Origin of the sequence: Citrobacter sp. W9 (assembly GCF_026719375.1) — a bacterium.
GTDB lineage: Bacteria > Pseudomonadota > Gammaproteobacteria > Enterobacterales > Enterobacteriaceae > Citrobacter > Citrobacter werkmanii.
Map to the genome: position 1 here is coordinate 1 of NZ_JAPPTE010000004.1, position 115,343 is coordinate 115,343.

General features: G+C 53.0%; 102 protein-coding genes and 1 pseudogene (1 of these 103 running past the window's edge). 40 read left to right on the plus strand and 63 right to left on the minus strand.

The window, feature by feature from the left end; genetic code table 11:
• Positions 1–349 precede the first annotated feature (349 nt).
• Complete coding sequence (gene gmhB / locus OOJ59_RS08100) at positions 350–916, minus strand: D-glycero-beta-D-manno-heptose 1,7-bisphosphate 7-phosphatase (RefSeq protein ID WP_038637462.1); 567 nt, start codon at positions 914–916, stop codon at positions 350–352.
• 189 nt (positions 917–1,105) lie between these two features.
• Here gmhB and metN point away from each other — a divergent pair, with 189 nt between their 5' ends.
• The 6 genes from metN to proS all read left to right on the plus strand — a co-directional run bounded on the left by metN (position 1,106) and on the right by proS (position 6,700).
• Positions 1,106–2,137 carry a methionine ABC transporter ATP-binding protein MetN gene (gene metN, locus OOJ59_RS08105; RefSeq protein WP_038637459.1) on the plus strand — a complete coding sequence of 344 codons (1,032 nt, stop codon included), beginning with the start codon at positions 1,106–1,108 and terminating at the stop codon, positions 2,135–2,137.
• On the plus strand, positions 2,130–2,783 hold the full coding sequence (locus tag OOJ59_RS08110) for a methionine ABC transporter permease MetI (protein WP_006686810.1): 654 nt from the start codon (positions 2,130–2,132) through the stop codon (positions 2,781–2,783). The genes metN and OOJ59_RS08110 overlap by 8 nt, the downstream gene beginning before the upstream one ends.
• 44 nt (positions 2,784–2,827) lie before the next feature.
• The gene (metQ, locus tag OOJ59_RS08115; RefSeq protein WP_006686809.1) at positions 2,828–3,643 is read left to right on the plus strand and encodes a methionine ABC transporter substrate-binding lipoprotein MetQ; all 816 of its coding nucleotides are present in this window, start codon (positions 2,828–2,830) and stop codon (positions 3,641–3,643) included.
• A 116-nt stretch (positions 3,644–3,759) separates the two neighbouring features.
• A complete protein-coding gene (gene rcsF / locus OOJ59_RS08120; protein ID WP_016151780.1) occupies positions 3,760–4,164 on the plus strand; it encodes an Rcs stress response system protein RcsF in 405 nt (134 codons plus the stop codon).
• Positions 4,161–4,868, plus strand: coding sequence for a tRNA (N6-threonylcarbamoyladenosine(37)-N6)-methyltransferase TrmO (gene tsaA / locus OOJ59_RS08125; RefSeq protein ID WP_085048270.1), 708 nt, complete (start codon positions 4,161–4,163; stop codon positions 4,866–4,868). The genes rcsF and tsaA overlap by 4 nt, the downstream gene beginning before the upstream one ends.
• A 113-nt stretch (positions 4,869–4,981) precedes the next feature.
• Positions 4,982–6,700: a proline--tRNA ligase gene (proS, locus tag OOJ59_RS08130; protein ID WP_038637453.1), complete on the plus strand. Its 1,719-nt coding sequence runs from the start codon at positions 4,982–4,984 to the stop codon at positions 6,698–6,700.
• Positions 6,701–6,743: 43 nt separating this feature from the next.
• Here proS and nlpE read toward each other — a convergent pair whose 3' ends face one another.
• The 3 genes from nlpE to OOJ59_RS08145 are packed head-to-tail and all read right to left on the minus strand — an operon-like array spanning position 6,744 to position 8,437.
• A complete protein-coding gene (gene nlpE, locus OOJ59_RS08135) occupies positions 6,744–7,442 on the minus strand; it encodes an envelope stress response activation lipoprotein NlpE (protein ID WP_087857695.1) in 699 nt (232 codons plus the stop codon).
• A 30-nt stretch (positions 7,443–7,472) separates the two neighbouring features.
• On the minus strand, positions 7,473–7,895 hold the full coding sequence (gene arfB / locus OOJ59_RS08140) for an alternative ribosome rescue aminoacyl-tRNA hydrolase ArfB (protein ID WP_038637447.1): 423 nt from the start codon (positions 7,893–7,895) through the stop codon (positions 7,473–7,475).
• Positions 7,892–8,437 (minus strand): YaeQ family protein, encoded by a 546-nt coding sequence (locus OOJ59_RS08145; RefSeq protein WP_085048272.1) that lies wholly within the window; start codon positions 8,435–8,437, stop codon positions 7,892–7,894. The genes arfB and OOJ59_RS08145 overlap by 4 nt, the downstream gene beginning before the upstream one ends.
• 189 nt (positions 8,438–8,626) lie before the next feature.
• Here OOJ59_RS08145 and OOJ59_RS08150 point away from each other — a divergent pair, with 189 nt between their 5' ends.
• Both OOJ59_RS08150 and rof read left to right on the plus strand, forming a co-directional pair.
• On the plus strand, positions 8,627–8,827 hold the full coding sequence (locus OOJ59_RS08150) for a YaeP family protein (protein ID WP_024132476.1): 201 nt from the start codon (positions 8,627–8,629) through the stop codon (positions 8,825–8,827).
• The gene (gene rof, locus OOJ59_RS08155; RefSeq protein ID WP_003018503.1) at positions 8,814–9,074 is read left to right on the plus strand and encodes a Rho-binding antiterminator; all 261 of its coding nucleotides are present in this window, start codon (positions 8,814–8,816) and stop codon (positions 9,072–9,074) included. Before OOJ59_RS08150 ends, rof begins: the two co-directional genes overlap by 14 nt.
• Positions 9,075–9,157: 83 nt before the next feature.
• On the opposite strand, the gene tilS is transcribed toward rof, so the two are convergent.
• From tilS to rpsB, 20 genes are all read right to left on the minus strand, one after another.
• Complete coding sequence (gene tilS, locus OOJ59_RS08160) at positions 9,158–10,450, minus strand: tRNA lysidine(34) synthetase TilS (protein WP_160955645.1); 1,293 nt, start codon at positions 10,448–10,450, stop codon at positions 9,158–9,160.
• 61 nt (positions 10,451–10,511) lie between these two features.
• Positions 10,512–10,901: a VOC family protein gene (locus OOJ59_RS08165; RefSeq protein ID WP_069324020.1), complete on the minus strand. Its 390-nt coding sequence runs from the start codon at positions 10,899–10,901 to the stop codon at positions 10,512–10,514.
• A gap of 66 nt (positions 10,902–10,967) precedes the next feature.
• Positions 10,968–13,106, minus strand: a complete 2,139-nt coding sequence (gene ldcC / locus OOJ59_RS08170; protein ID WP_038637430.1) for a lysine decarboxylase LdcC — start codon at positions 13,104–13,106, stop codon at positions 10,968–10,970.
• 99 nt (positions 13,107–13,205) lie between these two features.
• Positions 13,206–14,165 carry an acetyl-CoA carboxylase carboxyl transferase subunit alpha gene (gene accA / locus OOJ59_RS08175; RefSeq protein ID WP_038637427.1) on the minus strand — a complete coding sequence of 320 codons (960 nt, stop codon included), beginning with the start codon at positions 14,163–14,165 and terminating at the stop codon, positions 13,206–13,208.
• A gap of 12 nt (positions 14,166–14,177) precedes the next feature.
• Positions 14,178–17,660 (minus strand): DNA polymerase III subunit alpha, encoded by a 3,483-nt coding sequence (dnaE, locus tag OOJ59_RS08180; protein WP_085048274.1) that lies wholly within the window; start codon positions 17,658–17,660, stop codon positions 14,178–14,180.
• A 24-nt stretch (positions 17,661–17,684) separates the two neighbouring features.
• Positions 17,685–18,281, minus strand: coding sequence for a ribonuclease HII (rnhB, locus tag OOJ59_RS08185; RefSeq protein WP_038637421.1), 597 nt, complete (start codon positions 18,279–18,281; stop codon positions 17,685–17,687).
• Entirely contained in the window at positions 18,278–19,426 is a 1,149-nt protein-coding gene (lpxB, locus tag OOJ59_RS08190; RefSeq protein WP_121528603.1) for a lipid-A-disaccharide synthase, read from the minus strand. Before lpxB ends, rnhB begins: the two co-directional genes overlap by 4 nt.
• Positions 19,426–20,214, minus strand: a complete 789-nt coding sequence (lpxA, locus tag OOJ59_RS08195; protein WP_038637417.1) for an acyl-ACP--UDP-N-acetylglucosamine O-acyltransferase — start codon at positions 20,212–20,214, stop codon at positions 19,426–19,428. Before lpxA ends, lpxB begins: the two co-directional genes overlap by 1 nt.
• Positions 20,215–20,217: 3 nt before the next feature.
• On the minus strand, positions 20,218–20,673 hold the full coding sequence (gene fabZ / locus OOJ59_RS08200; protein WP_003018528.1) for a 3-hydroxyacyl-ACP dehydratase FabZ: 456 nt from the start codon (positions 20,671–20,673) through the stop codon (positions 20,218–20,220).
• A gap of 103 nt (positions 20,674–20,776) precedes the next feature.
• Complete coding sequence (gene lpxD, locus OOJ59_RS08205) at positions 20,777–21,802, minus strand: UDP-3-O-(3-hydroxymyristoyl)glucosamine N-acyltransferase (protein WP_038637414.1); 1,026 nt, start codon at positions 21,800–21,802, stop codon at positions 20,777–20,779.
• Positions 21,803–21,805: 3 nt separating this feature from the next.
• Positions 21,806–22,291 carry a molecular chaperone Skp gene (gene skp, locus OOJ59_RS08210; RefSeq protein ID WP_016151765.1) on the minus strand — a complete coding sequence of 162 codons (486 nt, stop codon included), beginning with the start codon at positions 22,289–22,291 and terminating at the stop codon, positions 21,806–21,808.
• A 122-nt stretch (positions 22,292–22,413) separates the two neighbouring features.
• Positions 22,414–24,828, minus strand: a complete 2,415-nt coding sequence (bamA, locus tag OOJ59_RS08215) for an outer membrane protein assembly factor BamA (RefSeq protein ID WP_160955646.1) — start codon at positions 24,826–24,828, stop codon at positions 22,414–22,416.
• A 29-nt stretch (positions 24,829–24,857) separates the two neighbouring features.
• Positions 24,858–26,210: a sigma E protease regulator RseP gene (rseP, locus tag OOJ59_RS08220; RefSeq protein WP_038637407.1), complete on the minus strand. Its 1,353-nt coding sequence runs from the start codon at positions 26,208–26,210 to the stop codon at positions 24,858–24,860.
• 11 nt (positions 26,211–26,221) lie between these two features.
• Positions 26,222–27,079 carry a phosphatidate cytidylyltransferase gene (gene cdsA, locus OOJ59_RS08225; protein WP_038637406.1) on the minus strand — a complete coding sequence of 286 codons (858 nt, stop codon included), beginning with the start codon at positions 27,077–27,079 and terminating at the stop codon, positions 26,222–26,224.
• A 12-nt stretch (positions 27,080–27,091) separates the two neighbouring features.
• On the minus strand, positions 27,092–27,850 hold the full coding sequence (gene ispU / locus OOJ59_RS08230; protein WP_032940405.1) for a (2E,6E)-farnesyl-diphosphate-specific ditrans,polycis-undecaprenyl-diphosphate synthase: 759 nt from the start codon (positions 27,848–27,850) through the stop codon (positions 27,092–27,094).
• 187 nt (positions 27,851–28,037) lie between these two features.
• Positions 28,038–29,234 carry a 1-deoxy-D-xylulose-5-phosphate reductoisomerase gene (gene ispC, locus OOJ59_RS08235; RefSeq protein ID WP_038637403.1) on the minus strand — a complete coding sequence of 399 codons (1,197 nt, stop codon included), beginning with the start codon at positions 29,232–29,234 and terminating at the stop codon, positions 28,038–28,040.
• A gap of 98 nt (positions 29,235–29,332) precedes the next feature.
• Positions 29,333–29,890, minus strand: a complete 558-nt coding sequence (frr, locus tag OOJ59_RS08240; RefSeq protein WP_006686783.1) for a ribosome recycling factor — start codon at positions 29,888–29,890, stop codon at positions 29,333–29,335.
• 139 nt (positions 29,891–30,029) lie between these two features.
• Positions 30,030–30,755, minus strand: coding sequence for a UMP kinase (gene pyrH / locus OOJ59_RS08245; RefSeq protein WP_003018549.1), 726 nt, complete (start codon positions 30,753–30,755; stop codon positions 30,030–30,032).
• Between the two features lie 145 nt (positions 30,756–30,900).
• Entirely contained in the window at positions 30,901–31,752 is an 852-nt protein-coding gene (gene tsf, locus OOJ59_RS08250; protein ID WP_003018551.1) for a translation elongation factor Ts, read from the minus strand.
• Positions 31,753–31,888: 136 nt separating this feature from the next.
• Positions 31,889–32,614 carry a 30S ribosomal protein S2 gene (rpsB, locus tag OOJ59_RS08255; RefSeq protein ID WP_003018553.1) on the minus strand — a complete coding sequence of 242 codons (726 nt, stop codon included), beginning with the start codon at positions 32,612–32,614 and terminating at the stop codon, positions 31,889–31,891.
• A gap of 451 nt (positions 32,615–33,065) precedes the next feature.
• On the opposite strand from rpsB, the gene map reads away from it, so the two are divergent.
• The 4 genes from map (at position 33,066) to OOJ59_RS08275 (ending at position 38,123) form a co-directional block, all read left to right on the plus strand.
• A complete protein-coding gene (gene map / locus OOJ59_RS08260) occupies positions 33,066–33,860 on the plus strand; it encodes a type I methionyl aminopeptidase (RefSeq protein ID WP_038637400.1) in 795 nt (264 codons plus the stop codon).
• A gap of 238 nt (positions 33,861–34,098) precedes the next feature.
• On the plus strand, positions 34,099–36,771 hold the full coding sequence (gene glnD, locus OOJ59_RS08265; RefSeq protein ID WP_085048277.1) for a bifunctional uridylyltransferase/uridylyl-removing protein GlnD: 2,673 nt from the start codon (positions 34,099–34,101) through the stop codon (positions 36,769–36,771).
• Positions 36,772–36,802: 31 nt separating this feature from the next.
• The gene (gene dapD / locus OOJ59_RS08270; RefSeq protein ID WP_006686779.1) at positions 36,803–37,627 is read left to right on the plus strand and encodes a 2,3,4,5-tetrahydropyridine-2,6-dicarboxylate N-succinyltransferase; all 825 of its coding nucleotides are present in this window, start codon (positions 36,803–36,805) and stop codon (positions 37,625–37,627) included.
• A 109-nt stretch (positions 37,628–37,736) separates the two neighbouring features.
• Positions 37,737–38,123 (plus strand): DUF3461 family protein, encoded by a 387-nt coding sequence (locus OOJ59_RS08275; protein WP_003018562.1) that lies wholly within the window; start codon positions 37,737–37,739, stop codon positions 38,121–38,123.
• 83 nt (positions 38,124–38,206) lie between these two features.
• On the opposite strand, the gene cdaR is transcribed toward OOJ59_RS08275, so the two are convergent.
• The 3 genes from cdaR to dgt all read right to left on the minus strand — a co-directional run bounded on the left by cdaR (position 38,207) and on the right by dgt (position 42,592).
• Positions 38,207–39,364, minus strand: a complete 1,158-nt coding sequence (cdaR, locus tag OOJ59_RS08280; protein WP_038637395.1) for a DNA-binding transcriptional regulator CdaR — start codon at positions 39,362–39,364, stop codon at positions 38,207–38,209.
• Between the two features lie 147 nt (positions 39,365–39,511).
• A complete protein-coding gene (gene degP, locus OOJ59_RS08285; RefSeq protein ID WP_005132129.1) occupies positions 39,512–40,945 on the minus strand; it encodes a serine endoprotease DegP in 1,434 nt (477 codons plus the stop codon).
• 129 nt (positions 40,946–41,074) lie between these two features.
• Entirely contained in the window at positions 41,075–42,592 is a 1,518-nt protein-coding gene (gene dgt / locus OOJ59_RS08290; protein WP_069324023.1) for a dGTPase, read from the minus strand.
• Between the two features lie 83 nt (positions 42,593–42,675).
• Here dgt and mtnN point away from each other — a divergent pair, with 83 nt between their 5' ends.
• The 3 genes from mtnN to OOJ59_RS08305 are packed head-to-tail and all read left to right on the plus strand — an operon-like array spanning position 42,676 to position 44,828.
• Entirely contained in the window at positions 42,676–43,374 is a 699-nt protein-coding gene (gene mtnN / locus OOJ59_RS08295; protein ID WP_160955647.1) for a 5'-methylthioadenosine/S-adenosylhomocysteine nucleosidase, read from the plus strand.
• Positions 43,367–44,167: a vitamin B12 ABC transporter substrate-binding protein BtuF gene (gene btuF / locus OOJ59_RS08300; protein WP_087857686.1), complete on the plus strand. Its 801-nt coding sequence runs from the start codon at positions 43,367–43,369 to the stop codon at positions 44,165–44,167. The genes mtnN and btuF overlap by 8 nt, the downstream gene beginning before the upstream one ends.
• Before the next feature lie 37 nt (positions 44,168–44,204).
• Positions 44,205–44,828 (plus strand): TRIC cation channel family protein, encoded by a 624-nt coding sequence (locus OOJ59_RS08305; protein WP_038637378.1) that lies wholly within the window; start codon positions 44,205–44,207, stop codon positions 44,826–44,828.
• Between the two features lie 119 nt (positions 44,829–44,947).
• Here the strand turns inward: OOJ59_RS08305 and erpA are convergent, their stop codons facing one another.
• The 3 genes and pseudogenes from erpA to clcA form a co-directional block, all read right to left on the minus strand.
• Complete coding sequence (gene erpA / locus OOJ59_RS08310) at positions 44,948–45,292, minus strand: iron-sulfur cluster insertion protein ErpA (RefSeq protein WP_006686771.1); 345 nt, start codon at positions 45,290–45,292, stop codon at positions 44,948–44,950.
• A pseudogene (yadW, locus tag OOJ59_RS08315) lies at positions 45,285–45,350 on the minus strand (small protein YadW). Before yadW ends, erpA begins: the two are co-directional and overlap by 8 nt.
• 23 nt (positions 45,351–45,373) lie before the next feature.
• The gene (clcA, locus tag OOJ59_RS08320) at positions 45,374–46,795 is read right to left on the minus strand and encodes a H(+)/Cl(-) exchange transporter ClcA (protein WP_038637374.1); all 1,422 of its coding nucleotides are present in this window, start codon (positions 46,793–46,795) and stop codon (positions 45,374–45,376) included.
• A 168-nt stretch (positions 46,796–46,963) separates the two neighbouring features.
• On the opposite strand from clcA, the gene hemL reads away from it, so the two are divergent.
• Positions 46,964–48,244 carry a glutamate-1-semialdehyde 2,1-aminomutase gene (hemL, locus tag OOJ59_RS08325; protein ID WP_087857684.1) on the plus strand — a complete coding sequence of 427 codons (1,281 nt, stop codon included), beginning with the start codon at positions 46,964–46,966 and terminating at the stop codon, positions 48,242–48,244.
• Positions 48,245–48,358: 114 nt separating this feature from the next.
• On the opposite strand, the gene fhuB is transcribed toward hemL, so the two are convergent.
• The 10 genes from fhuB to hrpB form a co-directional block, all read right to left on the minus strand.
• Entirely contained in the window at positions 48,359–50,341 is a 1,983-nt protein-coding gene (gene fhuB, locus OOJ59_RS08330; protein ID WP_160955648.1) for a Fe(3+)-hydroxamate ABC transporter permease FhuB, read from the minus strand.
• On the minus strand, positions 50,338–51,228 hold the full coding sequence (gene fhuD / locus OOJ59_RS08335; RefSeq protein ID WP_160955649.1) for a Fe(3+)-hydroxamate ABC transporter substrate-binding protein FhuD: 891 nt from the start codon (positions 51,226–51,228) through the stop codon (positions 50,338–50,340). Before fhuD ends, fhuB begins: the two co-directional genes overlap by 4 nt.
• Positions 51,228–52,025: a Fe3+-hydroxamate ABC transporter ATP-binding protein FhuC gene (gene fhuC / locus OOJ59_RS08340; RefSeq protein ID WP_038637358.1), complete on the minus strand. Its 798-nt coding sequence runs from the start codon at positions 52,023–52,025 to the stop codon at positions 51,228–51,230. Before fhuC ends, fhuD begins: the two co-directional genes overlap by 1 nt.
• 47 nt (positions 52,026–52,072) lie before the next feature.
• The gene (gene fhuA / locus OOJ59_RS08345; RefSeq protein ID WP_160955650.1) at positions 52,073–54,322 is read right to left on the minus strand and encodes a ferrichrome porin FhuA; all 2,250 of its coding nucleotides are present in this window, start codon (positions 54,320–54,322) and stop codon (positions 52,073–52,075) included.
• A 207-nt stretch (positions 54,323–54,529) separates the two neighbouring features.
• On the minus strand, positions 54,530–55,504 hold the full coding sequence (locus OOJ59_RS08350) for a fimbrial protein (RefSeq protein ID WP_160955651.1): 975 nt from the start codon (positions 55,502–55,504) through the stop codon (positions 54,530–54,532).
• Positions 55,505–55,533: 29 nt separating this feature from the next.
• Entirely contained in the window at positions 55,534–58,017 is a 2,484-nt protein-coding gene (locus tag OOJ59_RS08355; RefSeq protein WP_121529986.1) for a fimbria/pilus outer membrane usher protein, read from the minus strand.
• A 143-nt stretch (positions 58,018–58,160) separates the two neighbouring features.
• A complete protein-coding gene (locus tag OOJ59_RS08360) occupies positions 58,161–58,874 on the minus strand; it encodes a fimbrial biogenesis chaperone (protein ID WP_226809251.1) in 714 nt (237 codons plus the stop codon).
• Positions 58,875–58,917: 43 nt separating this feature from the next.
• Complete coding sequence (locus tag OOJ59_RS08365; RefSeq protein ID WP_085048286.1) at positions 58,918–59,460, minus strand: fimbrial protein; 543 nt, start codon at positions 59,458–59,460, stop codon at positions 58,918–58,920.
• Positions 59,461–59,825: 365 nt separating this feature from the next.
• On the minus strand, positions 59,826–62,366 hold the full coding sequence (gene mrcB, locus OOJ59_RS08370; RefSeq protein WP_085048287.1) for a bifunctional glycosyl transferase/transpeptidase: 2,541 nt from the start codon (positions 62,364–62,366) through the stop codon (positions 59,826–59,828).
• Between the two features lie 135 nt (positions 62,367–62,501).
• Positions 62,502–64,931, minus strand: coding sequence for an ATP-dependent helicase HrpB (gene hrpB / locus OOJ59_RS08375; RefSeq protein ID WP_193157164.1), 2,430 nt, complete (start codon positions 64,929–64,931; stop codon positions 62,502–62,504).
• A 73-nt stretch (positions 64,932–65,004) separates the two neighbouring features.
• On the opposite strand from hrpB, the gene thpR reads away from it, so the two are divergent.
• The 9 genes from thpR to panD all read left to right on the plus strand — a co-directional run bounded on the left by thpR (position 65,005) and on the right by panD (position 72,176).
• Positions 65,005–65,535 (plus strand): RNA 2',3'-cyclic phosphodiesterase, encoded by a 531-nt coding sequence (thpR, locus tag OOJ59_RS08380; RefSeq protein ID WP_038637344.1) that lies wholly within the window; start codon positions 65,005–65,007, stop codon positions 65,533–65,535.
• Between the two features lie 15 nt (positions 65,536–65,550).
• Positions 65,551–66,255 carry a DNA/RNA nuclease SfsA gene (gene sfsA / locus OOJ59_RS08385; protein ID WP_038637342.1) on the plus strand — a complete coding sequence of 235 codons (705 nt, stop codon included), beginning with the start codon at positions 65,551–65,553 and terminating at the stop codon, positions 66,253–66,255.
• A 177-nt stretch (positions 66,256–66,432) separates the two neighbouring features.
• Entirely contained in the window at positions 66,433–66,888 is a 456-nt protein-coding gene (dksA, locus tag OOJ59_RS08390) for an RNA polymerase-binding protein DksA (RefSeq protein ID WP_003018625.1), read from the plus strand.
• 70 nt (positions 66,889–66,958) lie between these two features.
• Complete coding sequence (gene gluQRS / locus OOJ59_RS08395) at positions 66,959–67,855, plus strand: tRNA glutamyl-Q(34) synthetase GluQRS (RefSeq protein WP_069324033.1); 897 nt, start codon at positions 66,959–66,961, stop codon at positions 67,853–67,855.
• Between the two features lie 71 nt (positions 67,856–67,926).
• Entirely contained in the window at positions 67,927–69,321 is a 1,395-nt protein-coding gene (pcnB, locus tag OOJ59_RS08400) for a polynucleotide adenylyltransferase PcnB (protein WP_204525718.1), read from the plus strand.
• A gap of 110 nt (positions 69,322–69,431) precedes the next feature.
• Positions 69,432–69,923, plus strand: a complete 492-nt coding sequence (folK, locus tag OOJ59_RS08405; protein WP_038637333.1) for a 2-amino-4-hydroxy-6-hydroxymethyldihydropteridine diphosphokinase — start codon at positions 69,432–69,434, stop codon at positions 69,921–69,923.
• Positions 69,924–70,043: 120 nt separating this feature from the next.
• The gene (gene panB / locus OOJ59_RS08410; RefSeq protein WP_150344664.1) at positions 70,044–70,835 is read left to right on the plus strand and encodes a 3-methyl-2-oxobutanoate hydroxymethyltransferase; all 792 of its coding nucleotides are present in this window, start codon (positions 70,044–70,046) and stop codon (positions 70,833–70,835) included.
• 11 nt (positions 70,836–70,846) lie between these two features.
• Complete coding sequence (gene panC, locus OOJ59_RS08415) at positions 70,847–71,701, plus strand: pantoate--beta-alanine ligase (RefSeq protein WP_038637327.1); 855 nt, start codon at positions 70,847–70,849, stop codon at positions 71,699–71,701.
• Positions 71,702–71,795: 94 nt separating this feature from the next.
• Positions 71,796–72,176 (plus strand): aspartate 1-decarboxylase, encoded by a 381-nt coding sequence (gene panD, locus OOJ59_RS08420; protein ID WP_023178331.1) that lies wholly within the window; start codon positions 71,796–71,798, stop codon positions 72,174–72,176.
• 6 nt (positions 72,177–72,182) lie between these two features.
• Here panD and OOJ59_RS08425 read toward each other — a convergent pair whose 3' ends face one another.
• The 4 genes from OOJ59_RS08425 to OOJ59_RS08440 form a co-directional block, all read right to left on the minus strand.
• Positions 72,183–73,412, minus strand: a complete 1,230-nt coding sequence (locus OOJ59_RS08425) for a polysaccharide deacetylase family protein (RefSeq protein WP_137346842.1) — start codon at positions 73,410–73,412, stop codon at positions 72,183–72,185.
• Positions 73,413–73,478: 66 nt separating this feature from the next.
• Positions 73,479–73,919, minus strand: a complete 441-nt coding sequence (locus tag OOJ59_RS08430; RefSeq protein ID WP_069324038.1) for a PTS sugar transporter subunit IIA — start codon at positions 73,917–73,919, stop codon at positions 73,479–73,481.
• A gap of 103 nt (positions 73,920–74,022) precedes the next feature.
• The gene (locus OOJ59_RS08435) at positions 74,023–74,793 is read right to left on the minus strand and encodes an ABC transporter permease (RefSeq protein WP_038637314.1); all 771 of its coding nucleotides are present in this window, start codon (positions 74,791–74,793) and stop codon (positions 74,023–74,025) included.
• Entirely contained in the window at positions 74,790–75,716 is a 927-nt protein-coding gene (locus OOJ59_RS08440) for an ABC transporter ATP-binding protein (RefSeq protein ID WP_038637310.1), read from the minus strand. Before OOJ59_RS08440 ends, OOJ59_RS08435 begins: the two co-directional genes overlap by 4 nt.
• A 108-nt stretch (positions 75,717–75,824) precedes the next feature.
• Between OOJ59_RS08440 and can the strand changes: the two genes are divergently transcribed.
• Positions 75,825–76,487, plus strand: a complete 663-nt coding sequence (can, locus tag OOJ59_RS08445; RefSeq protein WP_038637306.1) for a carbonate dehydratase — start codon at positions 75,825–75,827, stop codon at positions 76,485–76,487.
• A gap of 93 nt (positions 76,488–76,580) precedes the next feature.
• Here can and hpt read toward each other — a convergent pair whose 3' ends face one another.
• Positions 76,581–77,117, minus strand: coding sequence for a hypoxanthine phosphoribosyltransferase (gene hpt, locus OOJ59_RS08450; RefSeq protein ID WP_042312274.1), 537 nt, complete (start codon positions 77,115–77,117; stop codon positions 76,581–76,583).
• A gap of 203 nt (positions 77,118–77,320) precedes the next feature.
• Between hpt and OOJ59_RS08455 the strand changes: the two genes are divergently transcribed.
• Positions 77,321–79,711 carry a glucose/quinate/shikimate family membrane-bound PQQ-dependent dehydrogenase gene (locus OOJ59_RS08455; RefSeq protein WP_160955689.1) on the plus strand — a complete coding sequence of 797 codons (2,391 nt, stop codon included), beginning with the start codon at positions 77,321–77,323 and terminating at the stop codon, positions 79,709–79,711.
• 85 nt (positions 79,712–79,796) lie between these two features.
• Here the strand turns inward: OOJ59_RS08455 and cueO are convergent, their stop codons facing one another.
• Positions 79,797–81,407 (minus strand): multicopper oxidase CueO, encoded by a 1,611-nt coding sequence (gene cueO / locus OOJ59_RS08460; protein WP_160955688.1) that lies wholly within the window; start codon positions 81,405–81,407, stop codon positions 79,797–79,799.
• A 153-nt stretch (positions 81,408–81,560) separates the two neighbouring features.
• Here cueO and OOJ59_RS08465 point away from each other — a divergent pair, with 153 nt between their 5' ends.
• The gene (locus tag OOJ59_RS08465) at positions 81,561–81,908 is read left to right on the plus strand and encodes a YacC family pilotin-like protein (protein WP_003018667.1); all 348 of its coding nucleotides are present in this window, start codon (positions 81,561–81,563) and stop codon (positions 81,906–81,908) included.
• Between the two features lie 10 nt (positions 81,909–81,918).
• Here the strand turns inward: OOJ59_RS08465 and OOJ59_RS08470 are convergent, their stop codons facing one another.
• From OOJ59_RS08470 to acnB, 6 genes are all read right to left on the minus strand, one after another.
• Positions 81,919–82,686 carry a DeoR/GlpR family DNA-binding transcription regulator gene (locus tag OOJ59_RS08470; protein WP_038637298.1) on the minus strand — a complete coding sequence of 256 codons (768 nt, stop codon included), beginning with the start codon at positions 82,684–82,686 and terminating at the stop codon, positions 81,919–81,921.
• Between the two features lie 9 nt (positions 82,687–82,695).
• The gene (locus OOJ59_RS08475; protein ID WP_160955687.1) at positions 82,696–83,679 is read right to left on the minus strand and encodes a D-threonate 4-phosphate dehydrogenase; all 984 of its coding nucleotides are present in this window, start codon (positions 83,677–83,679) and stop codon (positions 82,696–82,698) included.
• Positions 83,669–84,940, minus strand: a complete 1,272-nt coding sequence (gene dtnK / locus OOJ59_RS08480; protein ID WP_069324041.1) for a D-threonate kinase — start codon at positions 84,938–84,940, stop codon at positions 83,669–83,671. The genes OOJ59_RS08475 and dtnK overlap by 11 nt, the downstream gene beginning before the upstream one ends.
• Positions 84,937–85,890: a 2-keto-3-deoxygluconate permease 1 gene (locus OOJ59_RS08485; RefSeq protein ID WP_038637287.1), complete on the minus strand. Its 954-nt coding sequence runs from the start codon at positions 85,888–85,890 to the stop codon at positions 84,937–84,939. The genes dtnK and OOJ59_RS08485 overlap by 4 nt, the downstream gene beginning before the upstream one ends.
• A gap of 181 nt (positions 85,891–86,071) precedes the next feature.
• Positions 86,072–86,434 carry a protein YacL gene (gene yacL / locus OOJ59_RS08490; protein WP_038637284.1) on the minus strand — a complete coding sequence of 121 codons (363 nt, stop codon included), beginning with the start codon at positions 86,432–86,434 and terminating at the stop codon, positions 86,072–86,074.
• A gap of 174 nt (positions 86,435–86,608) precedes the next feature.
• Positions 86,609–89,206 (minus strand): bifunctional aconitate hydratase 2/2-methylisocitrate dehydratase, encoded by a 2,598-nt coding sequence (gene acnB / locus OOJ59_RS08495; RefSeq protein WP_160955686.1) that lies wholly within the window; start codon positions 89,204–89,206, stop codon positions 86,609–86,611.
• A gap of 448 nt (positions 89,207–89,654) precedes the next feature.
• Between acnB and OOJ59_RS08500 the strand changes: the two genes are divergently transcribed.
• On the plus strand, positions 89,655–91,256 hold the full coding sequence (locus OOJ59_RS08500; protein ID WP_160955685.1) for a DUF3300 domain-containing protein: 1,602 nt from the start codon (positions 89,655–89,657) through the stop codon (positions 91,254–91,256).
• Positions 91,257–91,266: 10 nt separating this feature from the next.
• Entirely contained in the window at positions 91,267–92,061 is a 795-nt protein-coding gene (locus OOJ59_RS08505; protein ID WP_085048301.1) for a DUF2950 family protein, read from the plus strand.
• 60 nt (positions 92,062–92,121) lie between these two features.
• On the opposite strand, the gene traT is transcribed toward OOJ59_RS08505, so the two are convergent.
• The 6 genes from traT to pdhR all read right to left on the minus strand — a co-directional run bounded on the left by traT (position 92,122) and on the right by pdhR (position 100,713).
• The gene (gene traT / locus OOJ59_RS08510) at positions 92,122–92,853 is read right to left on the minus strand and encodes a conjugal transfer complement resistance protein TraT (protein WP_038637274.1); all 732 of its coding nucleotides are present in this window, start codon (positions 92,851–92,853) and stop codon (positions 92,122–92,124) included.
• Between the two features lie 208 nt (positions 92,854–93,061).
• Entirely contained in the window at positions 93,062–93,346 is a 285-nt protein-coding gene (locus tag OOJ59_RS08515; protein ID WP_137351405.1) for a hypothetical protein, read from the minus strand.
• A gap of 269 nt (positions 93,347–93,615) precedes the next feature.
• Positions 93,616–95,040 (minus strand): dihydrolipoyl dehydrogenase, encoded by a 1,425-nt coding sequence (gene lpdA, locus OOJ59_RS08520; protein WP_003018686.1) that lies wholly within the window; start codon positions 95,038–95,040, stop codon positions 93,616–93,618.
• Between the two features lie 175 nt (positions 95,041–95,215).
• On the minus strand, positions 95,216–97,108 hold the full coding sequence (aceF, locus tag OOJ59_RS08525) for a pyruvate dehydrogenase complex dihydrolipoyllysine-residue acetyltransferase (RefSeq protein ID WP_160955684.1): 1,893 nt from the start codon (positions 97,106–97,108) through the stop codon (positions 95,216–95,218).
• Positions 97,109–97,122: 14 nt separating this feature from the next.
• Positions 97,123–99,786, minus strand: a complete 2,664-nt coding sequence (gene aceE / locus OOJ59_RS08530; RefSeq protein WP_038637266.1) for a pyruvate dehydrogenase (acetyl-transferring), homodimeric type — start codon at positions 99,784–99,786, stop codon at positions 97,123–97,125.
• Positions 99,787–99,948: 162 nt separating this feature from the next.
• Positions 99,949–100,713 (minus strand): pyruvate dehydrogenase complex transcriptional repressor PdhR, encoded by a 765-nt coding sequence (gene pdhR / locus OOJ59_RS08535; protein WP_003018699.1) that lies wholly within the window; start codon positions 100,711–100,713, stop codon positions 99,949–99,951.
• A gap of 565 nt (positions 100,714–101,278) precedes the next feature.
• Between pdhR and aroP the strand changes: the two genes are divergently transcribed.
• The 3 genes from aroP to OOJ59_RS08550 all read left to right on the plus strand — a co-directional run bounded on the left by aroP (position 101,279) and on the right by OOJ59_RS08550 (position 105,166).
• On the plus strand, positions 101,279–102,652 hold the full coding sequence (gene aroP, locus OOJ59_RS08540; RefSeq protein ID WP_087857667.1) for an aromatic amino acid transporter AroP: 1,374 nt from the start codon (positions 101,279–101,281) through the stop codon (positions 102,650–102,652).
• Between the two features lie 157 nt (positions 102,653–102,809).
• On the plus strand, positions 102,810–104,216 hold the full coding sequence (locus OOJ59_RS08545) for a glycoside-pentoside-hexuronide (GPH):cation symporter (RefSeq protein ID WP_160955683.1): 1,407 nt from the start codon (positions 102,810–102,812) through the stop codon (positions 104,214–104,216).
• Entirely contained in the window at positions 104,216–105,166 is a 951-nt protein-coding gene (locus OOJ59_RS08550) for a glycoside hydrolase family 43 protein (RefSeq protein WP_069324047.1), read from the plus strand. The genes OOJ59_RS08545 and OOJ59_RS08550 overlap by 1 nt, the downstream gene beginning before the upstream one ends.
• Before the next feature lie 91 nt (positions 105,167–105,257).
• Here OOJ59_RS08550 and ampE read toward each other — a convergent pair whose 3' ends face one another.
• Together ampE and ampD are read right to left on the minus strand one after the other, a co-directional pair.
• Positions 105,258–106,112, minus strand: a complete 855-nt coding sequence (gene ampE, locus OOJ59_RS08555; protein WP_087857666.1) for a beta-lactamase regulator AmpE — start codon at positions 106,110–106,112, stop codon at positions 105,258–105,260.
• Positions 106,109–106,672: a 1,6-anhydro-N-acetylmuramyl-L-alanine amidase AmpD gene (ampD, locus tag OOJ59_RS08560; protein ID WP_038637254.1), complete on the minus strand. Its 564-nt coding sequence runs from the start codon at positions 106,670–106,672 to the stop codon at positions 106,109–106,111. The genes ampE and ampD overlap by 4 nt, the downstream gene beginning before the upstream one ends.
• An 87-nt stretch (positions 106,673–106,759) precedes the next feature.
• Here ampD and nadC point away from each other — a divergent pair, with 87 nt between their 5' ends.
• From nadC to hofC, 4 genes are all read left to right on the plus strand, one after another.
• Positions 106,760–107,653 (plus strand): carboxylating nicotinate-nucleotide diphosphorylase, encoded by an 894-nt coding sequence (gene nadC, locus OOJ59_RS08565; protein WP_087857665.1) that lies wholly within the window; start codon positions 106,760–106,762, stop codon positions 107,651–107,653.
• A 225-nt stretch (positions 107,654–107,878) separates the two neighbouring features.
• Positions 107,879–108,316, plus strand: a complete 438-nt coding sequence (ppdD, locus tag OOJ59_RS08570; protein ID WP_038637249.1) for a prepilin peptidase-dependent pilin — start codon at positions 107,879–107,881, stop codon at positions 108,314–108,316.
• Between the two features lie 9 nt (positions 108,317–108,325).
• Positions 108,326–109,708 (plus strand): type II secretion system protein GspE, encoded by a 1,383-nt coding sequence (gene gspE / locus OOJ59_RS08575; protein ID WP_160955681.1) that lies wholly within the window; start codon positions 108,326–108,328, stop codon positions 109,706–109,708.
• Positions 109,698–110,900 carry a protein transport protein HofC gene (gene hofC / locus OOJ59_RS08580; RefSeq protein WP_160955680.1) on the plus strand — a complete coding sequence of 401 codons (1,203 nt, stop codon included), beginning with the start codon at positions 109,698–109,700 and terminating at the stop codon, positions 110,898–110,900. Before gspE ends, hofC begins: the two co-directional genes overlap by 11 nt.
• Positions 110,901–110,934: 34 nt before the next feature.
• Here the strand turns inward: hofC and OOJ59_RS08585 are convergent, their stop codons facing one another.
• A complete protein-coding gene (locus tag OOJ59_RS08585; RefSeq protein ID WP_038637240.1) occupies positions 110,935–111,978 on the minus strand; it encodes a GMP reductase in 1,044 nt (347 codons plus the stop codon).
• 225 nt (positions 111,979–112,203) lie between these two features.
• Between OOJ59_RS08585 and coaE the strand changes: the two genes are divergently transcribed.
• The 3 genes from coaE to yacG are packed head-to-tail and all read left to right on the plus strand — an operon-like array spanning position 112,204 to position 113,771.
• On the plus strand, positions 112,204–112,824 hold the full coding sequence (gene coaE / locus OOJ59_RS08590) for a dephospho-CoA kinase (protein WP_038637237.1): 621 nt from the start codon (positions 112,204–112,206) through the stop codon (positions 112,822–112,824).
• Positions 112,824–113,567 carry a cell division protein ZapD gene (zapD, locus tag OOJ59_RS08595; RefSeq protein ID WP_038637234.1) on the plus strand — a complete coding sequence of 248 codons (744 nt, stop codon included), beginning with the start codon at positions 112,824–112,826 and terminating at the stop codon, positions 113,565–113,567. The genes coaE and zapD overlap by 1 nt, the downstream gene beginning before the upstream one ends.
• Before the next feature lie 9 nt (positions 113,568–113,576).
• On the plus strand, positions 113,577–113,771 hold the full coding sequence (gene yacG / locus OOJ59_RS08600) for a DNA gyrase inhibitor YacG (RefSeq protein WP_003018740.1): 195 nt from the start codon (positions 113,577–113,579) through the stop codon (positions 113,769–113,771).
• Positions 113,772–113,861: 90 nt separating this feature from the next.
• Here yacG and mutT read toward each other — a convergent pair whose 3' ends face one another.
• Entirely contained in the window at positions 113,862–114,251 is a 390-nt protein-coding gene (gene mutT / locus OOJ59_RS08605) for an 8-oxo-dGTP diphosphatase MutT (protein ID WP_038642991.1), read from the minus strand.
• A gap of 56 nt (positions 114,252–114,307) precedes the next feature.
• Positions 114,308–115,343: the 3' end of a preprotein translocase subunit SecA gene (gene secA / locus OOJ59_RS08610; protein ID WP_038637231.1), read on the minus strand. Its footprint extends 1,670 nt past the window's final position; only the last 1,036 of its 2,706 coding nucleotides appear in the window; its start codon lies off the right edge, out of view; the stop codon is at positions 114,308–114,310.

Here is a 115,343-nt window from a genome sequence, read left to right on the forward strand (position 1 = left end):
GAATTAAACTTCGTAATGAATTACGTGTTCACTCAGAGACTTGGTATTCATTTTTCGTCTTGCGACGTTAAGAATCCGTATCCTCGAGTGCCCACACAGATTGTCTGATAAATTGTTAAAGAGCAGTTGCGACGCGCTTTGGCGCTCTGTCGCGAGGTGGCGTATATTACGCTTTCCTCTTTCAGAGTCAACCCTCATTTTCAGGTTTTTCTCTTCAACCGACCGGGCTGTTTGTGTGAAGTGATTCACATCCGCCGTGTCGATGGAGGCGCATTATAGGGAGTCGACTCAGGAAGACAAGCGGAAAAATGCATTTTTGTTCCAACCGCTCACCTTTTATCCACAACGCTTACTTTTGCTGCTTTTTTATCGCCTTTGGCAAGTCTGCCAGACTATTTATAACCAAATCTGCCGCATTTTCTGCTTCCGGCGTGACGGGTTTGCCCGTGCGCACCAGTACCTTGGTTCCAACATTCGCCGCTGCTGCCGCCTGCATATCTTCTATTTTGTCGCCTACCATATAAGAAGCAGCCATATCGATGTGCAGGAAGTCGCGAGCGGAGATCAACATCCCGGGATGCGGCTTACGGCAATCGCAGACCTGACGATACTCTTCTACGGTACCCTGCGGGTGGTGCGGGCAATAGTAGATACCATCCAGATCAACGTCGCGATCGGCCAGCGACCAGTCCATCCATTCGGTCAACGTTTCAAACTGTGCCTCGGTAAATTTACCGCGCGCGATACCAGACTGGTTCGTCACCACAATTAGCGCGTAACCCATATTTTTAAGTTCACGCATGGCATCAATAACGCCGTCGATAAACTCGAACTCATCAATCTCATGTACGTAACCGTGGTCCACATTAATGGTGCCGTCACGGTCGAGAAAAATTGCGGGTACAGACTTTGCCACCTTTTATAGCTCCTGAATAAGGCATGTGGCTCTAGTATCGCATGTTTCGGCGGGCAAGAAAGTGCTCATCGTGCAAAGCTAGATTGATTTAGACGTCTGGATGCCTTAACATCCATCTTGTTGACGGCTTCGACCGTCCCAGACAGACGAAAATGCCACGGCTAACTTAATTACGATAATAAATAACCAATGATTAAACTTTCGAATATCACCAAAGTGTTCCAGCAGGGGACTCGTACCATTCAGGCGCTAAATAATGTCAGCCTGCATGTTCCCGCGGGGCAGATTTATGGCGTCATTGGCGCCTCCGGTGCTGGTAAAAGTACGCTTATCCGCTGCGTTAACTTACTTGAACGTCCAACCGAAGGCAGCGTTCAGGTCGGCGGTCAGGAGCTGACAACGCTTTCAGAGTCCGAGTTGACCAAAGCTCGCCGTCAAATCGGCATGATTTTCCAACACTTTAACCTGCTCTCTTCCCGTACCGTGTTTGGCAACGTTGCGCTGCCGCTGGAACTGGATAACACGCCAAAGGAAGAGATCAAACGCCGTGTAACAGAACTGCTGGATTTAGTTGGCCTTGGCGACAAGCACGATAGCTATCCGGCCAACCTTTCCGGTGGACAAAAACAGCGAGTGGCGATCGCCCGTGCGCTGGCAAGTAATCCCAAAGTGTTGCTCTGCGATGAAGCCACCAGCGCACTCGACCCGGCAACCACGCGTTCGATTCTGGAACTGCTGAAAGACATTAACCGTCGTCTGGGTCTCACCATTCTGCTAATTACCCATGAGATGGACGTTGTAAAACGCATTTGTGACTGCGTGGCGGTCATCAGCAATGGTGAACTGATTGAACAGGACACCGTCAGCGAAGTCTTCTCTCACCCGAAAACGCCGCTGGCACAGAAGTTTATCCAGTCCACTCTACATCTGGATATCCCGGAAGATTATCTGGAACGTTTAAAAGCAGAGCCGCAAGCCGACAGCGTGCCAATGCTGCGCATGGAGTTCACCGGTCATTCGGTCGATGCGCCATTACTCTCTGAGACGGCCCGTCGCTTTAATGTGAATAACAACATTATTAGCGCGCAGATGGATTATGCCGGCGGCGTGAAGTTCGGCATTATGCTGACGGAAATGCACGGCACACAGGAAGATACACAAGCAGCCATTAACTGGCTGCAGGAACACCATGTAAAAGTAGAGGTACTGGGTTATGTCTGAGCCGATGATGTGGCTGCTGGTTCGCGGCGTATGGGAAACGCTGGCAATGACCTTTGTGTCCGGTTTTTTTGGTTTTGTCATTGGCCTGCCGGTTGGCGTATTGCTGTACGTTACGCGTCCTGGGCAAATTATTGAGAACGCTAAGCTTTACCGTACGCTCTCTGCGCTGGTAAATATTTTCCGTTCCATCCCATTCATTATTTTGCTGGTGTGGATGATTCCATTCACCCGCATGATTGTGGGTACCTCTATTGGGCTGCAGGCCGCTATCGTCCCGCTGACCGTCGGCGCCGCGCCGTTTATCGCCCGTATGGTGGAAAACGCGCTGCTGGAAATCCCGACCGGGCTGATTGAAGCCTCCCGTGCGATGGGCGCCACGCCGTTGCAGATTGTACGTAAGGTATTGCTGCCAGAAGCGCTGCCGGGTCTGGTCAATGCCGCTACCATCACGCTCATCACGTTGGTTGGCTATTCCGCGATGGGCGGTGCCGTCGGCGCAGGTGGTCTGGGACAGATTGGTTACCAGTACGGTTATATTGGCTACAACGCTACCGTGATGAATACAGTACTGGTATTGCTCGTCGTTCTGGTTTATTTAATTCAGTTATCCGGCGATCGCATCGTCCGGGTTGTCACGCACAAATAACGTTGCACACAACACTAAAAACTCATTAAGAAAAGGAAATAAGCATGGCGTTCAAATTCAAAACCTTTGCGGCAGTTGGAGCCCTGATCGGTTCTCTGGCACTTGTGGGTTGCGGTCAGGATGAAAAAGATCCTAACCACATCAAAGTGGGCGTTATTGTTGGCGCAGAGCAACAGGTTGCAGAAGTCGCGCAGAAAGTGGCAAAAGAAAAATACGGTCTGGACGTTGAGCTGGTCACGTTTAACGATTACGTCCTGCCTAACGAAGCGCTGAGCAAAGGCGACATTGATGCTAACGCCTTCCAGCACAAACCGTACCTGGATCAGCAGATTAAAGATCGTGGTTACAAGCTGGTTGCCGCGGGCAATACTTTTGTTTACCCGATTGCGGGCTATTCCAAAAAAATCAAATCACTGGATGAGCTGCAGGAAGGTTCTCAGGTCGCGATTCCAAACGACCCGACTAACCTCGGCCGCTCGCTGCTGCTGCTGCAAAAAGTGGGCTTAATCAAACTGAAAGACGGTGTTGGCCTGCTGCCGACCGCGCTGGACGTGATTGAAAACCCGAAAAACTTGAAGCTGGTTGAACTGGAAGCGCCGCAGCTGCCGCGTTCACTGGACGATGCGCAAATCGCCCTGGCGGTCATCAACACCACCTACGCCAGCCAGATTGGCCTGACCCCGGCAAAAGACGGTATCTTTGTTGAAGATAAAGATTCTCCGTACGTAAACCTGATCGTGACCCGTGAAGACAACAAAGATGCTGAGAACGTGAAGAAATTCGTGCAGGCCTACCAGTCTGACGAAGTGTACGAAGCAGCGAACAAAGTCTTCAACGGCGGTGCTGTTAAGGGCTGGTAATTTTAGGCTGTTTCCAGAATCTGTAATATCATCAGGACGGGCGCTTGCCCGTCTTGTCATTTATGCAAGCACCTGATTCAATATCTGACGTTTAGATCATTCATTGAGGAAATATTATGCGTGCTTTACCGATCTGTTTAGTAGCACTCATGCTGAGCGGCTGTTCTATGTTAAGCAGATCCCCTGTTGAACCCGTTCAAAGCACCGCTACCCCGCCAAAAGCGGAGCCGGAAAAACCAAAAGCACCGCGCGCGGCGCCGGTAAGAATCATTACTAACGCCGAAGATTTAGTGGGTAAACCGTTCCGCGATCTCGGCGAAGTCAGCGGCGAATCCTGCCAGGCATCTAACCAGGATTCCCCTCCGAGCATCCCAACCGCACGTAAACGCATGCAGATTAACGCCTCTAAAATGAAAGCGAATGCGGTATTGCTGCACAGTTGCGAAGTCACCAGCGGGACGCCAGGTTGCTATCGTCAGGCGGTTTGCATTGGTTCTGCACTGAACATTTCGGCGAAATGAGTCATTTTCAGTTCGAGCAAATAGGCGTTATCCGCTCACCTTATAAAGAAAAGTTCGCCGTTCCACGCCAGCCAGGTCTGGTGAAAAGTGCCAGAGGCGAACTGCATTTGCTCGCTCCCTATAACCAGGCCGAAGCTGTTCGCGGCCTGGAAGCCTTCAGCCATTTGTGGGTGATTTTTGTTTTTCATCAGACAATGGAAGGAGGATGGCGTCCAACCGTGCGCCCTCCCCGTCTTGGCGGCAACGCCAGAATGGGTGTCTTCGCCACGCGTTCAACGTTTCGTCCTAACCCTGTTGGCATGTCTTTGGTTGAGCTTCGAGGTATCCGCTGCCACAAAGAGCACGTCATCCTTGAGCTCGGCGGGCTGGATCTTGTCGATGGTACGCCGGTTGTGGATATTAAACCGTATCTGCCATTTGCCGAATCGCTGCCCGATGCTCGCGCCAGCTATGCTCAGGATGCACCGCAGGCCAGCGTAGATGTGTCGTTCAGTGAAGAGATCGCCGGGCAACTGGCTGGGCTGGAAAAACGTTATCCGCATCTTCGCCAGTTTATTGCCGAAGTGCTGGCGCAGGATCCCCGTCCTGCCTACCGTAAAAACGAGGAAGAAGGCAAAACCTACGCCGTTTGGCTGCTGGACTTTAACGTCCGCTGGCGCGTTACGCCGTCAGGATTTGAGGTCTTTGCTCTGGAAGCCCGCTAATTTGCGTCGCGTACTCTTTTGACATCCCTTTCTCGCTGGTAAACTAAACCACTTTTGTTTTGTGCCAGGCTCGTCTTGAGCCTGTTCGATCGTTCAACTGGAACCGTAACAACATGCGTACTAGCCAATATCTGCTCTCCACTCTGAAGGAGACACCTGCCGACGCCGAAGTCATCAGCCATCAGCTGATGCTGCGCGCCGGGATGATCCGCAAGCTGGCCTCCGGGTTATACACCTGGCTGCCGACCGGCGTGCGCGTCCTGAAAAAAGTCGAAAACATCGTGCGTGAAGAGATGAACAACGCCGGTGCGATCGAGGTGTTGATGCCGGTCGTTCAGCCCTCTGAGCTGTGGCAAGAGAGTGGCCGTTGGGAACAATACGGCCCGGAACTGCTGCGTATTGCTGACCGTGGCGATCGCCCGTTCGTCCTTGGCCCAACGCATGAAGAAGTGATCACCGACCTGATTCGTAACGAGCTGAGCTCTTACAAACAGCTGCCGCTGAACTTCTACCAGATCCAGACTAAATTCCGTGACGAAGTTCGTCCGCGCTTCGGCGTGATGCGTTCCCGCGAATTCCTGATGAAAGATGCCTACTCTTTCCATACCTCTCAGGAATCCCTGCAGGAGACCTACGACGCGATGTACGCAGCGTACAGCAAGATCTTCAGCCGTATGGGTCTCGATTTCCGTGCGGTACAAGCGGATACCGGTTCTATCGGCGGTAGCGCCTCTCACGAATTCCAGGTGCTGGCGCAGAGCGGCGAAGACGATGTGATCTTCTCCGACACCTCCGATTATGCAGCGAATATCGAGTTTGCCGAAGCCGTTGCGCCAAAAGAGCCGCGTGCGGCAGCAACGCAGGAGATGACGCTGGTCGATACGCCAAACGCCAAAACCATCGCCGAGCTGGTTGAGCAGTTCAACCTGCCTATCGAGAAAACCGTAAAAACCCTGCTGGTGAAAGCGGTTGAAGGCAGCAAGTCTCCGTTGATTGCGCTGCTGGTTCGCGGCGATCACGAGCTGAACGAAGTCAAAGCGGAAAAACTGCCGCAGGTTGCCAGCCCGCTGACCTTCGCCACCGAAGAAGAGATTCGCGCACTGGTGAAAGCGGGTCCGGGTTCTCTGGGTCCGGTGAACATGCCAATTCCGGTCGTTATCGACCGTACCGTTGCCGTGATGAGCGATTTCGCTGCGGGCGCGAACATCGACGGTAAGCACTATTTCGGTATCAACTGGGATCGTGATGTTGCCACCCCGGAAGTTGCGGACATTCGTAACGTGGTCGCTGGCGACCCGAGTCCGGATGGCCAGGGTACGCTGCTGATTAAACGCGGCATCGAAGTGGGTCACATCTTCCAGCTGGGCACCAAGTACTCTGAAGCGATGAAAGCCGCCGTTCAGGGCGAAGATGGCCGTAACCAGATCCTGACCATGGGTTGCTACGGTATCGGGGTCACTCGCGTGGTTGCTGCAGCTATCGAACAGAACTATGACGATCGCGGTATCGTATGGCCAGACGCCATTGCCCCGTTCCAGGTCGCGATTCTGCCGATGAACATGCATAAGTCCTACCGCGTGCAGGAACTGGCTGAAAAGCTGTACGCAGAGCTGCGCGCGCAGGGCATTGAAGTGCTGATGGACGACCGTAAAGAGCGTCCGGGCGTGATGTTTGCCGATATGGAACTGATCGGTATTCCGCACACTATCGTGCTGGGCGACCGTAACCTCGACAACGACGATATCGAATACAAATACCGTCGTAACGGCGAGAAGCAGTTGATTAAAACGGGCGACATCGTCGACTACCTGGTAAAAGCCATTAAAGGCTAATATCAGCAAAAGGCCCTGATAATCAGGGCCTTTTTTTCATCAATTAATTACACCCTTTACCGGGGATAAATTTCGCATCTTTATCCGCCATCAGCGTTTTCACTTTCTCGCCAGTGTCCGGGTTCGCCTCCAGTGTAAAATGCGCTTCCAGCGTCAGCAATACGGATTGCCCGTTTTCCGCGCGCGCGGCTAAATAGTCACGCTCAAGCTGGGCGTTATTCGCCACCGGCATCCGTTTACCCGTTGCACAGTCGGTAAAGATAGCTGCGTCAGCCATATAGAAGTACATGCCCCGCATCGGCATTGGCGTCACCGGTAAGCTAGCGGAAACGGGCTGAAGGGTGTAGTTGAACTGCGACTCAATCGGATTACCTTCACGATCGAGCATTTCCAGCGCTTCGCCTTTAGCACGATAGTACGACTTTTCACCTTTACTGTCGGTCAGCACCAGCTTATCCGCAGTACGCGCCCATGTTCCATAAGAGGCAAAGGACGACGGTTCATCCCTCACCCCCTGATAACGTTCGTTCATCACCCATGTTCCGTCTTTTTCGAGGAACAGAGAAGTTTCAATCCCTTCGCAGTCCGCGCAAGGCAGGATGCCTCGCCAGCTTTGCTGCATCGGTTTTAATTCTGCCGCCCGTGTCGGCTGTAGTACTTCCACTTCAGTACGGTTGTTACAGCCGATCAAGGAAAAAAGCGTGCATGCAGCGACGACGGACAATATTGCTGTTTTCACTATCAATTCCTTATAGATTTTTATTCCTGCTCGTCAGTCTTGCGTTCGACGAACTCTCCCGCGCAGTGACTTCACTGTGGATTTTTGCGCCTTCGATGACAACCTACGCTCTTTCGAAGCACGCGTAGGACGCGTTGCCTGTCGGCTTTTTTGCACTGCGGTTAATTCTTTGATCACCGCCACCAGCCGGGAGATTGCCGCTTCCCGGTTTAGCTCCTGGCTACGGTATTCCTGCGCCTTAATGATAATAACGCCATCACCGCTAATCAGATGATGGCTGGCGGCCAGCAGGCGTTCCTTATAATACTCTGGCAGGCCAGAGGCCCGAATGTCAAAGCGCAAATGGATGGCTGTCGAGGTCTTGTTAACGTGCTGACCACCCGCGCCCTGCGCCCGAATCGCCGTGATTTCCAGCTCATTATCAGGGATAGAGACGTTTCGGGAGATGACTATCATGAACCCTGCTGCCACGCGGTCAGATGAATTTCCAGATTGTTCTGAGAATCGGACAACCAGATAGCGCCATCCTGGATCGTCGCCTGCAGCGCCATGGTGCGACCAGCAAATTCACTCAGTTGCGCCAGCTGTTCGTCATCCAGATACCACACGGTAAGATTTTTAAACTGCGTGCACTTACTCTGGTTTTGTTGCCACCAGATCTGGGCCGCACGGCTGTTGTAGGTAAACAGGGCTACCTCAGCAGACTGAGTGCAGGCTTTCTTAATACGACGCTCATCCGGCAGGCCGAGTTCAATCCATAAATCAATGCCCAGATGATCGTTTCGCAGCCAGGCTTCCGGTTCATCTTCCGCGCTCAGGCCACGCGTGAACTGCAGGCGTTCATCAGCATATTTAATCCACGCCAGCAGGCGCAGCATCATGCGCTCCTGGGTTTCTGAAGGGTGACGCGCCAGCGTCAAGGCTGCGTCAAGGAACTGGTTGCGGTCGAGATCCGCCACATTGACTACAGCTTTATAGATTGTCGCTTTAAGCGCCATTTGAGAACTCCTTTCGAATCAGGCGCTCATTGTAGCGAAAACTACGGCAAAAGGCTGCTAACAGCACCTCTATCAAGGCCGCTGATATTGCCTGAATGAGTATGGTATAGTCACCTTGCTAAACAGAGTTTATCTTCGTAGGCTTAGACTTGCATCCACGGTTAAGTCAGAGTGCTGACAGGAGGGCATGTGGAAAAATATTGTGAGTTAATACGCAAGCGGTACGCGGAAATCGCCAGCGGAGACTTAGGGTATGTCCCGGATGCGCTGGGTTGCGTATTGAAGGTGCTTAATGAAATGGCGGCAGACAGCGCCCTTTCTGAGTCGGTCAGGGAAAAAGCGGCCTATGCTGCCGCGAACTTACTGGTGAGCGATTATGTCAATGAATGAAACGTATCAACCCATCAACTGTGATGATTACGACAATCTTGAACTCGCCTGCCAGCACCATTTGTTACTGACGTTGGCGTTAAAAGATGGCGAAGTTTTACAAGCGAAAGCAAACGATCTGGTTTCACGCAAAAACGTGGAATATCTGGTCGCAGATGTCGCAGGTGAAACCCGGGAGCTTCGCCTCGATAAAATTGCCAGCTTCAGCCACCCGCAAATCGGTACCGTGGTCGTTAGCGAATCCTGATTCTTTTGTTGCCGGATGGCGGTGCAAGCACCTTATCCGGCCTACTTTCCATGCGATATGTAGGTCGGATAAGCGCACCGCCATCAGGCATGCCAAACCAGACTCACCCCTTCTTTATCTTCTGCTGCTCCCTCACGCGTCACAAAAACACCCGCAGCCGCAATCAGCGTTTCGCCGTAAAACAACAGCGGCGTAGTATCTCGTCGCCAGGGCGGGATCCCCTGCTCCTGCCAGATTTTCTTTAATTTACGTCCACCGTTACGCCCGACAATATGTAATACGCCTGGCGCTTTAAACCGAATGCTGACGGCTTCATCTGCCTGCGGCATACGCAATTCGCCAGCAGGGATGATCTGCACCGAGCCTAACCCGGCAGGCAGCGTCAACGGCGTTTCCCGGCATGTCCACGGGATGACGGTTTCGCTTTGCCCATCGACCGATTTCACCCACCACAGCTGTGACTGATAACGACGAATGTCGAACTCTCCAAGGCGAAAACAGGGGGAAGCATCTTCCCGCGCTAGTGCGACTTCCAGCCAGATACGTTCCAGCGCGTCACGGGAAGGCATTGGCGCAGTTAATCCTGCCAGCCAGCGGCGAAGCAGGGCGGCACGCCGCACACTGCTCATCGTCATAAGCGGCGCCAGTAAAAGTGTGCCCTGGGCCGTGACACAGTCGGCTAAATCGCTGGCAAGCAGTTCATCCAGTAAGCTCTCCTGCTCGGCGCACAGCGCGGCGCTGCGGGCCGTGGCTTGCGCGAAGTGCGGCCAACGCTGTTGCAGCAACGGGGTAACGCGTAATCTGAGGAAATTGCGATCGTAGGTATCATCCTGATTACTTTCATCCTCAATCCAACATAATTGGTGCTGTCGCGCCCACCCTTCCAGCGCCTCTCGCGTTTGCGCCAGCAGCGGTCGGATCAGCCGGGTCCCGGCGAACGGTGAGCTTTCTCCCATGGCGGACAGCCCGGCAGGGCCACTGCCACGCTTAAGGGCCAGCAGAAAAGTTTCGCACTGGTCGTCCAGATGCTGGGCGGTCATCAGTACCTCGCCCGGCAGCAACGTCTGTGCAAATGCGTGATAGCGCGCCCGCCGCGCCTGAGCTTCTATCCCCAGACCATCATCCTCCAGACGGACCCGTTCAACCACCAGCGGCACCTGCCACTGCGCGCATATCGATTCACAGTGCTGCACCCAGTTGTCCGCGTGGGGACTTAATCCATGATGAATATGGATTGCGCGCAACGTAACCTCAGGGTGCTGTGCTCGCCATAGCACTAACTGATGCAGCAGCACGGTGGAGTCCAGCCCGCCGCTAAAGGCGACCAGAATCGATTGAGAATTCAGCAGTGAAGTGTTCAGCGTGAGTGTTGTCATGATGGTTACTTACAATGGCATTGCCCGGCACGTTACCGGGCTAACGCCATAATGACAAGCCTTATAGCTCATACAGTTCGAGCGGTAATCCGTCGGGATCGTTAAAAAACGTGAAGCGTTTGCCGGTGAACGGATCAATGCGTATCGGCTCGCACTTCACATCGCGCGCTTCCAGATGCGCGATCGCTTTCTCTACGTCATCCACACTGAACGCCAGATGACGTAAACCACAGGCTTCCGGTCGGCTGGGGCGGCAAGGTGGAAATGGGAAAGAAAAGAGCTCAATCACATACTGACCGTTCAATGCCAGATCGCCTTTCCAGGAGTCTCGCTCTTCCCGGTAGGCTTCGCTCATCAGGGTGAAGCCCAACACATCGCAGTAAAATGCCTTACTCGCCGCGTAGTCCGTCGCAATAATGGCAATATGGTGAACCTGTTTTAATCCCAGCATAGCGTTTTGCCTCTTTCGTTTGTTCTTTCAGCACGTTACTCGCGCTCAATGGGTTCAGGCAAGTCGTTATGCCATTTTTAAGACTCTCACACGATACACGCCATCCTCACCCAGTTTAGCGCCATGGATATCGGTTTCAAATCCAGGATAATGATGGCCCACGGAGCACAGCATCAGCAGGAAATCGAGTACAGCCCGGCTTTTTTCCGTGATCATTTCACCAGGCATCAAGAGCGGTACGCCGGGAGGGTAAGGCAGGATCATATTGGCGGAAACGCGCCCCACCAGTTGATCGAGCGCTACCGTTTCAACCTCACCTTTGATCTGCCGCTGCCAGGCCTGATGCGGCGTCATTTTCATTTCCGGTAAGGTATCAAATGCCCGCAGCATCAGCCCGGAAAGATCGTGCTGGCGAATAAGCCTATGGATCCCCTGCGCCAGATCCTGAATGCGCATATTACGATAAAAATCAGGATCTTCAGCATACAGATCCGGCAGCATGTTTTTCACGCGTAAATTCAGATCGTACGAACGCTTAAATTCCGTCAGTCCGCGCAGCAGGCCCATCGCCCGGGTTTTATCAATGCCGATGCTGAACAGGAACAACAGATTATACGGTCCCGTTTTCTCGACAACCACGCCGCGTTCATCAAGGAATTTCGCCACCAGCGCGGCAGGAATCCCCTCTTCACTCATATTTCCCTGTTCATCCATCCCCGGCGTCAGAATAGTGACTTTCACCGGGTCAAGAAACATGTGGTCGGCGTCAGCATCGATAAATCCGTGCCAGTCTTCACCGGGCGCTACCGGCCAGCATTCTGCTTCATCCACCCTTTCTGGTTGCCAGATATCAAAAAACCAGCCATCCGACTCTTCACGCAACCGCTGCACTTCTTTACGAAAATGCAGCGCCCGCTCCACCGAACGATTGATTAACCGCTTACCGGAATTGCCACGCAGCATGGCCGCTGCGGTTTCTATTGAGGCAACAATCGGGTAACTCGGCGAAGTGGATGTGTGCATCATAAAGGCTTCGTTAAAGGTGTCTTCGTCGTAATCGCCCTTAATGTGGATCAGAGAAGCCTGTGACAACGCCGCCAGCATCTTGTGGGTGGACTGGGTTTCAAAAATCACCTTCCCCGGCACGCGCTCACCGCTCATCCCGCTTTTCCCCTGATAGATCGGATGAAAATGGGTATATGGCACCCAGGCTGAATCAAAATGGATAGAGGGCACATCCAGCGTTTGTTTGATCCAGTTGGTGTTATACAGCAGGCCGTCATAGGTGGAGTTGGTGATCACCGCATGCACCGGCCATTGCGCCTGAGGGGTCTCCTCTACCTTGCTTTCGATGCTTGCCCGGCTAAATTCCCGACGGGGGATACCGCCCAGAATACCCAACGCATTACGCGTCGGCTTCAACCAGATTGGCACCACATCGCTCATCATCAGCAAATGCGCCAACGACTTATGGCAGTTGCGGTCAATCAACAGCGTACTGCCCGTGGGTGCGGCGTACATACCAACAATTTTATTGGAGGTGGACGTGCCGTTGGTTACCATATAGCTCTGCTCGGCGCCAAAAGTGCGCGCGATGTACTCCTCCGCTTCCAGGTGCGGGCCGGTATGATCCAGCAGCGAGCCCAGCTCGGTCACTGAAATGGAGACATCGGCTTTCAGCGTATTACCGCCAAAGAAATCATAGAACAGGCAGCCGACCGGGCTTTTCTGGTACGCCGTTCCCGCCATATGACCGGGCGTGCAAAAGGTATACTTTCCTTCCTTCACATAGGTAAACAGCGCTTTGGTGAAAGGGGGCGTAATGTTATCCAGATATTCGCTGGTGTACTGGCGGATACGGGTGGCAATGTCTTCAGACTGGCCCAGCGCATACTCAAAAAACCACAGCGCCATGCGCAGGTCGTGAGCGCTGACATCCATCGTTGAATGGGTATTAATAAAGGCGTAAAGCGGAAGATATTCGTTGAGCTGGTTGATGTCACTGCACAGATCCAGACTGTATTCATCCCAGTCAAAAATGACGCCGCAAATTCGCGGGTTATGTTCGATAAACTTCAGCAGGTCAACGCTATTCTGCGGCCAGATAATCTGAAACCCCTGCTGTTGTAGCGCACGCTCAAGTTCCTTGATGGGCTCATCTTTATAAAAGACGCCATGCGGTCCCATGATGGCAATGATATTCATGCGTTCCTCCTGGAAAAACCTCAGTTAAGCATAGCCTGGTCAAACTGCAGGTAAAAAAAAGGGCCACAGCATTGTGGCCCTTTTCAGAATTAATGTAGCTTATGCGTAGCCGTAGCTCATCAGACGCTGGTAGCGACGGTTTTTCAGATCTTCTTTACCTAACACATCAAGATCGGCGAGATCGGCCAGCAGTTGCGCTTTCAGTGACGCCGCCATGGCTTCCGGGTTACGGTGCGCGCCACCCAGCGGTTCAGGAATGATAGAGTCGATAAGCTTCAGCTCTTTCAGACGCGGCGCGATAATGCCCATCGCTTCAGCGGCCAGCGGCGCTTTATCAGCGCTTTTCCACAGAATGGAGGCACAACCTTCCGGGGAGATAACGGAATAGGTGCTGTATTGCAGCATATTCACTTTATCGCCTACGCCGATCGCCAGCGCGCCGCCGGAACCACCTTCACCGATAACGGTGCAGATGACCGGTACGCTCAGACGCGACATTTCACGCAGGTTGCGCGCGATCGCTTCAGACTGACCACGTTCTTCCGCGCCCACGCCCGGGTAAGCCCCTGGGGTGTCGATGAAGGTAATGATCGGCATGTTGAAACGTTCTGCCATTTCCATCAGACGCAGCGCTTTGCGATAGCCTTCTGGCGCTGGCATGCCGAAATTACGACGAATTTTTTCTTTGGTCTCACGGCCTTTCTGATGACCAATGATCATCACCGGACGACCATCCAGACGCGCAATACCGCCGACGATAGCTTTGTCATCCGCATAGGCACGATCGCCCGCCAGCTCATCAAATTCATCAAACGCCAGGCGGACATAATCCAGGGTGTACGGACGCTGTGGATGGCGCGCCAGTTGGGCTACCTGCCATGCGCCAAGATCGGCGAAGATTTTACGCGTCAGTTCTACGCTTTTTTCACGCAGACGATGCACTTCTTCATCGATGTTAATATCCAGTTTCTCATCCTGACGGCTAACCGCAGTCAGAGAATCGATTTTTGCTTCCAGCTCTGCAATCGGCTGTTCAAAATCTAGGAAATTCAGACTCATAGTATTCCTGTATTAGTCAAACTCCAGTTCCACCTGCTCCGAACCAATAAGGCCGCGGAGATCGTTTAGCAAACGATCGCTCGGAGAGACACGCCACGTCGCGCCAAAACGCAACCGCGCACGTGCATCCGCCCTCTGATAGTAGAGATGTACTGGAATTGTCCCCGAGCGGTGGGGTTCCAGAGACTGACGGAGTCGGTTTAAAAGCTGGTCATCAATTTGCCTGTCCGTCAGCGAGATAGCAAGCCCGCGAGCATATTTTTCCCGGGCTTCGTCAATATCCATGACTTCACGGGCCATCATTTTAAGCCCGCCGCTGAAGTCATCAAAGCTGACCTGTCCGCTGACGATAAGTATGCGGTCTTTTTCCAGCAATTGCTGGTATTTATCCAGGGCATCGGTAAACAACATAACTTCCAGACGCCCGGAACGGTCATCCAGTGTACAGATGCCGATACGATTGCCGCGCTTGGTGACCATTACCCGCGCGGCAATGACGAGCCCCGCAGCCGTGGTGACTTTACCACGTTCTGTCGGATGCATGTCTTTCAGCCTGTGGCCTCCAACATAGCGCTCAATTTCTTTTAAATACTGGTTGATAGGGTGTCCCGTCAGGTAAAGCCCTAACGTTTCACGCTCACCGTCTAATACTACCTGCTCAGGCCACGGTGTACAGTTGGCATAAGACTGTTCAATTTGTTCGGGTTCTTCCGCCAGCACGCCAAACATATCAGCCTGGCCAATAGCCTCGGCTTTCGCATGCTGATCGGCGGCTTTTAGCGCATCATTCAACGAATTCATCAACGCCGCGCGGTGTGGGCCAAGGCGGTCAAACGCCCCGGACATAATCAGTTTTTCCAGCACCCGGCGATTGAGTTTTTTGATATCCGTACGCGCACAGAGATCAAACAGCTCGCGGAAGTAACCGCCTTCGTTGCGCGCCTCAATAATAGCTTCAATTGGCCCTTCACCCACGCCTTTTATCGCGCCGATGCCATAAACAATCTCGCCATCATCGTTAACGTGGAAATGGTAAAGCCCGGAGTTAATGTCTGGCGGCAGGATTTTTAACCCCATGCGCCAGCATTCATCCACCAGCCCGACCACTTTCTCGGTGTTATCCATATCGGCCGTCATTACCGCCGCCATAAACTCGGCCGGGTAATGCGCCTTCAACCATAGCGTCTGGTAAGAGACCAGCGCATAGGCGGCGGAGTGTGATTTGTTAAATCCGTAACCGGCGAATTTCTCCACCAGGTCAAAGATTTTCATCGCCAGTTCGCCGTCGACGCCGCGCTTTTTCGCCCCTTCTTCAAAGGTGCCGCGCTGTTTGGCCATTTCTTCCGGCTTTTTCTTACCCATCGCACGACGCAGCATATCCGCGCCGCCAAGCGTGTAACCAGACAGCTCCTGGGCAATCTGCATAACCTGTTCCTGATACAGGATAATGCCGTAGGTTGGCTCCAGTACCGGCTTCAGACACTCATGCTGCCATTGTACGTCCGGATAGGAAATCTCTTCGCGACCATGCTTACGGTCGATAAAGTTATCTACCATCCCCGACTGTAGCGGGCCCGGGCGGAACAGGGCCACCAGTGCGATCATATCTTCGAAGCAGTCAGGCTGCAGACGTTTGATCAGATCCTTCATGCCGCGGGATTCAAGCTGGAATACCGCGGTGGTTTCCGAGCGTTGCAGCATGTCGAAGCTTTTCTTATCGTCAAGCGGAATGGCCGCGATATCGAGCGGCGGCTCGCCGTTCTTTTCACGGCGGGCGTTGATCATCTCCAGCGCCCAGTTGATGATGGTCAGCGTACGCAGCCCCAGGAAGTCGAACTTCACCAGGCCGGCGTATTCCACGTCGTTCTTATCAAACTGAGTAACCGGGTGCAGCCCCTGTTCATCGCAGTATAGCGGCGCAAAATCGGTAATTTTGGTCGGAGCGATAACCACGCCACCGGCGTGCTTGCCGGCGTTACGCGTGACGCCTTCCAGCTTACGCGCCATATCGATCAGCGCTTTAACCTCTTCATCTGCCTCATAGATTTCCGGCAGTTGCGGTTCAGCTTCGAAGGCTTTCGCCAGCGTCATGCCCGGATCGGGCGGCACCAGTTTCGAAATACGATCCACGAAGCCGTACGGGTGCCCCAGCACGCGGCCCACGTCTCGGATAACCGCTTTTGCCGCCATCGTACCGAAAGTAATAATCTGCGAAACCGCATCACGACCGTACATATCCGCCACGTGTTCAATAACCTGGTCGCGTTTCTCCATACAGAAGTCAACGTCGAAGTCGGGCATTGAGACACGTTCCGGGTTCAGGAAACGTTCGAACAGCAGGTCAAATTCCAGCGGATCCAGGTCGGTAATTTTTAGCGCATAGGCCACCAGCGAGCCTGCGCCGGAACCACGTCCCGGACCTACTGGTACGCCGTTATCCTTCGACCACTGGATAAATTCCATAACGATCAGGAAGTAGCCCGGGAATCCCATCTGGTTGATAACCTGTAGCTCAACATCCAGACGTTCATCATATTCCGGACGGCGCCTGGCGCGCTCTTCCGGATCCGGGAACAGGAACTCCAGTCGCTGTTCCAGCCCCTCTTTCGACTTCGCCACGAGGAAATCCTCGGTGGTCATATCGCCGGTCGGGAACTGTGGCAAGAAATACTCACCCAAACGCACCGTGACGTTACAGCGTTTGGCAATTTCGACGGTGTTTTGCAGCGCCTCCGGGATATCGGAGAACAGCTCGCACATCTCGTCTTCGCTACGCATATACTGCTGCGCGGAGTAATTACGCGGGCGTTTAGGGTCGTCAAGGGTGAACCCGTCGTGGATCGCCACACGGATTTCATGCGCGTCGAAATCGCCGGTTTCCAGGAAGCGAACATCGTTGGTCGCCACCACCGGCAAACCACGCCTTTCAGCCAGTTCTACCGCGGCATGCAGATAATTTTCTTCATCTTGTCTGCCGGTACGGATCAGCTCAAGGAAGTAGCTATTGGGAAAATGCGCTTCGTAAAACGCCACGCATTCGTCAACCAGGGCGCTATTACCGCGCAACAAGCTACGTCCGACGTCGCCCATGCGGCCGCCGGAGAGCAAAATCAAACCTTCTTTTAGCTCGACCAGCCAGTCGCGGTCGATAACCGGCCCTTCTGCGCCATAACCGCGCTGATAGGCTTTTGATATCAATAACGTCAGGTTCTGATAGCCGGTATTGTTAGCGGCCAGTACGGTGAGTTGCGTGAGTTCATCACCCAATAGTTCACTGCGGACATGAAAATCTGCGCCTACAATAGGCTTAATACCGGCGCCGTGACCCGCTCCGTAAAACTTCACCAGACCACACAGGTTGGTAAAATCGGTGATCGCCAGCGCAGGCATGCCTAACGCGGCCGCCTTCTTCACCAGCGGCCCGGTTTTCGCCAGCCCATCGATCATGGAGTAGTCGCTGTGCACCCGGAGGTGGACGAAACGTGGTTCAGACATCTTCAGATTCCTTCGACACAAGAATCAGGACGTGAGTCCCAGTGCGCGTTTGACGGGGCCAAAACTGCGGCGATGGTGCTCTGTCGCGCCATACAGTGCCAATTTTTCCAGATGAAAAGCGGTTGGATAGCCTTTGTGCTGCGCAAAGCCATACTGCGGAAACACCGTATCCAGCGCTGCCATTTCAGCATCGCGGGTCACTTTTGCCAGTATTGACGCTGCGCTAATCTCCGCTACGCGGCTATCACCTTTGACTACCGCCATCGACGGTACCGGTAATGCCGGACAACGATTGCCGTCAATCAGTACGTATTCCGGCGCAATATGCAGCCCCGCGACCGCACGCTGCATCGCCAGCATGGTGGCATGCAAAATATTCAGATCGTCGATTTCATGCGGTTCCGCACGGCCCACGCTCCAGCTTAACGCTTTTTCTTTTATTTCATCAAACAGCGCCAGGCGACGTTTTTCCGACAATTTTTTTGAGTCGTTAAGACCGATAATCGGACGCGCCGGATCCAGAATAACGGCAGCAGTAACAACCGCGCCGACCAAAGGACCGCGCCCGACTTCATCCACACCCGCCACTAAATGCGTATGCGGATAAACAAATTCAATCATTGCGCTAACTCCAGGACTGCATCCGCCGCCTGCTCATCAGCATTGCAACGGATCTGCTGATGCAGTTCACGGAAAGTGTCATGCATCGCATGGCTGGTTTTGCCATTCGCCAGTAACGGCAACAGCGCTTGCGCCAGCGCATGCGGCTCACACTCTTCCTGCAACAGCTCTTTAACCAGTTCTCTTCCCGCTAACAGGTTAGGAAGCGAAACGTAATCCGTTTTCACCAGACGCTTCGCCAGCCAGAAGGTAAAGGGTTTCATGCGGTAGCCGACCACCATAGGACACTTTGCCAGCATACATTCCAGCGCGGCGGTGCCTGAAGCCAACAGTGCGGCGTCGCTGGCCACCATCGCTTCACGTCCCATGCCATTAAGCAGATGCACGGAAAGCTCCGGCGCAACCTCTGCCTTGATACGCTCAAACTGCTCCCGGCGTTTGGCATTCACCAACGGCACCACGACTTCGAGATCCGGATAATGCTGACGTAACAGTTGCGCCGTTTTCAGAAAATCGGCGCTGAGCATCTCCACTTCTGCGCCACGGCTTCCTGGCAGCAGCGCAAGGCAATGCGCGTCGTGGGGAATACCCAAAATATCACGGGCCGCGTGTTTATCCGGATCCAACGGCATGGCATCCGCCATGGTGTGGCCGATAAAGCGGCACGGGACGTTAAATTTGTCATAAAACGCTTTTTCGAAAGGCAGAAAAGCCAGCACCATATTAGTGGATCTGCCTATTTTGAAAACGCGTTTCTGTCGCCACGCCCAGACGGACGGACTGACATAATGAATGGTTTTTATGCCCTGCTTTTTCAAGTTCCCTTCAAGGGTAATATTGAAATCAGGCGCATCAATGCCAACGAAAACATCCGGCTTGAGATCGGTGAATCGACGAGTGAGATCGGCACGAATATGCAGTAAACGGCGCAGACGTCCGAGCACTTCAACAATGCCCATCACCGCCAGTTCTTCCATTTCGTACCAGGCTTCACAGCCTTCGGCCTGCATTAGCGGCCCCGCCACGCCAACAAAACGCGCATTGGGAACACGAGCTTTGAGTGCGCGGATTAGCCCTGCACCAAGAATATCGCCGGAGGTTTCTCCGGCGACGAGGGCAATCGTTAAAGGACGCTGCTCAGTCATTAACGAATCAGACCACGCGTTGAGCGCTCAAAGAAGTCGCTGAAAGCCTGGACTTCAGGGTGCTGTTTCGCCAGTTCGGCGATTTCCGGTTTCGCTTCTTCCAACGTTTTACCGCTACGGTACAACGCTTTGTAGGCATTACGAATCGCGGTAATCGCTTCGCGGGTGAACCCACGACGCTTCAGACCTTCGATATTGACGCCAAACGGCGTCGCGTGGTTGCCCTGGGCGATAACGTACGGTGGCACGTCCTGAGCAACGCCAGAACAACCGCCAACCATCACATGCGCGCCGATGATGCAGAATTGATGCACCGCAGTCATACCGCCGATGATAACAAAATCATCCAGCGAAACATGTCCGGCAAGCGTGGCGTTATTCGCCAGAATACAGCGGTTGCCTACCGTACAATCATGCGCGACATGCGCATTAATCATCAGTAAGTTATCGCTGCCCACCTTCGTCACTCCACCGCCCTGCACTGTGCCACGATGAATGGTGACGCTTTCGCGGATGCGGTTGCGATCGCCAATTTCCACGCGGGTCGGTTCGCCAGCATATTTAAGATCCTGGTTAACTTCGCCGATGGAGGCAAACTGATAGATCTCGTTATCGCGACCAATTTTTGTATGGCCATTCACGACAACGTGAGACTTCAGTACGGTACCCTCACCAATTTCAACATGGGGTCCAACAATACAAAATGGGCCAATGTGAGCGTTAGCGCCAATACTGGCGCCCTCTTCCACAATGGCGGTAGGGTGAATAAAGGCGGATTTATCAATCACGTATCAGGCCTCCCGGCTACGGGCACACATCATCGTTGCTTCGCACACAACTTTACCGTCGACCAGCGCAACCCCTTTAAAACGGGTCAGGCCACGGCGCGTTTTCTCGAAAGTCACTTCCATGATCATCTGATCGCCCGGCACGACAGGACGCTTAAAGCGTGCTTCGTCAATACCCGCGAAATAGTACAGTTCGCCTGGTTCCAGTTTTCCTACGCTTTTAAATGCGAGGATACCGGTGGCCTGCGCCATCGCTTCCAGAATCAGTACGCCAGGGAAAATAGGTTTGCCCGGGAAGTGGCCCTGGAAGAAAGGCTCATTAACGGATACATTTTTCACTGCGCGCAGAAAACGACCTTCTTCAAAATCCAGCACGCGGTCAACCAGCAGAAACGGAAAACGGTGCGGCAGAAGTTCTAAAATCTCTTCAATATGCAGAGTATGAGTGTTAGTAGTCAAAATACTCTTCCTGTCAAAATATACTAAAAGGCAATAATAACACGGCCTGTCGCAATCGTATGAATGGGACAGGCCGAAAAGTCAGACATGCAAAAAAGGTGCTTTAGTCTTGTTGATTAACCTTGCGCTCAATCGCTTTGAGGCGCTTGCTCATATCATCAATATTCATCACCAGTGCAGCTGTTTTACGCCATACCTTATTGGGTTGTAGCGGAATGCCTGAGGAGTAGACGCCAGGTTCCGTGATAGGACGCATCACCATACCCATGCCAGTTACCGTGACTTTGTCGCATATTTCCATATGCCCATTGATCACGCTGGCGCCGCCAATCATGCAGTAACGGCCAATCTTCAGGCTACCCGCCATAATGACGCCACCGGCTACCGCCGTATTGTCGCCAATCACAACGTTATGTGCAATCTGGCACTGATTATCAATGATAACACCATTACCGATCACAGTATCGTCCAGGGCACCACGGTCAATGGTAGTACAAGCGCCGATCTCGACGCGATCGCCGATAATCACGCGACCAAGCTGCGGGATCTTCACCCAGTTACCGCGATCGTTCGCGTAACCAAATCCATCCGAACCGACGACAGTGCTGGATTGGATCAGGCAATTCTCACCGATCTGAATGTCGTGGTAAATCGTCACATTCGCCCACAAGCGAGAACCTGCGCCGATTTTTGTATTTTTCCCGACGAAGCAGCCTGCGCCAATAACCACGTTATCGCCCAGTTCTACGCCAGACTCAATGACCGCATTTGCGCCCACAGAGACATTTTTACCCAGCTTCGCCGTCGCATCGATCGCTGCACTCGGTGCAACGTTTTGTGCGGGCTGCGGCGTGGTATCTAAAATTTGCGCCATACGAGCATAGGTCAGGTAGGGATTCTTCACTACCAGCGCTGCACTCTTAGCAAAAGGAAGATCGTCCTGCGTCATGACAACGGCAGAAGCCTGGCATACGCCTAAGTGTTCACGGTACTTAGGATTCACCATAAACGTGATATTGCCAGTTTGCGCAGATTGCATGGACGCTACGCCGGTGATGACGATATCGCCATCACCGTGTAATTCTGCATCCAACTGCTCTGCTAAATCAGCCAGTCGAATTGAAGGCATTACTTATTTAACCTGTTTCAGTACGTCAGCGGTGATGTCTTTTACATCGCTGCTATTGTATGCAACGGTGTTTGCGTCAACGACCAGATCGATGCTCTGGCTGTTAGCAACAGATTTCACAGCTGTCTGGATACGAGTAACCAGTTTGCCACGTTCTTCGTTGGAACGACGCGCACGATCCTGCTCAAAAGCCTGAGCTTTCTGTGAGAAAGTCTGACGCTGAGCCATAACGTCTTTTTCCAGCTTGGTACGATCGCTACCCGCTTTCATTGATTGCAGACGCTGCATTTTAGATTGCAGATCGGATTCCATACGCTGCAGTTCGCTGGCACGGCCTTTGAACTCGTTTTCCAGCGTAGCGGAAACACCTGTCTTCTGTGCAACCTGTTGGAACAGGCTACCCATGTTGACGATTGCAATTTTGTCAGCGGCCTGTGCGGACGTTGCCATCGCTAAACCGAGACCTGCAGCTAATAACCACTTTTTCACAATTAACTCCTTACCATCCCATTTGCACCCGAAGGTACAGTTCTTTGCGTGGCCAGGCGATCCCATGCAAGATCGCCTAAAGTCAGCGCTACACTACCACTACATTCCTTTGCGAAGAACAATTACCAGGTTTTACCAATGTTAAACTGGAACTGTTCCGCTTTGTCTCCATCGTACTTCTTGAACGGTTGGGCGTAGGAGAAAACCAACGGCCCCAATGGGGACATCCATTGTAAAGCGATACCTGCTGACATACGGATATTGCTCGGATCGCTATAGTCCGGTACATCCGACGGCGCGGATGACGGATCCCAGTTCGTATCCCAAACGGTACCCATATCCCAGAAGAACGAGGTACGGACCGAGTTGGCATACTTGTCGCTGATGAACGGCGTCGGGGTAATAAACTCCAGGCTGGCGACAGCCATGGCGTTACCACCTACCGCATCATCAGATTTACAGCCAGCTTCCTGAGTACAGTCTTCGTAATCATTATTATCGTCCCAGCTCGTGTGGGCGCCATTTTTATAAACAGCTTTCGGGCCGATAGTATTCGACTGGAAACCACGCACGGTACTGGAACCACCAGCATAGAAGTTCTCGTAGAACGGCATCTCTTTGCTACCGATGCCATCACCATAACCCCACTTGGTACGGCCCAGGACAACCCATTTGTGATCGTCATCAATCGGCACGTAGGTCGCGGTATCCATCGACAATTTGTAGTATTCGTTATCAGAACCCGGAATGGTCACTTTACCATTCAGGTTGACACGCGAACCGTCTGTCGGGAAATAACCACGGTCTAACTTGTTGTACGTCCAACCGTAGTTGAAGGTGAAGTCATCAGCGGCAAAACTGCTGGTATCAGCAGGTTGTCCCATCGACTCAAGATAACGATCCATCGCGATCTGCGGCTGCATGTTGGACAGTTTGTTATGTACATAACCCAGGCCAGCACGCAGCGTATTGTATTCGTTAACCGGGAAGCCGAGCGTTACGTCAGTACCATAACTTTTGTTGGTATAGTCGGACAGGTCTGCATCATCCGCTTCAAAGTCGTTATAGAAGACGCGACCGCCAAGGCTCACACCGTCAACGGTGAAGTACGGGTTGGTGACAGATAGCTCAGTATAGGTCTGGTAGTCGTTTTTAGTGCCGTTAATCCCGACGGAATAACCGGTACCTAACCAGTTATCCTGCTGAACGCCCGCCTGGAAGCTCACGCCGCTCTCGGTACCGTAACCGACGCCGAAGTTAAAGCTACCGGTGTTACGCTCTTTCACCTTATAGACCACATCAACCTGATCCGGACGGCCCGGAACACGCTGAGTATCGGTATCGACGGTTTCAAAGTAACCCAGACGGTTCAGACGTTCTTTACCCTGGTCGACCAGATCGCTGCCCAACCATGCACCTTCCATCTGACGCATTTCGCGACGCAGAACGGAGTCTTTAGACGTGTCGTTACCTTCAAAGCGAATCTTACGCACATAGAAACGGTTACCCGCATCCACATTTACGCGTAATTTAACGGTTTTGTCGGCATCGTTGATTTCAGGCTGCGACTGTACGCGCGGATAGGCATAGCCATAGCGCCCCAGAAGCTTCTTGATATCATCTTCCATTTTGGTCACTTTGGTGCCGTTATAGAGTTCGCCTGGCTCGATTTTGGTCAGGCTCTCAATTTCGGCGGAGTGTCCGGCCAGGTTACCGCTCACCTCTACCCCAGCAAGCTTGTACTGATCGCCTTCAGTGATGTTAACGGTGATGTAGATACCTTTTTTATCCGGCGTCAGGCTTACCTGGGTAGAATCGATATTAAAGCGAGCATAACCGCGATCCAGATAGTAGCTGCGCAGGGTTTCGAGATCGCCCGCGAGTTTCTGTTTCTGGTATTTACGATCGCCCACTACGTTCCACCACGGCACTTCATCACGCAGTTGGAAGTGAGAGATAAGTTCGTCAGTCGAGAAGGCATGGTTGCCGACGATATTGATCTGTTGGATCTTCGCCGAAACACCTTCCTGGAAGACCAGTTTGAGGTCAACGCGGTTACGCGGCAACGGCGTTACCACCGCTTTCACACTGGCGCTGTACTTACCGACGCTATAGTAGAAATCTTCCAGGCCTTTTTCGATATCGGCAAGCGTGGTGCGATCCAGAGACTCGCCAACACGTACGCCAGACGCCTCGAGGTTTTGCTTCAGCATGTCGTCTTTCACCGATTTGTTACCGGAGAAAGTAATGCTGGCAATCGTCGGACGTTCTTTTACCTGAACCAGAAGGGTATCACCATCGCGCAGGACGCGGACATCCTCAAAGTTACCGGTGGCGAACAGAGCACGAATGGTATTACTGATGTCTTCATCATTAACCGTGTCGCCTGTGCGCACCGGCATACTGAGGAGAGCCGCACCAACGGCGACTCGCTGTAGGCCTTCGAAATGAATGTCCTTCACTACGAACCCTTCAGCACCGTATACGGTGGCGCTGCTAAACAGCAGCGACGCTATGAGCAACTTTTTCATCGCCATCGTTATTATGCGTTCTTCCTAACACTCTCTTACAACCGAGAGAAATCATTGAAAAGTGCAAGCCCCATTAACAACACCAGCAATATAGAGCCAATGCGATAACTAAAGTCTTGAACCCGCTCGGATACCGGACCGCCCTTCAGCTTTTCAATCGCCAGGAACAGCAGATGCCCCCCGTCAAGAACGGGCAACGGAAACAGGTTAATTATCCCTAAGTTCACGCTGATAAGCGCAAGGAACATCAGGTAATAAATCACCCCGAACTCCGCTGACATCCCAGCCCCCTGGGCGATAGAAATCGGCCCACTGAGGTTGTTCAGTTTTACATCACCGGTAATCAATTTTCCCAGCATACTGACCGTCAGCTTCATCAACTGCCACGTTTTATCCGAGGCTTCGACGATGGCGCTGAAGGGTCCATACTGGCGTACAGTCTTATACTCATCAGGCAGAGGAATAATTTTAGGCACCACGCCCGCAAAACCTTCTGCCTTCCCGTTAACCTGTTTTGAATCCGGGGTTAACGTTAAAGACAAGGAACTGCCTTGTCTTTCAATATCTAGCGCTAACGGCTTATCCGGATTATCGCGCACCAGCGTCACGAACATCATCCATTGCGTCAGCGGCTGACCATTGACTTTAACGATCCTGTCGCCAGCTTGCAAACCCGCCTTACTTGCAGCCGAGTTAGCCTGCACTTCTGACAGCACCGATTCAATCTGCGGACCGCGTGGGCGAATCCCTAAACTGGCGACGGGATCCTGTTTGTCTGGCTCAAATGCCCAATGGCGCAAATCCAGCGTTTTGTCCTGCCGCTGGTTACTGCCAAACTGCGCCACGCTGAGCGTTGTATGCTCATCGCCAATTTTGGAAACCAACTGCAGTCTCACGGCATCCCAATCAGGGGTTTCGATACCATCAACCGCTTTTAGTTCCGTACCAGGCTGAATTTGCGCCTGCGCAGCAATCGAGTTGGGTGTTATTTCACCAACAACCGGACGAACGCCAGGAACGCCAATGATAAACACCAGCCAATAAGCGAAAATAGCAAAAAGGAAGTTTGCGATCGGACCTGCGGCGATAATAGCCGCGCGCTGCCCAACCGTTTTATTGTTGAAAGCGTAATGGCGCAGCTCCGGTACCACCGGTTCAGCGCGCTCATCCAGCATTTTGACGTAACCGCCGAGGGGGATTAGAGCGATGACGTATTCTGTACCCAGTTTATCGGTACGACGCCAAAGCGCTTTTCCAAAGCCAATGGAAAAGCGCTCAACGCGGACTCCGCAGCGCCGTGCAACCCAGAAATGACCAAATTCATGCACGGTGATAAGCACACCGAGTGCGACGATGAATGCAGCCAGATTCCAGAGAATACTCAGCATAAGACCATCCGTTAGAGCGTCCTGAATACCAGTAACAACAGGCAGGCAAAGACCGGTACCGCAGCCGTCAGGCTATCAATACGATCCAGAATACCGCCGTGTCCTGGAATTAAGTGACCACTGTCCTTAATACCTGCTTCACGCTTAAACATACTCTCAGTCAGGTCACCCAGCACGGAGGCCAGGGCTGCAACGATGGAGCAAATGAGCAAGGTGACAGGCGCAACTTCAAGATTCGCCCACATGCCATAACCCCATGAGATTACGGCCGCAGTGGCGAGTCCGCCAATAAAACCCTGCCAGGTTTTACCAGGAGAAACCTTCGGTGCCAGTTTGTGTTTGCCAAACAGCTTACCAAACATATACGCGCCAGAGTCCGCTCCCCAGACGAGGATCATGACATACAGCAGCCATAACGCGCCACTATAATGATTTTCATCATAGTGCCATGCCCGTAGCGCCAGCATTCCCCAAAAGAAAGGAACAATGGTTAGCACGCCGAAAATTATGCGTAATGTTTTGGAATTACGCCAGACCGACGCAGAACCTGGGTAAAACAGTACCAGTAACAGCGCGACGATCCACCAACCCAGCGACGCCCATAGCGATACTTCAACCAGCGGCTGATGAATATTGCGATGGTATTCTGGCAGTAAAAATAGCATTAGCGCCAGCAATAGCCCGCACAAAACCGCCAGCCAGACTCGCTGTGTACGCGTGGTAAAACCGCTTAACTGTCCCCATTCCCAGGCGGCCAACATACAGACAACCAGCGTAACAATGGCGAACCCCACCGGCGGCAGCAAAAACAACGCCGCGATGACAACGGGTATTAAAACAAAAGCAGAAATCAGGCGATACTTCAGCAAAAGCGACCCCCATCAGGCTTTTTCATCACCGGGCTCGGTGCCGCCGAAACGACGCTCACGATTAGCAAAGGCATGCAGCGCACCTTCAAAGTCTTGTTCATCGAAATCGGGCCAGAGAACATCCGTAAAGTAAAGTTCGGCATAGGCAATTTGCCACAACAAAAAATTACTAATTCGATGTTCTCCCCCAGTCCTTATCACTAAATCCACAGGGGCCAGTTCATGCATACAAATTTGCTGCCCAAGCATCTCTTCATCGATTTGCTCTGGGCGCAGCAGACCTTCCTGCACCTGTTGTGCCAGTTGCCTGACTCCCTGGACAATATCCCACCGTCCACCGTAATTCGCTGCAATATTCAGCGTCAACCCGGTATTCTGGGCGGTAAGCGCTTCTGATTTGCGAATCCGTTCTTGCAAACGTGAGTTAAATCGACTGATATCCCCGATAATACGCAGACGTACGTTATGGCGGTGCAGGTTTTTCACTTCGCTATCAAGCGCCCACACAAACAGTTCCATTAACGCGCTCACTTCCTGCGCAGGTCGGTTCCAGTTCTCACTGCTAAAGGCATACAGCGTTAACGCATCAATACCGTTATTGGCAGCAAAAGAGACAGCCCGGCGGACGGATTTTGCTCCGGCCTTATGCCCAAAGGCGCGAATCTTCCCTTGCTTTTTCGCCCAGCGGCCATTGCCATCCATGATGATTGCAACATGGCGGCAACCATGTGCTGGCAAATTTTCGCTTAATGGTTTAGTTGCAGACAACATAACGCGTTTTTAGTCCCTGAAAGGATTTACGGTACTCAGGAATACTGAAGCCCATCCACAAAAAAGCCGTGTCAAACCACGGCTTACCCGACCGAAAAAAAGCAACTACCCGCGATCGAGTGGCGCAGACTATATCACTGAAGCCCAACGCTAACAAATAGCACGATCTTCCGTAGAGGGATTATCATCAGCTTGAGAGTCGCATCACTTCTTTTCTGGCGACTTCCCGCGCGATGGTATCCACCTTCAGCACGTCATCAACGCTCTGCGGCTCCTGCAAATCCATCTTATCCAGTACGGATAAATTAAGATCGGCAATATCGGTAAATCGAATCTGCTGCGCCAGAAATGCGGCAACGGTAATTTCATTCGCGGCGTTCAGTGCGGTCGTTGCCGCCTGCCCTTGCTCAAACGCGTCCATCGCCAGTTTCAGGCACGGATAGCGCTGATAATCAGGTGCGGAAAACGTCAACGCACTGAGTTGGCAAAAGTCGACAGGCTTAACGCCAGACGTCACACGTTCCGGCCATGCCATCGTATGGGCAATAGGTGTACGCATGTCAGGTTCCCCCAACTGCGCCAGAACGCTACCATCCTGATAACGTACCATCGAATGAATAACCGACTGCGGATGAATCAGCACTTCCATCTGGCTTGCGCTGGCATTGAATAACCAACGCGCTTCAATGTATTCCAGACCTTTATTCATCATGGTGGCTGAATCGACAGAGATTTTTCGTCCCATCGACCAATTCGGATGACGACATGCCTGATCGGGGGTCATAGCAACCAGATCGCGCAATGGCGTTTCACGGAAAGGGCCACCAGACCCGGTAAGCAGTACGGACACGACGCCGTTTTGCTCAAGGTCAGCGTATCCCAGATTGAGTTGGATCGGTTGCGGTAAACTCTGAAAAATCGCGTTATGCTCGCTATCTACCGGCAAAAGCTGCGCTTTGTGGCGTTTCACGTCGTCCATAAACAGACGTCCGCAGGTGACCAGAGACTCTTTATTCGCCAGCAAAATGCTTTTGCCCGCGCGGATTGCCGAAAGCGTCGGCAGCAGGCCCGCTGCGCCGACAATCGCTGCCATGACCTGATCAACATCATCCAGCGCGGCCATATCACAGGCTGCCTGCTGTCCGCTCATAACTTCAGTGCGGCTACCCTGCTCCAGCAGAGCCGATTTTAGCAATGCCGCGCTTTTTTCATCGTCCATTACCGCATAGCGAGGAGAAAATTCCAGGCATTGCTCCACCATACGGGCAACATTCTTTCCCGCAACCAACGCAGCAACACGAAATTTTTCCGGGTTATGGCGAACTACATCCAGCGTACTGCAACCAATGGAACCGGTTGATCCCAGGATGGTTAATTGCTTCATGAGACATCCAGAAAAATAGGGTATAGACAGAAAAAAGCAAAACGCCGCCATCCAGCCTTTGCAGGCCTTCTAAGCGGCGTTTTTAGCGTACAGATGAATCAGAACTGCATCAGTTCCGTTTCTTTCTCTGCCAGCGCCGCATCAACTTTCTTGATCGCTGCGTCAGTCAGTTTCTGTACTTCATCCTGAGAGCGGCGATCGTCGTCTTCGCTGATCTCTTTATCTTTCAACAGCGCTTTCACTTTGTCGTTTGCATCGCGGCGTACGTTACGTACGGCAACACGCGCGCCTTCAGCTTCGCCACGCACGATCTTGGTCAGATCTTTACGACGCTCTTCGGTCAGCGGCGGCAGCGGAACGCGGATATCGGAACCCGCTGAACTTGGATTCAGACCAAGGTCGGAAGCCATAATTGCTTTTTCAACGGCTGGTCCCATGGAACGGTCAAACACGTTGATTTTCAGGGTACGGGAATCTTCAACCGTTACGCTTGCCAGCTGGCGCAGCGGAGTCGGCGTGCCGTAATATTCCACGACAATACCATCCAGCAGGCTAGGAGAAGCACGGCCCGTACGAATTTTGCTGATTTGATTTTTGAACGCTTCGACGCATTTGTCCATGCGTACTTCAGCATCTTTTCTGATATCGTTGATCACGTTACGAATCCTTGAAAGCTCGTTTCAGTCAGACCATACCCACCACGCAAGCTGTGACAAGTATAGTCTTAATTAATTTTGAGGGACGTATCCCGCGACATTAAAGCGGAATATTACCTGCATTTAGCCGCAACGGGAATTATTCCGTGATTAACGTGCCTTCTTTTTCACCCATAACAACACGGCGCAGCGCACCCGGTTTGTTCATGTTAAAGACACGAATCGGTAATTTGTGGTCACGAGCCAGCGTGAACGCCGCCAGATCCATCACTTTCAGCTCTTTATCCAGTACTTCAGTGTAGGTCAACTGTTCGTACATGGTCGCCGTAGGATCTTTAGCCGGGTCGGCAGTAAATACGCCGTCCACTTTGGTAGCTTTCAGTACCACATCCGCTTCAATTTCAATACCGCGCAGACAGGCTGCTGAATCAGTAGTGAAGAACGGATTGCCAGTACCCGCAGACAAAATAACAACGCGGTTGTTACGCAGCAGGCTGATAGCTTCCGCCCAGCTGTAGTTATCACACACGCCGTTCAGAGGAATGGCGGACATCAAGCGAGCGTTCACATAGGCGCGGTGAAGCGCATCGCGCATCGCCAGACCGTTCATTACGGTGGCTAACATGCCCATGTGGTCGCCCACAACGCGGTTCATCCCTGCTTTCGCCAGACCAGCACCACGGAACAGGTTACCGCCACCAATCACTACGCCAACCTGAATACCCAGCTCAACCAGCTCTTTGATTTCCTGAGCCATACGGTCAAGTATGCTTGCATCAATACCGAAGCCTTCTGAACCTTGCAGAGCTTCGCCACTTAACTTAAGCAGAATACGTTTGTAGACGGGTTTTGCATTGGTAGCCATGTTTCTTTCCTGAGACTGTCAACGAATGAGATGAGTTAATTCCGGCGACATTGTATGTCGCTTTTCAGCATGACCACTATAGCGGTTCGCTGAATTTACAAGCCAGACACAAAAAGAAGCCGCCCTCAGGCGGCTCCTTTAAAAATTAAGACTGCTTGGACATCGCAGCAACTTCTGCTGCAAAGTCAGTCTCAACTTTCTCGATGCCTTCACCCACTTCGAAGCGGATGAAACCAGTTACGTCAGCATTGTGCTCTTTCAGCAGCTGACCAACAGATTTGCTCGGTTCCATAACGAAAGGCTGGCCAGTCAGAGAAACTTCGCCGGTGAATTTCTTCATGCGGCCTTCAACCATTTTCTCTGCGATTTCTTTCGGCTTGCCAGACTGCATGGCGATGTCCAGCTGAACCTGGTATTCTTTCTCTACCACTTCAGCAGAAACGTCTTCCGGCTTAACGAATTCTGGTTTGCTTGCAGCAACGTGCATTGCCAGCTGTTTAACCAGTTCTTCGTCAGCGCCAGTTGCAGCAACCAGAACACCGATACGCGCACCGTGCTGGTAGTTACCCAGAACTTCGCCTTCCAGGGAAGCCACGCGACGAATGTTGATGTTCTCACCGATTTTAGCAACCAGCGCAACACGTTCTTCTTCGAACTGTGCTTTCAGAACTTCAACGTCAGTGATTTTGCCAGCAACGGCAGCGTCCAGTACTTTGTCAGCAAATGCCTGGAAACCAGCATCTTTAGCAACGAAGTCAGTCTGGCAGTTAACTTCCAGAATGAAAGCGATGTTGCCGTCGATTTTGGTTTTGATTACGCCGTCAGCAGCAACGTTGCCTGCTTTTTTCGCCGCTTTGATTGCGCCGGACTTACGCATGTTTTCGATTGCCAGCTCGATGTCGCCATTAGCTTCAGTCAGTGCTTTTTTGCAATCCATCATGCCTGCGCCAGTACGCTCACGCAGCTCTTTTACCAGGGATGCGGTAATTTCAGCCATTCTAAAATCCTCGGAAGATTTGATCTGCCCGGCATGAAACCGCACAGATTTAAAAGTGAAAAAGGGGGCCATATACAGGCCCCCTAACCAAACGTGATACTACCTGGTCTATAAGGGCTCTAACGAGCGTGCCTTATTATTCAGCTTCTACGAAGCTTTCTTCCGCCTGGGAAGCCAGATCCTGAGAACGGCCTTCACGAACGGTAGTAGCTACAGCGCCCAGGTACAGGGTCACAGCACGGATTGCGTCGTCGTTACCCGGGATAACGAAGTCAACACCGTCCGGATCAGAGTTGGTATCAACGATAGCAAATACCGGGATACCCAGGTTGTTTGCTTCTTTGATAGCAATGTGCTCGTGGTCAGCATCGATTACGAACAGAGCGTCCGGCAGACCGCCCATGTCTTTGATACCGCCCAGGCTGTTTTCCAGTTTCTCAAGCTCACGAGTACGCATCAGCGCTTCTTTCTTGGTCAGCTTTTCGAAAGTACCGTCCTGAGACTGAGTTTCCAGATCTTTCAGACGTTTGATGGACTGACGAACGGTTTTCCAGTTAGTCAGCATACCGCCCAGCCAGCGATGGTTCACGAAGAACTGGTCGCAGCTGTTAGCAGCTTCTTTCACCGCTTCGCTTGCAGCGCGTTTAGTACCAACGAAAAGGATTTTACCTTTACGAGCAGAGATCTTGTTCAGTTCAGCCAGAGCTTCGTTGAACATCGGTACAGTTTTCTCAAGGTTGATGATGTGAACTTTGTTACGCGCACCGAAGATGAACGGCTTCATTTTCGGGTTCCAGTAACGGGTCTGGTGACCAAAGTGAACACCAGCCTTGAGCATGTCGCGCATGGAAACAGTTGCCATGATTAAAACCTCTATATATAAAAGTTGGGGTTAAGCCTCCACGCATCCCATATTACCGACCCCAAAGGGCACCCCGGAATATGTGCCGATACGTGTGTGTTGTTACACAAAGTGAGATTTGTCGCTCCCGTCCATCGTGTGTAGTCTTCGAGTGGATCGGAAGTCCGGCGCGCTTTATACCACAAATACGCCACCGACACCAATAATTGTTGGCACTCAGTGCTGAATTGAACGATGAATTTCGTGTTACAGGCGGGCGGCAAATTTTTGAATCCCCGGGAGCTTACGGCCAGTAAGTGACTGGGGTGAAAAAATGTAGCCAACGCACCTGTGGCACGAAAGGCGAAGTTCAGAATGATTCTCAATTTGGCAGGGTACACCCCTGACTGATACCATTGTCAGCACTTACACAATTATTGCCGAAAATAATCGGCACTGATGGACAGAATTCATGGCTATCTCAATCAAGACCCCTGAAGAAATCGAAAAAATGCGCGTCGCTGGCCGTCTGGCGGCGGAAGTACTGGAGATGATCGAACCGTTTATCAAACCGGGCGTCAGCACCGGCGAACTGGATCGCATCTGTAATGACTATATCGTTAATGAGCAGCAGGCCATTTCCGCGTGCCTGGGCTACCACGGTTACCCTAAATCCGTGTGTATCTCGATTAACGAAGTGGTGTGCCACGGGATCCCGGACGACGCTAAGCACCTGAAAGATGGTGATATCGTTAACATCGACGTGACCGTGATTAAAGACGAATTCCACGGCGATACCTCCAAAATGTTTATCGTCGGCAAACCCACCATTCTGGGCGAACGTCTGTGCCGTGTAACGCAGGAAAGCCTGTATCTGGCGCTGCGGATGGTTAAACCGGGCATTCGCCTGCGCACGTTGGGCGCTGCGATTCAGAAATACGCGGAAGGCGAAGGCTTCTCTGTAGTACGTGAATACTGCGGTCACGGTATCGGTCGCGGCTTCCACGAGGAGCCTCAGGTTCTGCACTACGATGCAGACGACGGCGGCGTGGTACTGCAGCCGGGCATGACCTTCACCGTAGAACCGATGCTGAATGCCGGTGATTACCGCATCCGCACCATGAAAGACGGCTGGACGGTGAAAACCAAAGACCGCAGCTTGTCTGCTCAGTACGAGCATACTATTGTGGTGACGGAAAACGGCTGTGAGATCCTGACGTTACGCAAGGATGACACCATCCCGGCGATCATCACTCACGACGAATAATGTTTTGCCTGATGGCGATGCATTCGCATCTTATCAGGCCTACAAATTACCCCTTTACTCAAAATCATTCGAGTTGCCTCAAGGCGGCAAGAGAGTGAATCTTCAGGAGCGTACATAAGTACGTGACTGGAGTGAACGAGCGCAGCCAACGTAGAAGCAACTTGAAGGATGAAGAGTAAATACGTAGGCCGGATAAGGCGTTCACGCCATCATCCGGCTTTTTAATGGGTGGCGCATAATGAATACTCTTCCTGAACAGCACGCAAATACAGCCCTCCCCACCCTGCCTGGCCAACCGCAAAACCCCGGAACCTGGCCACAGCACGATCTCAACTGCGCCGGCATTAAAGCGCATATCGACACGTTCCAGCGCTGGTTAGGCGAAGCGTTCGACAGCGGAATTTCCGCTGAACAGCTCATTGAGGCCCGTACCGAATTTATTGACCAGTTGCTACAGCGCCTGTGGATTGAAGCCGGTTTTGGCCAAATTGCCGACCTAGCGCTGGTTGCCGTTGGGGGTTACGGGCGCGGCGAACTGCACCCGCTTTCCGATATCGACCTGTTGATCCTCAGCCGTAAAAAGCTCCCTGACGCGCAGGCCGAAAAAGTCGGTGAGCTGTTAACGCTGTTGTGGGACGTGAGGCTGGAAGTGGGCCACAGCGTGCGCACGCTGGAAGAGTGTCTGCTGGAAGGTTTATCAGATTTAACCGTCGCCACCAATCTGATAGAAACACGCCTGCTGATTGGCGACGTGGCGCTGTTTCTTGAGCTACAAAAGCATATTTTTAGCGAAGGTTTCTGGCCGTCCGATAAGTTTTACGCCGCCAAAGTGGAAGAGCAAAATCAACGTCACCAGCGTTATCATGGCACCAGCTACAATCTGGAACCCGATATCAAAAGCAGCCCCGGCGGCCTGCGCGACATCCACACTCTACAATGGGTCGCCCGCCGCCATTTTGGCGCCACGTCGCTGGATGAAATGGTTGGTTTTGGTTTTTTGACGCTGGCGGAGCGTGCCGAGCTGAATGAATGCTTGCATATCCTGTGGCGCATACGCTTTGCTCTGCACCTGATCGTGAGTCGTTACGATAACCGCCTGCTGTTTGATCGTCAGCTCAGCGTAGCCCAACGGCTAAACTACGGCGGTGAGGGCAACGAGCCAATCGAGCGGATGATGAAAGACTATTTTCGCGTTACGCGACGGGTCAGCGAACTGAACCACATGCTGTTGCAGCTGTTCGACGAGGCGATCCTCGCCATGCCCGCCGACGAAAAGCCGCGTCCGATTGATGACGACTTTCAACTGCGCGGCTCCTTGATTGATCTGCGCAGCGATGACCTGTTTATCCGTAAACCCGAAGCGATATTGCGGATGTTTTACATCATGGTGCGTAACAGCGCAATCAGCGGGATTTACTCCACCACACTGCGCCATCTGCGCCATGCCCGCCGTCATTTAACGCAGCCGTTATGCTACATCCCGGAAGCGCGCTCGCTGTTTCTCAGCATGTTACGCCATCCGGGCGCGGTGAGCCGCGGCCTGCTGCCGATGCATCGCCACAGCGTATTGTGGGCCTATATGCCGCAATGGTCGCATATAGTCGGCCAAATGCAGTTTGACCTGTTTCATGCCTATACGGTAGATGAACACACCATCCGCGTAATGCTCAAGCTGGAAAGTTTTGCCAACGAAGAGACCCGCCAGCGCCATCCGCTGTGTGTGGATCTGTGGCCGCGCCTGCGGCAGCCGGAGCTGATTCTGATTGCCGCGTTGTTCCATGATATCGCCAAAGGCCGCGGTGGCGATCATTCGGTTCTCGGTGCTCAGGACGTACTCAAATTCGCCGAACTGCACGGCCTGAACTCCCGCGAAACACAGCTGATCGTGTGGCTGGTGCGCCAGCATTTACTGATGTCAGTAACCGCTCAACGTCGCGATATTCAGGATCCCGAAGTGATTAAGCAATTCGCCGAAGAAGTGCAAACGGAACACCGCCTGCGCTTTTTGGTGTGCCTGACCGTCGCGGATATTTGCGCCACCAACGAAACGCTGTGGAATAGCTGGAAGCAAAGCCTGCTGCGCGAGCTGTACTTTGCCACGGAAAAACAGCTACGTCGTGGGATGCAAAACACGCCGGATATGCGCGAGCGCGTGCGTCACCATCAGCTTCAGGCACTGGCGTTATTGCGGATGGATAACATTGATGAAGAAGCGCTACACCATATCTGGTCACGCTGTCGGGCAAACTATTTCGTGCGCCACAGTCCAAATCAACTGGCCTGGCATGCGCGTCATCTCTTACAACATGACCTCAAAGAGCCGCTCATTCTGCTTAGCCCGCAGGCAACGCGTGGAGGAACGGAAATCTTTATCTGGAGTCCGGATCGCCCGTATCTGTTTGCCGCCGTTTGCGCCGAGCTGGACCGGCGTAATCTGAGCGTCCACGATGCGCAGATTTTCACCACCCGCGATGGAATGGCGATGGATACGTTCATTGTGCTGGAGCCGGACGGTAGCCCGCTGTCGTCAGACCGACACGAAGCGATCCGCTTCGGGCTGGAACAGGCGATCACTCAGCGTAGCTGGCAACCGCCGCAACCGCGTCGCCAGCCGGCAAAATTACGCCATTTTACCGTCGATACCGAAGTGACTTTTCTGCCGACCCATACCGATCGAAAATCATTCCTCGAGCTTATCGCTCTCGACCAGCCAGGACTGCTGGCGCGGGTCGGGCAGATTTTTGCCGATCTGGGAATTTCGCTGCATGGCGCCCGAATTACAACAATTGGCGAGCGAGTAGAAGATTTATTCATAATCGCCACCGCCGACCGGCGCGCCCTTAATAATGAGCTGCAGCAGGAAGTGCATCAACGGTTGACAGAGGCCCTCAATCCAAACGATAAAGGGTGATGTTTTTATTTATTATGGAAAGAGTTTAACAATGCAGCAGTTACAGAACGTTATTGAATCCGCTTTCGAGCGCCGTGCCGACATTACTCCGGCAAATGTGGATACCGTAACCCGCGAAGCGGTGAATCAGGTTATTTCTTTACTGGATTCCGGTGCTCTGCGCGTCGCAGAAAAGATTGAGGGTCAGTGGGTCACGCATCAGTGGCTGAAAAAAGCGGTCCTGCTCTCTTTTCGTATTAACGATAATCAGGTTATCGATGGTGCGGAAAGCCGTTACTTCGATAAAGTGCCGATGAAATTCGCCGACTATGACGAAGCGCGTTTTCAGAAAGAAGGTTTCCGCGTGGTGCCGCCTGCGGCAGTACGTCAGGGCGCGTTTATCGCCCGTAACACCGTGCTGATGCCGTCTTACGTGAACATCGGCGCTTATGTTGATGAAGGTACGATGGTTGATACCTGGGCGACAGTCGGGTCCTGTGCGCAAATCGGTAAAAACGTACACTTGTCCGGCGGCGTTGGCATTGGCGGCGTACTGGAGCCGTTACAGGCTAACCCGACCATCATTGAAGACAACTGCTTCATCGGCGCGCGTTCTGAAGTCGTAGAAGGCGTGATCGTCGAAGAAGGATCCGTTATCTCCATGGGCGTGTACATCGGCCAGAGCACCCGTATTTACGATCGTGAAACTGGCGAAGTACATTATGGCCGCGTTCCGGCGGGCTCCGTTGTCGTCTCCGGCAACCTGCCGTCGAAAGATGGCAAATACAGCCTGTACTGCGCGGTGATAGTGAAAAAGGTTGATGCCAAAACGCGTGGCAAAGTGGGAATCAACGAACTGTTACGCACCATCGACTAACAGCAATTTGAAAAAGCGGGCTTAGCCCGCTTTTTTTACATCTGCGAGTGGCGTAAACAAGGCTTTTCGTTAATTATTCAATGGTTATAGTGAGCTTAAGGGTACCGCTATGTATGACAATCTGAAAAGTCTGGGCATTACTAATCCTGAAGAGATCGATCGTTACAGCCTGCGGCAAGAAGCCAACAACGATATCCTGAAAATCTATTTCCAGAAGGATAAAGGCGAGTTTTTTGCCAAGAGCGTGAAGTTCAAATATCCCCGTCAGCGTAAAACGGTTGTCGCCGATGGCGTCGGCCAGGGTTATAAAGAAGTGCAGGAGATCAGCCCCAACCTGCGCTATGTGATCGATGAACTGGATCAGATCTGCCAGCGCGATCGCAGCGAAGTCGATCTTAAACGTAAGATCCTCGATGATTTACGTCATCTGGAAAGCGTCGTGACCAACAAGATCAGCGAAATTGAAGCCGATCTGGAAAAACTGACGCGTAAATAACCGCGAGTGGATGTATTCGTAGGCCGGGTAAGGCGAAGCCGCCACCCGGCATTTTGCCTGATAAGCGTCGCGCCATCAGGCAATCAATGCTGCTCATCTAACTGCAATGCCACATACAGCAGCAGCCTGTCGTCAAAATTCCCCAAATCCAGCCCGGTCAGTTCTGAAATACGATTCAGGCGATACTCCAGCGTATTGCGATGAATAAACAAGGCTTTTGAGGTCGCCAGCGGCTGAACGTTATGCCGAAACCATGCCGCTAATGTCCGACGCAGCAAGCCGTTGTTATCCATTGCTTTTAACCGTACCAACGGACGCGCCAGCTCATTGGCCTGCCAACCGCCGCGCAGGCTGTCCAGCAGTACCGGCAGCATCAGATCCTGATAGAAATAGCTTCGGCTTTCCGGCATCCGCTGCTTACCGACCATCATGGTGGTACGCGCCGTACGATACGAACGGGCAATGCTGCCAGGTCCGGTAAAATAGTTGCCGAGCGAGACGCGAAAACGCAGCTGTCCGTTCTCTTTCATCCGGGCAATGAGCTGTTCAACGCGCTTGCGATGATCTTCGGCATCCCAGCGGCCAAACTGATTAAGCGCGGGTTTCAGCACCACCATCTCAGTCAGGGAAACAATCGCAATCAGATTATTACGCTCTGGCGTGGTCAACGCATTCTGTAATTGCTGTAGTTCAGCCATCGCGCTGTCAACACCAAGCTGACCGCTGTCGACTTCGACTACCGCTACCACGCGCGGCTGGTTCAAATCGATGCCTAAACGCTGCGCCCATTCCATTAGCGCTGGGGTATTTTCTTCCGCCTGAATCAGGTTCATCACCAATTCTTCGCGCAGACGGCTGTCCTGGGCTAAAAGATGCATCAGACGCGACTGTTCCAGCATCATTTCGGCGGTCATACATACCAATTCGCCGTATTTGCGCAGATGTTCCGGTTCGCCGGTAAGACCGATAACGCCAACGATTTCGCCGTCAAGACGCAGCGGCAGATTGATCCCCTGTCGCACACCGTGTAAATGCCGTGCGACCGCATCGTCAATATCGACCACCCGCCCCTGAGAAAGCACCAGCAGCGCGCCTTCGTGCAATTCACCAATTCGTTCGCGATCGCCGCTGCCGATTATCCGCCCACGGGCATCCATTACGTTGATATTGGTATCAATGATGCGCATGGTACGCGCCACGATATCCTGCGCCATTTTGGTATCAAGATGCCAGCCAGCCATAAACCCTCCTGTGAGCAGAGCTCAAGCATAAGGAAGATAACAAGCGACAACATTGTGCAAATGCACAAAGCGGAAGAGAGAAGTATGGAGTTGTGGGAGGTATCACAAAAAGAAACCCCTTCCTGTGCAGGAAGGGGTTGAGGGAGATTACTGCATCAACAGATAGATGGAGCTGTCGCCACGCTGAATGTTCAGCGCCAGTACAGCGGGTTTGCTGTCGAGAATTTTGCGCAGTTCGGCGATATTTTTCACCGGTTGCTGGTTAGCACCGATAATCACATCCCCTTTCTTCAGGCCAATCTGTGCAGCCGGAGAATTCGGTTTCACGTCACTTACCACAACCCCTTTGTCCTGGCCCTTGTTGCTCATATCGGCACCTTCAATGCCTTTGAAGATAGAGCTGGAATCAACCTGGGTCTGGCTGCTCTGCTGCAGTTCCAGATTCACAGTAACAGGCTTACCGTCGCGCAGCAGGCCAAGGTTAATTTTGCTGCCTACCGGCATAGTTCCCACCTGCGCACGCAGTGCGGCAAAGCTGCTGATAGGTTTACCGTTCAGGGAGGTAATCACATCCCCGGCTTTAATACCCGCTTTCGCTGCGGAAGAGTTCGGCATGACCTGGCTGACGAATGCGCCACGCTGGGCGTCAACTTTCATCGCTTTCGCCAGCTCAGAGCTCAGCTCGGTACCCATGATGCCCAGCTCGCCACGTTTAACCTGGCCGAACTCAACCATCTGGGAGGTCAGGTTTTTCACCATGTTGCTTGGGATTGCAAAACCGATCCCGATATTACCGCCGTCCGGCGCGAGGATCGCGGTGTTAATCCCGATCAGCTCACCGTTCAGGTTGACCAGTGCGCCACCGGAGTTGCCCCGGTTGATCGCAGCATCCGTCTGGATAAAGTTCTCGTAGTTTTCCGCATTCAGGCCGCTACGACCCAGCGCAGAAACGATACCGGAGGTCACGGTCTCACCGAGGCCAAACGGGTTGCCAATTGCCACGGTGTAATCACCCACGCGCAGCGCGTCGGAATCCGCCAGCTTAATTGCCGTCAGGTTTTTCGGATCCTGAATCTGGATCAACGCGATATCGGAGCGCGGATCTTTACCCACGATCTTCGCGTCAAACTTACGGCCATCGCTTAGTTGAACCTTAATTACCGTGGCGTTATCCACCACGTGGTTGTTGGTCACAACATACCCTTTCGCAGCATCAATAATTACGCCGGAGCCCAGCGCCATAAATTTTTGCTGCTGGCCGCCGCCGTTGTCAGCGCCCGGTGCGCCGCCCTGGCAGAACGGGGAACTCTGGAACGGAGAACCGTCCTGGCAGAACGGGGAATTATCACCGAAGAACTGCTGGAAATTACGCGGCATGCGCGGCGTATTCACCGTCGTGCTCCCCTCGACGTTAATACTCACCACCGATGGCATCACTTTTTCAAGCATCGGGGCCAGGCTTGGCATCTGTTGGGCGGTCGTTGCTGAAGACGCCGTTTCAGCCGCTGTTGCAGACAAGGGGGACAACGCCAAACCTAAACTCAGAGCCAGTGCACTCATTGCTAATGTGGTTTTTTTCATGTGTTTCGTTCTCGATTAACAGGTAACGCAAAATTGCTGTATACGTCAGAGTCGTTTTATAGCGCTAAGTTCCAGATTTAAGTTTAAGGAAAAAGTAAAATTTTATTGTCGATCTTTACAAATGATTATTTATTGTTCTACTGCCATCAACCGACGATATTCATCCCAGGCATATAAATCTGTCATCCCGCTGATATAATCCTGAATCAAACGGCAGCGATAATAATATTCCAGAACAGGAAACTCAGCGCAACTAGCCGATATTTTACTGACCGCCTCAACATAAGCAAGGCGATGGCGAGTAGACAACTTCTGAAATAACCGGGACTCGATAGGAAAACGTTTTACTCTTTCATTTTCGACCAGTTCCGTAAAATCTGACTGAGTCATTTTTAATAACGGTTGATAGATTTCCAGCAGCCCGCTTATCACCCGATAGCCCTGTAACTCCAGTTGCTCTACGTCTGGGTGGCTAAAGACATGTTTTATCGCCACATTTTTATAGACGCCCAGCAACTGGCTGAAGCTACTGGCATCTTCTAACAGCGCGTGATTAAAACATCCCTCGAAAATCTGCGGCAAGTTATCGATAAATCGCTGGGCAGCGTACGGCACCAGTTTATTCAATGTATTAACGCGTAAATACATAAAGAACTGATCTTCGGTACTCCGGCTTAATGTATTTGAACGTGATTTCTCCCAGGCGTTCTCTACCACCAGACTGAACAGGGAACCTTTTTCGTGGTGTCCCCACGCCGCATACAGATGCTGATAAAGTTGTTCGACGCTAAAGATTCTTTTCTCAACGGCATCTTCCAGATCGGCCACGCAATAAGAGATATCATCAGCAGCTTCCATAATCCAGGTTAATGGAAAGCGACTGTAAGGCGCTAATGATAATTCTTTACGTAATCTCTCAATATACGATTCTTCGGAAAGATAATAGCCCGGTTTCTTCATTAAATAGTTGTGTGTTGCGGGCGCATTGCCGCGCCACCACGCCGGGCGGGTATATTTCAAAATACCGCCAACCTGCGCCCAGGTAAGATTCATACGCATCAGGGTATGTACCAGACGAATCCCTTGCGCATTACCCTCAAAATGGCACAGGTCCTGTCGCACTTTACGGCGAATATCATTCAGCGACTCTTCGCCCTCGCGCAAACGTAATGCCGCCACCAGGCAACGGTCATCGCTGAGTGGCTGACTTTCCGCATCTGCGGGGTACAGTCGCTGGCGGAACCAGTCATTAATCGCCGCTTCACCAAAGTGACCAAACGGCGGATTGCCAATGTCATGCATCAGGCAGGACATTTCAACAATACTCTCAAACGGTCCCGTCAGTTCATCCAGACCATACTGCTCCAGCAACTTTTGCTCTTTGAGTCGGCTGAGGATCTCTTTCGCGATATAGCGACCAACCTGCTGAACTTCCATTGAGTGCGTCAAACGCGTGCGTACCGCCGCATTACGTTCCAACGGAAAGACCTGGGTCTTTTGTTGCAGTCGGCGAATTGCCGGAGAATTGATAATGCGTCCACGATCGCTTTCGAAAATACGCAGGATCTCGTGCTCAGTCTTCACGCCCTGCGGCGAACGGTAACGACGATGCCAGTTTATTTTTTTTCGGAAATCGATCTGTGCCATGTCCTCTCCCGCCTGAGAAATGCGCTACCCCGTAAGCGCATGATAGACTATGCCCTCAAATCTGGCTTATCGCGAGTAAATCTATGAAAATCGGCATCATTGGTGCAATGGAAGAAGAAGTTACGCTACTGCGTGACAAAATCGAAAACCGTCAGACCATCGCTCTCGGCGGTTGTGAAATTTACACCGGCCAACTGAATGGTACTGAGGTTGCGCTACTGAAATCAGGCATCGGTAAAGTCGCTGCGGCACTGGGCGCTACGTTGCTGCTTGAACGCTGCAAGCCGGACGCTATCATTAATACCGGTTCAGCGGGCGGCCTGGCCTCTACGCTGAAAGTCGGCGATATCGTGGTTTCTGATGAAGCGCGCTATCACGATGCCGACGTCACGGCATTTGGCTATGAATTTGGTCAGCTACCGGGTTGCCCGGCGGGTTTCAAAGCCGATCCTGCGCTGATTACTGCAGCAGAAGCCTGCATTGCTGAACTGAATCTGAATGCCGTCCGTGGGCTTATCGTCAGCGGAGATGCCTTCATTAATGGCTCTGTCGGCCTGGCTAAAATTAAGCATAACTTCCCGCAGGCGATTGCCGTTGAGATGGAAGCAACCGCGATTGCGCATGTTTGCCACAATTTTAACGTGCCGTTCGTCGTGGTTCGCGCCATCTCCGACGTCGCCGATCAGCAGTCCCATCTCAGCTTTGACGAGTTCCTGGTGGTCGCCGCGAAGCAGTCAAGCCTGATGGTTGAAACGCTGGTACAGAAACTGGCGCATGGCTAAATTACTCTCCAGGGCGCTGGTCGCCCTGCTTTTCACTCTTCCGGCGTTCCTTTACGCCGCACCGCGTGTTGTTACGCTTTCTCCTGCCAATACTGAACTCGCCTTTGCCGCAGGCATTACGCCCGTTGGCGTCAGCAGCTACTCCAATTACCCGCCCGAGGCCCAAAAAATTGAAGAGGTCTCAACCTGGCAAGGCATGAATCTGGAACGCATTGTGGCGCTGAAACCGGATTTGGTCGTCGCCTGGCGCGGAGGAAATGCTGAGCGGCAGGTTAATCAGCTAACCGCGCTGGGCATTAAAGTCATTTGGGTGGATGCCGTTACCATTGAGCAGGTCGCCGATGCGCTACGCCAATTGGCGCCATGGAGCCCCAGGCCAGAGCAGGCCAAACAGGCGGCAAAAACATTGCTTGATGAATACGCTTTACTAAAATCTCAGTATGCCAACAAACCGAAAAAACGCGTGTTTCTGCAGTTTGGGGCGAATCCTCTGTTTACCAGTGGAAAAGGCTCCATTCAGCATGAGGTTCTTGAGGTATGCGGCGGAGAAAACATTTTTGCCGGCAGTCGGGTTCCATGGCCGCAGGTTAGCCGTGAACAGGTCCTGGCAAGAGCGCCGCAGGCTATCGTTGCCACCGGTGGTTCCGGCGAAACGCTGAAAATTGAGCAATATTGGGGAAATCAGCTTAAAATCCCGGTTATTACCCTTAATAGTGATTGGTTCGAACGTGCGAGCCCGCGTATTATCCTCGCCGCAAAACAACTCTGTAATGCGCTTTCACAGGTAAATTAGCGCCTGCCCCCACCAGGTTTGTTGTGAGGATTTAAACATGCTCGTCTATTGGCTGGATATTGTCGGTACCGCGGTATTTGCTATCTCTGGCGTATTGCTTGCCGGAAAACTGCGTATGGATCCCTTCGGCGTTCTGGTCTTAGGCGTGGTAACAGCCGTCGGTGGCGGGACGATCCGCGATATGGCGCTGGATAACGGACCGGTTTTTTGGGTTAAGGATCCTACCGATCTGGTGGTGGCGATGATCACCAGCATGCTGACGATCCTGCTGGTGCGTCAGCCCCGACGGTTGCCGAAGTGGATCCTGCCGGTGCTGGATGCCGTTGGCCTGGCGGTATTCGTGGGCATTGGCGTCAACAAAGCTTTTATTGCCGGAACAGGGCCTCTGGTGGCGATTTGTATGGGCGTGATTACCGGCGTTGGCGGAGGGATCATTCGTGACGTATTAGCCCGTGAAGTGCCGATGATTTTGCGCACCGAAATCTACGCTACAGCCTGTATTATCGGCGGGATCGTACATGCGACCGCGTTTTATACCTTTGATGTTTCACTGGAAAACGCCAGTATGATGGGGATGATTGTCACCCTGCTGATTCGGCTGGCCGCCATTCGCTGGCATTTGAAATTGCCGACGTTTGCGCTGGATGATAACGGGCGTTGATATGACGGTACAGAACATGTAGGCCGGATAAGGCGTTTACGCCGCCATCCGGCACATTGCCCGGTGGCGCTGCGCTTACCGGGCCTACAACATCAGACCATCAGTATTACAGACAGCAATCAGATGCTGAAAGAAGAACCACACCCGCAGGTGCTTTTAGCATTCGGGTTAGTCACAACGAAGCGGGAACCTTCCAGACCTTCGGTATAGTCAACCGAACCACCCACCAGATATTGCAGGCTCATCGGATCAACCACCAGACCAACACCTTGTTTCTCAATGGTCATATCACCATCGTTCACCTGATCATCAAAGGTGAAACCATACTGGAAACCGCTGCAACCACCGCCGGTGATATACACGCGTAATTTCAGATTCGGGTTATCTTCATCAGCGATCAGGCTTTTTACTTTATTGGCTGCTGCTTCAGTAAATTGCAGTGGCAGCGCTACGTCATCACTCATATTTTGCTCCAAACGACATTGGCAATTGGGCAAATTATAACCCAATGGTTAAAGCCATTATCTAATACCCTGGTATTTCGTTCAAGTATTCTCGCCAGCGGTAGTCCCCTGACTTTTTGCCGCCTGCTCCGCTTCCTGTTTTGCCAGCGTGCGGGCAAGGATAGTCGAGTATAGCGGCTTTCCGCCCATAAATTGGGCTAATAGTGTTGCGCCAAGACAGGTAATAATCATTGGCAAAATGAGCTGATAGTTATCGGTCATCTCCAGCACCAGCACAATACCGGTGAGCGGCGCCCTTACCGAAGCCGCCAACAAAGCCCCCATTCCGGCAATGGCAAAAGTTCCGGCCTCCAGATGATACTGCGGAAAAGAGGCCGCTGCGGCCATACCGAACGCGGTACCAAGCAGCGTACCCAACGCCAGCATCGGGGCAAAAATCCCGCCAGGCGCGCCGGACGAGAAGCACAGCAGCGTGGTAATCACCCGGGCAATAAAGATAAACAGCAGCAGACCGACGCTAAAATTGCCCGCCGCAGCAATCGGGATCAGGTTAAACCCACCACCCGCTGCTTCAGGTTTAATTAATCCGAGGATCCCGCACAAGCCGCCAATCGCGCCGCCCATGAGCACCCATTTTTTAATCTCACCACCGTGGAAACGCTGGAACATATCCTGGGTACGCAACACCATGGTATTAAACAACGGTCCGACGCAGCCAAAAACAATCCCCAGCACCAGATACAGCCACAGCGTATTCACCGGCGCATTGGAGAGCTTGCCAACTTCAATAATCGGAGCTTCACCATTGAAAACGCGAAACACAATGCTCGACATGATGACGCCGGTAAACACGGCTTTGATCGACACGAGGTTATAGCGAAACTGCGGACGCATCTCTTCAATAATGAACAGGATCCCCGCCAGAGGGGCATTGAACGCCGCCGACAGGCCCGCAGCGGCACCGGTAGCCAGCAGAGTATGCCGCGCTTCGGCGCTGCGCATACGAAAAATATCCAGCACCATACGCCCAATGTTGCCGCCAATCTGCACGGTCGGCCCTTCTCGCCCGAGCACCATCCCAGCGCCCAGCGTACCCATACCGCCGATAAATTTCACCGGCAGAACGCGCCACCAGCGCACAGGTCGCAATTCCTCCAAAGCGCCTTCAATCTCTGGGATCCCCGAACCGCCCGCTTCCGGCGCAAATTTACGCACCAGAAAATAGCCGACCATCGCCAGCAATGCGGAGAGGATAAACGCCAGCGGCCACAGCAAAATGGCATGGTCCGCAACCTGAGCCAACGCGCCGATGCGCTGATTCTGCACCCAGGTCACCGCTTTCTCAAACGCCACGCCCACTAGTCCCGTCACGGTCCCCACTACCGCGGCCATCAAGAGGATCGCCAACGGCGTTTTGTCTCGTTCCAGGAGTCGACGGATTTGATCCCTGCGGCGTAAACGCACAATTTGTTGTGCTTCAAAAGAGGGAGTGTCAGTCTTCATCAGATGATCATTAATTGGTAATACAAATACGGAATCGGCATTCTACTCGCACATTTCACGAAAATCCCCTGCAAATCGCATTGTTTCAATTGCGTAAAACTTTCATAACCTTCTCTGAATAACTAGAATAGCGGGCATTTACTTTTTCTACGAACCAGGACCCCATCCATGAGTAAGTCTGAAAATCTCTACAGCGCAGCACGCGAACTTATCCCTGGCGGCGTTAACTCCCCCGTTCGCGCCTTTACTGGCGTGGGTGGTACTCCGCTGTTTATCGAAAAAGCGGACGGCGCGTATCTGTATGATGTCGATGGTAAAGCCTATGTCGACTACGTCGGTTCCTGGGGACCGATGGTGCTGGGCCATAACCATCCGGCAATCCGTAACGCAGTGATTGAAGCGGCAGAGCGCGGTTTAAGCTTCGGCGCGCCAACCGAGATGGAAGTGAAAATGGCGGAGCTGGTCACTGAACTCGTACCGACCATGGACATGGTGCGCATGGTGAACTCCGGTACGGAAGCGACGATGAGCGCCATCCGTCTGGCGCGCGGTTTCACCGATCGAGATAAGATCATCAAATTTGAAGGCTGCTACCACGGCCATGCTGACTGCCTGCTGGTCAAAGCCGGTTCCGGCGCGTTAACGCTGGGCCAGCCGAACTCCCCTGGCGTACCCGCTGATTTCGCGAAACACACCCTGACCTGCACCTATAACGATCTCGCTTCAGTGCGTGCGGCGTTTGAGCAATATCCGCAGGAGATCGCCTGTATCATCGTTGAGCCGGTCGCCGGCAACATGAACTGCATTCCACCGTTGCCGGAATTCCTGCCAGGCCTGCGTGCGCTGTGCGATGAGTTTGGCGCGCTGTTGATCATCGATGAAGTGATGACCGGTTTCCGCGTGGCGCTGGCCGGTGCGCAGGATTATTACGGCGTCGTTCCGGACCTGACCTGCCTGGGTAAAATCATCGGCGGCGGGATGCCCGTTGGCGCATTCGGTGGCCGTCGTGATGTGATGGATGCCCTTGCGCCGACCGGTCCGGTTTACCAGGCGGGTACGCTGTCCGGTAACCCGATTGCAATGGCGGCGGGTTTTGCTTGTCTGAACGAAGTGGCCCAACCGGGTATTCATGAAACACTGAATGAACTGACAACGCGTCTGGCGGAAGGTCTGCTGGAAGCCGCCGAAGAAGCGAACATTCCTCTGGTGGTTAACCATGTGGGCGGGATGTTCGGGATTTTCTTCACCGATGCAGAAACCGTGACCTGCTATCAGGATGTGATGGCATGCGACGTTGAACGCTTTAAGCGGTTCTTCCACATGATGCTGGATGAAGGGATTTACCTGGCGCCGTCTGCCTTCGAAGCGGGCTTTATGTCTGTGGCGCACAGCGAAGAAGATATCAATAACACCATCGACGCCGCGCGTCGGGTGTTTGCGAAACTGTAAAAGAGAACGTACAGAAACAAAGTAGGCCGGGTAAGGCGAAGCCGCCACCCGGCTTTTTTATTGCCGGATGGCGACGCAAAGCGTCTTATCCGGCCTACATGAAAAGAATCAGCCTCAGCGGCTCTGCTTTCTCAGCAGATAGATAAAGTACGGCGCGCCGATAAACGTCGACAGTAATCCCGCCGGGATCTGATACGGAAACAGCACCATTCTGCCGCACCAGTCGGCAAAGACCAACAGCACGCCTCCCGCCAGCGCCGAAATCAGCATATGGGGCATCGCCCGGCGAAAACCCATCATGCGAGCAATATGCGGCGCCATCAGCCCGACAAAGCTCAACGGCCCAATCGTCATGGTTGCTGTCGCCGTTAATCCCGCCGCCAACAGCAGTAACCCCACGCGTGACGGCGTCAACGCCAGACCGACCGCCCGCGCCGTATCGCCTCCCAGCGGTAAAATCGTCAACCAACGACGACACAGCGGCGTCAACGCCAGCAAGAAAACCATCACTATCCCGGTATGCAATACCTGCTCGCCAGTCGCGTTATAGGTTGAACCGGAGATCCAGGTCAACACGCCCGCCATGCGCGGATCGCCGCTGGCCTGCAGCATCATTAGTAGCATTGTAAACGCCGTGCTGAGCGCCATTCCTGCCAGCAGCATACGGTGCGGCGAAAAACCGCCGCGCCCGGCGGCAACCATGATGATAAGCAGAGTGACCGCCGCTCCGAGGCTCCCGGCGGGGAGCAGCCAGCCAAAGGCATTGCCGGGCACCAGAAACAGCATTAACACCACGCCAAATGCCGCGCCGGAACTAATACCGAGGACTTCCGGGCTGGCCATTGGATTTCCGGTCAGACGCTGAATAATGCAACCCGCCACCGCCAGCATCACCCCGGCAATCAGCGCCGCCAGAATACGCGGCCAGCGCCAGGGCATCAGTTCATCCAGCATCGATCCGCTGGCCCATGTCCAGCCGTGCGCATCACGTCCGAACGACAGTGCCACCACGACCGTCAGCAGTAAAATTGCGCCGCCCGCCAGCGCAAACATCAGGACATTTTGACGCTCAGCGGCGATGCGGTTGCTGGCATTCATATCCGGTGCGCTCATGCTCTTAAGGCGCGGCAGCAGCCACAGCAGCAGCGGCGCGCCAACCAGCGCCGTCACCGAACCAGTGGAGACTTCCATCCAGACGCTGGTTAGCCACAGAATGATTTGATCGGAGAGCCAGAGGATCAGCGCGCCGATCAGCGGGGCCAACATCAGACGCGCCAGTAAGCGCCGGGCGCCGAGCATTTTTGCCAGCAGCGGGGCAAACAGGCCGATAAAACCGATAATTCCGACAGCGTTAACCAGCAAGGCGCTGATGACAATCGCCAGCGTCAGTGCCGCCAGACGCGCCAGCGATAGCGCCAGCCCAAGGTTGCGCGCCACGCCGTCATCCAGTCCCATCAGCGTCATTGGGCGTAATAACAGCAGCGTCAACATCACGCCGCCCAGCAGTTGCGGCCACAAACGCTGAACGCCGCTCCAGTCGGTTTGCGTCAGCGAGCCACTGCTCCACAAAAACATGCTTTGCAGCTGATCGTGATGGAAAAGTACCAGCAACTGGTTAATCGCCCCGCAGTACAGGCTGACCACCAGACCGGCAAGGATTAGCGTCACGGGGGAAAGACGTTTGCCCCAGGCAACGCCAAACACCAGCGCGCCAACGATACAGGCCCCTGCCAGCGCCGCAAATTGCGCGGTCAGCGCCCCCGGAATCGCCCACAGCGTCGTGACCGTAATACCTAACTGCGCCCCGGTTGCGACCCCCAGCGTGGTTGGCTCCGCCAGTGGGTTACGCAGCACCTGCTGGAACAACACGCCGACCAACCCCAGCCCGGCGCCAACTAATAGCGAAATCGCCAGCCTCGGCAGCAGGCTGTAGTGGAAAACCATCTGCTCAATGGCATCGATATCCGGTGACCAGATGGCCTGTTGCCACTGGCTGCGCGGTAGCGCCACAGAGAAGTTAACCCAGGTGAGCCAGCAGGCAGCGACGAACAGAACCGCCAGAAGAAGCGTTGGGAACAGCGCAATTCGTTTACTCACGCTTTGCCTCCCAGTGCATTATCCAGGATGCGGGCAAAATGCATCGCGGACAGCGTTGCGCCATAAAACCAGACGGCAGGCACGCGCTGAAAACGTCCGCTACGGACAAACGGCATCGCCTGCCATAACGGCGTAGACATCAGCGCATCCATTTCTCTGTTGTTGCCGTGATCAAAGCACAGCACATCAACATCCTTATAGGCTGCAAGCCGGTCAATACTCACGGCAGTGCTGCCCCAGAAGTTGGTTTCTCCCTGCCAGGCGTTGGGGATCCCATATTCGTCCAGCACCTCCTGGAACAGGCTGTTCGGGCCAAACACCAGCATATGCCGCGAATCAAGCAGGGACGTCAGGAGCACGGGGCGCGCGCCACGTTGGATAAAGCGCGGTTTCAGGCTGGCGATAAAACGATCGTATTCAGTCAGATGGCGTTCAGCAGAAGCTGGCAGATTCAGCAACTGCGCCATTTCCTGCAGCGACTGACGTGCAACTGCCAGCGGCTTTTTGCCATCGCTGAAGTTAAATCCCCGACCAGGCGCAATCCGCGCCAGTTTTTCGGGGGCGGGGCCATAACCAGCCGACCATACCAAAAATGAGGGTTTCATTTCGGTCAGTAGTTCGAGATTGGGTTCCGTACGTAGCCCGACGTCAATTACCGACTCCGGCAGCGGAGGCTCATTAACCCACAGCTTGTAGTTAGGGATATCGGCAATGCCATACGGCGTAATACCCAACGCCAGCAATAGCTCTACCGGCAGCCATTCCAGCGCCACAATACGCCGCGGATCAATCGCCGCCGCGTTAGCCGTATTCATCCGCCACAGCAGCGGCGACAGCGCCATCGCCGTCAGCAGCCGCCGACGGGTAATATGAGGTAATCCGATCATTAATAGACAAAACTCACGGGTGCGGCACCGGCCGGATGCGGCAAAATGCCCATCGGGATACCGTAAATCTGTTCCAGCGTTTCGCTGCGCATCAGTTCCGCAGGCGTTCCCTGAGCAATCATTTCGCCGCCGCGCAGCGCAACTAAATAATCGCAGTAGCGGGCCGCCATATTGATATCGTGCAGTACGGCAACCACCGTCAAGCCGCGCTCCTGACTTAAGCGATGCACCAGCGCCAGTACGTCGACCTGATGAGCGATATCCAGCGCAGATGTCGGTTCGTCAAGCAGCAGGCAGCGGCTGTCCTGCGCCACCAGCATGGCGATCCACGCACGCTGACGCTCGCCGCCGGACAGGCTATCGACCAGACGATGCGCCAGGGGTTTTAAGCCCACCAACGAAATGGCTTCTTCTACTTTCTCTCTGTCGGCCACGCCAAAACGTCCCAGCGCGCCGTGCCACGGATAGCGGCCAATCGCTACCAGTTCGCGAACGGTCATCCCTTCTGCCTGCGGCAACTGCTGCGGCAAATAGGCGACCTTGCGGGCAAACGCTTTACTGCTCCAGTTCTCTAGCGGCTGTTCGTCGAGCAGGATCTCGCCTTCTGACGGCGGCTGATGACGTCCCAGCATTTTCAATAACGTCGATTTTCCGGAACCGTTGTGGCCGATAAGACCAGTCACTTTTCCTACGGGAAACGTTAACGAGAGTGGATGCAAAAGCGTGCGCCCAGGCACACGAAAGGAGACATTACGCAACGCAAAAGTGGTATCGGGATGGGATCTGTTTTCCTGCATAGCAGCCAACTTGTAAAACGGGCACGCAAAGCGTGCCCAAAGAGAAATTAGAAACGGAAGGTTGCGGTTGCAACGACCTGACGTTCTGCGCCCCAGAAGCAGCCATAGGTGTTGAAGCAACTGGCGACATATTCACGATCAAGCAGGTTGTTCACATGCAGCGCCACGTTGGAGCCCGCCATGCCGACGCGCGCCAGATCGTATCGCACTAACGCATCCACCACCGTGTAGCTTCCCACTTTGAAGGAGTTTGCCGGATCGCCGTAGCTTGAACCGGTTAAACGAGCGCCGGTTCCCAGCGTCAGGCCAGAGAGCGCGCCGTCATAGATGGTGTAATCACCCCACAAGGATGCCATATGCTTTGGCACCTGAGCAGGCGTATTGCCTTTGTAGTTGGTGTCAGTGGTGTATTCCGCATCGGTGTAGGTATAAGAACCGACAACGTTAACGCTGGCAGACAGCGCCGCTTTTGCTTCAATTTCCACACCACGTGAACGAATTTCACCGCCTTCAACCGAGAAAAGCGATCCATTCGGGTCGGCCATCAAATTATTGGTTTTGGTGAGCTGGTATACCGCACCGGTCAACACGATCGGACGATCGCCCGGCACGTATTTCACGCCAGCTTCGTACTGCTTACCTTTGGATGGTGCAAAGATATTGCCGCTAGCCCCGGTCTGGGAAGCCGGTTCAAAAGATTCGCTATAGCTGAAATACGGAGTTACACCATTGTCAAACAGATAGTTAACACCGCCACGCCAGGTGAACTGTCTGTCATCACGGGAGTCCTGCACGCCAGATACGCGGTTCAGAGAATCCTGTTTAGCCCAGTCGTAACGACCACCCAGAGTAACCAGCACCTTATTCCACTGCATCTGATCCTGAGCGTACAGACCAGTTTGTTCCTGTTTATTCAGAACACGATACGGAGCACCTGGTCCAGGATGCGCACCAAAATCAAAGTCGCTGCGGTCAAGGTTATAGATATCTGACGGCGCTACAGAACCAGCCCAACCAAACCAGGAGTTGATGTCGTTACGCATACGCATATAGTCAACGCCGGTCAGCAATGTGTGATCCAGGGAACCGGTAGCAAATTTGCTCTGCACCTGCGTATCAACAGCAAAGTTCTGCAATTTCTCATTATCGTCAACGTACTGACGAGTCAATGTATGACCCCAATCTGACTGAGGAACGCTGGCACAAGGGCTGTTAGCCGGATCTTTTGTATAGAGCGGATCTGAGCACATGCCGTAGCCATACACGCTGTTCTGCGAAACTTTGTTTTGCGCATAACGCAGATTCTGACGCACGGTAAAGGTGTCGTTAAATTCGTGGTCGAAGCTGTAGCCCACCATCTTCTCATTACGAGAGTAGGTATTGTTGTTTGCGCCTTCGTTGAAATCGGTGGGCAGACGTGAACCGTTTGGCAGCTTAGATACGGTACCCTCTTTCGGCAACCAACCGTAATAACCGGTTTCAGGCTCGTTCTGGAAGTAGGAGAGGAAGGTGAAGTTTGTCTTATCATCCGGACGCCATGAGAACGATGGCGCGATAGCGTAGCGTTGCTCTTCTGCGCCCTGCTGCTGCGCATTAGCGGAACGCGCCAGGCCGGTCAGGCGGTATGAGTACACGCCATCGTCATCCAGCGCGTCGCTGAAATCAAACCCGGTCTGGAACAGGCTGTCAGTGCCCATTTTGAACTGAACTTCTTTCAGCGGCTCTGTCGTGGGGCGCTTGCTGACCATGTTCAACAACCCGCCAGGGTTGCTCTTTCCGTAAAGAACGGAAACCGGACCGCGCATCACTTCAGCGCGCTCCAGCATATAAGGATCGATTACCGCATCGTTGTAGAAGTTACCCTGCATCTTCAGGCCATTCAGATAGTTGTTCTGACTTTGGCCGTCTGCCGCGAATCCGCGAATAATCAGATAGTCATAGGTATTGGATGCGCCACGCGTACCCACGGCGACACCAGGAGTGTAGCTGAGCGCCTCTTTAACCGATTTCGGCTGATGTAACGCCATCTCTTCAGCGGTGACCACTGAAATAGACTGAGGAACTTTTTGAATCGGAGTATCGGTTTTGGTCGCCGTAGCAGACTGTCGTGCGGCGATGGTTGCCGCTGGCCCCCATGCACTTTCCTGCGGAGCAGGCGCTGCGGTTACGGTGATGGTTTCTTCTTTCGGTTGAACCGCCGCCTGTGCGTAGACAGACATGCCGCTAACCGCTGTGGCTACCACAACTGCAATTTTACGCAGCGAGGAATTTGGCTGAGCAGTTTTAATACGCGCCATTGGTATTTCTCTGATGAAAGTGAATGATAACGTAAACGAGAATTATTCTTATAACGAGAGTATGATATTCGAAACGCTGTTGCGAGCGCAAGCAATACGCGCCCCTACTAAAACTAAGGGGTTAAGAAATAACCAGATTGTGAGAAGGGATATAGAAAGATGATGGAATTGGGTAATGACCTGCCAAATTTGGCAGGTCATTAACGCTTAGCGATAATAAACTTCAAACGTCGCGACGGCATCTACCTGCCCGGCTTTGACCGTCCCCGTTTTGACATAACGCGCCTGAAGAGGAATAGTGATGGCCTGATTCTCTGTCGTTTTCGAGACAGCGGTATAATCCGTATCAAACTGGAGAACGTTGTTATTGTTATCAAGGATTTGAATTCCCACCCCTTCGGCGGCGTCCGTTCCGCTAGCAATACTAAGAATGTTACCGCTGGTTACCCCCGTCGACCCTGAGGTCGTAAACCGATAATCAACCTGTATATCGGCTTTACAGGCATCAAGCTGAATTTTGAAGGCATCATCTGAGACAACGTCTGAATAACCGTTGTTAAATTCACCCGTTGTGATCTGTTTAAGCGGTACGGAAATATTTTTCTCAACAAGGTTACAGGTGTTAGCCTGCACGTTTACGCTCACAGGGTTAAAGGTGAGTTGGGCAACCGTCTGGTTGTCATATACCCATTCGGCCAACAAACGGCTGGCATCAATAGTGCCGCTTTCAATGGGCCCGATGACAACAATCCTAATACCTATTCGGGGTGAAATAGTATATTCATAATCTTCTGTCATATCCTTAGCTTCAAAATAAGAGAGGATATAGTTACCGTCTGTAGCAAGCGATCTCCCGGTGTTGTTCCATTTTGCCTGAATACCGATGCCGGGAACGTTAGTTTTATAAACAGCTGACAGTCCAACACTATTTTCCCAACGGGTGCTCAGATACCTGTATCCTTTATAAATAGGAGCAACTCCCGTACATTTCAATTTAATCGCAGAACCAACCAGTTCTTGACTATAAAGTATCGTACCAGGCGTCGCATCCTGGCTTACCACCAACGCTGGTATGGTAAAAGGTCCAGGCCCAACACCGCCCTGAGTAAAAGAACAACTCGCCCAGCTGCTACCGCTAATCAGTAATAACAGCGCCCCTAAATAGCCTGGTTTAATATTCATTATAGATTCCTTTCTTTTAGAGTCAGTCTTCACTGGCACTGCACGTTTGCTTTATAAATACCTGCCGGTACTTCTTCAGGTATTGTCACGCTTCCAGCGCATCTTGCTTCTCGTCCATCGCCCCATTGCACGGTAAAGGTCTGGGTTCCCTTAAGTCCGGTGAGATAAACTTCACCGTCATCGCCCACAATGGCGGTGCTCTCCGACAGACTAAGCATCGCGCCAAAAGGCACGACGCCATGATTGCGCTTCAGCGTTATCAACGCACGCTTACCCGTGCGAGCAGTAAAATCCGCCGCAACGACCGCGCCTTTGGTAGGTGTTACGTCTAATGAGGAATCCTGAATATCAATGTCATCCCGTCCATACGTATTAACCGTTATCGTATTACGCCGATAATTTGTTAATGAAGGCACAACCGCATTGCCCCAATAATCGGTATAAACTCCCCACGAATTTTGGACTTTGACATTATTGCCATCAGCAATATGCACGATCGCAAAAGCATCCTGTATAGACGGGCCCAACGTGACTCCATGCGAATGCGCGACCACGCTACCCTGTGCGCTATAGCTCCACTGCTTGTTATCTTTCTGATAACTGTAGCTGGAACTGAACTCGCCCACCGAAGCGCGATAGCGCGATGAGAGATATGCGCCATTGCCAGCATCACTATTGGTGTAGGTTTGCTGAAGGTTATAGCTTAAATTGTTATCTTCCAGCAGCGTGCCGCTAATCCCCACTTGATGCGATGTATTGCCATGTCTGGTGCTGTTCATATTATAAGTAGCCCATGAATTCGACAGCCAACGCGCCAAAGGTACATTGATGGAAAAGGCAATCTGCTGATCGTCAGTCGTCGAAGGCGTCTTCGTCAGGTTGTAGTTCACCGACCAGTTGATTCCCTGCCAACTGCTACTGTAGCCAAGGCTAATACTGCGTTCATACCCGTCCATCCCCCAGTAATCCTGCTGATATGCATTGGCATAAACCGAGCCCCATGAATGCAGCGACTGAGAAAGGCTAAACTGCTGACGACTACGACGATTATTAGTGCTGCGATAACTGTAAATATCGTCGCTATCATAGTTATTGTTGCGCTGATCCAGCGCTTCCTGGAAGGTGTAAAAACCCGATGTGGAGTAGCGATAGCTAGCCAGCGTCACGGTCGTATCGGTCAGCGGGAAATCTTTGGCATACTGAGCCCGCCATGATTGACCACGAGCGTCGTCGCGATCGTCATTAAACGCGGTTTTGGCGGCAGTAACGTCCGTCGAAAGTGAACCAAACTGCTGAAGATCGACCCCCATCCCTACTAAGGCTGAATGGTACATCGATGCACCTAGCATACCGCCATAAGCGGTCATGCCGTAGGGTAAACCATAGATGAGTGTCGCCTGGCCGAATCCCGGTTCTTCACCATTATCGACATCACGATACTTCCCCGCCGCCAAGCTGTATTTCATCGCCCCTTCTCGCAGCATAATCGGTACTGAAGAACTGGCCTGAATAAAGCTGCGCTCCGTACCATCGGCTTCCTGAACCGTCACCTCAAGATCGGCCCCTGCCGTCACCTGACTCAGGTCGCGAATTTCAAATGGCCCGGGAGAAACATTCGTCTGATAGATGACATAACCATTTTGTTTGACGGTTACTTTGGCATCACTGTTTGCAATCCCGCGAACCACTGGCGCAAAACCCTGTAGGCTGCTCGGCAACATACTGGTGTCGGTTTCGAGTTTGATCCCTGTCATCTGTACGCTGTCAAACAGTTCGCCATTGGTCGAGGTCTGCCCAGCTTCAAACTGGCTGCGCAACGGTTTAATGTCGCGTTGCAGCGAGGTATTGATCGATTGCCAGCCGTCATCCTGGCCCCAGGTTCCCATATTATGCAGTCGCCACGGTCCAAGGTTTATCCCTGAATTCAAACTCACCCAATTTGAAGAACTTTCATCCCCATTAAATCGTTGATGAGAACCGGAGATGTAGTAACTCGTCCATAGCGCAGGAATACCGTCGTCCCAGTATTTTGGATTGGTATCACCTGAGATCTGAGTATTTCGGTACATTTGCGGTATACGCAATTGCAACACCTGGGTATCAGCACTAAAGTCATAACGGGCCTCAGATATATATTCGCTAATGTCCCCCGCAGGTGAATTATCATCAAGCAGATTCAGTGCCGGAACCGTGTCAACTTTAACGCCCAACTCGCGCAATTCTGCTTTAGTGAACTGCGGAACCAGCTTTTTGCCGTCCTTCGAAAGGAGAAAATTGATATTTCTTTTATCAATAAATTCCTGATCCCAAACCACAGAAGTGAGATAGTTACCAGGTAACAGGCCACTGTTATGTAAATAAGCGGCCAGCGCGCCCGTATTTTCTAATGGAGTATCGGTTTCGAGTGCACTAAGGTTAAAATAATCGTCGGCATACCCTGGAGCACTTGCTGCCAGTATTGCCAAGGTCAACGAATTAAAAGTAAATGTGCGCAAGACGCGAATTGAAAACATATTGCCCATCCGATGGCTAGTTTATTTTTTACGAAGACATGGATCCTTTAAGATCTTCACCTTTTAATTTATTAAAGACATCAGTATTCAATTAACGATGTAATAATCATATTATGAGCAGCGGGGTTTATATTGGCAGAGCTCTACAGTGACTGCTTACGTTGTTCAGTCTCAGAGCCATAATCATTAATAGCGGTCCAGCTAACCTGTCCTTTGGCACCAGAAGGCAGGGGATAACGCTGCTCGCCAAAAGGTGCAACCATCATGCTTAATTCAGAAGGTACATCCTGATTTTTAGCCTGTTGAATTTCTTTCCCGCCGACAGTGAGCTGGCCAAAAGTCACATAAAATGGCGTAGGGTTTTTAATCACAAGCTGATTGTTATTATGACTAAACTGTAGCGACTGCCAGGCATTCTTAGCCGCGTGATCGCTTAAAGCCTTTGGGCGATAAAATAATTTAACTTTCGTTTTAATCGCAAGCTGCAAGGTGTTGTTATCTCTCAACGCTTCCGGAATGGCAGATACCGATTTCACATTTGCCATAAACAGGGATTCACGATCCTGAGGTAAGGCGCTTTTATCACCGGTATACACGACATGCAGCAGCGTCTGGCGATTTTCTTCCAGCTTGTAAATCGGTGGGGTAATAACAAATGGTGCTTTACTTTCATCAACGTTACTCACCCAGCTTTGAACCAGGTAACGTTTATCATTATCTTTATTTTTTAATGTAACTTGTACTTCAGCCTGGCTGGCCGGATAAATAATACGTGTGCCGTTAATGACCACACCAGCCTGTGCAATGTTCATAAGAAAAAGCGATAAAAAAGAGAAGATACCTAACTGTCTTTTCATTTTTCATTCCATTGAAAGACTGGCCCTTTCAGGCCAATCAATATTAACGATACATCAGAGTATATGTTGCCTGTGCGCTATAATCGCCGGTAGTTGGTAATGTTGAGCCCACCTGAATGACTTCTGCGGTATAGTTAAAGACAATACTGCCACTGTTAGATTTATTGGTTGCCGATTCCGGATCTGAACCATCAAATTTTATGTAGTTGCTGCTATTCTCCGGTAATAAACGAACACCGAGATTCTTCGCACTACCACTCGCTTGCAGGACTTCATCGTCATAGCCCGTAATACGTGTGCCATTAAATTTAATATTCAGATTACTAATTGCAGAATCACAAGCACCAACTGTAATCGCAAAACTCTGAGAATCACCCACTTTCTTATCAGCGCCAAACGCAGTTTGGCTCAAAGGGTTAAATGTCACCGTACCGCTGGTAGTTGCGCCATTGACATCCACGGTGCAGGTGTCGGGAATAATTTTGCCTGTAAACGTGACAGTTCCTGTATCAACCGCTAAGGCATGAGTCGCCACAGTTGCAAGCAATAGTCCTGCAAACAAAGTGGAAATATGCTTCTTATACATAATGTATTCCTTACATATGCTAAATATTATTTATAACTAACAGAGAAAAGACAATGTCCATGTCAACAATAACAACAATCAAAAAGCAGACATTTTTTAGGGACAACGTTAATTCATAAATATTATATTACATTTAATATCATAATATTATCATCAGGAACACAATTCATATCCGAGATATGCATAATCAATTGTTTTTAAAGAAAATAATCAATTATGAAATATAATAAACAAATAATTAAGGAAATCTAAAATAAATTAAAAATATAATTACCAACAACACATTGCTGAAATAAATAATAAAGACAGGAGGGTAAACGCCAATCTGGCTCCCTACTGAGTAAGGGAACCAGATGACGCATTGATTAGTTTCCGCCGAACATATCCTTAATCCAACCCGCTACGCCGTCGCTGTCTTTCTTCTCTTGCTGCGCCGGTTGCTGCTGTTGAGGCTGCTGTTGCTGCGGCTGTTGAGAAGATTGATCGAACGGATTACCCGACTGCTGCAGCATTTCCCCCTGCTGACACAGTGAGTCTGGATCGGTGGTCCATACTGGCAGCGTGCGCATCCCACCACTACACACGAAGTTGCCGTCATAGTCCACGCCCATATCCACCACATCCTCCGGTGGCGTCAGCACCAGCGGGGTTGGAGTCTGGTTAGCCAGATAACGCTGATAAATCGACATCGCGCCGCTGGCACCGTACAGCTTGGTTGGCTGGTTGTTATCACGGCCCACCCAGGTGATGGTCACCTGGCTGCCGTCAATCCCGGCGAACCAGGTATCGACGTTGTTGTTGGTGGTCCCGGTTTTACCCGCCAGATGCAGCCCAGGATACTTCGCGCCAAGCTGGCGGCCTGTACCACGCTGAACCACCTGCTGCATGGTCCACAGCGTCATATACGCCGCCTGCGCCGGAACGGCACGCTCAGCCTGCGGGAAGCTCTGGTACAACACCGTGCCATCTTCGGCAATCACCGAACGCAGCGCCGACAGCGGCGCGCGGTTCCCACCGCTGGCAATAGTCTGGAACGCCTGCGCCACTTCGATTGGCGTCAGGTTCAGCGCCCCCAGCAGCATAGCCGGAACCGGGTTAAGCTGATCTTTCGGCGCGCCCAGCTTCAGCCAGGTATCGGTCACGGCAGGCAAGCCCAGCGCCATCCCCAGATTCACCGTGGGTACGTTCATTGAGCGCGTTAACGCGTCCACCAGCATCACTTTACCGCTTTCGCTATAGCGACGGTCATCGTTCTGCGGCGACCACACCTGGCCGTTCGGCTGACGCAGCGCAATTGGCGCATCGGCAATCCAGGTATTCAGGCGGTACAGCTTCGGCTGGCTGAGCGCCGTCAGATAGGTCGCCGGCTTCGCCAGAGAACCAATTGAACGACGCGCCTGCATCGCACGGTTATAGCCCGCAAACTGCGGCTCTGCCCCGCCAACCATGGCGCGAACTTCACCGCTAAAGCGATCAACCACCACAATCGCCGTTTCCAGATCGCTCAGCTTACGTTGTTTCTTCAGCACCGGAATGCCTTCCACCGCCGCTTTTTCTGCAGCGTCCTGCGCCACGGAATCAAAGGTGGTGAAAATTTTCACGCCGGAGAGATCTTTAACTTTATCGCCGAGCTTCGCCTGTAGCTCCTGACGCACCATCTGCATAAACGCTGGCTGCGGGGAGATCACCCCGCCGCGCGGTTGCACGCCTAACGGACGCGCGCTCAGCATGTCATACAGATCCTGGTCGATAATCTGCTGCTGTTGCAGCAGACGCAGCACCAGGTTACGACGCTCCAGCGCCAGCTTCGGGTTACGCCACGGGTTATAAATCGACGCCCCTTTCACCATCCCAACCAGCAGTGCTTGTTGGTCGAGGCTTAACTCTTCCACCGGACGTCCGAAGTAATACAAGCTCGCCAGCGGGAAGCCACGGATCTCGTTGTCACCGCTCTGGCCGAGATAGACTTCGTTCATGTACAGCTCAAGAATGCGGTCTTTGCTGTAACGCGCATCCATGATCAGCGCCATATAGGCTTCGTTGGCTTTACGCCAGTAGGAGCGCTCGCTGGAGAGGAACAGGTTCTTCACCAATTGCTGGGTCAGCGTACTGGCCCCCTGTACCGTACGACCTGCCGTCAGGTTCGCCAGCACCGCACGGCCAATGGAATAGAGACTGATCCCGTCGTGCTCATAGAAGTGACGGTCTTCTGTCGCCAATAGCGTGTCCACCAGCAGATCCGGGAAGCCGCTACGCGGGACAAACAGGCGCTGCTCGCCGTTTGGTGAAGAGAGCATGGTGATCAGACGCGGATCGAGACGGAAGAAACCGAACTGGCGGTTGTTATCCATATTCTCGATGGTGTCCAGATGATCGCCGTCAAAGGTCAGACGCGCGCGCACCTGCCCTTCTTTGCTGTCCGGGAAGTCAAACGGGCGACGAATCATCTCAATGCTCTTCGCCTGTACGGTGAATTCGCCCGGACGCGTCATCTTCGTCACCTGACGATACTGCGTGGCCTCCAGCAGCTTCACCATCTCGTTCTTGCCGATGGGCATTTCTGGCTCAAGGTTAACCATGCGGCCATATACCGCCGCCGGAAGTTGCCAGACTTTGCCATCAATACGGCTACGAATTTTTTGGTCCAGATACACGCCGTAAATGGCGATCAGCACCAAAAAGACAATCGACAGTTTTACCAGCAGCCAGAACCAGCCGCGCTTACCACGAGGCTTACGCCCTTTGCCCTTACCCTTACGCGGCATCGGTTCTTCATCCTCATAGTCATCATCATCATAATCGTCGTCATACTCTTCATCTCTGAGTTGACGACGGCTCACCTTTTGTTTTACCGGACGCGATGGTTTCCCTTTACGTCCAATTGGCTCGCGGTCATTCCCCGCCATGCTTTTTCTCCGCAACATTCAGGCGCAAGGGCCCGATTCTCTGTTCTTCCGTCCTGCGACAGAAGAAGAAATCTCTCAATTATTACCGCTCTTTCGCCGGATGCGGCATAACGCCTTATCCGGCCTACAGCTACATTACGAATACTTTTTGGTGCGCCGCGTTGGCGCGGTATTCGCCGGATCGTCCGGCCAGACGTGTTTCGGATAACGCCCTTTCATCTCTTTTTGCACCTCGCGGTACGATCCCTGCCAGAACGCGCTCAGATCGCTGGTCACCTGTAGCGGTCGTTGGGCCGGAGACAGCAGCTCCAGCACCAGCGGAACGCGGCCCTGAGCGATGGTTGGAGTCCTCGCTTCGCCAAACATTTCCTGCATCCGCACCGCCAGCGCAGGAGGATTATCTTCATGATAGCGAATGGCAATCCGACTCCCCGTCGGCACAGTGTAATGCGCCGGCAGTTCACTATCCAGACGTTGCAGCATTGACCAGTCCAGCAAACCGCGCAATGCCTGACCCACATTTAATGCTTTTAACGCGCGTAAAGAGTGCACACCGCTCATGTGCGGCAACAGCCAGGTCTCCAGCGTCGCCAGCAGAGAATCTTCATCTACCGCGGGCCAGTCATATTCTGGCAACCAGGTCGCCGCACAGTGCAAACGCAGCCGAAACTGCTCGGCCTCCGGCGTCCAGTTGAGCATACTTAGCCCTTTATCGCGAATGCCATTCAACATCGCCTGGTGCAACTCCTCTTCCGAGGGTTTAGCCAGCGGCTGGACTTTTACCGTGAGCTGACCAATGCGCGAGCGGCGTAAGGCTTTTAATGTGCCCTGGGTTTCATCCCACTCGATAGTGTCGGACTGCTGGAGCAGTTCAGGACACGTCTGCATCAGCACGTCAATCTCCAGCGGCAGGGCCAGCAGAATACGCGCATCCGGCGAAGCGCTGCCCTGTAGCAACAACGGCGCTATCAGCCATTCATGGCGTCCGGAAGCGTCATCAGCATCCAACATTGCGCCCATACCATTAGCCAGTTGATAACGCCCTTCCTGCCCGCGTCGACGCGCGATCCGGTCGGCAAACGCCTGCGCCAGCAACGGGGAAAGCAGCGTACTGTCGGGCTGTCCGCTGCGAACATTGAGCCGTTTCAGCAATTGCTGGCTGCGCTGCTGCCAGGCGGGGTGATTGCGTGAAAACGCCACAGCCAGATCGGTACAGCCACCACGCGGCGGCTCCTCCAGAATCGCTGCCAGTTTTGCCGCCGTTGCCGCTTCGGTATCATTGCTGGCGCTGACCAGCATCGCCGCCAGGCGAGGATCGTTCCCCAACATCGCCATTTTCTGCCCGCGAGCGCTGAGCCTGTCACCCGCAAGCGCACCCAGCATCTGCAACAGTCGTTTTGCCGCCTGCAGGTTGATAGCGGGCGGCGTATCCAGCCAGTTTAGTTGCGCGGGATCGGTGCATCCCCATTGCAGCAACTCCATTAGCAGCCCGGACAGATCGCTCTGTAATATCTCCGGCTCCCCTTGCGGGGCCGCTCTTTCCGCCTGTTCTTTGGCCAGCAGATGCAGACAAATTCCGGGTTCCAGACGCCCTGCGCGTCCCGCTCGCTGCGTCATCGAGGCTTGGCTAATGCGCTGGGTAATCAGTCGCGTCAGTCCCGAGCGCGCGTCATAGCGCGCCACGCGCTCCTGAGCGCAGTCTACCACCAGCCGAATACCTTCAATCGTTAAGCTGGTTTCAGCAATGTTGGTGGCCAGCACCACTTTGCGCTGGCCTTGCGGCGCGGGCAAAATCGCCTGACGCTGCTCGGCAAGCGTCAGCGCGCCATACAGTGGGCACAGCACAACATCGCTGCCCACACGCGTTGCCAGTTGCTCCTGCACGCGCTGGATTTCCCCAACGCCCGGTAAAAACAGCAGCAGCGACCCGCTTTCATAGCGCAGTAGCTCCGCCGTAGCTATCGCCACCGCTTCGTCAAAACGCAGATGTGCCGCCAGCGGTTGATACCGTCGCTCGACCGGAAATGTGCGGCCTTCAGAGATAATCATGGGCGCATCGGGCAATAACTGCTGCAAGCGCCCGTTATCGAGCGTTGCGGACATGATCAACAGTTTCAGATCGTCACGCAGACCCTGCTGTACATCCAGCAGCAGCGCCAGCGCCAGGTCGGCCTGCAAGCTCCGTTCGTGAAATTCATCGAGGATCACTAACCCGACGTCCGTGAGTTCGGGATCGCGTTGGATCATGCGCGTCAGGACGCCTTCCGTCACCACTTCCAGCCGGGTCTGCGGCCCCACGCAGCTTTGCGCGCGCATGCGATATCCCACGGTCTCGCCGGGCTTTTCGTTCAGCAACTCCGCCAACCGCTGCGCCACATTGCGTGCCGCCAGACGGCGCGGCTCCAGCAAAATTATCCGCCCCTTGATGCCACCATGCTCAAGCAGTCGCAACGGCAGCCAGGTCGATTTCCCGGCACCGGTCGGCGCGGTCAGCAGCACCTGCGGCGAGGCATCAAGGGCGGTAAGCAGTTCAGGCACTACGGCGGCAACGGGCAACGACGTCACAAATGGCTCCAGAGGGTTAACATTCTTCGCGCTGCATTGTAGCATCGCGTTAATTCATAACCGAGTATCCATCATGTCTGAGCCAAAAAGGCTGTTCTTTGCGATTGAATTGCCTGCCGAGGTTCGGGAGCAGTTAATCCACTGGCGAGCCGCGCAATTCCCTCCTGAAGCAGGCCGTCCCGTCGCCGCCGAGAATCTGCATCTGACGTTGGCCTTTTTAGGTGATGTCAGCGCAGAGAAGCAACAGGCGTTGTCGCAGCTAGCCGGACGCATTCGCCAGCCCGGTTTTACGCTCAAACTGGATGATGCCGGGCAATGGCTGCGTTCGCGAGTAGTGTGGCTGGGGATGCGTCAGCCGCCGCGCGGACTGTTACAACTGGCGAATATGCTGCGGGCGCAGGCCTCACGCAGCGGGTGCTATCAAAGCCCGCAGCCGTTTCACCCGCATATCACGCTGCTGCGCGATGCCGGACACGCGGTTCCCATTCCGCCCCCCGGCTTTGGCTGGTCGTTCCCGGTGACTGGGTTTGCGCTCTATTCCTCCACATTCACGCGGGGGCGTACGCGTTACACGCAGTTGCAACGCTGGATGCTGACTGAATAATCAAAGGGACTGTTCATGCAATTTTCTCCACCTTTACAACCCGCTACGCTCATCCAGCGCTACAAGCGCTTTTTAGCGGATGTGATCACACCGGATGGCACAACGTTAACGTTACACTGCCCAAATACCGGCGCGATGACCGGATGCGCAACGCCTGGTGATACCGTCTGGTATTCAACGTCAGAAAATACCAAACGGAAATATCCGCATACCTGGGAATTAACGCAAACGCAATCCGGGGCATTTATTTGTGTTAACACTCTGTGGGCGAACAGATTAGCGAAAGAGGCGATTCAGCAGTCGCTAATTTCAGAAGTTTCAGGCTATAGCATATTGAAAAGTGAAGTAAAATACGGCGCTGAAGGGAGTCGTATAGACTTTTTGTTACAGGCGGATTCCCGACCTGACTGCTATATTGAAGTGAAATCAGTCACGTTGGCGGAAAAAGATCAGGGTTATTTTCCCGATGCCATCACTGAACGAGGTCAGAAACATCTTCGGGAATTGATGAGCGTAGCGGCTGAAGGTAAGCGGGCGGTGATATTTTTCGCAGTGCTACATTCAGCCATTACACGGTTTTCACCCGCGCGCCATATTGATACGAAATATGCGCAATTATTGGTCGAAGCTCGGCAAAAGGGGGTCGAAATTCTGGTTTATAAAGCGGAACTTTCTGCCCATGGTATGACTCTTAAAGAGCCGTTGCCCATTACCTTGTAATGGTGTAAACATCTGGTTAATTAATATTCTGGGCGCGTGTGCAAATACGCTTTTCCTCACAGGGTTGTCAAGTGTTACGTTTAGATAATTGCTATCCGGAAAAGCATCTGCTATTTATAGCGACCTGATTTTTCCCCCGAACATGGGGATCGATAGTGCGTGTTAAGGAGAAGCAACATGCAAGAAGGGCAAAACCGTAAAACATCGTCCCTGAGTATTCTCGCCATCGCTGGGGTGGAGCCGTACCAGGAGAAACCGGGCGAAGAGTATATGAACGAAGCCCAGCTGTCGCACTTCAGGCGTATTCTTGAGGCATGGCGTAATCAACTTAGGGATGAAGTCGATCGCACCGTATCTCATATGCAAGACGAAGCGGCTAACTTCCCTGATCCGGTGGACCGCGCCGCGCAGGAAGAAGAATTCAGCCTTGAGCTGCGTAACCGTGACCGTGAGCGCAAACTGATCAAAAAGATCGAGAAGACGCTGAAGAAGGTAGAAGACGAAGATTTCGGCTACTGCGAATCATGCGGCGTAGAAATTGGTATTCGCCGTCTGGAAGCGCGTCCGACAGCCGATCTGTGTATCGACTGCAAAACGCTGGCAGAAATCCGCGAAAAACAAATGGCAGGTTAATTCCGGTCATTTTTACCACGTTTACTACAGGCGGGAGTTTCTCCCGCCTTATTATTTGTTAGTCCGCAAAATGAGCGATTCACACTATATTGGCCGCTTCGCCCCCTCCCCTTCCGGCGAACTGCACTTCGGTTCACTCATTGCCGCCCTCGGGAGCTACCTGCAGGCCCGTGCCCGGCGCGGCATCTGGCGAGTACGTATTGAAGACATTGACCCCCCTCGTGAAGTTCCCGGTGCTGCAGAGACGATTCTGCGTCAGCTGGAACATTACGGCCTGCACTGGGATGGCGAAATTTTATGGCAATCCCAGCGTCATGAAGCCTACCGAGAGGCGCTTAGCTGGCTGCATCAGCAGGATCTGAGCTATTACTGCACCTGTACACGGGCGCGTATTCAAAGCGTCGGCGGTATTTACGACGGCCACTGCCGTGAGTTACGCCTCGGGCCAGAGCAGGCGGCTGTCCGCATCAAGCAACGCCGCCCCGTGCTGCAGTTTACTGACCGGCTACGCGGTGTAATTCAGGCTGACCCGCAACTTGCTGGCGAAGATTTTATTATTCACCGCCGCGACGGGCTGTTTGCCTATAACCTCGCGGTAGTGGTAGATGACCATTTCCAGGGCGTGACGGAAATTGTGCGCGGCGCCGATCTCATAGAACCGACGGTGCGGCAAATTTCGTTGTATCAGCAGTTTGGCTGGCAGGCGCCAGACTATATTCATCTGCCGCTGGCGCTTAACGAACAAGGCGCTAAACTTTCCAAACAAAATCATGCACCTGCCCTGCCGCAAGGCGATCCACGTCCGGTGATTATTGCCGCGCTGCGCTTTCTCGGCCAGCGTGCGGATATCGCGTGGCAGGAAATGCAGGTCGATCAGATCCTTCAGTTTGCCGTCAAAAACTGGAGTCTGACAACGGTGCCAGAATCAGCGATCGTAAATACGCCATTCTCAAATGCGCCACGCTGAGCTATGATTAGCCGCTATTTTTACACAGCAACACTTGTTCTGATTGAAGTTTGACACTACCGAGGTGCACTATTTTTACCCGAGTCGCTAATTTTTGCCGCAAGGTGCTAAGCCGCGAGGAGCGCGAGGCCGAGCTTGCCGTCGCCCGTCCACATATGACGGTAATCCCGCGTGAGCAGCACTCAATCTCCCGCAAAGATATCAGTGAAAATGCCCTGAAGGTAATGTACAGGCTCAATAAGGCTGGATACGAGGCATGGCTGGTTGGTGGGGGCGTGCGCGATCTTTTGCTGGGCAAAAAGCCAAAAGATTTTGATGTCACCACTAACGCAACGCCGGATCAGGTGCGAAAACTGTTTCGCAACTGTCGTCTGGTCGGTCGCCGTTTCCGCCTTGCGCATGTGATGTTTGGCCCGGAAATTATCGAAGTGGCGACCTTTCGCGGCCATCATGAAGGCAGCGAAGCCGATCGCACCACGTCGCAACGCGGGCAAAACGGTATGCTGCTACGCGATAACATCTTTGGCTCCATTGAAGAAGATGCCCAGCGTCGCGATTTCACGATCAACAGCCTGTATTACAGCGTGGCCGATTTCACCGTGCGTGATTACGTCGGTGGCATGCAGGATCTCGAAGAAGGCATCATTCGCCTGATCGGTAATCCGGAAACGCGCTATCGCGAAGATCCCGTACGTATGCTGCGCGCCGTGCGCTTTGCCGCCAAGCTCGACATGCGTATCAGCCCGGAAACCGCAGAGCCGATCCCGCGTCTGGCAACGCTGTTGAACGACATTCCTCCCGCACGCCTGTTTGAAGAAGCGCTTAAGTTGTTACAGGCGGGCTATGGGTATGAAACCTATAAAAAACTGCGTGAGTACAGCCTATTCCAGCCGCTGTTCCCAACCATTACGCGCTACTTCACCGAAGACGGTGATAGCCCGATGGAACGCATTATCGCCCAGGTGCTGAAGAATACCGATAACCGCATTAACAATGATATGCGCGTTAACCCGGCGTTCTTGTTCGCCGCCATGTTCTGGTATCCGTTACTGGAAGCCGCGCAGAAAATCGCGCAAGAAAGCGGTCTGGCCTATTACGACGCTTTCGCACTGGCAATGAATGACGTACTCGACGAAGCCTGTCGCTCGCTGGCAATCCCGAAACGATTAACCTCGCTGACCCGTGATATCTGGCAGTTGCAGTTACGCATGTCCCGTCGTCAGGGCAAACGCGCCTGGAAGCTGATGGAACATCCGAAGTTCCGCGCCGCCTACGATCTGCTGGCCCTGCGTGCAGAAGTGGAAAACAACGCCGAGCTGCAGCGTCTGGCTCAATGGTGGGGTGAATTCCAGGTTTCAGCGCCGCCGGAGCAAAAAGGCATGCTGAACGAGCTGGATGAAGAGCCTGAACGTCGTCGTCATCGTCGCCCACGTAAACGCGCGCCACGCCGCGAGGGCTCCGCGTGACCAATCGCGAATACCCAATGGATTTCGGGTTGCATCAATGCGGCGACACAGCGAACTTCCGGGAGCGTACATCAGTACGTGACTGGGATGAGCGAGGAAAGCCAACACAGATGCAGCTTGAAAGACGACGGGTATATATCGCTATTGGCAGCAACCTCGCCTCCCCGCTGGAACAGGTGAATGCTGCCGTACAGGCAATCGGTGAAATTCCCGACAGCCGCATTGTGGCCGTCTCTTCATTTTACCGCACACCGCCATTAGGCCCACAGGATCAGCCCGATTACCTGAACGCCGCCGTGGCGCTGGATACCGCTCTCGCCCCAGAAGAATTGCTTAACCATACCCAGCGCATTGAGCTGCAACAGGGGCGTGTGCGCAAGGCCGAACGCTGGGGTCCGCGTACGCTGGATCTCGACATTATGCTGTTTGGCGATGAAGTGATTAACACCGACCGTCTGACCGTGCCGCACTACGACATGAAAAACCGGGGCTTTATGCTGTGGCCGCTGTTTGAGATCGCCCCTGATCTGATCTTTCCGGATGGTATCAGCCTGCATCAGCATCTCACCCATCTTGGTGCGGCAAAACCCGCCCACTGGTAAAACATAGCCTCCCCTTTAGCGTTTACTGCTTTAGCGCCAAACGATTGCTTAAATCAATTGCCCCCCTGAATGTGACTGTTAGAATGCCGGTAAATATGACTTTCATCATCAGGAAATGTTATGAAACCGACCACCATTTCGCTGTTACAGAAATGCAAACAGGAAAAGAAACGCTTCGCCACCATTACCGCGTACGATTACAGCTTCGCCAAATTATTCGCCGATGAAGGCATCAACGTGATGCTGGTGGGCGACTCACTGGGCATGACAATTCAGGGGCACGACTCCACCCTGCCGGTCACCGTGGAAGATATCGCCTACCACACCCGCGCCGTTCGCCGTGGCGCGCCGAACTGCCTGCTGCTCTCCGACCTGCCGTTTATGGCTTATGCCACGCCGGAACAGACGTTTGAAAACGCGGCCATCGTGATGCGTGCGGGGGCCAATATGGTCAAGATTGAAGGCGGCGCATGGTTGGTTGATACGGTGAAAATGCTCACCGAACGCGCCGTCCCGGTTTGTGGTCATCTGGGGCTGACGCCGCAATCGGTGAATATCTTCGGCGGCTATAAAATTCAGGGCCGCGGCGACGCCGGGCAGGTACTGCTGGATGACGCGCTGGCCTTAGAAGCGGCAGGCGCTCAACTGTTGGTGCTGGAATGCGTGCCGGTTGAACTGGCGAAGCGCGTTACTGAAGCGCTGTCGATTCCGGTGATCGGCATCGGCGCGGGCAACGTCACCGATGGTCAGATCCTGGTAATGCACGATGCGTTTGGCATCACCGGCGGTCATATTCCAAAATTCGCGAAAAATTTCCTTGCCGAAGCGGGCGACATACGCGCCGCCGTACGGCAGTATATGGCAGAAGTGGAGTCCGGCGTTTATCCGGGCGAAGAACACAGTTTCCATTAAGGAGTCCAGGTGTGTTAATTATCGAAACCCTGCCGCTGCTGCGTCAGCATGTCCGTCGTCTGCGCCAGGAAGGCAAACGCGTCGCATTGGTTCCCTCTATGGGCAATCTGCACGACGGCCATATGAAACTGGTCGATGAGGCAAAAGCCCGGGCTGATGTGGTCATCGTCAGCATTTTCGTCAATCCGATGCAATTCGACAGACCGGAAGATTTGGTGCGCTATCCGCGCACGCTGCAGGAAGACTGCGAAAAACTGAACAAGCGCAAAGTCGATTATGTCTTTGCTCCAGCCGTTGAGGAAATCTACCCGCAGGGGCTGGAAGGCCAGACGTACGTTGATGTTCCCGGCCTCTCTACCATGCTGGAAGGCGCCAGCCGTCCGGGCCACTTCCGCGGTGTCTCAACTATCGTCAGCAAGCTGTTCAACCTGATCCAGCCGGATATCGCCTGCTTTGGCGAGAAGGATTTCCAGCAACTGGCGCTGATTCGCAAAATGGTCGCCGATCTGGGCTACGACATTGAGATAGTCGGCGTGCCGATTATCCGCGCCAAAGATGGTCTGGCGCTCAGCTCGCGTAACGGGTATCTGACGGCAGAGCAGCGTAAAATCGCCCCAGGATTATACAAAGTGATGAGCGGCATCGGCGAAAAGTTACAGGCCGGTGAGCGTGACCTGGACGAGATGATTGCCATTGCAGCGCAAGAACTGAATGAAAAAGGCTTCCGCGCCGACGACATTCAGATCCGCGATGCCGACACGCTGCTTGAACTCACCGAAAACAGCAAACGTGCGGTCATTCTGGTCGCCGCATGGCTGGGACAGGCGCGTTTGATCGATAATCAAAGCGTTACATTAGCCCAGTAGACAGGGGTTAAAAATCGGGCAATACTGCCTGAGAATTTCCAAAGCAGGCTTCAAGCGCCTGCTTAGCCAAGATAAACGACAGGGTATAGAAGTTATGATTCGCACCATGCTGCAAGGCAAGCTCCACCGCGTAAAAGTCACGCAGGCGGACCTGCACTACGAAGGTTCCTGTGCCATTGACCAGGATTTCCTCGATGCCTCCGGTATTCTGGAAAACGAAGCGATTGATATCTGGAACGTGACCAATGGGAAACGTTTCTCAACCTATGCGATTGCGGCTGAACGCGGCTCCAAAATCATCTCGGTGAACGGTGCGGCGGCGCATTGCGCTGAGGTTGGCGACATTGTGATTATCGCCAGCTTCGTCACCATGTCTGATGAAGAAGCCCGGACATGGCGGCCGAAAGTGGCCTACTTTGAAGGCGACAACGAAATGAAGCGCACCGCGAAAGCTATTCCGGTCCAGGTTGCCTGATAGTCCTTACCCCTGCGGCTGATTGACGATCAGCCGCGACATCGTTTCCAGCGAATCCGTGCGTAAAATATACAGCCTTTTGAGCAGCATCGGATTATCGCCCGGCTTCACCTTCCCTCTCACCGTGGTTACCGCCATGTGAAATCCCGCATCGCCCGCCGCTTTTACCGCCGTGGCGTTATAACCGCCAAACGGATATGAAAGATACAGGACGTGAGGATTGAACTGGGACAGCGCCCGCCGCGAACGGGCAAAATCGAACAGAATGTTGTGATAGTTGCGGCTCAGCAGGATCGGCCGATGATGAGCGTCCACTCGATGTAAAAAATGGGTATGCGACTGGAAGTCAAACACATCCCTGATCCCATTCAGTTCAGAGACGCTCATAAACTGTAGCGATTTCGGATCCCACTTCTGCGGATGGCGCTTAATGCGTGACGAGATGATGAACGCCGTCGCCTTCATGCCGTTCTGTTTCAACACCGGATAAGCATAACGACTCACCGACTTCAGACCATCGTCGAAAGTCAGCACCACCGCCCGCGCCGGGAGGTTCATATTGTTGCGTACATAGCCTTCCAGTTGATACATCGTCAGCGTCGTGTAGCCGCGATCGTGTAGCCAGGCCATCTGGTTGCTAAAAGCGCGTACGGAGGTTGTGGTGGAGGTGTGACGAAAGCGGGTATTCTCTTCATCACGCAGAATATGATGATAGGTTAACACCGGGATGCCGTTGTCTTCCTGCGCATCCAGAGCACTGATATAGGCCAGTCTGCCGCCAATGCGGATCTGGTACCACGTCTGGTTGAGTCGGTCTTTAAGCTTACTGATTATGGGATAGCGCAGATTATCCGCCAGCACGCCAAACGGGGCGCTACCGACATCCGGGGCATTATAAACCGGTGTATCTTTCCAGGTAATCAGGCTTTGATTGCTGAGGGGTTTATTGAGATCGCCCAAACCATCGTCAACTTTCTGCCGCCCCTGAACAGGCTCCAGATGCCCCTTATCAATAAATCCGGTACCAAAGCCAAAGGTGAATTCGTAATAGTCAGCCGCTATCGGCTCTACGGCAAGGATCTGCCCGGCGCGAACATTCCCCACCGTCACCATTTTGTCACCTATCTGCGCCCACACGGCAGCCGCTTCGGTAGTTTGCATGTAGCGAGCAGGCAAAGCCGCAGCTACGCTGCCAGAAGACAGGAGCAACAAAATAAGCACAACGCGCATAACCATATGAGATAACCGAACCGAGGCGAGAAACCTCGGCTATTGTAGCAAAAGCGCCATCAATACCAACGATTAATACTCGTACAAATCATGCTTCAACACGAAGGGGGGATTTTTTTGTTGTTGATGCCAGAGGCTTGAGACCTCCGGCCCGCCAAGCGCAACAATGCAATCGCGAAACGCAGAGCTGCTCATTGATTCCCGCGACGAAAGCATTCGTTCAAGCAATGAATAGCTGATACCTGAAATCACTTCACACTGGGGGTGTTTGTGGCTCATTAACGAGGCCACGCGGTACGGTGCGGCCCCCGCGGTATCCGTCAGGAAGATCACGCCCTCGCCTGAGTCAGTAGCATGCAGAGCGTGACACATCATGCGGCTCAGCATATTTGAGCTGAGCCCACGCCAAAAACTTACCGCCTGGCATTGGGCCAATGGGCCGTGCTTCTGCTCCAGACGATGCAGCATATCCTGTGCCTTATCGTCATGACAGGTAATTACCCAACCTAACATTGCCTTCCTCCTTAGCAGGCAAGTAGTTTATCAATGTGATAAATCCATAATGGTGATAAGCGTCAAAAGTCTTCCTCTCCCGAGCAGAGAGAGGAAGAAAGAATTAACTGCGCAAACCGCGTCCACGCTGGATCAGGTACCAGCACAGCAAATAAAACACCGCGATGAACACCACCAGCACGCCAAACGTGGTGACCAGCGGAACATCATGGATACCCAGGAAGCCGTAGCGGAATCCGCTGATCATGTAGACAATTGGGTTCAGGTGCGACAGCCCCTGCCAGAACGGCGGCAGCAGCGTTAACGAATAGAATACGCCCCCCAGGTAGGTCAGCGGTGTTAGTACGAAGGTTGGGATCAGGCTGATATCGTCAAAGGTTTTGGCGAAGACTGCATTCAGTAAGCCCGCCAGCGAGAACAGTATCGCGGTCAGCACCAATGTGAGCGCCACAAACACCCACGAATGTACCTGGAACGGCACAAAGAACAGCGACACCGCGGTAACCAGAATGCCCACGCACAGCCCGCGCGCCACGCCGCCGCCGACAAAACCAGCGATAATGACGTGCGTCGGTACCGGAGCGACCAGCAGTTCTTCAATATTGCGTTGAAACTTGGCGCTAAAGAATGACGATGCCACGTTAGCGTACGAGTTGGTGATTACTGCCATCATAATCAGCCCCGGCACAATAAACTGCATGTAGCTAAAACCATGCATTTCGCCGATACGCGAGCCAATCAAATTACCAAAAATAATAAAATAGAGCGTCATGGTGATGACGGGAGGAACCAGAGTCTGGACCCAGATACGCATAAAGCGGTGGATCTCTTTCGCCCAGATGCTTTTCAGCGCAACCCAATACAGCTGCATCATGCGCGATCTCCTTGTTTTTCATGCACCAGAGAAACAAACAGTTCTTCCAGTCGGTTCGCTTTGTTACGCATACTTAATACCTGAATACCCTGGGCGCTCAGTTGTGAGAACACGCTGTTAACCCCCTGCTCACGCAGAACTTCCACTTCCAGCGTCGAGGTATCAACCAGACGATACTGATACCCTTCCAGTTTTGGCAGCGGGCTTTTCGGCGCCAGATCGAGAATAAAGGTTTCTGATTTCAGTTTAGAGAGCAGGCTCTTCATGGAGGTATTTTCCACCAGCTCGCCGTGCTGAATAATACCGATATTGCGACACAGCATTTCCGCTTCTTCGAGATAGTGGGTGGTCAGAATAATTGTGGTGCCTTTGTCATTTAAATCTTTTAAAAAGCCCCACATTGAACGACGTAGCTCAATGTCGACGCCCGCCGTCGGTTCGTCGAGAATCAACAGCTTTGGCTCATGCATCAGCGCACGAGCGATCATCAGACGACGTTTCATCCCGCCGGAAAGCATACGCGCACGTTCGTTACGCTTTTCCCACAAGTCGAGCTGTTTTAGATATATTTCGCTACGCTTAACGGCTTCTTTATGCTCAACGCCGTAGTAACCTGCCTGGTTGACCACGATCTGCTGCACGGTTTCAAACGGGTTAAAGTTAAACTCCTGCGGCACCAGACCAAGCTGACGTTTAGCGTTAACCGTATCTTTATCGAGATCGTATCCGAAGACGCTTACCCGTCCGGAAGTTTTATTCACCAGCGAACTGATAATGCCGATGGTGGTGGATTTACCTGCGCCATTCGGTCCCAAAAGCGCATAAAAATCACCCGCTTCGACTTGCAAATCTATGCCGCGTAGCGCCTGCACGCCACCGGGATAGGTTTTCTTAAGTTCTTGAAGTTCCAGAGCAATGGTCATGGTTTTTTACTTACCTTACGTTCTGACATTTCATATATAGTTTAATTAATGCTGGAGTTACCCTATATTAGCCCATCGAATTTATCTGGTTTCGGGTCGTACAACTCCATGAAAGACATAGATACACTCATCAGCAACAATGCACTATGGTCAAAGATGCTGGTAGAAGAGGATCCCGGATTTTTTGAAACGCTGACACATGCGCAGAATCCACGTTTTCTATGGATTGGATGTTCCGATAGCCGCGTTCCCGCTGAACGATTGACCGGTCTGGAACCGGGCGAATTATTCGTCCACCGTAATGTTGCCAATCTGGTTATTCACACCGACCTGAACTGCCTCTCAGTGGTTCAGTATGCGGTGGATGTGCTGGAAGTGGAACATATTATTATTTGCGGCCACTACGGATGCGGCGGCGTCCAGGCGGCTATTGAAAATAAAGAACAGGGGCTGATTGATAACTGGTTACTGCATATTCGCGATATCTGGTTTAAACACAGCTCACTGCTGGGCGAAATGCCGCAGGAACGCCGCATGGACACTCTGTGCGAACTGAATGTCATGGAGCAGGTCTATAACCTGGGTCATTCAACGATTATGCGATCCGCCTGGAAGCGCGGTCAGAAAGTCACGATTCACGGCTGGGCCTACGGTATTCATGATGGCCTGCTGCGCGATCTCGACGTCACCGCCACCAGCCGCGAAACGCTGGAGCAGCGCTATCGCCAGGGGTTATCTAACCTCAGCCAGAAACACTGCAACCATAAATAATGTGACATTGCCGGGAGGCGGCTATGCCTTACCCGGCCTACAAACCTGCGCCGTAGGCCTGATAAGCGAAGCGCCATCAGGCACTCCAGCCAATTACTCGTCCAGCAGCACTACTTTGCCAACGTACGGCAGATGGCGATAACGCTGGGCATAGTCAATGCCGTAGCCGACCACAAACTCATCTGGAATAGAGAATCCGATAAACTCAACCGGCACATCCACTTCACGACGGGAAGGTTTATCCAGCAGCGTACAGATAGCCAGGGATTTCGGCTCGCGCAGGCTCAGAATCTCACGCACTTTAGACAGCGTGTTGCCGGAGTCGATGATGTCTTCAACAATCAGCACGTCTTTGCCACGAATGTCTTCATCCAGGTCTTTCAGGATTTTAACATCACGCGTGGTAGACATTCCGCTGCCATAACTGGATGCAGTCATGAAATCGACTTCGTGGGAGACATGCACTTCACGGCACAGGTCGGCCATAAACATAAATGAGCCGCGTAACAGACCAACCAGCACCATATCGCTGCCGCTGTCCTTATAACGTTCGTTAATCTGACGTCCCAGTTCAGCAATACGCGCTTTGATCTCCGCTTCCGGGATCATGACTTCAACAGTATGTTTCATATCTCTAACCATATGATTTAAAAACAAATCACTCAATGCTTACTTTTAATAAGCGAGCATCTAAGCGCAAGGCACGCAGTATACCAGCAAAAGCATTCATCCGCGGCATCTGTTGATAAAGTTCATTGTGTGACAATCATCACGCGTTTTAACTCCTATAATTAACTGCTATTAAAGAAATAACACCTGTGATGGTATTTTTTATGGCAAATAACAACGTACGATCCCAACGACTTATCGTGACACTGAGTGCTCTGTTCGCCGCACTTTGTGGACTCTATCTCCTGATTGGCGGAGGCTGGCTGGTCGCCATCGGTGGCTCCTGGTATTACCCTATTGCGGGTCTGGCCATGCTCGGCGTGGCCTTCCTGCTATGGCGTAGTCAACGCTCCGCGCTTTGGCTGTATGCCGTCCTGCTTCTCGCCACTATGATTTGGGGCGTATGGGAAGTCGGGTTTGATTTCTGGGCATTAACACCGCGTAGCGATATCCTGGTCTTCTTCGGTATCTGGCTGATTCTGCCGTTCGTCTGGCGCCATCTGATCGTACCTTCCAGCGGTGCGGTAACAGCGCTGGTCGTCGCACTACTGATTAGCGGCGGGATCCTGACCTGGGCGGGTTTCAACGATCCGCAGGAAGTACACGGCACGCTGAGCGTGGATACCACCCCGGCCGAAGCAATTTCACCAGTGGCCGACGAGGACTGGCCCGCTTACGGGCGCAATCAGGAAGGTCAACGCTACTCACCGTTAAAACAAATTAACGCCGACAACGTACATCAATTGAAAGAAGCCTGGGTATTTCGTACCGGTGATTTAAAACAGCCGAACGATCCGGGTGAAATCACCAATGAAGTCACGCCGATCAAAGTTGGTGATACGCTCTATCTGTGTACCGCCCACCAGCGTCTGTTTGCACTTGATGCGGCGAGTGGTAAAGAGAAGTGGCATTTCGATCCCCAACTTAATACCAACACCTCTTTCCAGCACGTGACCTGTCGCGGCGTTTCTTATCATGAAGCACGGGCCGATAACGCCAGCCCGGAAGTGGTTGCTGACTGTCCGCGCCGCATCATCCTGCCGGTGAATGATGGCCGTCTGTTTGCCCTGAACGCGGAAACCGGCAAGCTGTGCGCAACCTTTGCCAATAAAGGCATCCTTAACTTACAGACCAACATGCCGGATACCACGCCGGGTCTGTATGAGCCGACGTCGCCGCCCATCATTACTGATAAGACCATCGTGATTGCCGGGTCGGTGACCGATAACTTCTCCACCCGCGAAACCTCCGGCGTTATCCGTGGTTTCGATGTGAATACCGGTAAGCTGCTGTGGGCGTTCGACCCAGGCGCCAAAGATCCCAATTTCATCCCGTCAGATGAACATACGTTCACCTTTAACTCACCCAACTCCTGGGCCCCTGCGGCCTATGACGCGAAGCTGGATCTGGTGTATCTGCCCATGGGCGTCACCACTCCGGACATCTGGGGCGGTAACCGCACGCCGGAGCAGGAACGTTATGCCAGCGCCATCCTGGCGTTAAATGCCACGACCGGGAAATTGGCCTGGAGCTATCAAACCGTTCATCACGATCTATGGGATATGGACTTACCGGCGCAGCCGACGCTGGCGGATATCACCGTTAAAGGGCAGAAAGTCCCGGTCATTTACGCCCCGGCGAAAACCGGTAACATCTTCGTGCTCGACCGCCGTAATGGTGAACTGGTGGTACCTGCCCCGGAAAAACCGGTGCCGCAGGGCGCAGCCAAAGGTGATTACGTCAGCAAAACCCAGCCGTTCTCCGATCTCACCTTCCGTCCGCAGAAAGATTTGAGCGGCGCGGATATGTGGGGCGCCACCATGTTCGACCAGTTGGTGTGTCGCGTGATGTTCCACCAACTGCGTTATGAGGGCATCTTCACCCCGCCTTCGGAGCAGGGCACGCTGGTGTTCCCCGGCAACCTGGGGATGTTCGAATGGGGCGGCATCTCCGTTGATCCTAACCGTCAGGTGGCGATTGCCAACCCAATGGCCTTGCCGTTTGTATCGAAGCTGATCCCACGCGGCCCAGGCAATCCGATGGAGCCGCCGAAAGATGCCAAAGGCACCGGCACAGAATCAGGGATTCAGCCCCAGTATGGTGTTCCGTTCGGCGTCACGCTGAATCCGTTCCTGTCGCCATTTGGCCTGCCGTGTAAGCAGCCAGCCTGGGGCTACATCTCCGCCGTGGATCTGAAGACCAATGAAGTGGTGTGGAAAAAACGTATTGGCACACCGCAGGACAGCATGCCGTTCCCAATGCCGGTTCAGGTGCCGTTCAATATGGGAATGCCAATGCTGGGGGGGCCTATTTCCACCGCCGGTAACGTGCTGTTCATTGCCGCGACCGCCGACAACTATCTGCGCGCCTACAACATGAGTAACGGTGAGAAATTGTGGCAAGGTCGTCTACCGGCAGGTGGACAGGCGACACCGATGACCTATGAAGTGAATGGCAAACAGTATGTGGTGATCTCCGCCGGAGGTCACGGGTCGTTTGGCACGAAGATGGGCGATTATATCGTGGCGTACGCATTGCCGGACGAGGCTAAATAACTGAAAAGCCCGGTGGCGCTATGCTTACCGGGCCTACGGATGCGACATACAGGCCGGGTAAGGCGAAGCCGCCACCCGGCTTTTTTTATACCGTGAATCCGAGCATCATGCCGGTATCTTCATGCTCTAACAAATGGCAATGCGCCATATAGGCATGCTCTTTCGGCGCATTGTGGTCAAACTTCACCAGCACCTCGCTGACGCCGCCTTCTACCCGTACCGTGTCCTTCCATCCCGCGCGGTGCGCGGCAGGCGCTTTGCCATTCTCAGACAAAATGCGGAACTGGGTGCCATGAATATGGAACGGATGCAGCATCATGTCGCCCTGACCAGAAATCACCCAGCGCTCATGCTGACCTTTCGCCGCGGCGAACATGGGTTTATTCATATCAAACGCCAGACCGTTAATCCGGTTGGCATTATGGAAATCAAATGATCCCGCCTGCTTCATGTTGCCATGCTGCATATTCCCCATGTTGCCATGGTTCATATTGCCATGATTCATCTTCCCGTGGCCCATATTGTCATTATTCATATGGTCCATCATCTTCCCATGATCCATACCCGCCATCGCCTGACCGCCGTACTTCTTCATCAGCATTTGCATGCCCATCATGTCGAGCATCGGATCCATAGATAGCTGTAGTTTGCGCACCGTCAGGCCATCCAGTGACGGCAATGACGGCATGGATGTCAGCGAATCAGGCAGCGTTGCGGAAGCGGTAATCAACAGCGGCTGAACGCGCATCACCGGGTGCGGCTTATCAAATGGCGCAACCGCCATACCCATCTGGCTCACAGGCAGGGTAAGTAGATCGAAAGCTTTACCGTCGCTCACATCCACCAGCACTTCAAAGCGCTCGCCCATCAGCATGGGAAGTTCAGTGACTTTGACCGGTTCAGCCAACAGTCCACCATCGCTGGCAATAACGTACAGAGGACGATTGTCGCTGGCGGCAATATTCAGCGAGCGAGCGTTACAGCCGTTCAGCAGGCGCAAACGCAGCCAACCGCGCGGCGCGGCATGCTGAGGATAAATCGCGCCGTTGGTCAGCAGCGTATCGCCAAACCAGCCGACGGCAGCGGTCATCATGTCCAGTTGATAGTTGATCTGTCCATCGGCGGAAAACTGCTTATCCTGAATAATCACCGGCACATCATCAATGCCCCACTGCTTCGGCAGTAGTAGTTTGTGAATCTCTTCATCTTCAATCAGCACCAGTCCGGCCAGCCCCATCGCCACCTGACGACCGGTTTTGCCATGCTGATGCGGGTGGAACCAACAGGTTGCTGCCCGTTGATCCGGGGTGAAAGTGACAGAGCGTTTCCCGCCTGCCGGGATAATACCTTGCGGCCCACCGTCAACTTCACCAGGAATTTCCAGTCCGTGCCAGTGCAACGTCGTCTCTTCGGCAAGCTGGTTGTGGATATCCACCGTCACCGATTGCCCTTTGTTCAGCTTTAGCGCCGGTCCGAGCAAATTGCCGTTATATCCCCACGTCGTGGCGGTTTTACCTGCAAAGCTCGACTGCCCGACTTGTGCAATCAACTGAATGCGATTAGAAGCATCGGCGGTTAACAGGTCTGGAATGGGCAATGCCGGACGGTCGGCGGCAAATACGCTACGGCTCCATAGAGGTAATGCTGACGCGACGCCCAGCGCCACGGAGTACTTTAAAAAGTCACGACGTTGCATAATCACTTCCTTATATTCAGCAGCTTAAGCAGGCTATCTTTTAAGCATAAGCCTTCCCCTTACGGGAAGGTCAAGTAAACGGCTAATAATAAAGGTCGTCGCTTCGCTCGCAGTGTGCTAACGTTTAAATTCCGTGATGCAGTGGTAGAAGCAATGAAGACGTTTTTCAGAACAGTTTTGTTCGGCAGCCTGATGGCCGTATGCGCAAATAGCTACGCGCTGAGCGAGTCCGAAGCCGAAGATATGGCCGATTTAACGGCAGTTTTTGTTTTTCTGAAAAATGACTGTGGATACCAGAATTTGCCAAATGGGCAGATCCGTCGCGCACTGGTCTTTTTTGCCCAGCAAAACCAGTGGGACCTGAGTAATTACGACACCTTCAACATGAAGGCGCTAGGTGAGGACAGCTATCGCGATCTCAGCGGTATCGGCATCCCAACGGCAAAAAAATGCAAAGCGCTGGCGCGTGATTCCCTGAGCCTGTTGGCTTACGTTAAATAATCCACCGCCGTTACTCTGGCTGTACCAGCGTCAGGGCCACGGATTGCGCTTTTAATTCAGCCTTTGCGCCTTGCGGTAAATTCACATCGGTAACAATATCAGTAAAGCGGCTAAGCGGCGCGACGTTAAATAACGAATGCGCGCCATACTTACTGCTATCCGCCAGTAATACCTTCCGTTGCGCATTGGCAATAATTTCTTGCTTCAGTCCCGCTTTGTCTTCCGTTGGCGTGGTCACCCCCTTGTCCATGCTCCAGGTGTTACAGCTCATAAAGGCGATATCGGGATAGACGCTACGCAACATTTTCCGTCCAAACTCACCAATGCAGGACTGACTGCTGTCATCAATGCGCCCACCAACTATCGTCACTTCTATCTGGCGGAATTCTGATAAAAACAGGGCAATATGCAGATCAACAGTAATGACGCGCAGCGGCAAATGGGTCAGACATTTTGCCAGCTCCAGCATTGTGGTACCGGCATCAAGCACCACGGCATCGCCAGCATGCACCATTGAGGCGGCAAAACGCGCAATCGCCCGTTTCTCAGCGGGCGATCGCAGTTGCTTTTCATTGGTGGTCGGCTGCGCCGCTTCAAAACGTCGCAGGGCAACACCGCCGTGGCTACGGCTGATCACGCCCTGTTCATCCAGCTTGATGAGGTCGCGTCTGATTGTTGCTGGAGAGGCGTCAACCGCCTCAACCAGTTGCTCCACGGTAACCAGCGTATGATTTTTCAAATACGCCACAATCTTATCCAGACGGTGTTGGCCTTTCATAACAGTAAATTACGCCAGTTGCATTGCCAGTTTGATCGATACGGCCATGCTCTCAGATTTTGCTTTTCCCGTCCAGGCGATATCAAATGCCGTACCGTGATCGGCTGAGGTACGAATAAACGGCAAACCTGCTGTGATATTTACCCCATCATAAAAACCAAGCAACTTAAGCGGGATATGACCCTGATCGTGATACATCGCCACCACCATGTCGTACTGGCCTTCATAAGCCTGCAAAAACACAGTATCCGGCGGGCACGGTCCGTATACATTCATCCCCTTCGCTTTCATATTCTCAATCGCAGGCCCGACAATGCGGATTTCCTCATCACCAAACAGGCCATTCTCACCGGCATGTGGATTCACCCCCGCGACGGCAATACGCGGATGCGCAAAACCGACGCGCTTCAGGAAGGTATCGGCAATGCCAATCACCGTTTCAACACGTTGCCCATTGAGCGTATCGAGAAATTTGCGCAAAGCAATATGCGTGGAAACATGGATGACTTTCAGCTTGTCGGTGTAGAGCACCATGGCGTAATCACGACTTTCCGTCAACGTTGCCAGTAGTTCCGTATGTCCGGGATAATTGTGTCCGCCAAGATGTAATGCTTCTTTATTCAACGGCGCGGTCGCAATGGCGTTCACATCGCCCTTCATCGCCAGTTCCGTCGCCCGTTTTACACAGCGATAGGCCAGATCGCCTGCCTGCGCCTGCACTGTTCCCGGGACCAGTTCGTCGGGTTGCGCCAACGGTTCATCAATCACATGAATCGTACCCGGTTCGAATCGGGCATCAGCAACCTTTTCGATTGCGCGGAATGTCACCCCTTCAGCCAGCCCCTGGGCCTGTAATCGCTGCAGAGTTTGCAGGCACCCAACCACCACCAGCGGGGCGCCATTAAGGTCATCTTCACGCAGTGCTTTAACAATAATTTCCGGACCAATCCCCGCCGGATCTCCCATCGTAATCGCAATAGTTTTAGTTACCACGGTACATCTCCTCAATAAAATAAAGCGCATCACAAAGGGTCGTGTCGGAACCGAATCCACCCGCTTTGGTGATCACTGGCAAGTCATCAATCTCGCTGTTCACAAATGTTCCACACGGAATACAGGGGGCAACCTCACTTTGAATGCGATACCCTTCTGCCCCCAGCGCACTGGCGACCGCCGTAGCAATATCGCCTCCGGTCAGGAACAAACCGCCGATACGCGCCCGTTCAATAATCCGCAATGTTATCTCTCCAAGCCGCCGACTCAGCAGCTCTCCCAACTGTTGCCGGCTCATCCCCAGGTTGGCGCACAGCGAGTCGATCATATTCCGGTCTTCTGCACGCCGACTGGTGCGCAAGATCGTGTGCTGTTGCTGGCTCAACTGCGCGCAAGCCTGTTCAACAACAGAGGCCATTTCCTGCTCAAATGACGATGCAGACAATCGCGCGGCATCGATTTCAACCACCGTTGCCCGGCCCTGGCACAACGCTTTTTCCACCTGACGTCGCGTTGCTTCGCTCATTGAGCCCGCCACGACCAGCACCGGTAATGCCTGCTTTTCTTGCATAAACGTTCCGGCAGGTAAGGCATTGGCAAGCCCTGCCGCCCCAACCAATAACGGCATCTGTTTTTGTTCGCAGACTGCGTGCGCGATTAGCGACAGATCTCGCTCTTCCACTGCATCCACAACCACCATGCATTCGCCTTCTGTCGCAAAAGCGCGAAGCAGCGCACTTAAGCTTCCCCGACGCACATCCGATAGCGACACCTCATGTACCGGGATATCGCTTTGCAACGCGATCAGCTCAGCAATACGAGAAGAGTGAATGGGCGTTTTTGGATCGCTGGCAAATTCCGTCTCTAACAGCGGCACGCCATGTACCAGACATAATCCATCCTGCGTGGTACGCCCGGCAGCAGGGATCGCTGCCGCAATCACGGCCAGCGTCCGACCAGCAGCACGCATCGCTGAGGTGACTTCGGCCCCGACATTGCCCCGGAAAGTAGAGTCGATTTTTTTGTATACCAGCGGTGTTACTTCTTCTTCACACCATGGCGCTAACGCCTGTTGTACAGCTGCAGCGGCCTGCATTGCAGGCATCGCCCGACTTTCGGTGTTGATGACCAGAACATCGGCGCGACGAGAGGGTTTCTGCGCAGGTGTGAGCATGACCTCCGTACGTGCGCCTTTTTTCGCCAACTGTACGCCGGTATCGTTAGACCCCGTAAAATCATCGGCGATAACGATCATTTTCATGCTTTGTTCTCCTGAACTGCCTGGCGCGCCTGCTTTTTCGCCACCCACGACGTAAGAATTGGCGTCAGAATAGCGGTCGTGATGACTGATGCTGCGATCAACGGCGCAGCCGCAGCAGCAACCTCTGCCAGCGATGGATCGGCTTGTGCTATCGCCAACGGCGTCGCTACCGCGTTCCCTGCAGTACTGGATGCAGCAGCGCCAGCAATACCACTCCCTCCGACGAGACGGTCGGCGCGAATGTTAAAGAAGCCGCCAACAAAGGTGGTCAGCACCCCCAACAGAATGCCCGCCAGACCGCCCTGCAGCAGCATTTCCAGGTTAATACCGGCCCCAAGCGCAAAGGCAAAGAAAGGAATGAGCAACGGACCGCCTTTGGTCAGGAAGTCACGCATATTGGCATCGAGGTTACCGAGGATCATACCTACCACCAGCGGTACCAAAACCGCCACCAGCGCCATGATAGGAATATTTGCCATACCCGCCGCGCCCAACGCGATCATGGTAAAGAAAGGCCCATCATTCAGCGACAAGATAGAGATCGCACCGACATCACGTTCGTTGCCAAACTCCCCCACCAGCGCCGCATAAAGCCCGCCATTGGAGTTACTCATTGCCGCAATAATGGCGACACCGCTTAAGCCAAAGATACCTTCCGCGCCAAACAGATGTTCAACCCCGAGACCAATCGCGATGGCGACAAGTAATTTTGTCAGCGTAATCGTACCGCCTTGTAACAAAGCTTGTGGCGCCGCCTTTACGCTAATCCCTGCGCCCATGCAGAGCAGGAACGCGCCAATTAGAGGAGCTGCGCCATTTTTAAATAAAGCAGTGGTGAATCCACCAATCTGCAACGCCTGCGGGGCAAAAGTGTTGATAATGGCACCGATAACCAACGGCACAACCATCATGCCGCCGGGTACACGTTCTATTGCCTTCTTGATGTTCATGGTCTTCCCGCCTGTTGTTATGTTGTGATTAAATAAAATCATAACGATTATATTCAATCAAAATAAAAGCGAAAACGCGGCAGATCACAGTTTAATAATGATCAATAAAAATCAAATAATCATTTTTGTGAAAAAAAAAGCCGGGTTCGTCTCACCCGGCTTGATTGATATCTGAAATTTCTCAGGATTGATGGACAAATTCACGGTACGCCGCGACCACTTGCAGAAAATCCTCTACGCCGCAGAGCGAAAAGCTCTCTTCGTCGTAGTAGCTCATCCCCTCTTCCATTTCATCGCCTGAGAACTCAAGCTGATTGGCGCGAATCATCACCTCTTCGCCATCCAGCCAGAGCGTGTATTCATGCCCTGCTCGCTGCCAGGAGCGCTCACTGCCCTTAACCGCACGCGCCGCCTGTTCCACTTCATCAAGTAAGGCCAGGTTCTCTTTCACTTCTTCATTAAACCAGTGCCCCACCACCTCGTGGCCCATGGACATACGCACTTTTACCACTCCGGTAATATCGCGCAGAAATTCGTAATCCATAATGTCTTCCTCTGCTCCCGGCAATGCGCCAATACCGCATTGCGCCTTGCTGTAATTATCGCAGCAGCGCGGCAGAAAAAAAGCGTAGCGGGTATAAGGAATAGAAATAAAAATGCCCGGAGAAGCAGACTTCTCCGGGCATTGATGCGTTTTTACACAAAACGCGTTAGCGCATTAGACTGCGGTCTGGAAAATCACGCCGTCCGCTTTCTCGGTGTACTGAGAAAGCTGGTCGAAGTTCAGATAACGGTAGGTATCCACCGCCGTCTTATCCACCTGCGCCACATAGGTCTGATACTCTTCCGCGGTAGGCAGTTTGCCAATCAGCGCCGCAACCGCCGCCAGCTCAGCAGAAGCCAGATAGACGTTTGCCCCGGTACCTAAACGGTTCGGGAAGTTACGGGTAGAGGTCGATACCACCGTTGCGCCGTCAGCCACACGCGCCTGGTTACCCATACACAGGGAACAGCCAGGGATCTCAATACGCGCGCCGCTCTTACCAAACACGCTGTAGTAGCCTTCTTCAGTCAGCTGCGCCGCGTCCATACGGGTCGGCGGAGCCACCCACAGGCGCGTCGGCAGTTGGCCTTTGTGCGCATCCAGCAGCTTACCAGCGGCGCGGAAGTGGCCGATGTTGGTCATGCAGGAACCGATGAACACTTCGTCGATCTTCTCGCCCTGCACGTCGGACAGCAAACGCGCGTCGTCCGGATCGTTCGGCGCACACAGGATCGGCTCTTTGATATCCGCCAGATCGATGTCGATCACCGCCGCGTATTCCGCGTCAGCATCGGCTTCCAGCAACTGCGGATCCGCCAGCCATTTTTCCATGCCCTGCACGCGACGTTCCAGCGTACGACGATCGCCGTAGCCTTCTGCAATCATCCACTTCAGCAGCACGATGTTGGAGGTCAGGTACTCGATAATCGGTTCTTTGTTCAGCTTGATGGTACAACCGGCAGCGGAACGCTCGGCGGACGCGTCGGTCAGTTCAAACGCCTGCTCGACTTTCAGATCCGGCAGACCTTCAATTTCCAGGATGCGGCCAGAGAAGATGTTTTTCTTCCCTTTCTTCTCCACGGTCAGCAGGCCCTGTTTAATTGCATACAGCGGGATGGCGTGTACCAGATCGCGCAGAGTGATGCCTGGTTGCATTTTGCCTTTGAAGCGCACCAGAACGGATTCCGGCATATCCAGCGGCATCACGCCGGTCGCGGCAGCAAACGCCACCAGACCAGAGCCCGCCGGGAAGGAAATACCAATCGGGAAACGGGTATGGGAGTCACCGCCAGTACCGACGGTATCCGGCAGCAGCATGCGGTTCAGCCAGGAGTGGATCACGCCGTCGCCCGGACGCAGCGACACACCGCCGCGGTTCATGATGAAGTCTGGCAGCGTGTGGTGCGTGTTCACGTCTACCGGCTTCGGATACGCCGCAGTGTGGCAGAAGGACTGCATCACCAGGTCAGAAGAGAAGCCCAGACACGCCAGGTCTTTTAGTTCATCACGGGTCATCGGGCCAGTGGTATCCTGGGAACCCACGGAAGTCATCTTCGGTTCGCAGTACGCGCCCGGACGGATACCTTTCACACCGCAGGCGCGGCCAACCATTTTCTGCGCCAGAGAGAAGCCGCGACTGCTTTCCGCCACGTCTTTCGCCTGACGGAAAACGTCTGAGTGCGGCAGACCCAGCGCTTCACGCGCTTTGGTGGTCAGGCCACGACCGATAATCAGCGGGATACGGCCGCCGGCGCGGACTTCGTCGATCAGCACGTCGGTTTTCAGTTCAAATGTCGCCAGCAGCTCACCGGTTTCGTGGTTGCGCACTTCACCGCTGTAAGGGTAAACGTCAATCACGTCGCCCATGTTCATGGTCGACACATCGACTTCAATCGGCAGCGCGCCCGCATCTTCCATGGTGTTGAAGAAGATAGGCGCAATTTTGCCGCCGAGGCACAGACCGCCGCCGCGCTTGTTCGGCACATGCGGGATATCATCGCCCATGAACCACAGTACGGAGTTGGTCGCCGATTTACGGGAGGAACCGGTGCCGACAACATCACCGACGTAGGCCAGCGGGTAGCCTTTTTTCTGTAATGCTTCGATTTGTTTGATCGGGCCAACGACGCCCGGCTGATCCGGGTCAATGCCTTCACGGGCGTTTTTCAGCATCGCCAGGGCGTGCAGAGGAATATCCGGGCGGGACCAGGCATCCGGGGCCGGTGAGAGGTCATCGGTGTTGGTTTCACCCGTCACTTTAAAGACGGTAACGGTGATTTTTTCAGCAAGCTGAGGACGGTTCAGGAACCATTCGGCATCAGCCCAGGACTGCATTACCTGCTTCGCATATTCGTTGCCCGCTTTGGCTTTTTCTTCTACATCGTAGAAGTTATCGAACATCAGCAGCGTTGAAGAGAGCGCTTTGGCAGCAATCGGCGCCAGTTTTGCGTCGTCCAGCGCATCGATCAGCGGATGAATGTTGTAACCACCCTGCATGGTGCCCAGCAGTTCAATGGCTTTTTCTGGCGTGACCAGTGGGGAGGTGGTGTCGCCTTTCGCGACAGCAGCGAGAAAACCGGCTTTAACATATGCGGCTTCATCTACGCCAGGAGGAACGCGGTTGATCAACAGGTCTAACAGGAATTCTTCTTCGCCCACAGGCGGGGTCTTCAGCAGCTCGACAAGTGCGGCCATTTGGGTTGCGTCTAAAGGTTTGGGCACAATCCCCTGGGCAGCACGCTCAGCTACGTGCTTACGGTATTCTTCTAGCACGACGATATCTCCTCGCTCTCATTGTCATAATGCGGCGCTTTTGTTGATGGGCGATTCTCTTCACGCTCCTGTGAGACAGTAGTTAGTAGGGTAAATGCCCGGTACCGCATAAGGCACAATAACAGGATTTTCTTTAAGTGTTAATCTGTTTACAAAAAAGCAACATAAAAAATTGGCTGAATCGTTAAGAATGGTGTAGCGGCGAGGCGGGACGCATTTCAGAGGGATAAAGGGCGCCTTAAAGCGGTTGATTTTCAAGCGTGACATGCTGAATTTTCCAGCGTTTTTTTAGCCATCAGATATAATTGTGTAATAAATACTCACACTCTTTTTCCGGACCTGCCGGCTGAATCCCCAATAAAAGTCAAAACTGTCAAACACGGGTGCATGATACTCGCGGCAACAGGAACGCCTCACGGCACAGCGCTTGTCTCGTTGGAGTCATTTTATGAAGTTGCCATTAAAGCCACATCTGCTTGTTCTTCTGTGCAGTGCCGGGTTGTTTGCCGCCTCTGGCGTGATGTTCGTTAAAAGTCGCGTAACGGAACCCGCTGCGCCGGCCCCCGTCACACAACAACCTTCAACGCCGGCTCCAGCTCCCGTAGCGGCCCCTGCTCCCGTTGAGCAACCTGCGCCTGCTGCCGCGCCGACATACTCGGCTGCGCAAATCGATCAGTGGGTGGCACCTATCGCGCTCTATCCGGATTCACTGCTGTCACAAATTTTGATGGCCTCAACCTATCCGGCTAACGTCATCCAGGCTGCGCAGTGGTCAAAAGATAATCCCAAAATGCAGGGCGATGCCGCCATTCAGGCCGTTGCTGGTCAACCCTGGGATCCCAGCGTGAAATCGCTGGTTGCCTTTCCACAGTTGATGTCACTGATGGGTGAAAATCCGCCGTGGGTACAAAGCCTGGGTGACGCTTTCCTCGCGCAACCGAAAGACGTCATGGACTCCGTACAACGCCTGCGCGCACTGGCGCAACAAACCGGGGCGTTGCAATCGACACCGCAACAGACCGTCACTACTGTGACAAAAGCGGCACCGGCTAAAACCGTCACCAGCGAGTCAACAACCAGTTCTACTACCACGACCGCCACGACAAGCCCAACGATTATCAAAATTGAATCCGCCGATCCACAGGTGGTGTACGTCCCCACCTATAACCCGAACACGGTTTACGGCACCTGGCCCAATACCGCCTATCCGCCAACCTATCTGCCGCCAACGCCCGGCGAGCAGTTTGGCAACAGCTTCGTGAACGGTTTAGGCTTCAGCCTCGGTGTCGCCACAACCTATGCCATCTTCAGCAACATCGACTGGGATGATGACGATGACTGGGACCACCATCATCACGATGACTGGGATAACCATGGCGGGTATAACCGCAACGGCGATAACAACATCAATATCAACGTTGATAACTTCAATAAAATCAGCGGACAACGGCTAACGGACGCCAACCGTAACTGGCAGCACAACCCGGCCTATCGCGAGGGTGTGCCGTACCCTAATAGCCAGCTCAATAACCGCTTTCACTCCACTAATACGGCAACGGGCTTAAGCTCAACCCAGCAAAGACCGGTCAACCGTGATAGCCAGCGTCAGGCAGCCCTGAGCCAGATGGAAAAATCAACGGGGAAAACATTCCCGCAAACGGCGCGTACGGGCACGAGAGACGCCCAGCGTCAGGCATCCAGTCAACAACTGAAGCAAATTTCTCAGCGTAATAACTACCGCGGTTACGATACCAAACCGCAAACGGCGCAACGGGCAAACACTCAGCAGCGTGAAAATCGCCAGGCTGCCGCCCAGCGCCAGGAGAAACGGATCACGCAACCGGCGCAGCAACGCAATATACAGCAACATAATTTTCAACAACGGACTAGCCAGCCGCGCGCCAATGCGCTGAGCGGCAATGACAGTCGCTCTGCCAGCTGGCAGGCGCAGCAGCAGCGAGGGGCCCAAAGCAGGCAGTTCGCCCGCAACCAGCCATCTCGCCAGCTATCCGGCGGTCGTGCTGAACACCGTGAATTCCGTCATCGTTAAGGGAACCGACATGAAAAATAAACTACTCAGTGGAATGGTGTTGTTCATGGTTTCGGCCACCGCGATGGCGCAGCAATCCTTCAGCACGCCAGACCAGGCCACCGATGCGCTGGCAAACGCTATTAGTGAGCAAAATGAAAGTGCGATGAACAACCTGCTCGGGGAAAACTGGCGCGAGTTTCTGCCGCCGGAAGGCGTCGATCCTGATGCGGTTGATCGCTTCCTGCGCGACTGGAAGGTTCGCCATAACACTGTTGTCGACGGTAATACCGCGCATCTGGTGGTCGGGGACAGCGACTGGCAACTGCCGATCCCGGTGGTTAAAACCACCTCTGGCTGGCAATTTGATATTAAGGAAGCGGCCGAAGAGATCCTGACCCGAGAGATTGGGCGCAACGAACTCGCTGCCATCGAGGCGTTACATGCCTACGTCGATGCTCAGCAAAGCTACTTTGCGATGAACCAGACGTACGCACAAAAGATTGTCAGCTCTGAAGGGAAAAAAGATGGTCTGTACTGGCCAGTTTCACCCGGTGAAGCGCCAAGCCCGCTTGGACCAGCCTTCAGTCCGCAGGAACCCGGTACAGGCTATCACGGTTATCATTTCCGTATTCTTCCCGACAAAACCAGCGGTTTTGCGATGGTTGCCTGGCCCGTTAGCTACGATCATACTGGCGTGATGAGCTTTATGGTTAACGGTGATGACAAGGTCTATCAGGCGGATCTTGGTGAGGAGTCGCAGCAAAAAGCACAGGCGTTAACCGCCTACCACCTGGATAAAACCTGGCAGCCTGTCGCGCCCTGAATCCCCAGAGTCGAAGGATGAGTTGCCGGGTAAGCGTAGCCCCCGGCAACTCGCAACAAATTACAGGATGTTAGCAACAGATTTCGCCAGTTGCGCTTCCAGAACCGGCTTCGCTTCTTCGAACTTCAGGTTTACCTTATTCGCATTTGAAACAACACGAGTCTGGTATTTTGCGCGATCGCCTTGCGCAGTGCTGGTTTGCAGTTTGATGCCGGACGTCCCCTGACGCAGCGCGGCAACGTTATCTGTTGTCACTTTCGCTTTGCTGCGCTCGGAGATTTGCAGGTCAGTGACCATGGTGTAGTTTACGTCTTCCACCATCGCATCAGCAGCCATACCGATCAGTCCCGCTGCCAGGCCAACGCCCAGCGCCGCGCCGGAGGAGTTACTGTTATAGGCGGTAATCCCCGCGCCTAAAGCTGCCCCCATCGCCGCCCCTTCATAACCGGTCTTCAGGAAGCCCTGAGCTTCGCGCAGATCCATTTTGTCCGCTTTCAGTACGTTCGCCTGCACCCAGTAGTAAGCGTTATCCGGCGAACTGGTCACTTTATAGCCCTTAGCCGACAGGTCATTTGCCAGCAGGGTTTGCAGATTGCTCATGTCTTTATCGGAAGTGTTTTTCACCTGAATGTAGACGGTCTTCTCGCTGGAAGGCTCCAGCCAGATGGTCTCACTCATCTGCGTTTTCACTTCAAGATTACGTTTTTTAACGGCGGTGGTCATGGCGCCACACCCGGTCAGGGTCATCGTCGCGACAACCATGCCAACAACCGCGATTTTTTTTAAAGACATGTTTTTTCCTTTTTTCGTGTAATAAAGAGTCCAGAGCCTCTTAAGCGCGCGGCCGGTAGCCACACAATGGCGAAAAAAGTATCGGCAGTTGCGCAATTTTTTTTAGCGGAAATATCAATAAGATGACTACCAGAACTGGTAGTTTGGGATTGGCGTCATTGCCCAGACGCTCACGTCAGCGAAGATGTGTCTGACGTGAGCGGGAGAGTTAATTCTGATGCGGCATTAATTCAGGATAACCTTTAAACGCTGGCTTCGTGCTGGTAAGTGCTACTTCGTCAGCCCGAATGCTGCCAGAGTTTGTTGCCCATACACCTTCCTGTGTCTGGCTAATCTGCTGATGCTGCGCATTCAAATTTTGTCCCATTGCCGCAATATGCGTGCTTTCGGTACCACCGCTGTTGGTAGCCCATGGGATGACGGCATCCTGCGCCAGCGCCATGCCGGAAATAAACACGGTAGTCATTACTGCTGCTTTGAAAAAACGTTTCATCATTTCCCCTCTCAATTTGTTATCACGCTATTAGTTTAGAGGGTTATTAGTTTCATCTAATGACAAGATAAGGTGATTTATTTCTTGTGAAACAGGGTGTTGATTTGGAATGCCGATTTCATGCGGTTGGGGCGTATCGTGCAGTACGGGAAAAAACATTTTCTGGCAATTCGGCTATTCACCTTAATTTTTGCCAAATTTTGACACTATTTTGTAACAAACACATAAAAAAAGCGGCCATTCAGCCGCTTTTTATCATTTTGGAAAAATTACTTTTTCTTCGCTTTCGGGTTCGGCAGGTCGGTGATGCTACCTTCGAACACTTCGGCAGCCAGACCGACGGACTCGTGCAGCGTCGGGTGCGCGTGGATGGTCAGCGCGATGTCTTCAGCGTCACAACCCATTTCGATCGCCAGACCGATTTCACCCAGCAGCTCGCCGCCGTTGGTACCGACAATCGCCCCACCGATCACACGGTGAGATTCTTTGTCGAAAATCAGTTTGGTCATACCGTCTGCGCAGTCAGAAGCGATAGCACGGCCCGAAGCAGCCCACGGGAAGGTGGCGGTTTCGTAGCTGATGCCTTTTTCTTTCGCTTCTTTCTCAGTCAGGCCAACCCATGCAACTTCTGGTTCAGTGTACGCGATGGATGGGATAACTTTCGGATCGAAGTAGTGTTTCTTACCGGCGATAACTTCAGCGGCAACGTGACCTTCGTGAACACCTTTATGCGCCAGCATCGGCTGACCGACGATATCGCCGATAGCAAAGATGTGCGGCACGTTGGTGCGCAGCTGTTTGTCAACGCGGATGAAGCCACGGTCGTCAACTTCCACGCCAGCTTTGCCCGCATCGAGGTTTTTGCCGTTCGGTACACGACCGATAGCCACCAGCACGGCATCGTAACGCTGTGCTTCAGCAGGCGCTTTTTTGCCTTCCATGGAAACGTAGATACCGTCTTCTTTCGCTTCAACGGCGGTCACTTTGGTTTCCAGCATCAGGTTGAATTTCTTGCTGATGCGCTTGGTGAAGACTTTAACCACGTCTTTATCGGCAGCCGGGATAACCTGATCGAACATTTCAACTACGTCGATCTCTGAACCCAGCGCATGGTACACGGTACCCATTTCCAGACCGATGATACCGCCGCCCATAACCAGCAGGCGCTTAGGAACCGTTTTCAGTTCCAGCGCGTCAGTGGAGTCCCACACGCGCGGATCTTCATGCGGAATGAACGGCAGTTCGATCGGACGGGAACCCGCCGCGATGATCGCGTTGTCGAAGTTGATCACGGTTTTGCCGTTTTCGCCTTCAACTTCCAGGGTGTTCGCCCCGGTAAACTTACCCAGACCGTTAACCACTTTCACTTTACGGCCTTTAGCCATACCAGCCAGACCGCCGGTCAGTTGAGTGATAACTTTTTCTTTCCAGGTACGAATCTTGTCGATATCGGTTTTCGGCTCGCCAAAAACGATACCGTGTTCAGCCAACGCTTTGGCTTCTTCGATGACTTTAGCTACGTGCAGCAGCGCTTTAGAAGGGATACAGCCGACGTTCAGACAAACACCGCCGAGGGTGCTGTAACGTTCTACGATGACGGTCTCCAGACCTAAATCTGCGCAACGGAAGGCAGCAGAGTAACCTGCAGGGCCTGCCCCAAGTACCACGACCTGAGTTTTGATTTCAGTGCTCATCATGACCTCTTAATTTATACCCGTCGTCCACCGGGTCGTTCTATCCGCCCGTATTTTACAAAATTGTTAACAATTTTGAAACAACAAACGGCAACCGATTTGTCTTTCGCACAATAACCTCACTGACTTCATGAGATTACCAGAAAAAAGCCGGCCGTCGGGCCGGCTTTTTCGCTTACATCACCAGGCGGCGAATGTCAGACAGCATGTTGTTGATGATGGTGATAAAGCGCGCACCATCCGCACCGTCGATTACGCGGTGGTCAAAGGAGAGCGAAATCGGCATCATCAGACGCGGCATAAACTCTTTACCGTTCCACACTGGCTCCATTGCGGACTTGGAGACACCGAGGATCGCCACTTCCGGCGCGTTAACAATCGGCGCGAAGTGGGTAGTACCCAGGCCACCGATGCTGGAGATGGTGAAGCAACCGCCCTGCATTTCGCCAGCAGTCAGCTTGCCATCACGCGCTTTCTTGGAGATGGTGGTCAGTTCGCGAGACAGCTCGGTAATGCTCTTCTTGTTCACGTCTTTGAAGACCGGAACAACCAGACCATTCGGCGTATCAACCGCAACACCGATGTTGATGTATTTCTTCAGGGTCAGACGCTGACCATCTTCGGACAGAGAGCTGTTGAAGCGCGGCATCTGTTCCAGAGCGGCGGCAACGGCTTTCATGATGAAGACCACTGGGGTGAATTTCACGTCCAGTTTACGTTTTTCAGCTTCGGCGTTCTGCTGTTTACGGAACGCTTCCAGATCGGTGATATCGGTCTTATCAAAGTGCGTAACGTGCGGGATCATCACCCAGTTACGGCTCAGGTTCGCCCCAGAAATTTTCTGGATACGGCCCAGTTCCACTTCTTCGATTTCACCAAACTTGCTGAAGTCCACTTTCGGCCAGGGCAGCATGCCCGGGATACCGCCGCCAGCAGATGCTGCCGGTGCAGACTCGGCGCGTTTAACCGCGTCTTTCACGTAAGCCTGAACGTCTTCACGCAGGATACGACCTTTACGACCGGTACCTTTCACTTTCGCCAGGTTCACACCAAACTCGCGCGCCAGGCGACGAATCAGCGGAGTCGCGTGGACGTAAGCGTCGTTTTCAGCGAAGTCAGATTTACCTTCCGCTTTTGCAGCTGGAGCTGCTGGCTTCTCAGCTTTCGCCGCCGGAGCCGGAGCCGCCGCTTCTTGTTTAGCCAGAGCGGCCGCAGGCGCTGCGCCTTCAACTTCGAAGACCATAATCAGAGAACCGGTTTTCACTTTGTCGCCGGTGCTGATTTTGATTTCTTTCACGGTGCCCGCGAACGGCGCCGGAACTTCCATTGACGCTTTGTCGCCTTCAACGGTGATCAGTGATTGTTCAGCGGCAATTTTATCGCCCACTTTAACCATCACTTCAGTGACTTCAACTTCATCACCACCGATGTCCGGCACGTTAACTTCTTTCGAGCCAGAGGCTGCCGGAGCCGGAGCTGCTGCTGGAGCCGCTTCAGCTTTCGCCGGGGCAGCCGCACCAGCTTCGCCTGCTACTTCAAAGATCATAATCAGGGAGCCGGTAGACACTTTGTCGCCAGTGCTGATTTTGATCTCTTTCACGGTGCCTGCGAACGGCGCCGGAACTTCCATAGAGGCTTTGTCGCCTTCTACGGTGATCAGAGACTGCTCAGCCGCAACGGTGTCGCCCACTTTAACCATCACTTCGGTCACTTCGACTTCGTCGCCGCCGATGTCCGGTACGTGTACTTCTTTCGCCGCTGCCGCAGCAGGTGCTGCTGCCGGAGCCGCTTCTTTCTTCTCTTCTGCCGGAGCAGGTGCAGCAGCTGCTGCACCGTCGGCGGAATCGAAAATCATGATCAGTTTGCCGGTCTCAGTTTTATCGCCAACAGAGACTTTGATCTCTTTAACGATACCAGCCTGAGGAGACGGAACTTCCATAGAGGCTTTGTCGCCTTCTACGGTGATCAGCGACTGTTCAGCTTCAACTTTGTCGCCCACTTTGACCAGGATCTCGGTGATTTCAACTTCATCAGCCCCGATGTCCGGTACATTGATTTCGATAGCCATTATTCTTTTACCTCTTACGCCAGACGCGGGTTAACTTTATCTGCATCGATGTTGAATTTGGTGATTGCGTCAGCAACCACTTTCTTATCGATTTCGCCACGTTTAGCCAGTTCGCCCAGGGCCGCTACAACCACGTAGGAAGCATCAACTTCGAAGTGGTGACGCAGGTTTTCACGGCTGTCAGAGCGACCGAAGCCGTCAGTACCCAGTACGCGGTAATCATCAGCCGGTACATAAGTACGAACCTGTTCGGCAAACAGTTTCATATAGTCAGTAGATGCTACTGCCGGTGCGTCGTTCATTACCTGAGCGATGTACGGAACGCGCGGCGTTTCCATCGGGTGCAGCATGTTCCAGCGCTCACAATCCTGGCCATCACGCGCCAGTTCAGTGAAGGAGGTTACGCTGTACACGTCAGAACCCACACCGTAGTCGTTCGCCAGGATCTGGGCAGCTTCACGCACGTGACGCAGGATAGAACCGGAGCCCAGCAGCTGAACTTTACCTTTCTTACCTTCGAGGGTTTCGAGTTTGTAGATACCTTTACGGATACCTTCCTCGGCGCCTGCTGGCATTGCCGGCATGTGGTAGTTTTCGTTCAGGGTGGTGATGTAGTAGTAAACGTTCTCTTGTTTCTCACCGTACATACGCTCCAGACCATCGTGCATGATGACCGCAACTTCGTACGCGTAAGACGGATCGTAAGAGATACAGTTCGGGATAGTCAGAGACTGAATATGGCTGTGACCATCTTCGTGCTGCAGACCTTCGCCGTTCAGCGTAGTACGACCGGAAGTACCACCAATCAGGAAGCCGCGAGCCTGCTGGTCGCCTGCCTGCCAGCACAGGTCGCCGATACGCTGGAACCCGAACATGGAGTAGTAGATGTAGAACGGAATCATCGGCAGATCGTTGGTGCTGTAAGAAGTCGCAGCAGCCAGCCAGGATGCGCCGGCACCCAGTTCGTTGATACCTTCCTGCAGGATCTGACCTTTCTCGTCTTCTTTATAGTAAGCAACCTGCTCACGGTCCTGCGGGGTGTACTGCTGGCCGTTCGGGCTGTAGATACCGATCTGACGGAACAGACCTTCCATACCGAAAGTACGCGCTTCGTCAGCGATGATCGGAACCAGACGATCTTTGATCGACTTGTTCTTCAGCATCACGTTCAGGGCACGAACGAACGCGATAGTGGTGGAGATTTCTTTGTTCTGCTCTTCCAGCAGCGCACCGAAGTCTTCCAGAGCCGGCAGTTCCAGCTTCTCGGTGAAGTTCGGCTGACGAGCAGGCAGGTAGCCGTGCAGTTTCTGACGCTGGGCGTGCAGATAAGTGTGCTCTTCAGAACCTTCCGGGAAGGTGATGTAAGACAGGTTTTCAACCTGCTCATCGGTCACTGGAACGTTGAAACGGTCGCGGATATAACGCACGCCGTCCATGTTCATTTTCTTAACCTGGTGAGCGATGTTTTTACCTTCGGCGGTGTCACCCATGCCGTAACCTTTAATGGTATGGGCGAGGATTACAGTTGCTTTGCCTTTGGTTTCCTGCGCTTTTTTCAGTGCAGCGTAGACTTTCTTCGGATCGTGACCACCACGGTTCAGAGCCCAAATCTGCTCATCGGTCCAGTCAGCAACCAGGGCTGCGGTTTCCGGGTATTTACCGAAGAAGTGCTCACGTACGTATGCGCCATCTTTGGATTTGAAGGTCTGGTAGTCGCCGTCAACGGTTTCGTTCATCAGTTGGATCAGTTTACCGCTGGTGTCTTTACGCAGCAGCTCATCCCAACGACCGCCCCACATGACTTTGATAACGTTCCAGCCAGCACCTGCAAAGATGCCTTCCAGTTCGTTAACAATCTTGCCGTTACCGGTGACCGGGCCGTCAAGACGCTGCAGGTTACAGTTGATAACAAAGACCAGGTTGTCCAGTTTTTCACGGGTCGCGATAGTGATCGCACCTTTAGATTCTGGCTCATCCATCTCGCCGTCGCCGAGGAAGGCGTAAACGGTTTGTTTAGAGGTATCTTTCAGGCCACGGTGTTCCAGATATTTCAGGAATTTAGCCTGGTAGATAGCACCGATTGGGCCCAGACCCATAGAAACGGTCGGGAACTGCCAGAATTCCGGCATCAGTTTCGGGTGCGGGTAGGAAGACAGACCTTTGCCGTGAACTTCCTGGCGGAAGTTGTTCATCTGCTCTTCGGTCAGACGACCTTCCAGGAATGCGCGTGCGTAGATACCCGGAGAGATGTGACCCTGGAAGTATACCAGGTCGCCGCCATCCTGCTCGTTGCGTGCACGGAAGAAATGGTTGAAGCAAACATCATATACCGTTGCGGAGGACTGGAAGGATGCCATGTGGCCACCCAGCTCAAGGTCCTTTTTAGACGCGCGCAGTACGGTCATGATGGCGTTCCAGCGGATAGCAGAACGGATACGACGTTCCAGATCCAGATTACCCGGGTATTCCGGCTCATCTTCAACGGCAATAGTGTTGACATAATTGCTGGCCCCTGCACCTGCCGCTACTTTCACGCCGCCTTTGCGCGCTTCTGAAAGCAGTTGGTCGATCAGATACTGAGCACGCTCAACACCTTCTTCACGGATGACCGATTCGATCGCCTGTAGCCAGTCGCGAGTTTCGATCGGATCCACGTCATTTGGGAAACGTTCTGACATGGGGGTATTCCTTATCTATCTAATACGTTGAGTTATCTGGAACCTGTCCCATTACGTTCTCGCCAGAGAGCGTAATAAGACAGGTTCTGCGTTTAGTTGCCGCGCTTTTAGTTCGCGCTTGATTTACAACATCTTCTGGTTAACGTTCTGCCAGAAAAATCACTAATTCTTTCGTTGCTCCAGACGGCGTAAGGCGCGTTCTCGACGGCTTTCCTCACGGCTTCTGTCCAGTAAAATCTCTTCGATAAACGCCAGGTGACGGTGAGACGCTTCACGCGCCTCTTCAGGCTTCCCGGCGATGATTGCTTCAAAGATACGAGTACGATGACTGCTTACCAGCGGCAGCATCTCGCGACGCGCATACAGCAATTCGAAGTTTTGCCGAACGTTCTGGGCCAGCATCGGCTCCATACACCTTAGCAGATGGAGCAGCACCACATTGTGTGCGGCTTCAGTGACAGCAATTTGATACTGGAGTACCGCATCGGATTCGCCGTCCAGATCGCCGGACTGTTGCGCAAGCTCGATCGCATGGTGGAGTTCACGGATACGCGTTTTGTCTTCATCCGTGCTGCGTAATGCAGCGTAATAGGCTGCAATACCTTCCAGCGCATGGCGCGTCTCAAGCAGGTCAAACTGGGATTCAGGATGGTCAGAGAGCAGCTCTACCAGTGGGTCGCTAAAGCTTTGCCACAGGCTGCTCTGTACAAAAGTGCCGCCGCCCTGACGACGAAGCAGTAACCCCTTCGCTTCAAGGCGTTGGATCGCCTCGCGTAAGGAGGGGCGGGAGACGTCGAACTGTTTTGCCAGCTCGCGTTCCGGTGGGAGTTTTTCTCCGGGGCGAAGTGTCCCCTCAAGAATTAAAAACTCCAGCTGCTGCTCAATCACATCGGAGAGTTTTGGTTGGCGGATTTTGCTGTAGGCCATGATTTCCTGTCTTAAGCCATTTGCCCGGAGTCAATTGGTCTTACCAATTTCATGTTCTTGACGCTAAAGTAACAAAGTATTCACCTTCTGTCCATACAGGTTTTGATTGAAATCAGTAAAGGAGGCATATTTTAACAACATTACAGAAATAACGTTTCAAACATGTAACTATGCACAAATGTTAAATTTACCCACCACGGGGTAGATTTAACCTAATTTAAACGAAAAAATATATTATCTGAACCGATTCACCCACTTAATTATCGAGTTAATAAGCAAAATTTATGAATAAAAATTCATAATGGAAATTTTGTGGTAGTTAAACTCGCATTTACAAATGGTTTCTTTTTATTCAACTCGTCAACACCCTCGCATAAAGCAGGTGCATTCGCGCCCGCATAACATTATTCTGTTAAAGACAAAAGTATTTAGGCAACATTTCCTTATTGGCATCTGTAAACAAATTAATACAACAAACGGAATTGCAAACTTACACACGCATTGCTGCGTAGTTCAAAAAATAAGTACTCGAAATTATGAAGAGTAAAACCACACACGAGGTTTAATGATGGAAAGTCAACCGCATGGCGATCAGCTCAAGCGCGGCCTTAAAAACCGCCATATACAGCTAATCGCGCTGGGTGGCGCGATTGGTACCGGGTTATTCCTCGGTAGCGCATCCGTTATCCAGTCTGCAGGACCGGGGATTATCCTGGGTTACGCTATTGCCGGCTTTATCGCCTTTTTGATCATGCGCCAGCTCGGTGAAATGGTGGTTGAAGAGCCGGTTGCAGGCTCCTTTAGCCACTTTGCCTATAAATACTGGGGCGGTTTCGCGGGTTTCTCTTCCGGCTGGAACTATTGGGTACTGTACGTTTTGGTTGCCATGGCAGAGCTAACTGCCGTAGGTAAATACATTCAGTTCTGGTATCCGGAGATCCCAACCTGGGTTTCTGCGGCGGCCTTCTTCGTGCTGATCAACGCCATCAACCTGACCAACGTGAAGGTGTTTGGCGAGATGGAGTTCTGGTTTGCCATTATTAAAGTCATCGCCGTAGTCGCCATGATCCTGTTCGGCGGCTGGCTGCTGTTTAGCGGCAACGGCGGCCCACAGGCCACCGTCAGCAACTTGTGGAGCCAGGGGGGATTCCTGCCGCACGGCTTCACCGGTCTGGTGATGATGATGGCGATTATCATGTTCTCCTTTGGTGGGTTGGAACTGGTCGGCATCACCGCGGCAGAAGCCGATAACCCGGAGCAAAGCATTCCCAAAGCGACTAACCAGGTTATCTACCGTATCCTGATTTTCTATGTCGGTTCGCTGGCGGTTCTGCTTTCCCTGATGCCGTGGACGCGCGTCACCGCTGATACCAGCCCGTTTGTCCTTATTTTCCACGAGCTGGGCGACACCTTTGTTGCCAATGCGCTGAACATCGTGGTGTTGACCGCCGCCCTTTCTGTCTATAACAGCTGCGTATACTGCAACAGTCGTATGCTGTTCGGTCTGGCGCAGCAGGGTAATGCGCCGAAAGCGCTGATGAACGTCGACAAGCGCGGCGTACCGGTGAACACTATTCTTGTCTCCGCGCTGGTAACGGCTCTGTGCGTGCTGATCAACTATCTGGCGCCGGAATCCGCCTTTGGCCTGCTGATGGCATTGGTGGTTTCCGCCCTGGTGATCAACTGGGCGATGATCAGCCTGGCGCACATGAAGTTCCGCAAAGCCAAACAGCAGCAGGGCGTAACCACTCGCTTCCCGGCGCTGTTCTACCCGCTGGGTAACTGGGTATGCCTGCTGTTCATGGCCGCAGTGCTGGTGATTATGCTGATGACGCCGGGCATGGCGATCTCGGTGTACTTAATCCCGGTATGGATTGGTATTCTTGGCATCGGCTATCTGTGCAAGCAGAAAACGGCCCGCGCGGTTAAAGCGCATTAAACCTCCCTCCCCCACCTGGACCAGGTGGGGGTTGTTACCTGCCTCACACTTTCCCACTCACGACTGTTTCGTCCATATCAGCGGCGTTATCCTGCAACGTAAAAATACCGGTACCAGACAATAATTCTCTCCATATCTCATTAATGGAGTGCAGTTGATGGAAACCAGTAAGCTCACGGTGAAAGAAAAGATCGGCTATGGAATGGGCGACGCCGGATGCAACATCATCTTTGGCGCCATCATGTTGTTTGTTAACTATTTTTACACCGATATTTTTGGTCTTGCGCCTGCCCTGGTCGGCGTATTACTGCTCTCAGTACGCGTTATCGATGCCGTTACCGACCCTATAATGGGCGCGATGGCCGACCGCACACGCAGTAAATATGGTCGATTTCGTCCATGGCTTTTGTGGATGGCTTTCCCTTACGCATTATTCAGCGTGCTTATGTTTACCACCCCTGAGTGGACGTATAACAGCAAGGTTATCTATGCCTTCGTCACCTACTTCCTGCTCTCTATTACCTATACGGCGATCAACATTCCCTACTGCTCGCTCGGCAGCATTATCACCAACGATCCCAAGGAACGCGTCGCCTGCCAGTCATATCGCTTTGTATTGGTAGGAATCGCAACCCTGCTGCTCTCCCTTACCCTGCTGCCGATGGCCGACTGGTTTGGCGGGGAAGACAAAGCTAAAGGGTATCAGATGGCGATGGCGGTACTCGCCTTCATCGGCATGTGTATGTTCCTGTTTTGCTTTGCATCAGTCCGTGAACGCGTTCGCCCCGCCGTGCAGACTAACGACGATTTAAAAGCCGACCTGAAAGACGTGTGGAAGAACGACCAGTGGGTAAAAATCCTGCTGTTAACCCTGTGCAACGTCTGCCCGGGCTTTATTCGCATGGCCGCCACCATGTACTACGTTACGTGGGTTATGCAACAAAGCACGCAGTTCGCCACGTTGTTTATCAGCCTCGGCGTCATCGGCATGATGATCGGCAGCATGCTGGCGAAGGTATTAACCGATCGCTGGTGCAAACTGAAGGTGTTCTTCTGGACCAACATCATCCTGGCGATTTTCTCCGCTGCATTTTATTTCTTCGACCCGAAAGCCACCATGATGATTATGGTGCTCTACTTCCTGCTCAACGTCCTGCATCAGATCCCTTCCCCGCTGCACTGGTCGTTGATGGCGGATGTCGATGACTACGGCGAGTGGAAAACCGGTAAGCGCATCACCGGGATCAGTTTCTCCGGTAACCTGTTTTTCCTCAAGCTGGGCCTGGCAATTGCCGGGGCGATGGTAGGCTTCCTGCTCTCCTGGTACGGCTACGACGCAGGGGCGAAAGCGCAAAGCGACTCCGCCATTAACGGTATTATGCTGCTGTTCACCATCATACCTGGCGTAGGTTATCTGATTACCGCAGGCGTGGTTCGCCTGCTAAAAGTTGATCGCGAGTTTATGCAGCAAATCCAGACCGATCTGGAAAAACGCCGTACCAACTACCGTGAACTCAATGAATACCACGATATAAAAACGACTGAACCCGTAAGGAAAGCCTAATGAAACAGTGGCCAAATCCCTTTATCGAACAACGCGCCGATCCGTTTATCTTACGCGACGGTAGCCACTACTATTTCATTGCGTCAGTGCCAGAATATGACCGACTGGAGATTCGTCGGGCCGACTCTCTGGAGGGATTGCGCTCCGCCACTCCCGTTGTCGTCTGGCGTAAGCCGGAAAGTGGTCCTATGAGCCAACTCATCTGGGCGCCGGAACTTCATCATCTGGCAGGCAAGTGGTACATCTATTTTGCCGCTACCCATACTCAGGCGCTTGATAAGCTGGGGATGTTCCAGCACCGCATGTTTGCCTTGGAGTGCGCAGACGCCGATCCGTTGACCGGCAAGTGGACAGAGAAAGGCCAGATTAAAACGCAGTTTGATACCTTCGCCCTGGACGCCACCACCTTTAATCATCAGGGGAAACAGTGGTATTTGTGGGCACAGAAATCGCCAGATATCGCCGGAAATTCCAATATTTATCTCGCAGAGCTGGAAAACCCATGGACGATTAAAGGCGAGCCGGTCATGCTCAGCCATCCTGAGTATGACTGGGAATGCCGGGGTTTCTGGGTCAACGAGGGTCCGGCAGTCATGGTACATGGCGACAAGCTGTTTATCAGCTATTCGGCCAGCGCCACCGATGAGAATTACTGTATGGGGTTACTGTGGATTGGCCTCAACGACGATCCGCTCACCCCGCAGAACTGGCATAAATCACCGCGCCCGGTCTTTACCACCAGCTATGAAAATCGCCAGTATGGACCGGGACACAACAGTTTTACGCAAACGCCGGATGGTGAAGATGTACTGGTGTACCACGCGAGAAATTACACCGAGATTGAAGGCGATCCGTTGTACGATCCAAACCGCCATACACGTCTGAAACTGGTGCGCTGGGACGAAAACGGGATGCCCGATTTTGGCATCCCGCCTGCTGATACGATCTAAGCCGTTGCACTGCCCGGTGGCGCTAATGCTTACCGGGCCTACACGTTTTCCATTCCAGGCCGGATAAGCGTTAGCGCCATCCGGCACAACGCTACACTAATGTGCCATAAATGGTGAGCAACGCGATAATCACCACCACCACAAAAGAGGTCTTCTTCGCCATTGAAACAGCCGCTTTTGGCGTTTCGACTTTATCAGTATGCGGTTCACGCGCCAGAGAGAACTGCGCCAGACGCGTTAACACCTGATATTGCGAAGTATGCAGATCCGCCAGTGAGGCAAACCAGGCCGGCAACGCTTTCTCGCCGTGTCCCAGCAACGCATAGACTACGCCAGCCAAACGAACCGGGATCCAGTCCAGCACATGCAGGATCGCATCAATACCCGATTGCAGACGCTGATGCGGCGTCTGATAGCGCGCCAGCCAGGACTGCCAGGCGCGTAAAAAGGCATAACCAACCAGCGTCACCGGTCCCCAAGGACCACCAACAATCAACCAGAATAACGGCGCCAGATAAAAGCGGAAGTTGTTCCATAACAACGCGTTCTGCAGCTCGCGCAAGAACTCGCGCTCATCGCAATCCGGCGGAACCCCATGTATAAGCGTCAGCTCGCTGGCCATCGCCTCACGAGCATGTGTGTCATCGCGAGCGGCCGCCTGCAAATAGGCATGATAGTGGAGACGCGCCTTGCCTGCGCCGATGCACAGCAAGCCAATTAAGATCCATGCCACCAGCAACGGAACGTTAAACAGCAGCCCATGAACCGCGCGCAGCAGCAGGAATGTCAGCCCCATTGCAATCAGGGTCATGCCCACCGTACGCATCATCGAGAAGTGCTTAATTCTGCGGAAAAAAGCTTCCACCCGATGATCAAGCTGCCAGTGCTCACCCAGCTTAAACAGGCGTTCAACAATCAACACCAGTAATGTTGTAAACAACGTCATGTCATCTCCTTGTGCGACGAGGGGGTGACCAGGGCGCGAAATTTTGCCCAGTCAAAAGACGGCCCGGGATCGGTCTTACGTTCGGGGGCAATATTACAGTGTCCAGTCATATTGTTGGCAATGGCCGGATAACGCGTAATCAGTGCATTCGTCACGGCGGCCAGTTGCTTATACTGTGCATCGGTATAGGCCAGCGTATCCGTTCCTTCCAGCTCAATACCAATTGAAAAATCATTACAGCGCTCACGCCCCTGATAATTTGACACGCCCGCATGCCAGGCGCGTTTATCAAAAGGGACGTACTGCACAATCTCACCATCACGGCGGATCAAACAATGCGCTGAGACGCGCAAATGGGCGATCTCAGCAAAAAAAGGATGGGCCTTGGGATCAATCGTGCCGGTAAATAACGCGTCTATCCACGGGCCGCCAAACTCGCCGGGCGGCAGACTGATATTATGCACCACCAGTAGAGAAGGGGTTTCGTCATCCGGGCGGCAATCGTAATGAGGAGAGGGAACGCGTCGCGCCTCTGCCAGCCAGCCCTCGTCTAACAACATGCAGAATCTCCTTATTGGTGGTGCTCATACCAGGTTCAGGGTAGCATGTTTCTACCTTATGATTCGTTAGCAATTTGGAGTTTTATCATGCCGCCTCGCCGCTATAACCCTGACTACCGACGTGACGCGCTGTTGGAACGCATAAATCTGGATATCCCTGCCGCTGTAGCTCAGGCACTGCGCGAAGATTTAGGCGGAGAAGTTGATGCCAATAACGATATCACCGCACAGCTTTTACCCGAAGATATGCGTTCCCACGCCACCGTGATTACCCGAGAAAATGGCGTTTTTTGCGGGAAACGTTGGGTGGAAGAGGTCTTTATTCAATTGGCTGGCGATGATGTCAACATCGCCTGGCATGTCGAAGATGGCGACAGCATTAAGGCTAATCAACCGCTGTTTGAGCTGGACGGCCCCTCTCGTGTACTGCTGACCGGCGAACGTACCGCGCTTAATTTTGTACAGACGCTTTCGGGCGTGGCGAGCGAGGTGCGTAAATACGTCGATCTGCTGGCGGGGACAAAAACCCAACTACTGGATACACGTAAAACGCTGCCAGGACTGCGTACCGCCCTGAAATATGCCGTGTTATGCGGCGGCGGTGCGAATCATCGCCTGGGGCTTTCTGACGCCTTCCTGATTAAAGAAAACCACATTATTGCTTCTGGTTCGGTACGTAAGGCCGTTGAAAAAGCCTTCTGGTTGCATCCGGATGTGCCCGTTGAAGTTGAAGTTGAAAGCCTGGAAGAACTGGACGACGCACTGAAAGCCGGGGCGGACATCATCATGCTCGATAACTTCGAAACTGAGCAAATGCGCGAAGCGGTAAAACGCACCAACGGCCAGGCGCGTCTGGAAGTCTCGGGTAACGTCACCCATGAAACGCTGCGCGAATTTGCCGAAACCGGTGTGGACTTTATCTCCGTTGGCGCACTGACCAAGCACGTCCGCGCGCTCGATCTCTCCATGCGTTTTCGTTAATTGCAAGGCCCGATGGCGCTTCGCTTATCGGGCTTCCCCCCAGCCGGATAAGGCATTTACGCCGTCATCAGGCAGTTTCTTCGAGCCCCTTCGCAAATACGTTGTCCGATCCTGTAATTTCGTAAAAATCCTCTGAACCCGCTTTCCCGTTCTGTTTTTTGTCTCTCGCCTAAGATCCGTTCGATTTGCCAAAGTAGCGCCAGCTAACTCAGGAGCGAATCAACAATGGATAAACAACGAGGCTTCACGCTTATCGAACTGATGGTGGTCATTGGCATCATTGCCATTCTTAGCGCCATCGGCATTCCGGCTTATCAAAACTATCTGCGCAAAGCCGCCCTGACAGACATGCTGCAAACCTTTGTCCCCTATCGCACCGCGGTCGAGCTCTGTGCGCTGGAGCATGGTGGAACAGAGACTTGCGATGCCGGGACCAATGGCATTCCCTCCCCCACAACCACCCGTTATGTCTCAGGCATGAGGGTTGAAAAAGGCGTTGTCAGCCTCACAGGCCAGGAAAGCCTGAATGGGCTAAGCATCACGATGACGCCGGGTTGGGACAATGCCAACGGTATTACCGGCTGGAACCGTAACTGCGCCATTCCAAATGACAGCGCACTACAACAGGCTTGCGAAGACGTTTTCCGCTTCGACACGTACTAAGGAAAAGAGATGAATACCACGCAACTCACGGCGCTATGCCAACGTTATCAGGGAATATTACTCGATGCAGACAATGAAGTAGTGCACATCGCCGTGGTGGATGCACCGTCCCATGAGCTGCTGGACGCCCTGCATTTTGCCACCACCCGACGTATCGACATTGTTTGCTGGACGCGCCAGCAAATGGAAGGCCACACGCATACGCCACAGAAAATGTTACCGGTCGTAGTGTCTGAAAGCAGCGCCACCGCAGCTGGGTTGCTGAATCAGACGTTTCAATCCGCCCTGGCGCAACGGGCTTCTGATATTCACTTTGAACCAGCGGAACATCGCTATCAGATCAGATTACGCGTGGATGGCGTATTACATGCTTTGCCAGAAGTCACAACTGAGATGGGCATCGCTATCACCGCAAGATTAAAAGTATTAGGCAGCCTGGATATTGCCGAGCACCGGCTGCCACAAGACGGACAATTTACCATTGAGATTTCAGGACAACCCATCTCGTTTCGTATCTCCACCTTGCCCTGTCGCTGGGGTGAAAAGGTTGTACTACGGCTACTTCATCAGGTCGATCAGACACTGGATATCACCGCGCTGGGCATGCAGGACGCGCAGTTGGCAGCATTTTCGCAAGCGTTGCAGCAGCCTCAAGGGCTGATTCTGGTTACCGGGCCTACCGGGAGTGGTAAAACGGTCACCCTGTACAGCGCGCTACAAACCCGAAATACATCAGAGGTGAATCTTTGTAGCGTAGAGGATCCGGTAGAGATCCCCATCGCAGGCCTTAACCAGACACAAGTTCATCCACGCGCAGGTCTTACTTTTCAGGGCGTATTGCGCGCTCTGCTGCGCCAGGATCCCGACATCATTATGGTCGGCGAAATCCGCGATGGCGAAACGGCTGAAATAGCGCTTAAGGCGGCACAAACCGGTCATCTGGTTCTGTCAACACTGCATACTAATTCCACCAATGAAACGCTGGTACGCCTGCAGCAAATGGGGGTTGCGCGCTGGATGATCGCCTCCGCGCTGACGCTCGTCATTGCCCAGCGCCTGGTCAGAAAGCTATGCCCCCATTGCCGACAACGCCTGGAGACATCCATTACGCTCCCCCGAGCAATCTGGCGCATGCCACTGCCACGTTGGCATGCGCCTGGTTGCGAACATTGTTATCACGGCTTTTATGGTCGTACCGCATTGTTTGAAGTGCTCCCGGTGACACCTGCATTACGCCAGAGCATCGCCAGTGGCACATCCGCAGACGGGGTCGAGTCAGATGCTCAGCTATCTGGGCGTACGCTTTTCGAGAATGGCTGTCAGGCTGTCGAACAAGGCTTAACGACATATGAAGAACTTATTCGCGTACTGGGCATGCCGCATGTCAGCTAAACAGCTTTGGCGCTGGCAAGGCATTAACAACGAAGGTGAGCCGTCGGAAGGAGTATTATGGGCTGATACCCGACTCTCGCTGATACAAGCGCTGGAGCAGCGGCATATCACGCCGTTACGTATTAAACGTATCCGTGTCAAAAACTCTCACTGGAGCCGTGAAAGAAGCGCCGAAACCATACATCAGTTGGCAACCTTACTGAAAGCAGGGCTAACACTCTCGGCAGCGCTAACCCTGCTGGCTGAACAGCATCCCAGCAGCCAGTGGCAGGCGCTCCTGCGCACGCTGGCTCACGATATGGAGCAGGGCATTTCCCTCTCCACCTCACTCGCAACATGGCAACACGTTTTTCCGCCACTTTATCAGGCGATGATTCGTACCGGAGAGCTTACAGGTAAGCTGGATGATTGCTGTTTTGAACTCGCCAGACAGCAAAAAAACCAGCAGCAACTCGCTGATAAAGTTAAAAAAGCCCTGCGCTATCCGATTATCATCATCACGATGGCGGTAATAGTGGTATTTGCGATGCTGCAGTTTGTGCTCCCTGAGTTTGCCGCCATCTACCAAACGTTTAACACCCCACTACCAGCGCTCACTCGGGGGATGATTGCCATCGCCCACTACAGCAGCCAATGGTCGTGGCTGGCGGTAGCATTCACGATGCTCTCGGTTATGACATATCACGTGATCAAACAGAAACCGTATTGGCGCATTCTGAGTCAGAAATGGTTGCTTGGGCTCCCGGTGACAGGAGCAATGGTCAGAGGGCAAAAACTCACGCAGATCTTTACCGTTCTGGCGTTAACACAAAACGCTGGCATTCCCTTTTTACAGGGTCTTGAGAGCGTTAGTGAAACGCTTGCCAGCCCTTTCTGGTCTCAACGTTTAGCGCAGGTTCATCACGATATCAGCGCCGGGAAACCTGTCTGGTTGGCGCTGAAAAATTGCGGTGAATTCAGTCCATTATGTATACAGCTGGTAAGAACGGGGGAAGCATCCGGCTCGCTGGATGCAATGCTGCGTAATCTCGCCCACCATCACGGGGAGAAAACGCTGTCTCAGGCGGAAAATCTGGCTGCGCTACTTGAGCCCGCGTTACTGGTCATTACGGGTTTGATCATCGGTACGCTGGTTGTCGCGATGTATTTACCGATTTTCCATTTGGGAGATGCAATGAGCGGCGTGGGATAAAGCTGGCGCATTACCACACGCCAGCTTCATCATGTTACAGGCTATTGAAAACGCGGTTTTCTTGTTCCTGTACACGAATAAACGTTGTACGTTTGGTTAGCTCTTTCAGACGGGAGGCGCCTACATAAGTACAAGCTGAACGCAGGCCACCGAGGATATCGCGAGCGGTATTATCAACCGGACCACGCAGCGGCAGCTTAACAGTTTTACCTTCTGCAGCGCGGTACTGTGCAACACCACCTACGTGACGCGTCATGGCAGATTCAGAGCTCATACCGTAGAACAGCATGAATTTCTCACCGTTCTCTTCAACAATTTTGCCGCCACTTTCTTCATGACCGGCCAGCATGCCGCCGAGCATAACGAAGTCCGCGCCGCCGCCGAATGCTTTTGCCACGTCGCCCGGCATTGTGCAGCCACCGTCGCTGACAATCATACCGCCCAGACCGTGCGCTGCGTCGGCACATTCAATCACTGCAGAGAGCTGCGGATAGCCAACGCCGGTTTTTACACGCGTGGTACATACAGAACCAGGCCCAATACCGACTTTGACAATGTCCGCACCGGAAAGTATCAGCTCTTCACACATTTCGCCGGTAACCACATTGCCCGCACAGATCGTTTTCGTCGGCCATGCTTCACGCGCTTTTGACACAAACTGAACAAAATGCTCAGAGTAGCCATTTGCCACATCAATGCAGATAAAGTTCAGCGCCGGGTTGAGCGCCAGAATCTGTTTGGTTTTTTCGAAATCTGCGTCAGACGTGCCGGTGGAAACCATCACATGCTTGAGGATATCGGCAGAGCTATCCGCGATAAAGGCAGACCAGTCTTCAACAGAATAGTGTTTGTGCACAGCGGTCAGGATGTCGAAGGATGCCAGCGCCTTTGCCATGGCAAATGTCCCGACAGTGTCCATGTTCGCAGCGATAATCGGTACGCCGGACCAGGTCTGACCTGAATGCTTAAAGGTAAATTGACGTTCCAGCTCAACATCGGAACGGCTTTTGAGAGTAGAACGCTTAGGGCGGATAAGAACGTCTTTGAAACCTAACTTCAGATCTTCTTCGATACGCATGTGCGGATTCCTGGGGTTAATGGCGAAAAATCGAAACTCACAACTCCAGTGACGCTATCATACGCACTAATCAATGCCGCGCAAGACTGCGAAATTCTCTTTTTTTACGCTACAATCCCATAAATTTACCTGGCGAATAGTAGGTTAATCCTGCAGCAGCCTCGCCTTCGCGCGCTTAACTTTTAACTGTTTGATAATCAAACTTAAACTCCAGGATCTGCATCTATGAGGTATACAGTAGCCTTAACCGGCGGCATTGGCAGTGGTAAAAGCACCGTTGCAAATGCGTTCGCTGACCTCGGAATAAACGTGATTGATGCAGATATCATTGCGCGTCAGGTGGTTGAACCAGGTACGCCTGCCCTCATGGCGATTGAAGAACATTTTGGTTCCGACGTGATAGCCGCGGACGGTTCGCTACAGCGACGCATTTTACGCGAACGTATTTTTTCCAATCCTGAGGAAAAAAGCTGGCTTAATGCACTGCTCCATCCGCTTATTCAGCAGGAAACACAGCGTCAGTTTGATCAAGCGACCTCGCCCTATCTGTTATGGGTTGTCCCGTTGCTGGTAGAGAATTCGCTGTATAAAAAAGCCAACCGCGTGCTGGTGGTGGATGTCACCCCCGAGACCCAGCTCAGACGAACCATGCAGCGTGATGATGTGACGCGCGAGCATGTTGAAAAAATTCTTGCTGCCCAGGCTACGCGTGAAGCGCGTCTGGCCGTGGCAGACGATGTTATTGATAATAATGGCGCACCGGAAGCCATCGCCTCGGATGTCGCCCGCCTGCACGCGCTCTATTTGCAATGCGCGTTGCAGTTTGTCTCACAGGAAAAACCGTAATGCACACCCAGGTCCTTTTTGAACACCCTCTCAATGAGAAGATGCGTACATGGCTGCGCATAGAGTTTTTGATCCAACAGCTCTCCGTTAATTTACCTATTGCAGACCATGCAGGCGCACTGCATTTTTTCCGTAATATCGGCGATTTACTGGATGTCTTTGAACGCGGTGAAGTTCGCACCGAACTCCTGAAAGAACTTGAACGACAACAGCGTAAACTCCAGGCCTGGGTTGAAGTTCCCGGCGTCGATCAAAGCAGAATCGACGCATTGCGCCAACAGTTAAAAAGCGCGGGCAGCATTCTGATTTCGGCCCCACGCATTGGACAAACGCTGCGTGAAGATCGCCTGATTGGCCTCGTGCGTCAGCGTTTAAGCATTCCTGGCGGATGCTGCAGTTTCGATCTCCCCACCCTGCATATCTGGTTACATTTACCACAGCCGCAACGCGACGCGCAGGTTGAAACCTGGCTTGCCAGCCTGAATCCACTCAACCAGGCGTTGTCGCTGGTGCTGGATTTAATTCGTAACTCGGCGCCGTTTCGTAAACAAACCAGCCTGAATGGTTTTTACCAGGACAACGGCGAAGATGCCGATTTGCTGCGCTTGCAGCTGCCGCTGGATTCGCAGCTTTATCCGCAAATTTCTGGTCATAAGAGCCGTTTTGCCATTCGTTTTATGCCGCTGGATAGCGAGAATGGCCAGGTGCCTGAGCGTCTCGATTTTGATCTGGCGTGCTGTTAAGGAGTCAACATGTCTGAACAAACCATCGTCAACTGCCCAACCTGCGGTAAACCCGTGGTGTGGGCTGAAGTCAGTCCGTTTCGCCCATTCTGCAGCAAACGCTGCCAGTTAATCGATCTGGGTGAGTGGGCCGCAGAAGAGAAACGTATCCCCAGCTCTGGCGATCTGTCGGAAAGCGACGACTGGAGTGAAGAGCAGAAATAATTCTGCTAAAACGGGATAAAACAACGCCGCATCCGGCGTTGTATGTTGTTTTGCCTGATGGCGCTGCGCTTATCAGGCCTACGAACACTCTTAGCCCGCAATCAGCTTTTCAATTACCGGGGCATTCGCGGGCGGGAAGTCCTCCACATTCAGAGCATCTTGCGCAATCCACTGCGCCGGTTGCCCCTCTTTTCCCCACGGTTCGCCTTCCCAGCTTTCCACCAGCCAGAACCACAGCGTAATGTGCCGGTCCGGAAACTGATACTCCAGCTTTTCGAACAGTGAATTCTGAGTCGGTGTGATCCCAACTTCTTCCTGTAGTTCGCGAATCAGCGCCTGCTCTGGCGTTTCACCCGCTTCAATTTTCCCGCCGGGGAATTCCAGCTTATTTGCCATATGGGCATCCGCCGCACGCTGGGTGATAAAAATTTCATTGTGCTGGTTACGAATAATCCCGACGGCGATCTGCAATTTTTTCATTTTCATCGTCCATAAAAAAGGCGCAGAAGTCTGCGCCTTTTCAATAAGTTATTTTCTTAGCTCAGACGGCCATGGCACTGTTTGTATTTTTTGCCGGAACCGCAAGGGCACGGATCGTTACGCCCCACTTTACGCTCGCCGGTTTGTGCTGCCATCTCTTCTGCCGCGGCGGCATCGTCGCCTTTATGGCTCAACTGCTGCATCTGCGCTAAACGCTCAGCTTCTTCACGACGCTGCTGCTCCATCGCTTCTACTTCTTCAGGCATACGTACCTGAACTTTGCTCAGGGTGCTGATCACTTCATACTTCAGTGATTCCAGCATTGATGCAAACATAGAGAAGGATTCACGCTTGTATTCCTGCTTCGGATCTTTTTGCGCGTAACCACGCAGGTGGATACCCTGACGCAGGTAATCCATCGCCGCCAGGTGCTCTTTCCACAGCGAGTCGAGCGTTTGCAGCATCACGCCTTTTTCGAAGTGACGCATCATCTCTGCGCCCACAACTTCTTCTTTACGCTGATAAACTTCTACCGCATTTGCCAGAATACGTTCGCGCAGCGTTTCTTCGTGCAGCTCAGGTTCTTTATCCAGCCACTCTGAAATCGGCATATCCAGATCAAAGTCGTTTTTCAGGCGCTCCTGCAGACCCGGAATATCCCACATCTCTTCCAGAGACTGCGGCGGAATATAGGCATCAATCGTCGCTTTGAAGACGTCTTCGCGGATGCTGTTAATGGTTTCGCTAACGTCAGAGACATCCAGCAGTTCGTTACGCTGGGTGTAGATTGCGCGGCGCTGATCGTTAGCAACGTCATCATATTCCAGCAGTTGCTTACGAATATCGAAGTTGCGGCTTTCCACTTTACGCTGCGCGTTTGCAATCGCTTTCGTCACCCATGGGTGTTCAATCGCTTCACCCGGCTTCATACCCAGTTTACGCATCATGCCGGACACGCGGTCAGAGGCAAAAATACGCATCAGCGCATCTTCCATCGACAGGTAGAAACGAGACGAACCCGCATCACCCTGACGACCGGAACGACCACGCAGCTGGTTATCGATACGACGAGATTCATGACGCTCAGTACCG

Coding starts and splice junctions, on each gene's coding strand:
- traT (WP_038637274.1), bottom strand. CDS start 92,853: ATGTCTTTAAAAAAAATCGCGGTTGTTGGCATGGTTGTCGCGACGATG.
- proS (WP_038637453.1), top strand. CDS start 4,982: ATGCGTACTAGCCAATATCTGCTCTCCACTCTGAAGGAGACACCTGCC.
- panB (WP_150344664.1), top strand. CDS start 70,044: ATGAAACCGACCACCATTTCGCTGTTACAGAAATGCAAACAGGAAAAG.
- rcsF (WP_016151780.1), top strand. CDS start 3,760: ATGCGTGCTTTACCGATCTGTTTAGTAGCACTCATGCTGAGCGGCTGT.
- pdhR (WP_003018699.1), bottom strand. CDS start 100,713: ATGGCCTACAGCAAAATCCGCCAACCAAAACTCTCCGATGTGATTGAG.
- thpR (WP_038637344.1), top strand. CDS start 65,005: ATGTCTGAGCCAAAAAGGCTGTTCTTTGCGATTGAATTGCCTGCCGAG.
- metQ (WP_006686809.1), top strand. CDS start 2,828: ATGGCGTTCAAATTCAAAACCTTTGCGGCAGTTGGAGCCCTGATCGGT.
- lpxD (WP_038637414.1), bottom strand. CDS start 21,802: ATGCCTTCAATTCGACTGGCTGATTTAGCAGAGCAGTTGGATGCAGAA.
- OOJ59_RS08365 (WP_085048286.1), bottom strand. CDS start 59,460: ATGTATAAGAAGCATATTTCCACTTTGTTTGCAGGACTATTGCTTGCA.
- nadC (WP_087857665.1), top strand. CDS start 106,760: ATGCCGCCTCGCCGCTATAACCCTGACTACCGACGTGACGCGCTGTTG.
- gluQRS (WP_069324033.1), top strand. CDS start 66,959: ATGAGCGATTCACACTATATTGGCCGCTTCGCCCCCTCCCCTTCCGGC.
- OOJ59_RS08585 (WP_038637240.1), bottom strand. CDS start 111,978: ATGCGTATCGAAGAAGATCTGAAGTTAGGTTTCAAAGACGTTCTTATC.
- OOJ59_RS08275 (WP_003018562.1), top strand. CDS start 37,737: ATGTATGACAATCTGAAAAGTCTGGGCATTACTAATCCTGAAGAGATC.
- lpxB (WP_121528603.1), bottom strand. CDS start 19,426: ATGACTGAGCAGCGTCCTTTAACGATTGCCCTCGTCGCCGGAGAAACC.
- fhuC (WP_038637358.1), bottom strand. CDS start 52,025: ATGCAGGAAAACAGATCCCATCCCGATACCACTTTTGCGTTGCGTAAT.
- can (WP_038637306.1), top strand. CDS start 75,825: ATGAAAGACATAGATACACTCATCAGCAACAATGCACTATGGTCAAAG.
- ispC (WP_038637403.1), bottom strand. CDS start 29,234: ATGAAGCAATTAACCATCCTGGGATCAACCGGTTCCATTGGTTGCAGT.
- dksA (WP_003018625.1), top strand. CDS start 66,433: ATGCAAGAAGGGCAAAACCGTAAAACATCGTCCCTGAGTATTCTCGCC.
- clcA (WP_038637374.1), bottom strand. CDS start 46,795: ATGAAGACTGACACTCCCTCTTTTGAAGCACAACAAATTGTGCGTTTA.
- aceF (WP_160955684.1), bottom strand. CDS start 97,108: ATGGCTATCGAAATCAATGTACCGGACATCGGGGCTGATGAAGTTGAA.
- OOJ59_RS08515 (WP_137351405.1), bottom strand. CDS start 93,346: ATGAAACGTTTTTTCAAAGCAGCAGTAATGACTACCGTGTTTATTTCC.
- ampD (WP_038637254.1), bottom strand. CDS start 106,672: ATGTTGTTAGACGAGGGCTGGCTGGCAGAGGCGCGACGCGTTCCCTCT.
- tsaA (WP_085048270.1), top strand. CDS start 4,161: ATGAGTCATTTTCAGTTCGAGCAAATAGGCGTTATCCGCTCACCTTAT.
- rof (WP_003018503.1), top strand. CDS start 8,814: ATGTCAATGAATGAAACGTATCAACCCATCAACTGTGATGATTACGAC.
- ldcC (WP_038637430.1), bottom strand. CDS start 13,106: ATGAATATCATTGCCATCATGGGACCGCATGGCGTCTTTTATAAAGAT.
- OOJ59_RS08165 (WP_069324020.1), bottom strand. CDS start 10,901: ATGCTGGGATTAAAACAGGTTCACCATATTGCCATTATTGCGACGGAC.
- btuF (WP_087857686.1), top strand. CDS start 43,367: ATGGCTAAATTACTCTCCAGGGCGCTGGTCGCCCTGCTTTTCACTCTT.
- zapD (WP_038637234.1), top strand. CDS start 112,824: ATGCACACCCAGGTCCTTTTTGAACACCCTCTCAATGAGAAGATGCGT.
- lpdA (WP_003018686.1), bottom strand. CDS start 95,040: ATGAGCACTGAAATCAAAACTCAGGTCGTGGTACTTGGGGCAGGCCCT.
- OOJ59_RS08550 (WP_069324047.1), top strand. CDS start 104,216: ATGAAACAGTGGCCAAATCCCTTTATCGAACAACGCGCCGATCCGTTT.
- hofC (WP_160955680.1), top strand. CDS start 109,698: ATGTCAGCTAAACAGCTTTGGCGCTGGCAAGGCATTAACAACGAAGGT.
- mrcB (WP_085048287.1), bottom strand. CDS start 62,366: ATGGCGGGGAATGACCGCGAGCCAATTGGACGTAAAGGGAAACCATCG.
- gspE (WP_160955681.1), top strand. CDS start 108,326: ATGAATACCACGCAACTCACGGCGCTATGCCAACGTTATCAGGGAATA.
- aceE (WP_038637266.1), bottom strand. CDS start 99,786: ATGTCAGAACGTTTCCCAAATGACGTGGATCCGATCGAAACTCGCGAC.
- mtnN (WP_160955647.1), top strand. CDS start 42,676: ATGAAAATCGGCATCATTGGTGCAATGGAAGAAGAAGTTACGCTACTG.
- yacL (WP_038637284.1), bottom strand. CDS start 86,434: ATGGATTACGAATTTCTGCGCGATATTACCGGAGTGGTAAAAGTGCGT.
- OOJ59_RS08355 (WP_121529986.1), bottom strand. CDS start 58,017: ATGTTTTCAATTCGCGTCTTGCGCACATTTACTTTTAATTCGTTGACC.
- folK (WP_038637333.1), top strand. CDS start 69,432: ATGCAGCTTGAAAGACGACGGGTATATATCGCTATTGGCAGCAACCTC.
- OOJ59_RS08350 (WP_160955651.1), bottom strand. CDS start 55,504: ATGAATATTAAACCAGGCTATTTAGGGGCGCTGTTATTACTGATTAGC.
- pyrH (WP_003018549.1), bottom strand. CDS start 30,755: ATGGCTACCAATGCAAAACCCGTCTACAAACGTATTCTGCTTAAGTTA.
- rpsB (WP_003018553.1), bottom strand. CDS start 32,614: ATGGCAACTGTTTCCATGCGCGACATGCTCAAGGCTGGTGTTCACTTT.
- sfsA (WP_038637342.1), top strand. CDS start 65,551: ATGCAATTTTCTCCACCTTTACAACCCGCTACGCTCATCCAGCGCTAC.
- rnhB (WP_038637421.1), bottom strand. CDS start 18,281: ATGATTGAATTTGTTTATCCGCATACGCATTTAGTGGCGGGTGTGGAT.
- OOJ59_RS08505 (WP_085048301.1), top strand. CDS start 91,267: ATGAAAAATAAACTACTCAGTGGAATGGTGTTGTTCATGGTTTCGGCC.
- metN (WP_038637459.1), top strand. CDS start 1,106: ATGATTAAACTTTCGAATATCACCAAAGTGTTCCAGCAGGGGACTCGT.
- OOJ59_RS08430 (WP_069324038.1), bottom strand. CDS start 73,919: ATGTTAGGTTGGGTAATTACCTGTCATGACGATAAGGCACAGGATATG.
- OOJ59_RS08425 (WP_137346842.1), bottom strand. CDS start 73,412: ATGGTTATGCGCGTTGTGCTTATTTTGTTGCTCCTGTCTTCTGGCAGC.
- OOJ59_RS08145 (WP_085048272.1), bottom strand. CDS start 8,437: ATGGCGCTTAAAGCGACAATCTATAAAGCTGTAGTCAATGTGGCGGAT.
- OOJ59_RS08465 (WP_003018667.1), top strand. CDS start 81,561: ATGAAGACGTTTTTCAGAACAGTTTTGTTCGGCAGCCTGATGGCCGTA.
- hemL (WP_087857684.1), top strand. CDS start 46,964: ATGAGTAAGTCTGAAAATCTCTACAGCGCAGCACGCGAACTTATCCCT.
- tilS (WP_160955645.1), bottom strand. CDS start 10,450: ATGACAACACTCACGCTGAACACTTCACTGCTGAATTCTCAATCGATT.
- ampE (WP_087857666.1), bottom strand. CDS start 106,112: ATGACGTTGTTTACAACATTACTGGTGTTGATTGTTGAACGCCTGTTT.
- OOJ59_RS08305 (WP_038637378.1), top strand. CDS start 44,205: ATGCTCGTCTATTGGCTGGATATTGTCGGTACCGCGGTATTTGCTATC.
- glnD (WP_085048277.1), top strand. CDS start 34,099: ATGAATACTCTTCCTGAACAGCACGCAAATACAGCCCTCCCCACCCTG.
- OOJ59_RS08360 (WP_226809251.1), bottom strand. CDS start 58,874: ATGAAAAGACAGTTAGGTATCTTCTCTTTTTTATCGCTTTTTCTTATG.
- OOJ59_RS08110 (WP_006686810.1), top strand. CDS start 2,130: ATGTCTGAGCCGATGATGTGGCTGCTGGTTCGCGGCGTATGGGAAACG.
- rseP (WP_038637407.1), bottom strand. CDS start 26,210: ATGCTGAGTATTCTCTGGAATCTGGCTGCATTCATCGTCGCACTCGGT.
- degP (WP_005132129.1), bottom strand. CDS start 40,945: ATGAAAAAAACCACATTAGCAATGAGTGCACTGGCTCTGAGTTTAGGT.
- panD (WP_023178331.1), top strand. CDS start 71,796: ATGATTCGCACCATGCTGCAAGGCAAGCTCCACCGCGTAAAAGTCACG.
- dgt (WP_069324023.1), bottom strand. CDS start 42,592: ATGGCACAGATCGATTTCCGAAAAAAAATAAACTGGCATCGTCGTTAC.
- erpA (WP_006686771.1), bottom strand. CDS start 45,292: ATGAGTGATGACGTAGCGCTGCCACTGCAATTTACTGAAGCAGCAGCC.
- bamA (WP_160955646.1), bottom strand. CDS start 24,828: ATGGCGATGAAAAAGTTGCTCATAGCGTCGCTGCTGTTTAGCAGCGCC.
- OOJ59_RS08500 (WP_160955685.1), top strand. CDS start 89,655: ATGAAGTTGCCATTAAAGCCACATCTGCTTGTTCTTCTGTGCAGTGCC.
- ppdD (WP_038637249.1), top strand. CDS start 107,879: ATGGATAAACAACGAGGCTTCACGCTTATCGAACTGATGGTGGTCATT.
- dnaE (WP_085048274.1), bottom strand. CDS start 17,660: ATGTCTGAACCACGTTTCGTCCACCTCCGGGTGCACAGCGACTACTCC.
- coaE (WP_038637237.1), top strand. CDS start 112,204: ATGAGGTATACAGTAGCCTTAACCGGCGGCATTGGCAGTGGTAAAAGC.
- OOJ59_RS08435 (WP_038637314.1), bottom strand. CDS start 74,793: ATGATGCAGCTGTATTGGGTTGCGCTGAAAAGCATCTGGGCGAAAGAG.
- OOJ59_RS08470 (WP_038637298.1), bottom strand. CDS start 82,686: ATGAAAGGCCAACACCGTCTGGATAAGATTGTGGCGTATTTGAAAAAT.
- OOJ59_RS08455 (WP_160955689.1), top strand. CDS start 77,321: ATGGCAAATAACAACGTACGATCCCAACGACTTATCGTGACACTGAGT.
- OOJ59_RS08485 (WP_038637287.1), bottom strand. CDS start 85,890: ATGAACATCAAGAAGGCAATAGAACGTGTACCCGGCGGCATGATGGTT.
- map (WP_038637400.1), top strand. CDS start 33,066: ATGGCTATCTCAATCAAGACCCCTGAAGAAATCGAAAAAATGCGCGTC.
- tsf (WP_003018551.1), bottom strand. CDS start 31,752: ATGGCTGAAATTACCGCATCCCTGGTAAAAGAGCTGCGTGAGCGTACT.
- dapD (WP_006686779.1), top strand. CDS start 36,803: ATGCAGCAGTTACAGAACGTTATTGAATCCGCTTTCGAGCGCCGTGCC.
- cdaR (WP_038637395.1), bottom strand. CDS start 39,364: ATGGCTGGCTGGCATCTTGATACCAAAATGGCGCAGGATATCGTGGCG.
- yacG (WP_003018740.1), top strand. CDS start 113,577: ATGTCTGAACAAACCATCGTCAACTGCCCAACCTGCGGTAAACCCGTG.
- dtnK (WP_069324041.1), bottom strand. CDS start 84,940: ATGAAAATGATCGTTATCGCCGATGATTTTACGGGGTCTAACGATACC.
- fhuD (WP_160955649.1), bottom strand. CDS start 51,228: ATGATCGGATTACCTCATATTACCCGTCGGCGGCTGCTGACGGCGATG.
- OOJ59_RS08545 (WP_160955683.1), top strand. CDS start 102,810: ATGGAAACCAGTAAGCTCACGGTGAAAGAAAAGATCGGCTATGGAATG.
- aroP (WP_087857667.1), top strand. CDS start 101,279: ATGATGGAAAGTCAACCGCATGGCGATCAGCTCAAGCGCGGCCTTAAA.
- mutT (WP_038642991.1), bottom strand. CDS start 114,251: ATGAAAAAATTGCAGATCGCCGTCGGGATTATTCGTAACCAGCACAAT.
- hpt (WP_042312274.1), bottom strand. CDS start 77,117: ATGAAACATACTGTTGAAGTCATGATCCCGGAAGCGGAGATCAAAGCG.
- cueO (WP_160955688.1), bottom strand. CDS start 81,407: ATGCAACGTCGTGACTTTTTAAAGTACTCCGTGGCGCTGGGCGTCGCG.
- accA (WP_038637427.1), bottom strand. CDS start 14,165: ATGAGTCTGAATTTCCTAGATTTTGAACAGCCGATTGCAGAGCTGGAA.
- ispU (WP_032940405.1), bottom strand. CDS start 27,850: ATGTTGTCTGCAACTAAACCATTAAGCGAAAATTTGCCAGCACATGGT.
- arfB (WP_038637447.1), bottom strand. CDS start 7,895: ATGATAGTCATCTCCCGAAACGTCTCTATCCCTGATAATGAGCTGGAA.
- OOJ59_RS08440 (WP_038637310.1), bottom strand. CDS start 75,716: ATGACCATTGCTCTGGAACTTCAAGAACTTAAGAAAACCTATCCCGGT.
- fhuA (WP_160955650.1), bottom strand. CDS start 54,322: ATGGCGCGTATTAAAACTGCTCAGCCAAATTCCTCGCTGCGTAAAATT.